Annotated in this window: 98 protein-coding genes, 6 tRNA genes and 1 pseudogene (2 of these 105 only partly in view); 41 read left to right on the top strand and 64 right to left on the bottom strand. The window is 63.9% G+C overall.

Going from position 1 to position 115,343, the window contains the following annotated elements:
- The 8 genes and pseudogenes from BFN03_RS20780 to BFN03_RS07005 all read right to left on the bottom strand — a co-directional run.
- On the bottom strand, positions 1–278 hold the 5' portion of the coding sequence (locus BFN03_RS20780) for a hypothetical protein (protein ID WP_232320454.1). It extends 217 nt beyond the left edge of the window; only the first 278 of its 495 coding nucleotides appear in the window; the start codon lies at positions 276–278; its stop codon lies off the left edge, out of view.
- A gap of 111 nt (positions 279–389) precedes the next feature.
- Positions 390–722: pseudogene (locus tag BFN03_RS21010) on the bottom strand (phospholipase D family protein); the annotation flags it as partial.
- 3 nt (positions 723–725) lie between these two features.
- Complete coding sequence (locus BFN03_RS07030) at positions 726–2,537, bottom strand: ATP-binding protein (protein WP_070378416.1); 1,812 nt, start codon at positions 2,535–2,537, stop codon at positions 726–728.
- Positions 2,530–4,164 carry a DEAD/DEAH box helicase gene (locus tag BFN03_RS07025; protein ID WP_232320453.1) on the bottom strand — a complete coding sequence of 545 codons (1,635 nt, stop codon included), beginning with the start codon at positions 4,162–4,164 and terminating at the stop codon, positions 2,530–2,532. The genes BFN03_RS07030 and BFN03_RS07025 overlap by 8 nt, the downstream gene beginning before the upstream one ends.
- Positions 4,165–4,293: 129 nt before the next feature.
- Positions 4,294–5,142, bottom strand: coding sequence for a phosphoadenosine phosphosulfate reductase family protein (locus BFN03_RS07020; protein ID WP_070378415.1), 849 nt, complete (start codon positions 5,140–5,142; stop codon positions 4,294–4,296).
- Positions 5,135–8,308 carry a hypothetical protein gene (locus tag BFN03_RS07015; protein WP_232320452.1) on the bottom strand — a complete coding sequence of 1,058 codons (3,174 nt, stop codon included), beginning with the start codon at positions 8,306–8,308 and terminating at the stop codon, positions 5,135–5,137. The genes BFN03_RS07020 and BFN03_RS07015 overlap by 8 nt, the downstream gene beginning before the upstream one ends.
- A gap of 281 nt (positions 8,309–8,589) precedes the next feature.
- Positions 8,590–9,666 carry a DUF4007 family protein gene (locus BFN03_RS07010; RefSeq protein WP_070378413.1) on the bottom strand — a complete coding sequence of 359 codons (1,077 nt, stop codon included), beginning with the start codon at positions 9,664–9,666 and terminating at the stop codon, positions 8,590–8,592.
- Positions 9,667–9,669: 3 nt separating this feature from the next.
- Positions 9,670–10,824: a cysteine desulfurase family protein gene (locus BFN03_RS07005; RefSeq protein WP_070378412.1), complete on the bottom strand. Its 1,155-nt coding sequence runs from the start codon at positions 10,822–10,824 to the stop codon at positions 9,670–9,672.
- A gap of 1,007 nt (positions 10,825–11,831) precedes the next feature.
- Here BFN03_RS07005 and BFN03_RS06995 point away from each other — a divergent pair.
- The 3 genes from BFN03_RS06995 (at position 11,832) to BFN03_RS06985 (ending at position 19,528) form a co-directional block, all read left to right on the top strand.
- Complete coding sequence (locus tag BFN03_RS06995) at positions 11,832–14,657, top strand: AAA domain-containing protein (RefSeq protein WP_070378410.1); 2,826 nt, start codon at positions 11,832–11,834, stop codon at positions 14,655–14,657.
- Positions 14,658–14,943: 286 nt separating this feature from the next.
- Positions 14,944–16,476, top strand: coding sequence for an ATP-binding protein (locus BFN03_RS06990; protein ID WP_070378409.1), 1,533 nt, complete (start codon positions 14,944–14,946; stop codon positions 16,474–16,476).
- A gap of 73 nt (positions 16,477–16,549) precedes the next feature.
- Positions 16,550–19,528, top strand: a complete 2,979-nt coding sequence (locus BFN03_RS06985; protein WP_070378408.1) for a Z1 domain-containing protein — start codon at positions 16,550–16,552, stop codon at positions 19,526–19,528.
- Positions 19,529–20,049: 521 nt separating this feature from the next.
- Here BFN03_RS06985 and BFN03_RS06975 read toward each other — a convergent pair.
- The gene (locus BFN03_RS06975; protein ID WP_232320450.1) at positions 20,050–20,970 is read right to left on the bottom strand and encodes an HNH endonuclease; all 921 of its coding nucleotides are present in this window, start codon (positions 20,968–20,970) and stop codon (positions 20,050–20,052) included.
- 291 nt (positions 20,971–21,261) lie between these two features.
- On the opposite strand from BFN03_RS06975, the gene BFN03_RS21005 reads away from it, so the two are divergent.
- From BFN03_RS21005 to BFN03_RS06945, 6 genes are all read left to right on the top strand, one after another.
- Positions 21,262–21,846: a hypothetical protein gene (locus BFN03_RS21005; RefSeq protein ID WP_442971900.1), complete on the top strand. Its 585-nt coding sequence runs from the start codon at positions 21,262–21,264 to the stop codon at positions 21,844–21,846.
- Between the two features lie 155 nt (positions 21,847–22,001).
- Positions 22,002–22,766 carry an 8-oxoguanine DNA glycosylase OGG fold protein gene (locus tag BFN03_RS06965; protein ID WP_070378405.1) on the top strand — a complete coding sequence of 255 codons (765 nt, stop codon included), beginning with the start codon at positions 22,002–22,004 and terminating at the stop codon, positions 22,764–22,766.
- Between the two features lie 50 nt (positions 22,767–22,816).
- The gene (locus BFN03_RS06960; protein WP_070378404.1) at positions 22,817–23,500 is read left to right on the top strand and encodes an SIMPL domain-containing protein; all 684 of its coding nucleotides are present in this window, start codon (positions 22,817–22,819) and stop codon (positions 23,498–23,500) included.
- A gap of 83 nt (positions 23,501–23,583) precedes the next feature.
- Positions 23,584–24,090 (top strand): GNAT family N-acetyltransferase, encoded by a 507-nt coding sequence (locus tag BFN03_RS06955; protein ID WP_070378403.1) that lies wholly within the window; start codon positions 23,584–23,586, stop codon positions 24,088–24,090.
- A gap of 158 nt (positions 24,091–24,248) precedes the next feature.
- On the top strand, positions 24,249–24,575 hold the full coding sequence (locus BFN03_RS06950) for a type VII secretion target (RefSeq protein WP_070378402.1): 327 nt from the start codon (positions 24,249–24,251) through the stop codon (positions 24,573–24,575).
- On the top strand, positions 24,572–25,906 hold the full coding sequence (locus BFN03_RS06945) for a hypothetical protein (protein WP_070378401.1): 1,335 nt from the start codon (positions 24,572–24,574) through the stop codon (positions 25,904–25,906). Before BFN03_RS06950 ends, BFN03_RS06945 begins: the two co-directional genes overlap by 4 nt.
- 3 nt (positions 25,907–25,909) lie before the next feature.
- Here BFN03_RS06945 and BFN03_RS06940 read toward each other — a convergent pair whose 3' ends face one another.
- From BFN03_RS06940 to BFN03_RS06930, 3 genes are read right to left on the bottom strand one after another with little or no spacing between them, the layout of a single operon-like run.
- On the bottom strand, positions 25,910–26,542 hold the full coding sequence (locus tag BFN03_RS06940) for a hypothetical protein (protein ID WP_070378400.1): 633 nt from the start codon (positions 26,540–26,542) through the stop codon (positions 25,910–25,912).
- A complete protein-coding gene (gene hisS / locus BFN03_RS06935; RefSeq protein ID WP_070380688.1) occupies positions 26,532–27,803 on the bottom strand; it encodes a histidine--tRNA ligase in 1,272 nt (423 codons plus the stop codon). The genes BFN03_RS06940 and hisS overlap by 11 nt, the downstream gene beginning before the upstream one ends.
- Before the next feature lie 15 nt (positions 27,804–27,818).
- Positions 27,819–28,499 carry an MBL fold metallo-hydrolase gene (locus BFN03_RS06930; RefSeq protein ID WP_070378399.1) on the bottom strand — a complete coding sequence of 227 codons (681 nt, stop codon included), beginning with the start codon at positions 28,497–28,499 and terminating at the stop codon, positions 27,819–27,821.
- A gap of 195 nt (positions 28,500–28,694) precedes the next feature.
- On the opposite strand from BFN03_RS06930, the gene BFN03_RS06925 reads away from it, so the two are divergent.
- The 6 genes from BFN03_RS06925 to BFN03_RS06900 all read left to right on the top strand — a co-directional run bounded on the left by BFN03_RS06925 (position 28,695) and on the right by BFN03_RS06900 (position 34,480).
- The gene (locus BFN03_RS06925) at positions 28,695–29,567 is read left to right on the top strand and encodes a peptidylprolyl isomerase (protein ID WP_070378398.1); all 873 of its coding nucleotides are present in this window, start codon (positions 28,695–28,697) and stop codon (positions 29,565–29,567) included.
- Between the two features lie 38 nt (positions 29,568–29,605).
- Complete coding sequence (locus BFN03_RS06920; RefSeq protein WP_070380687.1) at positions 29,606–30,400, top strand: peptidylprolyl isomerase; 795 nt, start codon at positions 29,606–29,608, stop codon at positions 30,398–30,400.
- Positions 30,401–30,546: 146 nt separating this feature from the next.
- Complete coding sequence (locus tag BFN03_RS06915) at positions 30,547–31,602, top strand: LacI family DNA-binding transcriptional regulator (protein ID WP_232320449.1); 1,056 nt, start codon at positions 30,547–30,549, stop codon at positions 31,600–31,602.
- Positions 31,599–32,540, top strand: a complete 942-nt coding sequence (locus BFN03_RS06910; protein WP_070378397.1) for a ribokinase — start codon at positions 31,599–31,601, stop codon at positions 32,538–32,540. The genes BFN03_RS06915 and BFN03_RS06910 overlap by 4 nt, the downstream gene beginning before the upstream one ends.
- Positions 32,537–33,007 (top strand): RpiB/LacA/LacB family sugar-phosphate isomerase, encoded by a 471-nt coding sequence (locus BFN03_RS06905; RefSeq protein WP_070378396.1) that lies wholly within the window; start codon positions 32,537–32,539, stop codon positions 33,005–33,007. The genes BFN03_RS06910 and BFN03_RS06905 overlap by 4 nt, the downstream gene beginning before the upstream one ends.
- Positions 33,008–33,112: 105 nt before the next feature.
- Positions 33,113–34,480, top strand: a complete 1,368-nt coding sequence (locus BFN03_RS06900) for an MFS transporter (protein ID WP_070378395.1) — start codon at positions 33,113–33,115, stop codon at positions 34,478–34,480.
- Positions 34,481–34,516: 36 nt separating this feature from the next.
- Here BFN03_RS06900 and BFN03_RS06895 read toward each other — a convergent pair whose 3' ends face one another.
- The 13 genes from BFN03_RS06895 to BFN03_RS06835 all read right to left on the bottom strand — a co-directional run bounded on the left by BFN03_RS06895 (position 34,517) and on the right by BFN03_RS06835 (position 49,682).
- On the bottom strand, positions 34,517–35,542 hold the full coding sequence (locus tag BFN03_RS06895) for an NAD(P)-dependent alcohol dehydrogenase (protein ID WP_070378394.1): 1,026 nt from the start codon (positions 35,540–35,542) through the stop codon (positions 34,517–34,519).
- 210 nt (positions 35,543–35,752) lie between these two features.
- Positions 35,753–36,895 (bottom strand): acyl-CoA dehydrogenase family protein, encoded by a 1,143-nt coding sequence (locus tag BFN03_RS06890; RefSeq protein ID WP_070378393.1) that lies wholly within the window; start codon positions 36,893–36,895, stop codon positions 35,753–35,755.
- A gap of 186 nt (positions 36,896–37,081) precedes the next feature.
- On the bottom strand, positions 37,082–38,830 hold the full coding sequence (locus BFN03_RS06885) for a sigma-54-dependent Fis family transcriptional regulator (RefSeq protein WP_070378392.1): 1,749 nt from the start codon (positions 38,828–38,830) through the stop codon (positions 37,082–37,084).
- Positions 38,831–38,947: 117 nt separating this feature from the next.
- Positions 38,948–40,597, bottom strand: a complete 1,650-nt coding sequence (groL, locus tag BFN03_RS06880) for a chaperonin GroEL (protein ID WP_070378391.1) — start codon at positions 40,595–40,597, stop codon at positions 38,948–38,950.
- Between the two features lie 42 nt (positions 40,598–40,639).
- Complete coding sequence (locus BFN03_RS06875; RefSeq protein ID WP_070378390.1) at positions 40,640–41,665, bottom strand: NAD(P)-dependent alcohol dehydrogenase; 1,026 nt, start codon at positions 41,663–41,665, stop codon at positions 40,640–40,642.
- Positions 41,662–42,411: an iron-sulfur cluster assembly protein gene (locus tag BFN03_RS06870; RefSeq protein ID WP_070378389.1), complete on the bottom strand. Its 750-nt coding sequence runs from the start codon at positions 42,409–42,411 to the stop codon at positions 41,662–41,664. The genes BFN03_RS06875 and BFN03_RS06870 overlap by 4 nt, the downstream gene beginning before the upstream one ends.
- Positions 42,408–43,454: an amidohydrolase family protein gene (locus tag BFN03_RS06865; RefSeq protein ID WP_070378388.1), complete on the bottom strand. Its 1,047-nt coding sequence runs from the start codon at positions 43,452–43,454 to the stop codon at positions 42,408–42,410. The genes BFN03_RS06870 and BFN03_RS06865 overlap by 4 nt, the downstream gene beginning before the upstream one ends.
- Positions 43,455–43,513: 59 nt before the next feature.
- A complete protein-coding gene (gene mimD / locus BFN03_RS06860; protein ID WP_070378387.1) occupies positions 43,514–43,858 on the bottom strand; it encodes a propane 2-monooxygenase effector subunit MimD in 345 nt (114 codons plus the stop codon).
- Positions 43,855–44,961, bottom strand: a complete 1,107-nt coding sequence (locus BFN03_RS06855; RefSeq protein WP_070378386.1) for an aromatic/alkene monooxygenase hydroxylase subunit beta — start codon at positions 44,959–44,961, stop codon at positions 43,855–43,857. Before BFN03_RS06855 ends, mimD begins: the two co-directional genes overlap by 4 nt.
- 51 nt (positions 44,962–45,012) lie before the next feature.
- Positions 45,013–46,056 (bottom strand): 2Fe-2S iron-sulfur cluster-binding protein, encoded by a 1,044-nt coding sequence (locus BFN03_RS06850; protein ID WP_070378385.1) that lies wholly within the window; start codon positions 46,054–46,056, stop codon positions 45,013–45,015.
- An 86-nt stretch (positions 46,057–46,142) separates the two neighbouring features.
- The gene (locus BFN03_RS06845) at positions 46,143–47,774 is read right to left on the bottom strand and encodes a methane monooxygenase (RefSeq protein WP_070378384.1); all 1,632 of its coding nucleotides are present in this window, start codon (positions 47,772–47,774) and stop codon (positions 46,143–46,145) included.
- Positions 47,775–47,927: 153 nt separating this feature from the next.
- Positions 47,928–49,004, bottom strand: a complete 1,077-nt coding sequence (locus tag BFN03_RS06840; RefSeq protein WP_157109569.1) for a M48 family metallopeptidase — start codon at positions 49,002–49,004, stop codon at positions 47,928–47,930.
- A 117-nt stretch (positions 49,005–49,121) separates the two neighbouring features.
- Positions 49,122–49,682 carry a TetR/AcrR family transcriptional regulator gene (locus BFN03_RS06835; protein ID WP_070378382.1) on the bottom strand — a complete coding sequence of 187 codons (561 nt, stop codon included), beginning with the start codon at positions 49,680–49,682 and terminating at the stop codon, positions 49,122–49,124.
- A gap of 113 nt (positions 49,683–49,795) precedes the next feature.
- Here BFN03_RS06835 and BFN03_RS06830 point away from each other — a divergent pair, with 113 nt between their 5' ends.
- Positions 49,796–51,250: an FAD-dependent monooxygenase gene (locus BFN03_RS06830; protein WP_070380685.1), complete on the top strand. Its 1,455-nt coding sequence runs from the start codon at positions 49,796–49,798 to the stop codon at positions 51,248–51,250.
- Here the strand turns inward: BFN03_RS06830 and BFN03_RS06825 are convergent.
- From BFN03_RS06825 to BFN03_RS06780, 10 genes are all read right to left on the bottom strand, one after another.
- The gene (locus BFN03_RS06825) at positions 51,240–51,566 is read right to left on the bottom strand and encodes a putative quinol monooxygenase (RefSeq protein ID WP_070378381.1); all 327 of its coding nucleotides are present in this window, start codon (positions 51,564–51,566) and stop codon (positions 51,240–51,242) included. The two genes, BFN03_RS06830 and BFN03_RS06825, sit on opposite strands and share 11 nt — an antisense overlap.
- A gap of 90 nt (positions 51,567–51,656) precedes the next feature.
- Entirely contained in the window at positions 51,657–54,032 is a 2,376-nt protein-coding gene (locus tag BFN03_RS06820) for a RelA/SpoT family protein (protein WP_070378380.1), read from the bottom strand.
- Between the two features lie 182 nt (positions 54,033–54,214).
- On the bottom strand, positions 54,215–55,969 hold the full coding sequence (locus BFN03_RS06815; protein ID WP_070378379.1) for an ABC transporter substrate-binding protein: 1,755 nt from the start codon (positions 55,967–55,969) through the stop codon (positions 54,215–54,217).
- Positions 55,970–55,971: 2 nt separating this feature from the next.
- Positions 55,972–57,207, bottom strand: a complete 1,236-nt coding sequence (gene secF / locus BFN03_RS06810) for a protein translocase subunit SecF (RefSeq protein ID WP_070378378.1) — start codon at positions 57,205–57,207, stop codon at positions 55,972–55,974.
- Entirely contained in the window at positions 57,204–58,907 is a 1,704-nt protein-coding gene (gene secD, locus BFN03_RS06805; RefSeq protein ID WP_070378377.1) for a protein translocase subunit SecD, read from the bottom strand. Before secD ends, secF begins: the two co-directional genes overlap by 4 nt.
- Before the next feature lie 127 nt (positions 58,908–59,034).
- On the bottom strand, positions 59,035–59,397 hold the full coding sequence (gene yajC, locus BFN03_RS06800) for a preprotein translocase subunit YajC (protein ID WP_070378376.1): 363 nt from the start codon (positions 59,395–59,397) through the stop codon (positions 59,035–59,037).
- A gap of 135 nt (positions 59,398–59,532) precedes the next feature.
- Entirely contained in the window at positions 59,533–60,639 is a 1,107-nt protein-coding gene (gene ruvB, locus BFN03_RS06795) for a Holliday junction branch migration DNA helicase RuvB (protein WP_157109684.1), read from the bottom strand.
- 11 nt (positions 60,640–60,650) lie between these two features.
- A complete protein-coding gene (gene ruvA / locus BFN03_RS06790; RefSeq protein WP_070378374.1) occupies positions 60,651–61,253 on the bottom strand; it encodes a Holliday junction branch migration protein RuvA in 603 nt (200 codons plus the stop codon).
- Positions 61,250–61,819 carry a crossover junction endodeoxyribonuclease RuvC gene (gene ruvC, locus BFN03_RS06785; protein WP_070378373.1) on the bottom strand — a complete coding sequence of 190 codons (570 nt, stop codon included), beginning with the start codon at positions 61,817–61,819 and terminating at the stop codon, positions 61,250–61,252. The genes ruvA and ruvC overlap by 4 nt, the downstream gene beginning before the upstream one ends.
- A gap of 132 nt (positions 61,820–61,951) precedes the next feature.
- Positions 61,952–62,704 (bottom strand): YebC/PmpR family DNA-binding transcriptional regulator, encoded by a 753-nt coding sequence (locus BFN03_RS06780; RefSeq protein WP_070378372.1) that lies wholly within the window; start codon positions 62,702–62,704, stop codon positions 61,952–61,954.
- A gap of 145 nt (positions 62,705–62,849) precedes the next feature.
- Here BFN03_RS06780 and BFN03_RS06775 point away from each other — a divergent pair, with 145 nt between their 5' ends.
- Both BFN03_RS06775 and BFN03_RS06770 read left to right on the top strand, forming a co-directional pair.
- Positions 62,850–63,206, top strand: coding sequence for a GntR family transcriptional regulator (locus tag BFN03_RS06775; RefSeq protein ID WP_070380684.1), 357 nt, complete (start codon positions 62,850–62,852; stop codon positions 63,204–63,206).
- A complete protein-coding gene (locus BFN03_RS06770) occupies positions 63,203–64,129 on the top strand; it encodes a hypothetical protein (protein WP_070378371.1) in 927 nt (308 codons plus the stop codon). Before BFN03_RS06775 ends, BFN03_RS06770 begins: the two co-directional genes overlap by 4 nt.
- On the opposite strand, the gene pdxT is transcribed toward BFN03_RS06770, so the two are convergent.
- Together pdxT and BFN03_RS06760 are read right to left on the bottom strand one after the other, a co-directional pair.
- Complete coding sequence (gene pdxT / locus BFN03_RS06765; protein WP_070378370.1) at positions 64,126–64,734, bottom strand: pyridoxal 5'-phosphate synthase glutaminase subunit PdxT; 609 nt, start codon at positions 64,732–64,734, stop codon at positions 64,126–64,128. The genes BFN03_RS06770 and pdxT overlap by 4 nt on opposite strands.
- A complete protein-coding gene (locus tag BFN03_RS06760) occupies positions 64,731–65,585 on the bottom strand; it encodes an acyl-CoA thioesterase (RefSeq protein ID WP_070378369.1) in 855 nt (284 codons plus the stop codon). The genes pdxT and BFN03_RS06760 overlap by 4 nt, the downstream gene beginning before the upstream one ends.
- A 56-nt stretch (positions 65,586–65,641) precedes the next feature.
- Between BFN03_RS06760 and BFN03_RS06755 the strand changes: the two genes are divergently transcribed.
- Positions 65,642–66,265, top strand: a complete 624-nt coding sequence (locus tag BFN03_RS06755; RefSeq protein WP_084385521.1) for a hypothetical protein — start codon at positions 65,642–65,644, stop codon at positions 66,263–66,265.
- 4 nt (positions 66,266–66,269) lie between these two features.
- Here the strand turns inward: BFN03_RS06755 and BFN03_RS06750 are convergent, their stop codons facing one another.
- From BFN03_RS06750 to BFN03_RS06700, 12 genes are all read right to left on the bottom strand, one after another.
- Positions 66,270–67,091, bottom strand: coding sequence for an acyl-CoA thioesterase (locus tag BFN03_RS06750; RefSeq protein WP_070378367.1), 822 nt, complete (start codon positions 67,089–67,091; stop codon positions 66,270–66,272).
- Positions 67,092–67,127: 36 nt separating this feature from the next.
- Positions 67,128–67,910: an RNA-guided endonuclease InsQ/TnpB family protein gene (locus tag BFN03_RS20590; protein ID WP_232320447.1), complete on the bottom strand. Its 783-nt coding sequence runs from the start codon at positions 67,908–67,910 to the stop codon at positions 67,128–67,130.
- The gene (locus BFN03_RS20585) at positions 67,841–68,506 is read right to left on the bottom strand and encodes a helix-turn-helix domain-containing protein (RefSeq protein ID WP_198163406.1); all 666 of its coding nucleotides are present in this window, start codon (positions 68,504–68,506) and stop codon (positions 67,841–67,843) included. Before BFN03_RS20585 ends, BFN03_RS20590 begins: the two co-directional genes overlap by 70 nt.
- Before the next feature lie 256 nt (positions 68,507–68,762).
- Complete coding sequence (gene pdxS, locus BFN03_RS06740; RefSeq protein ID WP_070380683.1) at positions 68,763–69,665, bottom strand: pyridoxal 5'-phosphate synthase lyase subunit PdxS; 903 nt, start codon at positions 69,663–69,665, stop codon at positions 68,763–68,765.
- A 152-nt stretch (positions 69,666–69,817) separates the two neighbouring features.
- Positions 69,818–70,840, bottom strand: coding sequence for an NUDIX hydrolase (locus BFN03_RS06735; protein ID WP_070378366.1), 1,023 nt, complete (start codon positions 70,838–70,840; stop codon positions 69,818–69,820).
- On the bottom strand, positions 70,837–71,964 hold the full coding sequence (locus BFN03_RS06730) for a glycosyltransferase family 4 protein (RefSeq protein WP_070378365.1): 1,128 nt from the start codon (positions 71,962–71,964) through the stop codon (positions 70,837–70,839). The genes BFN03_RS06735 and BFN03_RS06730 overlap by 4 nt, the downstream gene beginning before the upstream one ends.
- Positions 71,961–72,863: a phosphatidylinositol mannoside acyltransferase gene (locus tag BFN03_RS06725; protein ID WP_070378364.1), complete on the bottom strand. Its 903-nt coding sequence runs from the start codon at positions 72,861–72,863 to the stop codon at positions 71,961–71,963. The genes BFN03_RS06730 and BFN03_RS06725 overlap by 4 nt, the downstream gene beginning before the upstream one ends.
- Positions 72,860–73,525 (bottom strand): phosphatidylinositol phosphate synthase, encoded by a 666-nt coding sequence (pgsA, locus tag BFN03_RS06720; RefSeq protein WP_070378363.1) that lies wholly within the window; start codon positions 73,523–73,525, stop codon positions 72,860–72,862. The genes BFN03_RS06725 and pgsA overlap by 4 nt, the downstream gene beginning before the upstream one ends.
- 71 nt (positions 73,526–73,596) lie before the next feature.
- The gene (locus BFN03_RS06715) at positions 73,597–74,178 is read right to left on the bottom strand and encodes an HIT family protein (RefSeq protein WP_070378362.1); all 582 of its coding nucleotides are present in this window, start codon (positions 74,176–74,178) and stop codon (positions 73,597–73,599) included.
- A gap of 5 nt (positions 74,179–74,183) precedes the next feature.
- A complete protein-coding gene (gene thrS, locus BFN03_RS06710; protein ID WP_070378361.1) occupies positions 74,184–76,241 on the bottom strand; it encodes a threonine--tRNA ligase in 2,058 nt (685 codons plus the stop codon).
- Positions 76,242–76,335: 94 nt separating this feature from the next.
- A complete protein-coding gene (locus BFN03_RS06705; protein ID WP_070378360.1) occupies positions 76,336–76,761 on the bottom strand; it encodes a TIGR02611 family protein in 426 nt (141 codons plus the stop codon).
- 200 nt (positions 76,762–76,961) lie between these two features.
- A tRNA-Val gene (locus BFN03_RS06700) sits at positions 76,962–77,033 on the bottom strand.
- Between the two features lie 240 nt (positions 77,034–77,273).
- Between BFN03_RS06700 and BFN03_RS06695 the strand changes: the two genes are divergently transcribed.
- The 5 genes from BFN03_RS06695 (at position 77,274) to BFN03_RS06675 (ending at position 77,739) form a co-directional block, all read left to right on the top strand.
- Positions 77,274–77,346: transfer RNA gene (locus BFN03_RS06695), tRNA-Gly, on the top strand.
- A 24-nt stretch (positions 77,347–77,370) separates the two neighbouring features.
- Positions 77,371–77,441, top strand: a tRNA-Cys gene (locus BFN03_RS06690).
- A gap of 1 nt (position 77,442) precedes the next feature.
- A tRNA-Val gene (locus BFN03_RS06685) sits at positions 77,443–77,514 on the top strand.
- 60 nt (positions 77,515–77,574) lie between these two features.
- Positions 77,575–77,647 (top strand) — tRNA-Gly (locus BFN03_RS06680).
- 17 nt (positions 77,648–77,664) lie between these two features.
- Positions 77,665–77,739 (top strand) — tRNA-Val (locus tag BFN03_RS06675).
- 92 nt (positions 77,740–77,831) lie between these two features.
- Here BFN03_RS06675 and BFN03_RS06670 read toward each other — a convergent pair.
- From BFN03_RS06670 to BFN03_RS06660, 3 genes are all read right to left on the bottom strand, one after another.
- Entirely contained in the window at positions 77,832–79,079 is a 1,248-nt protein-coding gene (locus tag BFN03_RS06670) for an RNA-guided endonuclease InsQ/TnpB family protein (RefSeq protein ID WP_070380682.1), read from the bottom strand.
- A 164-nt stretch (positions 79,080–79,243) separates the two neighbouring features.
- Entirely contained in the window at positions 79,244–79,804 is a 561-nt protein-coding gene (locus tag BFN03_RS06665) for a 2-isopropylmalate synthase (protein WP_070378359.1), read from the bottom strand.
- A gap of 525 nt (positions 79,805–80,329) precedes the next feature.
- Positions 80,330–80,860, bottom strand: a complete 531-nt coding sequence (locus tag BFN03_RS06660) for an RICIN domain-containing protein (protein WP_157109568.1) — start codon at positions 80,858–80,860, stop codon at positions 80,330–80,332.
- A gap of 314 nt (positions 80,861–81,174) precedes the next feature.
- Between BFN03_RS06660 and BFN03_RS06655 the strand changes: the two genes are divergently transcribed.
- Positions 81,175–81,705, top strand: coding sequence for a GNAT family N-acetyltransferase (locus BFN03_RS06655; RefSeq protein ID WP_070378357.1), 531 nt, complete (start codon positions 81,175–81,177; stop codon positions 81,703–81,705).
- A gap of 10 nt (positions 81,706–81,715) precedes the next feature.
- On the opposite strand, the gene zapE is transcribed toward BFN03_RS06655, so the two are convergent.
- Positions 81,716–82,732 carry a cell division protein ZapE gene (gene zapE, locus BFN03_RS06650; RefSeq protein ID WP_070378356.1) on the bottom strand — a complete coding sequence of 339 codons (1,017 nt, stop codon included), beginning with the start codon at positions 82,730–82,732 and terminating at the stop codon, positions 81,716–81,718.
- Between the two features lie 34 nt (positions 82,733–82,766).
- On the opposite strand from zapE, the gene BFN03_RS06645 reads away from it, so the two are divergent.
- From BFN03_RS06645 to msrB, 4 genes are all read left to right on the top strand, one after another.
- On the top strand, positions 82,767–83,534 hold the full coding sequence (locus BFN03_RS06645) for a pyrimidine reductase family protein (RefSeq protein ID WP_070378355.1): 768 nt from the start codon (positions 82,767–82,769) through the stop codon (positions 83,532–83,534).
- A gap of 23 nt (positions 83,535–83,557) precedes the next feature.
- Entirely contained in the window at positions 83,558–85,120 is a 1,563-nt protein-coding gene (locus BFN03_RS06640) for an alpha/beta fold hydrolase (RefSeq protein ID WP_070380681.1), read from the top strand.
- Positions 85,121–85,152: 32 nt separating this feature from the next.
- Entirely contained in the window at positions 85,153–86,487 is a 1,335-nt protein-coding gene (locus BFN03_RS06635; protein ID WP_070378354.1) for a glycosyltransferase family 87 protein, read from the top strand.
- A gap of 77 nt (positions 86,488–86,564) precedes the next feature.
- Positions 86,565–87,002 carry a peptide-methionine (R)-S-oxide reductase MsrB gene (msrB, locus tag BFN03_RS06630; protein WP_070378353.1) on the top strand — a complete coding sequence of 146 codons (438 nt, stop codon included), beginning with the start codon at positions 86,565–86,567 and terminating at the stop codon, positions 87,000–87,002.
- Here msrB and BFN03_RS06625 read toward each other — a convergent pair.
- The 4 genes from BFN03_RS06625 to hemE are packed head-to-tail and all read right to left on the bottom strand — an operon-like array spanning position 86,962 to position 92,454.
- Positions 86,962–89,310 (bottom strand): molybdopterin-dependent oxidoreductase, encoded by a 2,349-nt coding sequence (locus BFN03_RS06625; protein ID WP_070378352.1) that lies wholly within the window; start codon positions 89,308–89,310, stop codon positions 86,962–86,964. The two genes, msrB and BFN03_RS06625, sit on opposite strands and share 41 nt — an antisense overlap.
- Before the next feature lie 18 nt (positions 89,311–89,328).
- Positions 89,329–90,024, bottom strand: coding sequence for a hydrogen peroxide-dependent heme synthase (gene hemQ / locus BFN03_RS06620; RefSeq protein WP_070378351.1), 696 nt, complete (start codon positions 90,022–90,024; stop codon positions 89,329–89,331).
- A 4-nt stretch (positions 90,025–90,028) separates the two neighbouring features.
- Positions 90,029–91,390 (bottom strand): protoporphyrinogen oxidase, encoded by a 1,362-nt coding sequence (locus BFN03_RS06615; RefSeq protein WP_070378350.1) that lies wholly within the window; start codon positions 91,388–91,390, stop codon positions 90,029–90,031.
- Positions 91,387–92,454 carry a uroporphyrinogen decarboxylase gene (gene hemE, locus BFN03_RS06610; protein WP_198163404.1) on the bottom strand — a complete coding sequence of 356 codons (1,068 nt, stop codon included), beginning with the start codon at positions 92,452–92,454 and terminating at the stop codon, positions 91,387–91,389. Before hemE ends, BFN03_RS06615 begins: the two co-directional genes overlap by 4 nt.
- A 161-nt stretch (positions 92,455–92,615) precedes the next feature.
- On the opposite strand from hemE, the gene BFN03_RS06605 reads away from it, so the two are divergent.
- From BFN03_RS06605 to BFN03_RS06580, 6 genes are all read left to right on the top strand, one after another.
- Positions 92,616–93,209 (top strand): DUF3000 domain-containing protein, encoded by a 594-nt coding sequence (locus BFN03_RS06605; protein ID WP_070378348.1) that lies wholly within the window; start codon positions 92,616–92,618, stop codon positions 93,207–93,209.
- A gap of 154 nt (positions 93,210–93,363) precedes the next feature.
- On the top strand, positions 93,364–94,812 hold the full coding sequence (locus BFN03_RS06600; RefSeq protein ID WP_070378347.1) for a WS/DGAT/MGAT family O-acyltransferase: 1,449 nt from the start codon (positions 93,364–93,366) through the stop codon (positions 94,810–94,812).
- A 57-nt stretch (positions 94,813–94,869) separates the two neighbouring features.
- Entirely contained in the window at positions 94,870–96,156 is a 1,287-nt protein-coding gene (locus BFN03_RS06595) for a ribonuclease D (protein WP_070378346.1), read from the top strand.
- Positions 96,157–96,328: 172 nt separating this feature from the next.
- Positions 96,329–97,537, top strand: coding sequence for a thiolase family protein (locus BFN03_RS06590; protein ID WP_070378345.1), 1,209 nt, complete (start codon positions 96,329–96,331; stop codon positions 97,535–97,537).
- Positions 97,538–99,649: a 3-hydroxyacyl-CoA dehydrogenase NAD-binding domain-containing protein gene (locus BFN03_RS06585; protein ID WP_070378344.1), complete on the top strand. Its 2,112-nt coding sequence runs from the start codon at positions 97,538–97,540 to the stop codon at positions 99,647–99,649.
- A gap of 420 nt (positions 99,650–100,069) precedes the next feature.
- Positions 100,070–101,476, top strand: coding sequence for a sugar porter family MFS transporter (locus BFN03_RS06580; RefSeq protein ID WP_070378343.1), 1,407 nt, complete (start codon positions 100,070–100,072; stop codon positions 101,474–101,476).
- Between the two features lie 60 nt (positions 101,477–101,536).
- Here BFN03_RS06580 and dxs read toward each other — a convergent pair whose 3' ends face one another.
- Positions 101,537–103,489: a 1-deoxy-D-xylulose-5-phosphate synthase gene (gene dxs, locus BFN03_RS06575; protein WP_070380680.1), complete on the bottom strand. Its 1,953-nt coding sequence runs from the start codon at positions 103,487–103,489 to the stop codon at positions 101,537–101,539.
- A 248-nt stretch (positions 103,490–103,737) separates the two neighbouring features.
- Between dxs and glsA the strand changes: the two genes are divergently transcribed.
- The 3 genes from glsA to BFN03_RS06560 all read left to right on the top strand — a co-directional run bounded on the left by glsA (position 103,738) and on the right by BFN03_RS06560 (position 107,457).
- Positions 103,738–105,558 carry a glutaminase A gene (glsA, locus tag BFN03_RS06570; RefSeq protein WP_070378342.1) on the top strand — a complete coding sequence of 607 codons (1,821 nt, stop codon included), beginning with the start codon at positions 103,738–103,740 and terminating at the stop codon, positions 105,556–105,558.
- Positions 105,559–105,658: 100 nt separating this feature from the next.
- Positions 105,659–106,615, top strand: a complete 957-nt coding sequence (locus BFN03_RS06565; protein WP_070378341.1) for an ATP-binding cassette domain-containing protein — start codon at positions 105,659–105,661, stop codon at positions 106,613–106,615.
- Complete coding sequence (locus BFN03_RS06560) at positions 106,612–107,457, top strand: ABC transporter permease (RefSeq protein ID WP_070378340.1); 846 nt, start codon at positions 106,612–106,614, stop codon at positions 107,455–107,457. The genes BFN03_RS06565 and BFN03_RS06560 overlap by 4 nt, the downstream gene beginning before the upstream one ends.
- Before the next feature lie 59 nt (positions 107,458–107,516).
- On the opposite strand, the gene BFN03_RS06555 is transcribed toward BFN03_RS06560, so the two are convergent.
- The 3 genes from BFN03_RS06555 to BFN03_RS06545 form a co-directional block, all read right to left on the bottom strand.
- On the bottom strand, positions 107,517–108,017 hold the full coding sequence (locus BFN03_RS06555) for a MarR family winged helix-turn-helix transcriptional regulator (protein WP_070380679.1): 501 nt from the start codon (positions 108,015–108,017) through the stop codon (positions 107,517–107,519).
- A gap of 97 nt (positions 108,018–108,114) precedes the next feature.
- Positions 108,115–109,389, bottom strand: a complete 1,275-nt coding sequence (locus BFN03_RS06550) for a class I SAM-dependent RNA methyltransferase (protein ID WP_070378339.1) — start codon at positions 109,387–109,389, stop codon at positions 108,115–108,117.
- The gene (locus BFN03_RS06545; RefSeq protein WP_070378338.1) at positions 109,386–111,395 is read right to left on the bottom strand and encodes an APC family permease; all 2,010 of its coding nucleotides are present in this window, start codon (positions 111,393–111,395) and stop codon (positions 109,386–109,388) included. Before BFN03_RS06545 ends, BFN03_RS06550 begins: the two co-directional genes overlap by 4 nt.
- 162 nt (positions 111,396–111,557) lie before the next feature.
- Here BFN03_RS06545 and BFN03_RS06540 point away from each other — a divergent pair, with 162 nt between their 5' ends.
- Both BFN03_RS06540 and BFN03_RS06535 read left to right on the top strand, forming a co-directional pair.
- Positions 111,558–112,223: a potassium channel family protein gene (locus tag BFN03_RS06540; protein ID WP_070378337.1), complete on the top strand. Its 666-nt coding sequence runs from the start codon at positions 111,558–111,560 to the stop codon at positions 112,221–112,223.
- A gap of 48 nt (positions 112,224–112,271) precedes the next feature.
- Positions 112,272–112,946, top strand: a complete 675-nt coding sequence (locus BFN03_RS06535) for a potassium channel family protein (protein ID WP_070378336.1) — start codon at positions 112,272–112,274, stop codon at positions 112,944–112,946.
- Here BFN03_RS06535 and BFN03_RS06530 read toward each other — a convergent pair.
- Together BFN03_RS06530 and BFN03_RS06525 are read right to left on the bottom strand one after the other, a co-directional pair.
- Positions 112,943–113,623, bottom strand: coding sequence for a DUF3159 domain-containing protein (locus tag BFN03_RS06530; protein WP_070378335.1), 681 nt, complete (start codon positions 113,621–113,623; stop codon positions 112,943–112,945). The genes BFN03_RS06535 and BFN03_RS06530 overlap by 4 nt on opposite strands.
- A 30-nt stretch (positions 113,624–113,653) precedes the next feature.
- Entirely contained in the window at positions 113,654–114,031 is a 378-nt protein-coding gene (locus tag BFN03_RS06525) for an OB-fold nucleic acid binding domain-containing protein (RefSeq protein ID WP_070378334.1), read from the bottom strand.
- 134 nt (positions 114,032–114,165) lie between these two features.
- Between BFN03_RS06525 and BFN03_RS06520 the strand changes: the two genes are divergently transcribed.
- Positions 114,166–114,870: an alpha/beta fold hydrolase gene (locus BFN03_RS06520; protein WP_084385520.1), complete on the top strand. Its 705-nt coding sequence runs from the start codon at positions 114,166–114,168 to the stop codon at positions 114,868–114,870.
- 27 nt (positions 114,871–114,897) lie between these two features.
- Here BFN03_RS06520 and BFN03_RS06515 read toward each other — a convergent pair whose 3' ends face one another.
- On the bottom strand, positions 114,898–115,343 hold the 3' portion of the coding sequence (locus BFN03_RS06515) for a DUF3710 domain-containing protein (RefSeq protein WP_070378332.1). It continues 418 nt past the right edge of the window; the window shows 446 of its 864 coding nt (coding positions 419–864); its start codon lies beyond the right edge, outside the window — the gene reads right to left on this strand; the stop codon is at positions 114,898–114,900.

Genomic DNA, 115,343 nt, shown 5'->3' with positions numbered 1-115,343 from the left:
GTGACGATGGGCTCATAGGAAAGCATGGCGGCGACATTGGTCTCGAAGATGCCTCTGTCTTCGACCCTTGGTATGTCAAGTTGTTGCAGGTCGATCAACGCATCTCGAATGACTGATGCGGTGACGTCATCGTGATGTCCTGCTTGAACATCGAATAGTACTCCGGGGTCGCGGCAGTGCGGTAGCCACACGACTCGCCGTACACCTGTCTCATCCTGACAGTCAGAGTCAGGTGTCTCTGAGCTTGACGCCGCAATCTTCTGAAGGTCGAGCGCCATTGACGCTTGCTCCATTAGATTCTGCATATGGTCTGTCGCGACTACTGAACGGGCAGCGACCCGGTCTTCAAAGTCTTGGAGTGGTACAGAGTCGACAAGAAGTTCGAGATTGCTGGGCTCACGCCACCCAAGTGCCGCGGCAGTCAGGTTCGCTGATCCAATGAATGCCCGATTGTCGAACCTAAAGTACTTCGCGTGAAGTCGGGAGCACAGCATGAACTCAGCCGAGCGTCCCTCAAGTGCAACCTGACGACAGGCTAGGTCACTTACTCCCGTCGCGACCTCCACGGGATGCCACCGCGTAACAACTCGAAGGTTGACCCGAGTGTCGGTGACCGCTAGAAGTCGCCGCAGCACAGCTTCCTTCATGAATGGAGCGACCAGGACGATCTCCTCCTGCGCCGATGCTGCAGCGACTTCGAATTGTAAACCTAGAGACGACACCGCCTATCCACGAAGGAATCGAGATGCAACACGGCCCCAGTCAGTGCGGATATCCTGAAGCGCCTCACGGCGCGCGGGTAGCGCCTCCTCGTCTTCGTATCGCGCCCACGCCATCAGGAGCAGCTTGAGACCGCGGTTTGCACGGTAGAGCCGCTCGGCGAGCTCATCTCGGCTATCCCCATCAGATACTCTATCTTCGAGAACCTCGACAAGACCCTTGTACGCAGGATGTTCAACGTTAATCGTGATAACGATCTCGCCAGCAACCGGCCGGACGTTGAAGAAGGCGCCTCCGTCGAGTGTTCCCTGCGAAAATACGTACTTCATTCCTTCTTGGACAACGTCGAGCGACTTGTCACGCGCCTGAGCCTGTGTCAATCCATCACCTTCAAAGACCTGCGCAAGAGCATTCACGCGTTCAGCTTCAGGCAAGCTTTCTTCTTTGTCGCTCTCACCCTTGCGACCTTCCGCCTGAAACTCCTGGGTTACTTTGGTCGCTTCTGCCTCCGGAGAAGCGTCATAACGCCTTTCCACACTCCGATTTCCCTTTGTCTGTATCTTTAGCGCCTTCCTGATCGCACCCAGACGGCGTTGAATGTCTTGGGCGACCTCAACGAGGTCAGCGGCAGGATCATCGTTCTCCTCCATCTCCGCCTTGATGTCCGCGGTGCTACGCGACGGGTCCTTGATTATGGAGTCAATTGAAGCAGTTACTTCGCTGAAGTAACGCGCCGACTGCTTGTTGTTGGTCACACCGAACACCTCGTCCAGTGCGGGCGGGAAGTCGACTTCGACACCCCACCATCGTTCCGTCGGGTTATAGCCGATTACCAAAGATTGATCCAGGTCGAGCTCGCGGCCGGCGCGCATGAGACTCACGCCAACGTTCCGCGCAGCGTGCCTACCGTGGGGCGTTGCACCTGCGTTGTCGCCTCGTCTCGCCTCAGCCTTCGCTACGGTGAAGCGCGTCTTCACGATGTGACCCCGACCGTCAGGGGTCTCGATCTTTCGCTCGATCTCCCAGGCACCTTCGTCTCCATCGGGCTCGAACATCGGCTCGTCATCGTAGGGGGCCGGAGTGCTCGACGGGGCCATGAGGTAGAGGGGGTCATTGACCCGAGCAGGCCTTGCCTTCGTGGCCTTCGACCTATCCCCGATGTCGAACTCGGCTAGGCGGATAGTTACCTTCTTCTCGTGTAGGTACCGCCTGTACATGCGCCCAATGATGTCTTCGGACCGGTCGATGATCGTCGACGCTCTCCGCCACTGCATGCGGTCGAGTTTCGACCAGACCACCAGTGTGCCCGACGACCCGACGGATTCGGCCACATCCCGCCAGCCCTGCTGGACGGGAACAACCACGGGCGATGGAACTGTAGAGCTGGCGCCTTTCTCGATATCGTCGAGATCGATGAAGGTGTAGTTGGCTCGGTCTGCCGAGTCGGTCCAGGACCATACTTCGACGCGGCGAGCCTGGGAGATAGATGCGCTCGGCAAACCCATTCCGAAGCGGCCGATGCCGGAACGATCATCGAGACGGGTTCCGTTCCCGAATTGGAGTGCCATACGCAAGGTTTCGGCGTCCATGCCAGAGCCGTCATCGAGCACACCGACTTCCTTGATGCGCGGCACGTGCCGCTTTTGAACCAGCTCGAGTTCCTCACCTGCGAGAAGCTCCACGTGGCGGGCCCCGGCCTGGATGGCGTTGTCTATCAACTCGGCGACAGCATAGGCCGTGTTCTTGTATCCGTTGTCGCGCATGGCCGAAATCGCCAGACTTGTTGGTACCAGATCGAAATCAGAACTATCAGGCATCCCACACATCTTCCCAGTTTGTAAATGCTTCGGACATACCGCCGAAACCCGGCAGCGAGGTGTCGACGATTGTAACCACAAGGGCCTCTTGGTTTCCCCCAGCTCGCACCCCGCGTGTCGCTCGACCAACCATCTGGCTGTACAGCACGAGAGATTTGGTCGGTCGGGCTATTATCGCTGCACTGGTTCGGGGGGCATCGAATCCTGTTGTGAGGACGCCATAGTTGCAGAGAACCTGCGGTTCAGCCTCATCAGAACGGAAAGCCTCTATCAAGCGTTGTCGTTCGGAGGGACGTGTCTTGCTCGTCACTGACGCTGCCTGTACTCCACGAGCAGCCAGCACGGTTGCGAGAGTATTCGAATGGTTTGCAGTAGTCGCGAAGACAATGATCCGACTGTGGCTCAGGATCAGCTTTTCCACACGCGTAACAATCAACAGGTTTCGAGTGTCGTCCCCAGCTAGTTGTTCGAGAACCTCCGTCGGAATATCGGTCGCCCGCTCAATCTGTCGGAGATCTCTGGGACCGAGGGCCGCATCACCCGAATATGTAAGTGATTCAAACTCAGTACGCGCAAGGTAACCCTCATCGATCAGATAATCGACCGGATTGGCGTAGCCCGGTACCTTCAGGGTCACCTTCTCGTTGGCGAAAAAGTTTGACAGTCTTCGATCTTCGTCCAGATCATTCCACGTACGGCCGGGTGTGGCTGTGAGCCCAAGCAGACGCGTTTTCTCATGCCTGTCCACCAACAGCTCAAGTACATCCTTGTACGTCGGTGCCAGAGCTTGGTGTGCTTCGTCAATGATCACGAGGCGAGACCTGTCCGCTAGTCGAGACCACGTCTGGTAGCTCGACCGAATCGAACTATACATCTTGTCTAAACCGCACACGACGAGGCCGTCTCGAGCCCCTTCGATATCAATTGGGTTGGAACCCCAAAACCGAAAGACCTTGAGCGTGCGATTCCCGAGAGCAGCCCAGGCGCGCTCGAATTCCGAAGCTGCCTGCTCACAGAGCTCTTCACTATAAGCCAACCACACGGCCATGCGTGGCTCTTCTGCACGCAGATAGTCGCATACGACGTTCATCGCTGTTCGTGTCTTGCCTGAACCCGTGGGCATATGAAGTACAGCGCGGCCGGGACCGTCACGTAGGGCAACGTCCACCTCTGCCGCCGCCACTCTTTGATGATGGAAGAGAGGGTATCTCGGTTCGGTCGACTTGTCGGCACAGATCAAGTTCCGGCTGACTTCCTCATCGACGGCGACGCCAAATAGCCTGTGGAACTTCGCTTCCCTGGCACTGCCCTTGCGAAGCGTCAAGGATGTCAGGAGTTCGTACGGGTCCGCAGAACCATTTGTCGGATCGAGGCCAAATCCTCTGACCAGCGCTTCCGCCTGACCCCGCGAGAGCATTCGAACCAAGGCAGTGCGAGCTTTCGGATCTCTGATGAGTTCACTCGGGGTCCGTTGTGCTTTCAACAGCTCACGGAGCTTGCTCGGTCGGGCGAGGTCGGGGTCAAGGCGAACAAGCAAGCGAGTAACACTCGGCCCCACTAGGTCGCGCAGCGTCTCCTCGTCTGCGCGAGCCATGAGCGCGTTGAAGTCCAGCCGTTCATCGCGCATTCGATGCCCCATAGCTGCCCATCGGGTACGAGCACGCTAGATGCGACCATAGGTTCCTAACTTTGCCAGTCACAAGGCATTTCCCCCTCTGCCGAGACTAAAGGTAAGTGAATGGTACTGGGGCTCACACTAGAGAGCGCACACCGAGCATTGCGCTGAATCGTCGTCGTCGTCGAGTGCGTCACCGAGGACATCCCATACCGGCTTGTTCTTCTTCCGCTTGGATGCGCTCTCCATAGCCTTGGCGTGCCGCTCGAGGATCTCTTCACGTCGCGCGATCAGGTCGGGCAGCGACTCCCCACCCGACCAGGTGTACTGCCTGCCCTTCATCGCATACTGACCGAATGATGCGTCACCATCGGCGCCGGCGTCCTGTCTGACCTTCGATTCGATACCGACCGCCCGGTCGAATAGGTCTGGATGCTTCTCGGCCAGTCCAACCCATTCTGCTTTCCGCTGGTAGAAGCAGAAATAGCATCCTGAACGCGTCCGCCACTCGTAGTATTTCGGAAGACCGATTCCGGCCTCATCGAGGAGCCGAAGGACCCCATCGTGATCGATATCGTCTTCTACGAACGGAAAGACCGTACGAATGTTCGGCTTCGTACTCACATAACCCTTGCGCCCGGATTCATCAGCCCGTATCGCGACGTATGAGACGGCGGTGTCCTCGCCGATCCACTCCTCGAGTGGCTCGATCTTCATCTTTGCTGTGCACCAACGCATCTGGGGTGACGGCAGCGTTCCGCGATACACGTCGAACCAGTGGTCGAACCCCTTCTTGGGGTTCAGTCGGGCAATCGGTTTTCCGAGCGCTGTTTCGAGACGGTCGAGGTACGCATATGTCTCGGGAAGCTCGGCACCGGTATCGCAGAAGAAGTACTCCATCTCCGGGACACGGTCGCGCATGTACACAGCTAGGGCACTCGAATCCTTGCCTCCGCTGATGCCACAGATGTGGCGAACCGAATCAGCCATGGTGAACGTCCTTCCTGTCGTTGCCGAGCGATGCAGAAGAGGTGTCCGTCTCTTCGAAAGCCAACCTTGCCATGAGCATCCGACACGCGTCTGCCCGTGAACCCAACAGCTTCCCGAGCTTCTCGAGGAACGGCTCGACGTGAGGGTCAATCGATTCCCTTTGCCGTTCCGTGATAGAGAGGAACTCCGTGCGCTCTGTGCCGTCGGGGTGGGTAAGGACCATCCGACTGATGGTGAAGCCGTCGGGCTCTGCACCAGCTGCAAGGCGCTCGTACAAGACCGCTTGGACTCTGCGCATTGTGGAGCCAAGTTCGGAAATCCTGAGGGGGAAACGATTCGCGACATCGTCGGTCCAGACGCGTGGAGCGTGACCATCCGAGACGACCATGGCGACGTTTTCCAGCCAAGCCTGATCGTCTAGATCCCTTGCGAGGGCGCCTACAAATGCCCTGAGGCGCGGCTCGAGTACTCGATCGTCTAGGTTGGCTGCTTGCCCGGCGAGAAGTTGGCGAATTTCGGTTCGAGTTCCGGTGACCGCTGTCGCGTCCTTCAAGCGGGACTCGATGTGCTCGAGAAGTGCGTCATACGCCTCATCAAGCTCTTTGATCGCCTCCGCGAGTCGATCTGCGTACTTCGCGGCGGCGTCCCGCTCGCCGTTTCCAGTAGAGGGAAACGGGTTGATCCCGAAAACCTGTGGAAGTGTCTCGAAAATAAGAACATCGGGTTCGGAGGCTGTGTGAAACGCATTACGTACTTCGAGCGCTTCTTCCGATACCGCACTCTTCGTCTTCTGCACGTACGGGGGCAGCCGCCGCAACTTCCGAAAGAGCGCAGTTGCGACGTCGAGAAAGGTCGGCTGTCGCGAGCCCCGCTCGATTAGCCTGGCAGAGAGCGCATCAACGACGATGCGTCTGCTACCGCTGTCAACTCCAGTGTTCCTGACAGTGAAATGGACTGGATTGCGGGTAAGTCTCTCGGCGACCGCGTCGTCGATCGACAGGACGAGGCTTCCGTGCTCATACAAGGCGATCTCGTCGGCACGGACGAGAAGGTTCGCCACGATCAGGAGAGGCACGATGCCTTCCTTCAGGCCGACAGGTGGCTCGGTGAGACGCTTGGCGACTTCATACAGATTCGTCCGGGTAGTCCTGGCCTCCTCGAACGCGGAACCGATAATCTGCCACACGCTCTTCCATTGTGGATGTTCAGGGTCATCCGATGGAGCCTGAATATCCCATGAACCCTCTGAGCCCACTCGGTGTATCCCTGTCGAACGAAAAACTGCCTCGTAGATAGCTCGTTCTGGTCCATATCCCTCGATGCCGAATGCCTCTTGGTCCCTTTTTGTCAGCATCGCTTCCATCAGCACCCGACGAGCTTTGGCTCCCTGGCTTGTGAGTTCTCGTCTGGCGATCATCTCGTTGGCCACCCTGGGGGTTGCGGAGTATGCCTCGTCCGAAACCGTCGATAGCACCGCCGACAGACCGGTCTCGGGTGCCAACGCAATGTCACTGCCGAAGAAGGCCCAGCTAGCGTCCAAATTCCAAGTGCGGCCGATCTCACCGCGCAGCTGTTGCTGCGCGGCCGCTGTTCGCTCGCGAAGCTCGCGCTTCGCCACCCAGTCTGCGTTCTCATCCTCCGCCGAGTGGAGCGCGAGCTGCAACGCGGCTGCTTCGAGAGCTGCCTCCTCAACGGCACTGAAATCAGCGGGAGTAATCACCACGATGGGCTTTTCCGGGGTATCCAATTCTGACGACTCCTGGGGAGTGTCAGCGGTCGCGTAAAGGACCACGCCATCCCAAGAAGGACCTGGCACTTGAAAGTCAGCCGGCGTCAAACTGCTGAACTTCTGTTCGAATATTCGCAGTACGCCGTTCCGTTGGCTATGACGGCCGGCCACAGCCGGCTCCAACGGTGTCACCTCATTCAGTAGCGTCGCGAGATCCTTCGTTGCACATTGCCGCTTGGCACCGGCGATAGCGCGCCGAAGGTCGTAGTCAGATCCTTGCCAAACTCGGTACTCATCAGAGAAGGTTCGGTAGACGATCAGCCCCCTGTCCTCGAGTGAGGTCAGCACATTGCCGACCTCATCGAGGGTACTCGAGCCGTCTTGCCCCGTAAGAAGCGCGAATTCGAGCATGGGTCGTGATGCCCGTACGCTCCCACCGCTCGAAATCAGATTGAGGACCCCGATAGATTTCAGGGCGCGAAGCTCCGCAGAAGTGAGGCCGACGGTGTCCCTGATGCGTGTTTCGATCTCCATCCAGCGGCTAGCGTTCTCGGAGACCCCGATCATGCTTCCGGCGGAATCGAGAAAGTAGTCATATACTCGGTCAAGCCCGAGAAGCGGTGGCGGTTGCTTCGGATTCCATTCGGAACTGTCGAGAAATGCCGGTACGGCAAGGGGTTCCGTACCACCCATGAACGAGAACAACGTTCGTTCGTTCTGACCGTAACGCGTGCAGAGATCGGGAAGAACCGCAAGGGTGAGAGGGTGCAACGGAATCGCATCCCGCGCGTCCTCTACGAGATCACGCAGACCCAGGTGCTCGAGTGTCGTCGAGTTGGCCTTCATCCACTTTTCGGCGGCTATACCGAGTTTCGGCGTTGTACGCTCTAAACTGCCAACGATCAAACGGCGAGATTGAGAAGGTGTTTCGACGTAAGGGATGTCCTGGAAACGTCCTTGGACCTTCGACCATTCGCGTCTGCGCGCCGCAGATGTCTCTTGGACGTACTCGTCAAATGACAAGTGTTGCATGGTGATTATCACCAATGGAAGCGCATCGTCGCCCTGAGTTAGTTCCGCCAGTTCTTGCAACAGATACGGATCACCGAGATGACCGGATTCGGCGAAAGCTTCGAGGTTTTTGCCGAACTCGTCGATGATCAGAATCATCGGGCGAGTTGCACACATCCGTTTGATGGTGTCCCGAATATCGTCCGTCGTCAGTGTTCGACTAGCTTCACTGCCACCGAAGGTGTCGGGGACGATGGTCTGCGTAGACCCGAAAGTGCGCTCAGCACCGGAATGTAGCGCGCGCGCAATCGTGGACGAAACGGGTTCGGTCTTCGCAGTTGCGAAAGCCCGAATCATTCCTTCTCCCTGAATTCCCAGGCGTCGCAATCCCTGGAGAATCAGAGTGTCGATGCTTTCATCGACCATGCGCAGAATCGCATGAGATTCAGCGTATTCGGGTGCATCGACTGAAGACAGCAGCCCATCGAGAAACACGGCCAGGGAAGACTTACCTCCACCGTGTGGTCCCGTTATCGAAAATGTGCGTCCTGCAGCAGGATCGGCGAGCCCACGCCCAATTCTCCCGACTACGTCGATTGCGCGCCCTGTCGGGATATACCCTTCAACGGCGTGAGCACCGTGGTCGCGTTCCACGTTTGCTGACCGACTGAACCGCGGGCGCGGGCGTACGTGTCGTGAGAGTGCACTCATGCTGCGGTTCCCTTCGCGGAGTTCTTGCGAGCCTTCTTTGCCTGCGCCTTCTTGACTGCTCGTTCCGGCACATCGTCGGGATAGGCCTGCCTTGCGGCCGGCCCCGCAACTACAATGTTTTCGGCCCCAAAAAGATCCGAGCGTCTCTTCTTGTGATGTTCAAACATCACCTCGCGAGCAACCTCGATTGGAGGCGAGTCGACAGTCAACTGTTGCGCTCCGGCTGGCCGGGCAATCTTGATCCCGGACACTTCCCGAGCCGATTGGTCGATCGCGCCAACAATGTCTTCCGGAGCCAGCTTCATGATCAGACCAGGTGAACCAGGATCGACGGCAAGTCGATCAATCGAGATGGTCTTGCTTCCACCAGCATCACGACTCATGTAGTCGAGACATGCGTATGTGATCGCGGCCGCCGGCAGGCCCCGCTTCTCACCGCGAACGAATCGGTAACTGTTTCTGGAGCCGGGAGAAGGCTGAATGATCTGCAATTCGCGGAATGGGGAATCCAGTACGTCGTCCAGGGTTTGCCGCCCGCGCGTCTCTCGTCGTGTGTACATGCGTAGAAGGCAGTCCACATCCTTCCGGATGCTTGATTCCTTGGGCTGTTGCCATGTTGTGGCCGCAACTTCGTCGACGCAATACTGCATCAACTCATCCTCAGTGAACTCGACTGCACTGAAGTCGTTGAATGCCAGTCGCCATATAGGCAACATGGTTTCGGCCGATATGGCCTGCCAGTGCAGAATCCACAACGTGCTTGGATCTTCCATGTATGGGTCCAGCCCAAATTCTTCGTCTAGGAAGGCCCGGCCGAATTGTGTCGGCAATGAGATAAATACGCGCGATCTTTCTGGATGAGGCTTCCGAGTGATAACCCTGGTCGCCGTGGCCCAGAACCGGATTGCTTCAACCATATTCTTGCCGACACCAAGTTCGACTGGTGCCTCCGGAAGCCCGAAGACGTTTGGGTTCTTGACTGCGGAGTCGTAACCCTTCTTGATCCATCCAAAGCGTGGATGGAACGTTTGATGGTTCGCGAACATCGGTACCGCGGATTGTTCGAGGGTCATAGGTCAGCCTTCCGATCGCGTTGTCAGCTCGCGGACACGCATCACCGCTGATGCGATCTCATCGATTGCGCGTGCAATCTCGTCGAGCGTTGTGGGGCGTCCGAGTGAGATCCTCAGGGTCTCGGAGGCCGCCTGGTGGGTCAGACCCATTGCGAGCAGTACATGGGACTGGCTGGGTGTTGCGGATTGGCACGCGCTGCCAGACGAAACCGCGATACGTGGCATCGAAGTCATGACTGCTTCAGCGTCCGCACAACGAAAGCGCAGACTCAAGGTGTTGGTTAGCCGCTCGGCTTCAATCCCGTTCACTTCTACATCACTGAGCCGTAAACGCAGTCCGGTCGACAACTCGTCTGTAAGACGTGCCAGCCTTTGGGTGTCGGCGGGCTGTTCTTTCGCAGCTAGTTGAGCCGCTCGCCCGAATCCGGCTAGCGCCGGGGTGTTCTGCGTCCCGCCTCTGAGGCCGAATTCTTGCCCACCTCCGGAGAAGATAGGAACTAGACGTCGCTGGATGTGTCGGGATGCGACCAGCGCACCGGCACCCTTGGGTCCATAAACCTTGTGGCTGCTGCACACCAGCAGGTCTGAGCAATTGACGACGTCCGACATGTCGCCCTTACCAGCAAGCTGGGTTACGTCAGAGAAAAGGAGTGCGCCATGATGTCGAGCCAGCTCTGATGCGATCGCCGAGGGCCCCAAGACCCCGGTTTCGTTATTCGCGGCCATCACGGCAACAAGCGAGACCGTGTCGTCGATCAGCTCCTCGAGGTGTGAAAGATCTACCAACCCAGACCGGTCGACGCGAGCGCACCTTACCTCCCCGCCGGTAACTTTGGCGGCCACATCGGCAGCGGAGAGAACGGCCTTGTGCTCAGTGGCTGCAACCACAATGTTCGGTCGCGACTGCGCACCCAGTGCAGCGCCGATTATTCCAAGGGCAGCCGCTTCGCTAGCCCCACTGGTCAGCACGATGTCCCGTGCAGGCCTGCGGACTAGGTCTGCGACATGACTTCGCGCCTCTTCAACCACCTCAGCGGCACCCTGACCGCTCCTGTGCTGAACACTCGAGGGATTGGCGAATTGCGACGAAGCTTCGGCCATGGCCGTCTCCACCCGCGGGTCAACTGGCGTTGATGCGTTGTAATCGAGGTAAATCATGGCGGCACTGATCCTATAGCCCTAGCTTTCTATCCCCATGGAGGCGCGCGGCGCCGTTGTACAGTCGGTAACCATTGCAGATGCCTCCGACAGACGCCACCGGAAGTGTGGTGCATCTCCCCGGCGTGTCCGGAGGCCACTAGTCAGAGTTGACCTGTTCCCCTAGATGTCCACTATGTCGCGCAGGCTCATCAGCCCCGATGAGGGCGAACAGGAATCGGAGGAACGCCTGGATGCAATTGGCACTCAAGCCCGGCGGACGGGGTTAGCCGAGAGCCGCAGCGACGAGGAGATCGTCGCCACGTTTGAGATGTCGCTCGGCCACACTAATCGACGAGCGGCGGCATGAGCACGGGCGCGGCGAAGGAACACGAGGAGTTGCAGGGCGGATCAGCCGCATCGAGCGGACTTCCACGACTCCACGATCGACGGAAACATGCTCGAGATCACATCCATGATCGGCGTCGCTACCCGGAACACGGCAGCCTCAACTTGCCGAGCGGGCCGAGGCTCCGGGTACGCCGAGGGCAGGTTCATTGTGGGTCCGATTGGAAGGTCCGCCCTCCTAGTCTGGAAGAACCTCGGATCTCCGCTCCAACATCTCAGCTTCCCCGGAACGCAGGAACACACCGCCGTCCGGCTTGTAGTCAGCGATCCCAATCGACTGGTCATCACGTCGCTACCTGGCACCGGCCCTGCCCAGATCATCTCCTGCCAATGTTTGTGCACCGCCGTGCGTTTCACCGCGACTGGGGTGAGTGCCGACTGTGCGAGTGCCACAAACCGTGTGACATCCTCCGGCCGCGCGTGCCGGGAACTTGATACATCGTTCATTGCCACGACATCATGTCCGGTCGATCGGGGACCCGACCATCGAGGCGATGACGGTATGCAGCGCAGACCGCCGCCACCATCCGAGACATCGTCACGCGGCTGTCGCCGCAGTCTGGTAAGCACCCAGGGGTGCCGCCAGCGGGAATCTCCATGCCCATCGAAAGGCTGACCACATGAGCCGCTACCCGTCCCGACTCGTCCCTGCCCTCAAATCGATCTTCTCGGACGGACCGATCGAGAGTTCGGCCCTCCGTGCCCGGCTGGAGCAAACGGGTTTGCGCAGAATCGAAGACACCGACATCTACTTCGCGTGCCACGAACATGCCCTCGCTGTTCTCGATTCGACGCAAACCAGCTGGATACCCACCGGGTGGGTATCTTCCCCGCCCAGCACCGAGCCCGCCCGCAGCACGGCGCGGGTATACGAAGCGCGAAAAGGATCGAATTCGCTGAGACGCAGCGAGCACCGTGAACTCGCCCAACTACGCGCGTCCGCCGATCTCAACGACGTACAAGTCGAAGCGTGGGCAGCCCCCCTCGACCCCGAATGGCGGACGGTGGCTACCAAGGTGGCAGACGCCCTCAAGTCGGAGCACAACGAGGTGACTAGAACTAGGTCTACCCACGACGTCGCGTTGACTCGGGGTACGTCCATCGCCGTGACCGAGGCTCGCAAAGTGATGCGATTCGAGATGCAAGGCGACGCTCCGACGAGAGAAGGCCAGACTGCAACGCTGATAACCCGGTTCGACCAATACGAGGTAGAAGTCGTGGCCGTCTACGGCACCGAAATCAGCCTGTCGGTATCGAACAGCTGTCCAGAGCTCGAATCTGCGACGTTACGGTGCGACCTGTCATGGCTCCTCAGCCGCCAGCTAGAACGACTCAAAGGGTTGCTCATTGACGTGGGCCAGTTCGACACCACAGCTGCACTCGACGTTGTATTGCCTGGACGCGGAGCCGGCGCGCTTGCCTCCGACCCGCCCTCGCTCCCCGAATTGAACAGGGCCCAACGTTATGCGGTGTATCAGGGTCTCGGCGACGGCCTTACCTGGCTGTGGGGACCACCCGGCACAGGCAAGACCACCACCCTGTCGGTCCTGATCCGCGAACTCCTGGCCATGGGAAAACGCGTGCTCCTCACCGCCCCGACAAACGCAGCTGTAGACGTTGCGCTTGGCGGCTTCCTCAATCACGTCGATAGATTCCATGTCGGCGACGTGGTTCGGATTGGAGAGCCCGCAACCAGCGCGCTCACAGGACGACCGGTCCCCGTGCTGACGGACGAGGTCACTGCCATGCGCGGCGAATCCGTCGCCGCACGGCGTGTCGAACTGGAGAACGAAACCCGTGAACTACGACAGGAACTCCGCCGAATCACCACCACCAAGGACACACATGCGCCCACCGACGACAATCGAGTGCGCGCCATCGAGGCCCAGATCGCGCGAAACCGTGAGATGTCGAAGAGGCTCGGAGAGATCCTGGCCGAGGTACGCCGAAAGGTCTGTCGTGAGGCCCGGCTCGTTGCCGCCACCACCCACCAGGCGGTACTCGACACACTCGCCGACGCGGTCTTCGACGTCGTCATCATCGACGAGGCCAGCATGGTCTCGTCGGCGATGACGATGCTCGTCGCGGGCCTCGGCCGCGGACACACCGTCATCGCCGGCGACTTCCGGCAGCTCCCACCGGTCTCCGTCTCGGAGGAGCCACATGCCAAGCTGTGGCTGCGCCGCAGCTCGTTCGAGAGCGCCGGAATCGACGCGGCCGTGCGAGCCGGGCGCCCGCTACCCAACCTTGCGGTCCTCGACGTCCAACATCGGATGCACCTGAAGATTGCGGAGTCCGTCAGTGACGGTTTCTACCCAGAGCAGCGGCTCGCAACCGCCGAATCGGTGCTCCGACGGCGCCGCGCCACATCCGCACTCAGCGACGCGCCGATTGTGGTGCTCGACACCTCCGCGCTCTCCCCCAGGGCGGCGCGAAAGCACGGGCTGCACTCCCGCTACAACCCCATGCACGCGCAGCTCACCGCAGCCCTGATGACGACGCTCGGCGAAGACGTCACTGCAGCCCTCATCAGCCCCTTCGCTAGCCAGGCCGCACTACTCGCCTCACTGCTGGACCCGTCCAATGCCGGGCATGCGGCATCGACGGTGCACCGCTTCCAAGGCGGTGAGGCCAACGTGGTCCTGTTCGACGCCGTCGACACCGCTGGTGGTGGGATGAAGCTCCACCAGTGGTTCGCGCGCGGACACTCGGGCAGTGATGGCGCCCGGTTGATCAACGTGGCCGCCAGCCGCGCCCGCGATCAGCTGATCCTCGTCGCCGATCTCGGCCGCATCCACCGCAGTCGAACCACCGTCGACGCCGTCCGCAAGTTCACCACGGCCTCGCTTGCCGAAGCGGAGTTCTTGACATGGAAAGACGTTGTCACCCTGCCCGGCTCGCCGACCACTCAGGAGCTGGGCCTGGACAGGCTGATCTCCGACATCGGGGCAGCGAGAGACGCGATAGACATCTGGTCCAGTGACCTCGACACGAGGACCGCACGTCCCGTCGTAGACGCACTCGCCGACGTGGCAGGCGAGGTTCCGGTGTCGGTCTGGTACCAGCCATCTCGAAGCGGTGATCTACCTGACGTCCTGGCCCCACTGCGGTACTCGTCGGTGTGTCTGCGGCCGTGTAGCCCGATCCGCGAGTCGACAGCGGTTGTCGGCGACAGATTATGGACAGCATCGAGTCCCCTCCTCGCTGCGAACCCGGGTAGGGCGTTGCGCACCGGAAACTCCCGACTCGCCCAAGCCGTTCGTCGTGCACTGCTACGCCGGAAGACTGCCCATTCACCTGGCAGCGGCGACTTCGCCGAAACGTGTGCCTGCGGACGCCTGCTCGTCCGAGAAGAAGCCACGGGCGGACCTCGCACCGGAGTCTGGTCTTCCTGCAGGAAGTGCGACGGCCCTCGAACGAGTAAGCGAGCAAACTCACGTCGCTAGCCGATCACGTTGAGAATCGCCGGGACAACCCGCTCGTAGTCACGCGAAGCAGCAGGTCGGGATCGCGGCCGTCGCGGCATGGAACTGGGGCAACGGAGTCCATGAACGGCGGAAGCGGATCAACCCTACCGCCAGGGCTCGATCCTGGCACCGACAGCCATGAGGAGCGCGGAGAACAGGGTAGCAAGAGGGAACCTAGGGGCCGAGCAGTGCAGATTGCCTCGATGTCGTGGTGCTCCGCTATTGTCTGCGGGTTCACTCAACACATCAGAGTTTCAGGACGGGTATGGCAGGCGACTGGAAGTTCGAAGTTCCCACGACAGGTACAAAGCACCTACCACCGGACGCCCGATACATGGAGGCGCTGAGTAGTCAGGGTTATGGCTTCGAAGTCGCTATTGCGGATCTGGTCGACAACTCGATCGATGCCGGCGCAAAGGATGTCGTCATCCACTTCTTGCGGGATGGCGACCAGTTGGTCAGCCTCCTCATCATTGACGACGGCGGCGGGATGACCGAGGAAGACCTGGACATCGCCATGACCGTAGGTGGTCGGCGAAACTATGACGCCCAGGCCCTAGGCATGTTCGGTACCGGGTTGAAGTCTGCTTCCCTGAGCCATGCCTCTGCGGTAACGGTAGTCAGCAAAACCAAGCGCTCTCGGCCCGCGGGACGCCGGTGGCTGATGGAACGTGCGACAGCTGATTTCCAGTGCGACATCGTCGAACCGAACTATGCCCAGTTGCTGATGGATCGCTATGCCGGCTGTCCGATCACCTGGTCCGGCACCGTCATTCGATGGGACGGCGTAAAGAACTTTCCCCAGACCGGCGGAGGCGGTCAGACAGACCGTTACCTGCATCGCACCATCAACAAACTCGGCTTCCACCTCGGTCTCTATTTCCATCGGTTCCTCACACGTGACGACTTCAATATCACCATCGCAGTCGAAGATGTCCGTACCGGCATCGAGTACATGAATTTCGGTGTGGTGTCACTGGATCCCTTCGCGTACCCAGTGTCCGGCCACCCGGACTACCCACGCGCATTTGTTGCAGAAGTGCCATCAATCGGTTCAGTGGGATTCGACGCCCACATCTGGCCATCGAAATCTAACCTCGACGAGTACAAGGCAGTCGGGTCGGTAATCGAAAGGCAGGGCTTCTACTTCTATCGTCACAACCGCCTCGTCCAAGCGGGTGGGTGGAACAACTTTCGGCAACCAGACCAACACCTCGCCTTGGCTCGCATCGCTGTCGACCTACCGGACAACTCGCGAGACGTGTTCCGCCTGAGCGTCAAGAAGGAAGGCGTCGAGATGTCGCCCGAGGTCGTGGCGGCACTCGAGGACGCGCGGGACCACAACGGACGACTTTTCACCCAGTACTTGAACGACGGAGAATCGACGTACCGAGAGGCTCGTAAGACCTCGGGAACGGTTCGAAAGCCGGTAATCGCTCCCGGAAAGGGTATCGACGCCGCCGTGCGTGAAACCCTAGAGGAAGAGTTGCCGATCCTTCCAGGGGAAGAGCCGATCGCCATCCGATGGCAATCACTCGTCAACAGCATCTTCTTCGACCTGGACCGTGAGAATCGAACGATCTATCTGAATCAGTACTATCGAGCGGCGATTCTGGGCGGCCGAGCTGGCACGCTCAACGATGCACCGATGGTCAAGTCGCTCATGTACCTACTTCTCCATCAGATCTTCGAGAAGGAATACAGCGGACCGCGGGAAAAGGACAACCTGCAGCTGTGGCAGGCAGTGCTGGTTTCCGCCGCCCGGGCAGAACTCGATCGGATGGCTGACAGCGGGTGACGGCGATAGTCGCCGACTAATCCATCCCTCACCCAATCGACCTTTTCGCTGTACACACCACAGAGGATCTTCGATGACGAACGCCGACTCACTGAGACTTGAACTCCACAGTGCTGCCCTGTCGGACATGAACGGCAGCAGGCCGAAACGGCTTGTCCGTGCACTCTCTTACCAGGCCGAAGAGTTTCCCGCAGACGCGGAAATCTACGCCACCGAGCAGGATTTCCAGCAGTTCATCGAAGCTGCGTCGACGACCGATCCGCTCGTCGAGATGTGGCGTAAACAGCTCACGCGCTGGGATTTTGAGGAGGCGCCCGATTGGTCCACCTCCGATCCACGCACCGACGAGCGGCGCCAGGACGTGTACCGGCTATTGGGGCTCGAACCGGCTACCGGCGAGCTTCTCACCTCGGTGTTGCCCGTCTACAAGACAACGCCTCCGGTAGTGATAAGTACTGGCTTCACCCCGTGGTACACACCGCAGTCGCAGCAGGGCCGCTCCTGGTACTGGCCTGCCTACCGCCAACTTCTCACGAACAAAGGCTGGCCGGAGCACGCCGTGGCCGGACTCGACATAGCCTCAGACCGCGTCGTAGAACGCCTGGCTGACCCCTCCAGTCCCACCGCGTACCAGTCGAAGGGCCTGGTTGTCGGCTATGTGCAATCCGGCAAGACAGCCAACTTCACGGGCGTCATCGCGAAAGCAGTCGACGCCGGGTATCGCCTCGTAATTGTCCTCGGCGGCACACTCAACCTATTGCGCGGGCAGACCCAGCGCCGCCTCGACATGGAACTCGTGGGTCGAGAGAATATCCTCAGGGGTGCACATGAGGACGAGTCAGATTACGCCGATGATCCGGCATGGGGTAAAGGGAAATTTCTCGAGTTCGGCGGTCTCCCTTCTACCTTGGGAGCATTTGATATCGTCCGAATGACCACCCGGGACAACGACTATAAGAGTCTGCGCCAAGGGATCGTTGCGCTCGAATTCGAGAAGCGAGAACCCGCACTCCCCCTGTACGATTCACAAAATCTTCACCGTTCATCAGCCCGTCTGATGGTCGTCAAGAAGAACAAGACCGTGCTGACCAACTTGGTCAAAGACCTGAAAAAGATCAAGACTCCTCTGTCCGAGATTCCGGTCCTGATCATCGACGACGAATCCGACGAGGCTTCGGTCAACACATCAGACTTGGCGAAACCGAACGCCGAGCGAACTGCGATCAACCAGAAGATCTCCGACTTGCTCAACATGCTGCCGCGCGCGCAGTACGTCGGGTACACGGCAACCCCGTTCGCCAACGTATTCATCGACCCCAGTGACAGCGAAGATATCTTCCCCAAGGATTTCATCGTCTCGCTTCCACGCCCGGATGGATACATGGGCGCCCCGGACTTCCACGACCTCGATACGGTCGTTCCGGAAGAAGAGAGAAACCCTGCCAACTCGAACGAGAAGGCTCATGTCCGCGACATCCTGATCGATGGTGACGAAGACGACGGCTGTTTACAGCGTGCGATGGACATGTTCGTCCTCACCGCAGCGATCAAGCTCTACCGCGAAGACAAGGGCGGGCTCGGCGAGCGCTTCTTCCAACACCACACCATGCTCATACACGAGTCCATGCTGACCGAAGCACATAAGGAGCTTCTGGGGCGCGTCACTCGCATGTGGTGGAATTCCGGCTACATTGGGCCGAGCGGGCACGAGCGGCTCCGCAAATTGTTCGATACCGATGTCGCACCAGTGTCTGCCGTCCGGGCCGACGGATACGCCGTTCCGAAGTCGTATGACGAACTCATGCGGTTCGTCGGACCGGCTTACATCCGCATTGGCGGCGACGACCGCCCGATCATCGTCGTCAACGGAGACAAGGATCTCGAAACCGGCGAGGCTGACTTTGACAAACGATCAATCTGGAAGATCCTTATCGGCGGCCAAAAGCTCTCCCGTGGCTTCACGGTGGACGGGCTGACCGTTACGTATTTCCGCCGCCGGGCCGGGAATGCATCCACGCTGATGCAGATGGGGCGTTGGTTCGGATTTCGGGAAGGGTACCGAGATCTCGTACGACTCTATCTCAGTCGCTCGGAATCCGTTGGCAGCAAGGAGATCGACCTCTACGAGGCATTCGAAGCGATCTGCCTCGATGAAGAGAGCTTCCGTTCCGAACTGGAACAGTATTCCGTCATGGTCGACGGTCAGCCTCAGATTCTTCCGGCACAAATCCCACCCCTTGTCTCACAACACCTTCCGTGGCTCAAGCCGACAAGTCCGACCAAGATGTTCAATGCGCGTCTAGTGGAGGTGAGTTCGCCCGGGAAATGGCAGGAGCCAACGGCATACCCGATAAGGGAAGCGGATCTTCGACACAATACCGGCCTCTGGACACCCGTTCTGGATTCCATGTCCGAGAACACGACGTCATATGCGTACAACTTCTCCGAGGACGGAAACATAATCACGCATCGCTTCGATGCCCAGATTGGCAGTCTCACCGCTAGTGCGTTCCTGGAGATCGCCGAGAATCTACGCTGGCACGCTCCTTCGCAGTTTGCACCCAACCTCGAGTACCTGCGCCGAATCAGCACAGGAGATTCGCCGGGTGTCAACGATTGGGTTGTTTTCGCGCCACGGAACTCCAGGCTCACCAGTCTCATCACCTTCGGAGGCACGGGGCGTTCGTATTCATGGTTCGCGCGCGACCGGCGTCGTGGGCCACTGTTCGGCGCAGTTCGCGACCCGAAGCACCGTGCAGTACCGCTACGAATAGCCGGAGCCTTGCCCGACTCCGGAGACGTCGAGACCGAGAGGCTCGTCGATGACCGCCGGGGTGCCATCGTCCTGTACCCCCTCATCGAATCTGCACAGCGAACACATATCGGATCCGACGGTCACCTAGATCCTGGCAAACTCGTCATGGCGTTTACCTTCGTGGCTCCCGCCACAGCCGTCAGCCTTGCTCGCGAAGGAAGTCCGGTCCGGTTCACGACCATCGACTCCGAACGTGAGGAGTCGGCCATCATCGACATCGAAGACAGGGATGAATGATGAATTGGATGAAGTGCCATGCCGGTACCGATATCTAAGTGAGCAGGTCGCTGAATCTGCACCGGATACGGACCCTTATTTGGTCGGGAAGCTCGGGTGACACAGTGAGCACGTGCTGATCCGGGCGGCCAGCGCGCCTTTGATACGCAAACTACTCTGTAATCAGTTCAGCCCAACGCATCGGCTTTCAAGTCGAACAAAGACACGGTGTGAGATGCGGCCGCATGGAGGTGATGGGAATGGCGGCGCTGGCCGAGCTTGGGGCGGCCCTCGAAACGTTCTAGGACGAGGTTGTTTTCAGTTCTCGGTAGTCATACTTGTTGCGCCACCGTAGGTTCGCGCTGCAGGTACCGAGTCCGAGTCCTCGGTCCGGGTGTCGATTGACGCTGCAGATGGCCAATGGTCGGGGGGTTCTCCGAGAAGTGAGGAAAGCCAGATTATGTGTTCATCGCCGATGACACCCACCAACCAATCTACAACGGTCTCGAGCAAGAGGCTCTCAGCGTCGGGCTGGGGGCACATCACCCGGCAGCGCGGAACCTCTCGTAGCTCAGTTCCATCAACTCTCGATCTGGCCTTTCCGAGTTCTTCTGGGGCAAGACCATCAATCGTTGCCCGTGCCGCTCTTTGAGCCCATGCTCGAGCATAGGTCCGTCGACTTCGATAAGTAGATCCTCGCGGATCTCGACGACATAGTCAGGCCTGATACCGAGGATATTCACATCGAAAGCGGCATGGTGAATCTTGCATAGAGCCAGACCATTCCGTACGGATGCTATCCCTTCGTCATGCCCGTCCGGCACGATGTGCGCAGCATCCAAGAGAGAGCCATGACCCAAAGCACAGACTGCGCATCGCGTCTCGTATGCCCGCATGACTGTCGCACGGAAGACAGGCTGATGAAGACGTCGCTTGGTCTCGGCCATCACATACCGACGCAACGTCTCTTCAACAGGCGAATCAGGACGATGCAAGTCACGGGCCGAGTCAATAGCGACCACAAACTGGTGCTTCTCGGGTTCCTCGTCAACGAGATACACCGGGTAGATCGGCTGAAACCTGCCGACACCCACGCCATAGAACCAGATCAGTGGCACCTGCTGGTCCATTGCCGCCCGCAGCCCTCGGTTATCCATGTGATCAGGGTCGGTCCCAGACCACTTGTATCGCAGGAACCCGTCGCCTCCAACTTCATCCTCGTACGGCCGCACCGAGCCCTCAGCCCGATAGGTCGTCACAATGGACAGCGCGGAGCTCAGCTCCCGGGGCTTGCGGATTCCCCGCGTCGGGTCTACCAAGCGGAACATACTGCCGTCGAACGTGAAGTCGAGTAGTTCCTCGCGGGTGATCGAGTCGAGCCCGTCGTTCGTGCGGATGGTAAGGAATCGCATCGCCTCCTGCCTCAGTCGAGCGTCGTCTTCCGCCCCCATCACCGCAGCCACAGCTCTCCTTCTCTCATCCACACAAATGACCAAGACACTGTCCAAGCAGCTGGACAATCCTTGAAGCACGGGAATGTATATCGTGATTTGTACGGAATCGCCATTCGAGCAGCTGTTAAGAATCCAATCCCCAGTTCGCCAATCCCCAGTCTCAGCCATAGCCCACACGAGCGGCCTAACGCGTCGCTGATCGCAAGTACCGCACCAACGATTCCAAGCCGAATCACCATCCCTACAGCCCCCACCCGTGAGATAAGGTCGCGCAAACCCCAATCACCTTGGGGGGTCATCTTGAGCGACGTCTTCATCGTTGCGATGCACACGCTGGCGCCGGTGTTCGGGCCGATCGGGGCCGACTTCCTCGCGTCCTTCGCCGCCGCGCAGGCCACTCATGCCGCATCGGTCGCCGAGCTCTCCTTTCACTATGATCCAGGGCACCGCCGTCGGCGACGCACTCGAAACGCCACTCCCGAGCACGCCGCTCGAAGCACTGCAGAACTCGCCCCTCGGTCCCTGCTCGACACCCCCGTCGCTGACCTGGCCTGGCCACCTTCCACAACCGCCTCCCCCGCCCGCGCTGCCTCCGCTTCCCCGAATCCCCTCGAAGAGCTCCTGAACGGCGCGGGGTTACCGGCGCTGCCCGGGATCGACGAATTACTGGCGCCACTGCAGGATCTCGCGAGCAGTTTCGGCACGGGCATGTTCGGTGACTTCGATCCGACCGCGATCCTCGACATGTCGTCGAAGGTGATCGACCAGACAAAATATGAAGTCTCCGGACATGCCGGGGCTATTCAGTCAGTGACGTCGCCGCGAAGCAGTGCGCCCCCAAGAAGCGGCCGGTCGGCCTGGACCCCGGAACTTACGCGACGGTGACCTCGCCGACACGTTGTACGCGTGAGCACCTTCTGCACCGAGACATTTGGCGTCGCAGTCCGCAGGCTCGAGGCCCCGGCCGGATCGGCAGCACCAAACCGAGTTCAGCCGTGTCGCACACCTGCGCTGCCCGTCGTTGGTGGAATCATCGCTGCATGCATCTGCTCGACGACGGATTCACACCACCGGAGGCCTGCGTGCAGTGGTGCCGCGCCCGGGCCTACCCGCTGCACGTGCTCGACGACAGTGCCCACGTCGACCTTGACTGGTGGAATCACCAGTTGCGCGAGCACAAGCACGAGATCGTTCTTCACGGACGGGATCTCGACGGCCACGTGGTCGATCGCGGCGTCGCCGTCGTCCAGCGCAACGACCTGCAGATCGGTAGCGAACTGATCGAATCCGATCACGACGCGCTCGGTCTGCTGTTCCTGTGCGCGGCCTGGCGCAGCGCCCACCGCAGCCGCCGGGCCACGCGCCGCCTGCCCGACGTCATCAACCCATTCACGGAACAGGACCCACTCACCAAGATCAAGAACGTGCTGAACCGGTGCGCCAAGGACAAGCGCATTCCCGAACCGTCCGGCGACGCCTGGTCGGGCTGGCCGGACATGCCCGGCGTCGGGGTGTCGCTGATGGCGCTGTTCATGTGGGCGGTCGGTGTTCAACGGGACGGCGTTCGCGCCCAACTGATCGACCAGCACGGCGTCTCGACCCTGATCCACGAGGGCTGGCTCGAGGAGCCGTCGGTCAGCGGGTTTACCCTTCGTCGCTACGAGCGCTATCTACAACTGCTGAGCGCATGGGCGATGCAGGTGGGTACCGACCCGGAGCTGATCGAGATGTGGCTGGTGCAACGCTGGAATGCACGCCTGCAGGAGGCCCGCAGCGGCGCCCGAACCGAGCCCACGCTGTTCTGAGCCGCCGCATTCCGCGTCGAGCCGAAGGCATCCTCAGGAACACTGGACTCATGCCGACCAATCCCGTCACGATCACCGTCACCGGCCATGCCGAGCGTTCCTGCGCGCCCAATCGCTGTGTGGTCCATTTAAATATCGTCTTCGACGGCACCACCCGCGCCGAGGCTGCCGATGCCGCATCCGAGTCTGTGGCCGCGCTTACGAAGCTGATTCGGTCTCTCGACCGGAAACGTGCAGGTCCCGTCCGGCGGTGGTCACTCGACCAGATCCAGCACTCCCGGCACCGGCCGTACCACCCAGAGGGCAAGAGACTGCCGTGGAACTACCGGTCGTCAGCGGCCGGATCGGTGACCTTCCGCGACCTCGGATCCGTAGCCACCTTCGTCGATCAGGCGTCAGCAATCGAGGGCGTCAGCGTCGGTCGCCTTGAATGGAAGCTCACCCGCAAGTCCCATGCCGAAGCCGTATCCCGGGTTCGGGATCTCGCGGTCCGCGACGCGCTCGCCAAGGCGAAGGACTACGGCCGGCGTCTGGGCTGCAACCGGATCGACGCCGTGGCGTTGGCCGACCCCGGCATGCTCAACGCCGGGCAGCGCCCCGAATTCGGCCCACCGGTCGTGCGGGAGATGGCCGCCTCGGCCCAGGCGAAGGATCATGAGCACGAAGGGCTCGCGCTGAAGCCGGAACGGCTTCGCATCACCGCCGATGTCGAGGCGCGGTTCGAGGCGTCTTGACGAGGTCCGCTACCCCCGCCGCAGCCCACTAGCTCGCGAGACCTGTCGTCTCACGCCCTCCCGCACCGGCGAACGGAAACACCATGACAACTTGGAACACTCGCCCCGAGACCGTCGACGACATCCCCGCCATCCGCGAAGTCAACCTCGCCGCCTTCGACACCGCGGACGAAGCCAACCTCGTAGACGCCCTGCGCGCCGACACTTCCTGGATCGAGGGCCTGTCACTCGTCACCACCGACCAGAACGGCACCATCGTCGGCCACGCGTTGCTGACCCGCTGCCACATCGGCGACACCGCAGCTCTGTGCCTAGCCCCGTGCGCGGTCCTACCCGACCATCAGCGCAGAGGCGTCGGCTCGGCCGCCATCCGCGCCGCCCTGAAGGCCGCCAAGGACATGGGCGAGTACTACATCACCGTGATGGGACACCCCAGCTACTACCCCAAGTTCGGGTTCACCCGCGCCTCCACTCACGGCATCGGACTGAGTATTGACGTCCCCGACGAGGCACTCATGGCCATGACCCTGGATGACAACCACCCGCTTCCGACCGGCACCATCCGCTACGCCGCACCGTTCGGTATCTGACCCACCCGTGAGTGTCGCATATTCCCCACAACGTCACCGGCCACCCGGACTAGACGTCGCGGCACTGCATGGCCGCAATTCGCGGCGTGACCACCAGCACTAGAGCCCTCACCCGTGAGATAGAGTCACGCAAACGCTAATCACCTCGGGGGGTCATTTTGAGCGATGTCTTCGTCGTTGCGGACGGGATCAGACAGTATGGGGCCACCGCCGCGAAGGCGGCGGAGCAGATCGGTGGTGCCGCAGCCAATCTCGGCGCCGATCTCGCTACGCTGGCGCCGGTGTTCGGGCCGATCGGGGCCGACTTCCTCGCATCCTTCGCCGCCGCGCAGGCCACCCATGCCGCATCGGTCGCCGAGCTTTCGTTTCACTACGCGCAGACTGCGGCCGCCGCGGAGGCGACCGCAGCTTCCTACGAAGCCGTCGATGACGCGAACAGCGCGGCGCTCGGTGCGATCGGTGAGGGAATCGGGGACATCGCATGACGTACCCCGACCCCGCCGGATCCCCCGCAGCATCCGAGTCGATCCTCGACCTGATCCAGGGAACCGCTGTCGGCGATGCTCTCGAGACGCCGCTGCCGAGCACGCCCCTCGAGGCACTGCAGAACTCCCCTCTCGGCCCCCTGCTCGACACCCCGGTCGGTGATCTGGCCGGGCACCTACCCCAACTCCCTCCCCCGCCCGTGCTGCCTCCGCTTCCGCCGAATCCCCTCGAGGAGTTGCTGAACGGCGCGGGGTTGCCGGCGCTGCCGGGGATCGACGAGTTGCTGGCGCCGCTCAGGGATCTCGCAAGCAGCTTCGGCACGGGCATGTTCGGCGACTTCGATCCGACCGCGATCCTCGACATGTCGTCGAAGGTGATCGACCAGACCATGTCGATCGGCATGTCCGGACTCAAGGTCCTCGATCAGATCTGGCAGAGCGACGCGGCCCAGGCCGCACGGTCGCAGGGCATGCAGGCTCAGACGAGCGGCGCCGAGTTGAGCGAACGCGGCGCGGCGATATCGCGCACCACGGAGATAGCGGCCGCGTCCGTGGCCCGCGGCAACGCCAATCTGATGGCCATTGCCGAGTCGTTCGCGGCCACCGCAATCGCGGCCGCACCGACGATTCTGACTCCTCCGGGGCAGGCGATGCTCCTCGCCTCAGCCGCCGAACATCTCCAAGCCGCCATCGGGGTTGTGACGCAGACACGCACCGAGCTGACCGAGCATATCGTCACGATGAACAGCCTCGCCACCCCGGTCTCGGTGCCGCCACCACCGGGGTCGGTCGGCTTCGGCCCGTCAGGGGCGAACTCCCCATTCGCGATCGCATCCCAGGTGATCGAGCAGGTCGGCAAGCCGATCATCTCGAAGGTGACCGGAGGCGTCGACGATCTCGTGTCGGCGAATACACATGCGGCGGGAGTGTCCTCGGGCGCCCTGGCCGCCGATTCTCCCTCCTCGAGGCCCGGCATCGGTTCGGCTGGCTTCGGCGGCGGTTCCGCGAGCTTCGGCATGCAAGGCAGCACAAGCGGTTTCGTGGCCGGAACACCACACGGAGTGGCCCCTGGCGCGGTTCCACCCGTGACAGGCCCATCCGGCCCGGCGGCGACACCCGCATCAACCATGAGCTCCGGGGCCCCGATGGGCGCAGCGGGAATGGCAGGTGCCGGCCGCGCTGGAGGCGACGAGGAATCCGGGCGGTCCACCCCGAGCTACCTCGTCAGTGCGGGCGAGGGCACCGCCTTCGACGGTGCCCTCCCGATGGTCACGCCCGCCGTGATCGGCGGCGAGGAGATCGACGACGATCCGTTCGACGGCCGGATGTAAACCTCAGTCGACGAGTCCCGCCACCTCGTGATCGGTGAGCGTGGTGGCCGGAAGGCGGCCCTCGGAGCGTACGAGTTCCACCGCCCGGAACAGGGGCCGCTCGGGCAACGGGGCGCTACGCGCCTCGGCCCGCAATTGCTCGATCAGCACGGACGCGACAGCAGCGGCCGGTACCAGTTCACTCTGTGCCAGCGCATCCGCCAAGCGGCGCAGCCCGAGCACTTCCAGCTCGCGGCCACCGTCGTTCGTGTAGAGAGCCAGTGGAAGTGCGAGGCTGCCATCCGGGTCGGTGATTCGGAGGCTGACCTCGCTGACCCTGGCGGAGCGGACCACGATCTCGACCGTGACGGCCCTCGTGGCATCGACCTGGCGACTACGAATCCCACCAGTCGACCGAATGCGGCCTTGCTGCAGTGTGATTCGACGCCGCAGCGCGACGAGCGCCGGTGCGGCGGTCGGGACCGCAATCACAGCCCCAACCAACACGCCGACCCAGAGCGATGTGAAGAACCCGACGATCGCACCGATCACCACGCCGATCAGGACCGCGACGGTCGCAACCCGCTTCAGCCGCGGGGCGATCAGCTCGATCGGAACGAGATCGAGCGACACCGGCGTCGTCGCGTCAGACTCCAAGGATCTCTCCGACGCGCGTGACGACGTCTGCGAGGGGTGCCGACTCCTGATCGCCCGTGGCGAGAACCTTGATTCCCACCGTGCCCTCCGCGATGTCGCGGTCGCCGAGCACGAGCGCCAGCGCGGCACCCGACCGGTCGGCGGCTTTCATCGCACCCTTGACCCCACGGTTGCCGTAGGCAAGGTCGACGCGGATTCCCTTGGCGCGCAACCGCTGGGCTATCAGCACCAGCCGCGCCTTCGCCTCGTCGCCCAGCGGAACCCCGAAGACTTCGCAGCGCGCCGGTGAACCCACCGTCTTACCCTCGGCGGCCAGCGCGAGCACCGTGCGGTCGACCCCGAGTCCGAAACCGATGCCGGACAACGGTTGACCACCGAGTTGCTCCATCAGTCCGTCGTAGCGTCCACCGCCACCGATGCCCGACTGCGCCCCCAGACCGTCGTGGACGAACTCGAACGTCGTCTTGGTGTAGTAGTCCAGTCCGCGCACCATGCGCGGGTTGATCACGTAGGGCACACCCAGCGCGTCGAGGTGCGCGAGCACCTGGTCGAAGTGCGCCTTCGCGCTCGACGAGAGGTGATCGAGCATCAGCGGGGCGTCCGCCGTCATCTCGCGCAACTCCTTGCGCTTGTCGTCGAGCACGCGGAGCGGGTTGATCTCGGCTCGCCGACGCGTCTCTTCGTCCAGCGGCAGTCCGAACAGGAACTCCTGCAACCGTTCCCGGTACTGCGGCCGGCACGTGTCGTCGCCGAGCGAGGTGATCTCCAATCGGAAACCCTCGAGACCGAGTGCGCGGAAGCCGGCATCCGCGACGGCGATGACCTCGGCATCGAGAGCCGGGTCGTCGACGCCGATGGCCTCGACCCCCACCTGCTGCAGTTGACGGTAGCGTCCGGCCTGCGGCCTCTCGTACCGGAAGAATGGTCCCGCGTAACTCAACTTCACCGGCAGCTGTCCGCGGTCGAGGCCGTGTTCGATCACCGCGCGCATCACCCCCGCAGTGCCCTCGGGGCGCAGCGTCACCGACCGGTCGCCGCGGTCCGCGAAGGTGTACATCTCTTTGCTGACCACGTCGGTGGATTCGCCGACACCGCGTGCGAACAGGCTGGTGTCCTCGAAGATCGGGAGTTCGATGTGGCCGTACCCGGCCAGTCGTGCGGCGCGCATGAGTTCGTCACGGACCGTGACGAACTCAGCGGACTGCGGGGGAACGTAGTCGGGAACGCCCTTGGGTGCGGAGAAGGTGCTGGCTTTGCTCACAGTCGTCACCTTTCCCTATTTCGATCCCGAGAGTCCAACGAGAAACGGGTTGGACACGCGCTCGGCGCCGATCGAACTCGATCCGCCGTGCCCGGGCAGGACCGCGGTGTCGTCGCCGAGGATCAGGAGTTTGTCCGCGATCGACTGCAGCAACTGCTCGTGGTTTCCGCCCGGCAGGTCGCTCCTGCCTATCGACCCCTGGAACAGGGTGTCGCCGGTGAGGGCGATGTCGAGGGGACCGTTCTCTCCCTCCACGCGGGTGCGGAAGACCACCGAACCCTGGGTGTGGCCGGGGGTGTGATCGACGCCGAAGGAGATGCCTGCCTGTTCGATCGTGTCGCCGCCGGCCAGTTCGATCACCTCGCTCGGTTCGTGGAAATCCAAGCCCGCGATGAACGGCTGCATCGTCGGTCCGATGCCGCGCCCGGGGTCGGACAGCATGTACCGGTCCTCGGGGTGGATGTAGGCGGGAATCCCGAACTTCTCGCAGACGTCGTATGCGTTCCAGACGTGATCGAGGTGACCGTGCGTCAACAGAACCGCCGTCGGGGTGAGCGTCGACTTGGCCAGGAAATCGAACAGCGGCTCCGCAGCATCCTGGCCGGGGTCCACGACCACGCATTCGCGGGCATCATCCTGCGCCAGGATGTAGCAGTTGGTCTGAAACATCCCGGCCGGAAATCCAGTGACGAGCACGCGTGACGCTCCTGTTCGAGTGGTTATTGCGGTGGATACAGACTAAGCCGTCGCCCGACGCGGATGTTCTCAGGTTCGGATGGCAGAATCTGAAGGTCGTGCGTACCGGGGGGTAGGTCCCCCGACCTACCGCCCACCGACCTACCGCAATGTCGACCGACTGCCAGACAGACCGATTTCGGGAGGACCACCTCAGTGCCGAGCAACGAGCAACGCCGCGAAGCAGCCAAGAGAAAACTTGAGCGCCAACTCGAGCGCCGTGCCGCTCGGGCGCGCAAGCGTAAGCAACTGACCATCGCCGCTTCTGCGCTGGGGGTCGTGGTCCTCGTGGGAGCGATAGCAGTCGTCGTCACACTGACCAGGGAAAACGACAGCACCAACGACGCCTCGGCGGCCGAGACGACCTCGGACCACACTCCCGGCGTGATGCCCATCGGCCGGGCCGAGCCGCTTCCCCAGTTCGTGTCGTGCACGTACACCCCCGACGGCCAGGAGCCGGCGAAGCCGGTGGAACCGCCGCGCACCGACGACATCGACACGACGGTAAGCACCGTCAGCGTGAGCATGGAGACGACCCAGGGCAACATCGGCCTGACGCTCGACAACGCCGAATCGCCGTGCACGGTCAACAACTTCTTGTCCCTGGCGAGCCAGGGCTACTTCGACAACACCCCGTGCCACCGGCTCGTGACCTCCGAGGGACTGAAGGTGCTGCAGTGCGGTGACCCCACAGGGACCGGCACCGGCGGGCCTGGATACGGCTTCGCCAACGAGTTCCCCACCGACCAGTACTCCGTGGGAGACCCGTCGGCGCAGATTCCGGTGACATACCCGCGCGGCACGATCGCAATGGCCAACAGCGGCCAGCCCGACAGCAACGGCAGCCAGTTCTTCCTCGTCTACGAGGATTCCCAACTGCCCCCGCAGTACACGGTGTTCGGGACCATCGACGAGACCGGCCTCGAAACCATCGAGAAGGTCGCGGCAGCCGGCGACGACGGATCGATGGCAGCAGGTGGCGGCGCGCCCAACCTTCCGATCGACATCACGTCCGTCCGAATGGACTGAACTGAGCATGGGGTGAAGTGGCGTGTGAGGATGGAGTGATGAAACGCACCCCAATTCTCGTCGCAGGCGTGAGCCTTGCGGTCGTTCTAGCCGCGTGTTCGAACTCGAACGAGGGCTCGCCGACGCCCACGTCCGAGGCGCCCGAAACCACCACTACTACGGCGGCGGCGGCGCCGCTGGATCTGTCCCGGTTCGCGCCTCTTCCACCCGTTCCGGCCCCAGTGGCGGCGACGGTGGACTGCACGTACCCCGAGGGTCGGGCCGCCGCCAGGGACGTCACACCGCCGCCCACCTCGGGTGTGTCCACGGAGGGCACGGTCCCCGTCGACCTCACGACGAGCGCCGGTCCGATCGGCCTCACCCTCGACCGCGCCGAGGCCCCCTGCACCGTCAACAGCTTCGTCAGCCTGGCCGAGCAGGGGTACTTCGACGACACACCGTGCCACCGGCTCGTGACCTCCCAAGGCCTCGAGGTCCTGCAGTGCGGCGACCCGACCGGGACCGGCACCGGGGGCCCCGGCTACGGCTTCGACACCGAATACCCCGAGACCGTTTTCACGCAGGGCTCCCCCGAACTGTCGCAGCCAGTGGTCTACCCGCGCGGCACCGTGGCAATGGCCAACAGCGGCACCCCAGGCAGCAACGGTAGCCAGTTCTTCCTCGTCTACGCCGATTCGGTGCTTCCGCCCACCTACACGGTCTTCGGATCGATCTCGGACGAGGGCCTCGCCACCATCGAGCAGGTCGCCGCCGGCGGCGACGACGGCTCCATGTCGGCGGGCGGCGGAGCGCCGAACATCCCGGTGCAGATCGAGACCGCTGTAGTCGGCTGACCGAACGAACCAAGGCTCGTCGAGCGGGCCCCGGCGCACTCCGCGACGCGCCGGGGACCGCTCGAGTTCTTTTCTGGGCACAGGCGCCGCCCGCTCGACCATTGACGCATAGGTTTTCCTGTCGGATACTGCATGGAATCGATTCCATGGAATCGATTCCACAGGACGAGGGAGAAACCTTGACGGGTCCGATCATCACGATCAAGGACGTGGCAGCAATGGCCGGTGTGTCGCCGGCGACTGCCTCACGGGTGCTCTCGGGCAACCCGGCAACATCGCACGAGGCCACAGCGAAGGTGGTGGCTGCCGCCGCCAGGCTGGGTTATCGCCCCAACGCTCAGGCTCGTGCGCTGCGCTCGACCCGCACGAACGTCGTAGGACTGTTGGTCTCCGATGTCCGCAACCCGTTCTTCGCCGATCTCGCTCATGCCGCTGAACAGGCGGCACTGAGCAACGGCCTGGTCACCCTGCTCGGGAACGCGAACGAGAGCATCGAACAGCAGGATCGCTATCTCGACACGTTCATTTCCCAACGCGTGGCCGGGGTCGTCGCCGCACCGCAGGGCGAGGGGAGTCCCAGCCTGAAGGCGGTACTCGAAAGAGGCATACCCACCGTATTCGTCGACCGGACGGTCGACGGAATCGACATACCGAGCGTGACCAGCGACAGCGACTCCGGTATCCGGCAGGCGGTCGAGCACCTCGCCGGTCTGGGCCACAAGCGCGTCGGCTACATCGCCGGCCCCGAGACCACGTCCACCGGACGCGCCCGGCTGCGGTCCTTCTCCCGGGCGGCACGCGACTTCGGCCTGAGCGACGATCCCGACCTGACATTTGTCGGCGACTTCCAATCCGCCAGCGGCGCGGCGGGTGCCCGGCACTTGCTGGCGCTCCCCCAGCGGCCGACGGCGCTGTTGGCCGCCGACAGCCCGATGGCTGTGGGTGCACTGTCGACCCTCCAGCACGAAGGCGTCCACATCGGCTCAGACCTGGCTCTCGTTGCCTTCGACGATCTCGAGTGGTTTCCCTTGCTCGACACGCCGCTGACCGTCATCGCCCATGACGTGGAAACAATGGGCCGCACCGCCGTGAAGTTGCTTCTCGATGTGATCGACGGACACCGACCCGAATCCGTGGTTCTCCCCAGCGAACTGATCGTCAGAGCGTCGACCGAAACCCCACCGAAAAGGCAGGTCCTGTGAGCACGATTTTCGTGGTCGGAAGCCTCAATATCGACCAGACCATCCGCGTTCGCGCCCTTCCCAGAGGGGGAGAGACCGTGCGGGCATCGGACGCGGTCTACCGGCCCGGCGGCAAGGGCGGAAACCAGGCCGTCGCCGCGGCCCGCGCCGGAGCGAGTGTGGCATTCACCGGTGCGGTGGGCGATGACGGTCATGGGCGGCGGATACTCGAGGTCCTGTCCGACGCAGGCGTCGACTGCCGGAACATTCGGGTCGTGGACGAGACTCCCACTGGGACAGCGGTCATCGCGGTCGATGACATGGGACAGAACCAGATCCTCGTCAGCCCCGGAGCGAATGCCAACCTGACGCCAGAGGACGTGGACATAGACGAGGCCCGAGAGGGAGACATCCTCGTCTTGCAGCTGGAAATCCCGGCCGAGCTGGTCCGGCACGCAGCCCGAAGCGCCAAGTCCCGTGGACTGTTCGTCGTCATGAACGCGGCGCCGTCGCCTCGACATATAGACGGACTGTTCGACGACGTCGATCTTCTGGTCGTCAACGAGAGGGAAATCTCGCTCCTGGCCGTTCTGACCGGAACCCCCGCCACCGACAACCGAGACCTCGTCCGCTTGCTGCCGGGCGTGCTCGGCCCCACCATCGTGTACACCGCCGGCGACGGGGGGTCGTATACGGTCGTCGACGGCAACCTCGTCCACGTGCCGGCCTGCACCGTGATCGCCGAAGACACCACCGCCGCCGGTGACACGTTCGTCGGCTATCTGGCCGCATCACTGCTGGCCGATCCGGGTGATCTGGTTGCGGCGATGAAGCTTGCCACTCGGGCCTCGGCACTGACCGTCACCCGTAGCGGCGCCATGGAATCGATTCCACACCGCGAAGAAGTTCTCCAGATGACCCATTCCCCGTCCACCCCAGCGTCCCAAGGAAATTCATGAAGATCGCACTCGGCAACGACCACGCCGGCTTCCCACTGAAGACCTTCGTCCGGACCGTTCTGGAAGAACTCGGCCACGAAGTCATAGACCGCGGAGCACCCAGTGAGAGGCCGGTCGACTTCCCGGACGTCACCCGGGCCACCTGCGAGCTCGTCAAGTCCGGTGATGCGGATCGTGCCGTGCTCGTCTGTGGGACCGGAGTCGGGGCCGTCATGGCCGCCAACAAGATTCCGGGCATCCGCTGCGCGCTCGGTCACGACGTCTACTCCGCCCACCAGAGCGTCGAACACGACGATGCGAACGTGATCGCCATGGGCGCTTGGCTCGTCGGCCAGGCCACGGCCAGGGAAGTCCTCCAATCCTTCCTCGACGCGAAGTTCGACAACGACGAAGACACGATCAGACGAGTTCAGAAGCTCCGGGAAATGGAACTCGAAGGGGCTCGGGAACTCTCGGGCGAGATCTGAACGGACCCAACATCACCTACCGGTCCCCCGACCGCGCGCCGAGGACCACACAGAAATATCCGCACATGAATATCCGCACGTGAATATCTAGGGAGAGATTCGAGCATGGCCCCCGAAGTCACCGATCTGCAGCGACAGGCTGCCCACGGGTCGCCGACCAAAATCAAGACAGCGATGGCGTCGGCCGCCGGAACGTGTGTGGAGAACTACGACTTCGTGGCTTACGGTACGGCCGCGGCCCTCTACTTCGGCGATGTCTTCTTTCCCAGTACAGACCCCCTGGTCGGCACCCTGCTGTCCTTCGCCACTCTTGCCGTCGGCTTCGTCATGAGACCTCTAGGCGGGGCAATCGGCGGATACCTCGCCGACAAATACGGCCGCAAGCCCGTGCTCGTCGGGGCACTTCTGACCATGGGCATCGCCACCGTCCTCATCGGATTCCTCCCCACATACGAGACCGTCGGAATCCTCGCTCCCATACTGCTGGTCACCATCCGCATGATCCAAGGCCTGGCATTCGGCGCGGAATGGGGCGGCGCCGTCATGATGACCTTCGAACACGCACCCTGGAAGAAGCGCGGCCGTTTCGCCGCGATCCCGCAGGCGGGCAACCCCCTGGGCATCACCTTGGCGAACGCCGCCTTCCTGCTGTCGGCCTCCCTTCAGACCGACTGGGCGTGGCGGCTGCCGTTCCTTGCCAGTGCGGTGCTGATCGTGGTCGGCCTCGTGGTTCGAATGAAGCTCGAGGAATCCCCCGAATTCGAAGACACCAAGGAATCCGGCGCGATCGTCGACAACCCGCTGACGACCGTCATTCGGGACGACTGGCGCAACATCGCGCGGGTGATCTCGCTGCGCGTCGTCGAAAGCTGCGCCTACTACGTCACGGCCACCTTCCTGCTCTCCTACATCACACAGAACAACGGCAACGACGAGACGATCGGCCTCACGGGCATCGTCGTCGCGAGCCTCATCGCCATACCCGTGACCTTGCTGGCCGGAGCACTGACCGACCGAATCGGAAGGCGCAAAATGTATCTCGGCGGCACGATCGCCGTCATCGCCTTCGGCTTCCCGATGTTCATGCTGAGCAACACGGGGAACCCGTTCGTGATCGTCCTCGTCTTCGTCATCGGAATCGGCATCATCCACGCGGTCTTCACCGGCACACAGGGCGCCTGGTTCGCCGAGTTGTTCAGGACCAACACCCGAACCTCCGGAGCGTCCATCGGGTACCAGGTCGCAGCATCCATCTCTGGATTCGCACCCTTCCTGGCCGTCCTCCTGGCATCGGTATTCGGATGGGCGGGCGGAGCCTCGCTGTACGTCCTGGTGGGCGTCATAGGCCTTGTCGGTGCCCTGAACACCCGCGAAACCTGGGGTCCCAAGCAAAAAGCAGAGGTCAACGCCATCATCGCCGGCAAGGTGACCACCGCATCGCAGAAGGCTCCCGCAGCCAGACCGGCCCGCTGATCGCCCGGACGGGATCCGGCGCGAAGCTGCCGCGTCCTAGGGGACGAGAATCGCCCGGCCGCGTACCCGCCCGGCGCCGAGATCGTCGAGTGCGCGCTGAAAGTCCTCGAGCGGGTACTCGGTCGTGCGGAGGGTCACCTTGCCCTGGGAGGACAGGGTCATGAGGTCCTGCAGATCGTTGTAGGAGCCGGTGAGACTTCCGATGAAGTTCAGTTCCGTGTATACGATGTCGATGGTCGGGACGTCGAGGACTCCGCCGTAGCCGACTACGTAGTAGTTGCCGGCACGACGGAGCATCGCGACCCCCTCCCGAGTTGCGCTGCCCTCGCCGACGAAGTCGATCACAGCCTCGGCGCCATGCCCGCCGGTCAACTCCAGCACCTGCTGGACATGGGTGCCGTCCGCGACGATGCCGTGGTCGGCACCCATACTCACGGCCAAGTCGACCGCCGACGGGATGCAGTCGATCGCAACTATGGTGACACCCGAGATCGCCGCGAGCACTTGGACACCGATGTGACCGAGGCCGCCCGCACCGATGACCACGCACACGTCACCGGGCCTGGTCGTCTTCGCCACCTTCGCCGCCGCGTGATAGGCGGTCAGCCCGGCATCGGCGAGCCCGGCAACATCGGCGGGGGCGAGCGCATCATCGATTCGGACCACACTTCGCGCGCTACTACGCAGGAACTCGGCATAGCCGCCGTCGATGTTCATTCCAGGGAAACTGTTGTCGAGGCAGTGCATGTCGTCGCCGGATCGGCAGGCGCGGCACAGCCCGCAGGTCATGGACGGATGCAGGATGACCTTGTCACCCACTTCGACGTTGGTCACGGCGTCACCGACGGCATGCACCCAACCGGCATTCTCATGGCCGATCGTGAATGGCAACTGCACGCCGGTCCTTTCTTTCCAAATGCCTTCGAGAATGTGGATGTCGGTGCGGCAGACTCCCGCGCCCCCGACCCGGACGATGACATCGAGTGGACCCTCGATCTGGGGCTCGGGCACTTCGGTGAGCTGTAACTTCGTGTCGTATCCCACGACCTGCACTGCTTTCATAGCGCTCTCCTCATGGTCCTGATATCGGTGACCATTCGTCGTAGGCCCGTGCGAGCATGACGTTGCTCGGGCACAGCTCCACCTGGTTCACCATCGCGGAGTTGTTGCGCTAGACAGTCTGCTCCCATTCCTCATTCGGGTCGAGGATGGCGTGAAAGTCGGACAGTTTCGCGACCGTCCAGTTCTTCGGCGTTCCCGTCGGCCTTCTGATCAGTCGGCGGCCAGGGAGCGGCTTATGACCAGGCGCTGAATCTGGTTGGTTCCCTCGAAGATCTGGGTGATCTTCGCTTCGCGCATGTACCGCTCGACGCGGAAGTCCCGGGTATAGCCGTAGCCGCCCAAGACCTGGACGGCGTCCGTCGTGACCTTCATCGCGGCATCGGTTGCCACCAACTTCGCTATGGACGCATTTCGGGAGTACGGCTGGCCGGCGTCGCGGCGGCGCGCTGCGTCGAGGTAGGTCGCGCGTGCTGAATCGACCGCAGCGGCCATGTCGGCGAGCAGAAAGCCCAGGCCTTGGTGATCGATGATCTTCTTCCCGAATGCGGTGCGCTCGCGCGCGTAGGCGACAGCCTCGTCGAGGGCGGCCTGCGCCAGCCCGACCGCGACCGCGGCGACGCCCAGACGTCCGGAGTCGAGTGCACTGAACGCGATCTGCAGGCCCTGCCCCTCGGCGCCGATGCGCCGTTCCGCGGGAACAAATGCGTCGTCGTAGTGCGCCGAGGTGGTGGGAACGGCGTGCAGACCCATCTTCTCCTCGGGCTTGCCGAAGGTCAGTCCCTTCGTGTCCCCCGGTACGAGGAAGCAGGAGATACCCTTCGAGCCCTCGCTGGTACGCGCGAAGAGGTTGTAGAAGTCCGCGATGCCGCCGTGGGTGATCCACGCCTTGGCCCCGTTCACGACGTATCCGCCGTCAGTCGGCGCGGCCTTGCACGACAACGCGGCGGCATCTGAACCCGCTTGCGGCTCGGAGAGACTGTAGGCGCCGATGGTGTTGCCGCCGAGCATGTCCGGCAGCCATCGCTGTTTCTGCTCGTCGGTGCCGAACACCATCAGCGGGTGGCAGGCGAGGCTGTGCACGCTGACTGCCACGGCGACAGCCGCCCAACGGGCTGCGAGCTCCTCGAGCACCTGAAGGTACACCTCGTACGGCTGTCCACCGCCACCCCACTCCTCCGGGTAGGGCAGGCTGAGCAGCCCCGCCTCTCCGAGCGTGGCGAAGACGCCGTCGGGGTATTTCTCGGTCTTCTCGTGTTCGTCGACGATCGGCGTGAGGACCTTGTCGGCGACGTCCCGCGTCAGCGCGATCAGGTCACGGGCTTCGTCGGTGGGCAGCAGGCGATCGACGGCCACGGGTTCTCCTCGGGAAGAATCTGCGAAGGACGGTTCTGATTCGCGGTTCAGACTACTGCGCCGGAAGCGTCTTTCTTGTTTCCGGCACTGCCCAACACTGACTCCGCAGTAGGGGCAGAAATCCGTCCTCCCGGCTACCGTCCACACCTCGCGGTAGTTCTGGTTCGAGGAAGCCGGGTGTCGGAATCAGACGATGCCGAACTCCTTGATCCTTCGGTAGATCGTGGCTCGCGAGATTCCCAGGGCTTTGGCCGCCGCCTTCTTGTTGCCGCGGTTCTCTTCGAGACTGCGAACAATGGCGTCGCGTTCGAGAGCCTCGATCCGAGTGAGGGTACGTCGGCTCAGCGTCCGACACACGGGCGGAATCTCAGAGGCCTCGATGGTGCCGGAACGTTGCCGGTTCACCACTGTCTGAAGAACCGACCGCAGCTGTTCGACGTTGCCGGGCCAACTGTACTTGCACAGCTGCCGCATTGCCTGCGCAGACATTGTCACCTCAGATCCATGGCTGAGCTGACGGAGCAGCAGCGGTACCAGTTCGCGGAGATCCTCGATCCGGTGGCGCAATGCCGGGACGGGCACGGTGCGGTCGAATAGCGGGAGGATCAGTGCATCGACCACCGGTTCCTCGCCGACACTGCCGATCGTGGTGCCGATCCATCCGTCGTCCTGACGATCTCGGATCAATTCCACGATGGCAGCTTGCTGGGCCTCACCGAGACGGTCGAGATCGCGAAGGATAATTCGGAAACTCTCGTGCTCGAGCTCTTGCGCGAGCACCTGCAGGCCGTCGGCCCCGGCACGGAAGTCTTCCGGAGTGAACACACGGGTGATGCTGCACTGATCTTGCGTTGCCGCTACCTTCAGCGCGTGGCAGCGGCCCGATCCCTGCTCGCCCGAGACCGCGACCCACTGCCCTTCCCGCACACAACTTGCGATCTGCTCGTAGCTTGAACGCCACGACGAGCTGGATCCGGCGAGTCCGCGCACTACACCTGAGTTCACCCCTCCGCCGCGGGTCTCCGGTTCCTCGGTGTCGATGAGGTGCACCTGCAGGAGCGCCATCTCGCTGTGCGTTCCGCCGGGACAATCACCCGAATGGGACAGGCGGATCCTCTGCCCGCTGGGAAGAACGGCCACCTGACTGTGTTCGACGGCACGGCCAAAGGAATCGAGGCCGAGTTCGACAAGCGTGGCCTGATCCTGGGCGTCCAGGATCCCCCGGAGTCGGCGGTTGATCAGGACGACGTCGTCGCCGAGGGCGAGGATTCCCGATTGTGGTGACCGCCGGCAGGCTCGCAGATATGCGTTCAGCAGATCGGTCTGCGCCGCACTGGCCTGCGTGAGCAATCGCCCCTCGATCTGTTTCGTGGCCGATCTTGCGAGCGTGGCCAATAGCGGACCCCCGTCATCGACCCACCCGGTGAGGTCGAGCGCTCCAACGAGGTGGCCCGATACCGGGTGCAGAATCGGGACGCCTGCGCACGCCAAGTGCTCGAGACATTCGGAGTAGTGCTCGGCCCCGGTCACGAGCGTAGGCTTACGCGTTTCGAGTGCGGTGCCGATTCCGTTCGTTCCCACGGACTCTTCCGAGTAGCTGTAGCCCGGAGCCAGATTGACGGTGTCGAGCGCCTTATTGAGGCTTCGGCTGGCAGCAATTCTGGTGAGCACTACTCCGTCCGGACCGGTCAGGATGACGCTGACAGGTTCGTCGGACAGCCCGTCGACCAGTTGCTCGAGCACCGGAGCGGCCGCCGACATGAGAGGGCTACCGGGGTCCGGTTCACGAACGAACGGGAGGTCGAGACGATCGACGCGCACGTTCAGCGCCTTCGATCGTTTCCAGGACGTAGAGATACTCTCGCGTATAGCTGCGTCGAGATCGTGTTCGGTCAGAAAACGTTCCCGTGCTTGCCGCGCGTCTGTGATGGTCATGAGCCGAATCCTTCGTTGCTGGCTCGAGGGTACGCCGCATCACGATGAGCCCCGTCTCATTCTGAGACACGAGATCACAGCGGCGCGTGCCTGATACGCCGCTTGCGCCACGAACGGTCAGTAGATGTTCGACGGGCGGATCATGCCCTCGGCCAAGTCGCCGAACCCGGGCGCCACGATTGCGCCGGGGTTGCCCACCACCTCCTCCACGATCGCGGTCTCGGTCGTGATGAGCAGCGCAGCGATCGACGCTGCACTCACGAACGCGGCTCGGGTGACTGTGAACGGGTCGATCACACCATCACGAAACATGTCACCGTACTCGCCGGTGAGCGCGTTGAACCCGTGCCCAACAGGTAGCTGCGCGACGGCTTCGGCAACATCGTCGCCGTCGAAGCCGGCGTTGATCGCGATCCGGCGCAGCGGCTCGGCCAGGGCACGCCGGACGACGTCGCGCCCGATCCCCTCGTCCCCAGAGAGTTCGAGTCCGTCCAGTGCTCGCTGTGCCTGAATCAGCGCGCTGCCCCCGCCGGACACGATGCCTTCCTCGAGTGCCGCCCGTGTGGCGGCCAAGGCGTCCTCCACTCGAAGCATCCGCTCCCTGAGTTCGACGCTGGTCGCACCGCCGACGCGGATGACGGCGACCCGGCCGGCCAGTCGGGCGATCCGCAGCTCGAGGCTGTCTCGATCGGTGTCGATCCTCGCCCGCTCGAGTTGAGCCTCGAGCTGGGAGATTCGGGCATCGACCAGGCTCTGGTCGCCGTGCCCACCGACCATCGTCGTCCCGTTCTCGGTCACGGTGATTCGGTTGCACGAACCTAGATGTTCGAGCGCCGCCTCAGACAACTCGATTCCGGTGTCCTTGGCGATCACGTGCCCACCCAACGCCACCGCGAGGTCCTGCAACTCGGCTACTCGGCGGTGACCGAAACCCGGTGCGCGGACGACGACGGATTGCATCGTCGCGTGCATATTTCCGCCGACCAACAGTTGCAGAGCCGGACCGTCGACGTCTTCCGCCAGCACTACCAGAGGTCGATCGGCACGCTTGGCTACCTCGATACTGGGCATGATGTCCTGCACCTTGGTGATCTTCTTGTTGGTCAACAAGATCAGCGGGTTCTCGTGGACCGCCACCATCCGCTCGGGGTCGGTGACCATGTAACCGGAGATGTAGCCGTGGTCGAACTCGATGCCGTCGACGATGTCGACCGACATCCCGAGGGTGTCGCTTTCTTCGGTGGTGACGATTCCGGACTTGCCGACATAATCGACCGCGTGGGCGATGGTCTCACCGATCGCGTCGTCGTCGCTCGCCGCCAGGCTCGCGATCCGCTGGAGGTCACCCAGGCCGCCGACCGTAGCCGATTGTCCGCGGAGCCCGTCGACGACGACCGGGACGGTCTGTTCGATGCCCCGACGCAAGCGCACCGGGTTGGCTCCGGCATCGACGGCGCGCAGTCCTTCGTGCACCATCGCCTGTGCCAGCACGATCGCGGTGGTGGTGCCGTCACCTACGACGCCATTGGTCTTCATCGCCACCTCCTTGACGAGCTGGGCACCCATGTTCGCGAAAGGCTCGCTCAGCTGGATTTCCCGCGCGATGGTGACGCCGTCGTTGGTGATGGTGGGCGGCCCCGTGAGCTTTTCGAGTACCGCGTTTCGCCCCTTCGGCCCGAGGGTCACCTTCACCGCATCGGCGAGGGCGTTGACACCGTGCTCGAGACGTGACCGCGCGTCCGTGTCGTACCGCAACTCCTTGGCCATGGCTGAAGTTCCTTTCGTACTTTACTTCGAGCTCGACGCGTTCTAGGGAACGAGAATCGCCCGGCCGCGTACACCCCCGGCGCCGAGGTCATCGAGTGCGCGCTGGAAGTCCTCGAGTCGATAGTTCGTCGTGTGCAGGGTCACCTTGCCCTGCGAGGCAAGGACCATCAGATCCTGCAAGTCGTTGTACGAGCCGACCAGATTCCCGATGAAATTGATCTCCGTGGAGACCACATCGATAGTGGGAACATCGATGTTCTCTCCGTAACCGACCACGTAATAGTTGCCCGCACGACGGAGCATCGTGATCCCTTCCCGGGTCGCGCCTCCCTCTCCGACGAAGTCGACCACTGCCTCCGCCCCGTTCCCATCGGTTAGATCCAGCACCTGCTGGACGTGGGTGCCGTCCGCGACGATCCCGTGGTCGGCACCCACCTTCACGGCGAGATCAACGGCGTCAGGGTTGCGATCGAGCGCGACCACCGTCACCCCGGAAATGGCCTCCAGCACCTGAATACCGATGTGCCCGAGCCCACCAGCTCCGATCACCACACACACGTCACCTGGCCTGGTCGCCCTCGCCACCTTCGCCGCCGCGTGATAGGCGGTCAGACCGGCATCGGCGAGCGCCGCGACATCGGCGGGCTCGAGTTCGTCATCGATCCGGACCACACTTCGAGCAGTGGTACGCAAGAACTCGGCATAGCCACCGTCGGTGTCGATGCCTGGGAACTGGCTGTCCTGACAATGAACATCATCACCGGCCCGGCAGGCACGACACAGACCGCAGGTGATCAGTGGGTGCAGTATCACCTTGTCCCCCACCCCGACATTGGTAACCGCATCCCCGACCGCGTGCACCCAGCCCGCGTTTTCGTGACCGATCGTGTAGGGCAGCGCAACCCCGCTCTTGTCCTTCCACTGCCCTTCGAGGATATGGATATCGGTACGGCACACTCCCGCGCCACCAATTCGCACGATGACATCGAACGGGCCCTCGATCCCCGGCTCGGGAATGTCGGCCAGCTGCAACTTCGTGTGATATCCCACTACTTGCACGGCCTTCATCGATCGCTCCTCGCAGTCCTGACGTCGGTGATTCGGGGGCTGGCACCGCCTTGATCGCTGTCGGCGTAACGGGTGGCGAGCAGCCGTCGGCAGAAGTGCGCGTTCCCTTCCATGGAGATGCGCACGGACTTGGCAAAGCGCAGGCGCATCGGTGCCGACTCACTGGCAACCGATTTACCTTCGTCGTCGACGAGCACACGACTGTTCGCAGAAGTACTCAAACCGATAGCGACGCGGCGGCGCAGCAACGCATCCCGGTCATTGCCAGGCAAGAGATCACGGAGTGTCAGCGTGTGAATCTCTCCGACGTCCATTCCCGTACGCTCCAAGTATGCCGCGATACAGCGCTCCATCGCGGCGGCATGCGCTTTGCGCAGGAACGTATTCCGGAGCTCGGTCAGACTCTCCTGAGCTTCCCGACCGAAGGTTCCGACATATCCTGCGTCAGCTTCCAACCCGGCATTGATCTTGTCGCTGTCGTGATGATCGTCGAGCAGCATGTGCACCTTCCCGATGCCCTCCACGGTCCGCAGAGCATCCAGGGCATCGGATGCCATGAGATACGCGAAATTCGGTGAGCAGAATGCGGTCGGCAACCGCAGATGCACGGTCACCCCGTCGTCGGCGACGATGATGGTCCGGACGAATCCGAGTTCGGTGATCGGCTCGTCGAGCTCGGGATCGGTGACCCTTGCAAGCACAGCGAGGATCTCGTCTTGTACACGAGTGGCAGGTGGAGCGGTCATGACGGCACCGCTTCCTGTGCGCCCGCGGGGACCCCGACCCCTTCCGGTCGAGGCGACTCCGGCAGTCCCAGATCGGCAGGCACCTCGATGTCGTAGAGGGCCGCGGCGTTGAGCCCGAGAATCTTCTTCTTCTGCTCGACGGTGATCTGCGTGTAGTCGGTGAGCATGTCTTCGGGGATCTGGAAGTCGACGAACTCCTCGATCAGCCATCTCGGAGTCCACAGCGCGTAGTCGCTCCCGAAGAGGATCCTGTCTTCACCGATCCAATACAGCAGCTCACCGATGATCTGCGCGAAATACCTAGGGCGGGTGTGGATGAACGGCAGGGCCACTGCCAGTCCGCCGTACACGTTCGGTTCCTGGGTGGCGATCCAGCAGAAGTCCTCCAACCGCGGCAGGCCGACGTGTTCGACGACGAAACGCAGGTCTTGGTAGTCGGTGGCGACAATGTCGATATCCGCCACATCGAAGGCGTCGCGATCGAGGGGACGGATGGTGGGTCCCTTGTGTACGTGGATGTTTCGGACGCCGAGCTCGATGCACTCCTCGAGGTACCGGCGCGACCACAAGTCGTCGAGTTTGTAACCGCGGGAGTCGCCGTGCCACTCGGCGGTATAGAGCTTGACCCCCTGCAAGTTCATCCTGGCGGCGTCCTCGCGTAGCTGCACGAGACCCTCCTCCCCGTGCCGCGGGTCGTAAGAATGGTTGTACGTCAGCTTGTCGGGGTGGCTCCGTGCCAGTTCGAACGCCTCCTCGGTCTGCCCGAACCCGTTGACATAGAAGTCCTTCAGAAACACTGGCTGGAAGATCGCGTGATCGACGTATCCGTCGACGAATACGTCCCTGAGCAGGCGGTCGCCCCCGTAGTAGGTGTAGGTGTCGTAGTCCCACACGACGTCTTCGGGGCTGAGATTCTTGTGGTAGTCGTAGAAGCAGTCGATGAACTGCTTGCCGTGCACATTCCTGTGATTCGACTCTCTGGCGTCCCAGAGGGCGATGTGCCCGTCGACGATGAAGTATCTCTCGCCGTTCTTCTCGTACATGATCCCATGCTCCGATTTCTTTGATCGCGTCAAAATACTTGGGGGGAAACTGATCTCCGTTACGATTGCGCGGCGAGATCGAACCCGATGTACTCGGCGGCATCCTCCGGGTTCGCGAAGAGGATGGTCTTGTCGTCGAGGTGAACCATGCGTCCGTAGTGGGTGGAGCTGATCTCCTCGAACGTGGAGCCGTCGAACTCCTCTCCCAATGCCTCGGTGAGCTCGTCGTACTCGAAGTCGAGAAGCCGCTCGCCGTCGACGCGGATCATCGAGGGGTACTCGGTCAGCTCGACCCCATCCTTTGCGCCCATGACTTCCGCGACGGTGCGGCCTATCGGAGTGTTCATCAAGGTGACCCCACACATGTTGGATGATGCGGTGTCCGATCCGAAGTGCATGCTCACTTGTCCAACTCCTCGGGGATGTCCAGCCCGAGATCCTCGAGCAGGAAACGGAACTTCGTGCAGGCCGCATCCAGACTCGATGCGAAGGTAACTACCTTGTCGGCCGGCTGCGACCAGATCGGTTGCAGAGCGCGCGTCGCGTCGAGGCAGCGCGGCACCCACGTCGACAGCCATGTCCCGAACAGAGCCTTGTTCGACTCCCCGTGCTCGGGATCGCGAACCAGCATCTGGAAGAGTCTCCGCGTGTATGCGAGGTCGCGGTCGTAATCGTGCTCCCCCGTGCCCACGATCGTCGGCGTGATGTAGTCGCCGTTGCGGGCGGCGATCTGCATCACGAGTTCCGTGCGCAGTAGCGACCCCACCAACTGCTCGAAGACGATGTTGGTGGCGAAGAGCAGTTCGCACCAGTCCGGTACCGCGGTCAATTGCTCGACGACCCGACGGGTGGGCTGCCATTCGGGTTCGGCCTGCCAGACCTGTTTGTGTGCAGCGCCGTCGAAGGCGTCGACCTCCTCGGACAAGTCCAGGTTGTACAGCGCCAAATCCTGTGCGAAACGCAGCTTGTGGGCAGCGTTGACCGAGACGGCGTTATTGATCATGTTCGTCGGCGCCGAGCGCTGGATCGCGATGAACACGTGCAGTGCCAGACCACTTTCGGCGTGCGCCCACGCGCCCAGATTGCGCTCGACGAACTTCAGCCACGGCGCGTTCCATCCGTCGTAGGCCCGCGCGCGCTTGGCGTTGCTCAGGCACAGCTCCACCTGGCGCACCACCGCGGAGTTGTTGCGGTAGATGGTCTGTTCCCACTCCTCGTTCGGGTCGAGGAAGGTGTGCCAGTTCGACGACTTCGCGACCGTCCATTCCTGCGGGTATCCGCCCGGTCCGTCGCCGAATCCGTAGAGCCAGCCTTGTGAAAGGTACCGATCCGGGTCGGGCTGGACATCGACGGTCACGTCCTCGTACATGGTGGCCCGACGCTTGGTCGGCGTGTAGTAGCTGTAGCTTCGGCTCTTCGAACTCGGGAAGTCGAGTGCACCGGCCTCGGAGTCGGTGAATTCGATCGTGGGAAAGCTACGATTCTTGCTCCCAGTGGTGGCGGTCATGTCTCTTCTTCGTTCTTGTCGGTGGAGTAGGGCTGTAGATACCCGCGGCGACTACTCGACCGCCGGGCTGGTGAACTTGTCGTAGAACACCTGGTCTTTCGGTGTTCCCCCCACCTCGAGCAGTGCGAGCGCGGCGTCAACCATCGGCGGTGGGCCGCACAGGTAGACCTCGGCCTTGCCGAGATCCGATTCCCGGCGGCTCACGACATCTGTGACGTTGCCTTCCTCGACGGTGATCTGCCCCGGGGGCGCAGGTTCCATCGACTCCGACAGGCACGCCACGAATGCGAAGTCAGTCAAGTTCTTGCCGAGCCCGAGGATCTCGTCGAGGTAGAACAGGTCGTCCGGGGTGCGGGCTCCGTAGTAGAAGTGCACCGGACGTACGTTGCCCGTCTCGCTCATGTGCCGAAGCAACGAGAGGATGGGGGCCATCCCCGCCCCACCTCCGATACAGACCACTGGAAGTACGTGGCCTTGCTTGAGCGTGAATGTCCCGTAGGGGCCGGTCAGGAAGATCTCGTCGCCATCCGCGATATCGCCGTCGAGCAGTCCGGAGAACTTTCCGCCGGGATACTTCTTGATGAGGAACTCCACCTCGTCGGCCGTCGACGATGTCGTCGCCATGGAGAAGGAGCGGTGCTCCTCGGTGCCGGGGATCTGCAGGTCGGCGTACTGGCCCGGTTTGAAGTCGAAGGTCGCCGGTTCGATGGGGCGAAGGCGGAGTGAGACGATGTCCCTGGTCATCGATTCGATCGCGACAACGCGGGCGCGAACATCCTGGATGGGAATACCGCTGAGGAGTTCGTCCTCGTCGAAGTTCAGCAGTTCGATGGTGCAGTCGCTGTAGGCGGTCGAGCGGCACAGAAGTACGTACCCCTCCTCGACTTCGGCGTCGTTGCACGCGAAGGTCGAGTAGTTCTCCATTTCGATGTCACCGTCGAGGACGTAGGATTTGCAGGACGAGCACCGCCCCTCGCGGCACCCGTGCATCAGCCGAATACCCTGCCGGAAGGCAGCATCGAGGACACTCTCGTCTTCCCCGACCTCCATCTCGATGTCGACGGGCTCGAAACTGATTCGGTGCATGTCGGCCACGGAGCATCTCCTGTACTCGGGCGCGGATTGCGCTGGAGGCGGAGGTGACGCCGGGCGCTAGCTCCGCGCAACCCCCGCCTCCTCTCTCACCTCGGGGTGGCTCCTGCTCGGTATGCCGCGACATGCGCCTCACGCTCGGCGTCGGACATCTCATTCAAGAGCACGTTCGGGCTCTGGAACGTGTTGCCTCGCACGTCATCGAGGGTCCACAGTTTCTTCGGGTCGTCCAGGTCGAGGTGGGGTTGCCCGACGAGTGTCTTTCCGTCGTCGCGCACGTAGCCGAGGTCCTTCACGATGTCGGCGAGGTCCTTGTCGTGGTGCAGGGTTTCCCATTCACGAAATCCTGTGAGCCGGCCCATGTTCGGGGTCTGCCTGCCGTGGTACTCGCCGCGGAAGGCAACCGCGTCCGTCCAGTAGCACGGCTCCGAGCAGTAGGTCCGCCACTGGTCGTCCACCTTCTCGACGATCATGTCGTCACGGATCAGTGCCGGCACCATGCAGGTCCAGCAGCGATGCGGGTACTGGTACCCGACCTCCTCGAAAGCAATGGGCTTGTTTCTCCCCGGGTAGGCCAGACGGTTGTACTCCTCCCACCACTTGCCGAACTTGGAGTACCAACCGGGGTACTTGTACTCGAACCACTCGAAGTCCTTGTCGGTCATCGCGTCGATCCGCCAGTAGTTGACGGGCCAGCCGGTCGCGAAGAACCGGGCCACCTCGTGGACGTAACCCTGTTCGACGATGCGCTTCCACGCCTCCTCGACCAGGTCGTGCGGGATGGTGAGGCCGTACTTCTCGAGCGGGATCAGGTAGCTGCGGTAGTAGTCGTCGTAGATCCACCGCCTCCACATCTCGGCGTAGCTCTCGCGGTCCTTGCGACGGTCCTTCGTGCCGTACTCGATGAAGGTGCCGATGGCAGCATCCACCACACAGTGGTTGTTCCACCAGGCGTACCGCAGATCGCGCTCGAGTAGCGGACGATTCCGTTCGTCAGCGAGCGCCATCAGTAGGATCGAGTAGCCGTTGGAGATGTGCCGCGACTCGTCGGACTGCACCGAGTGAAACACGGTGGGCAGCAGGTAATCACCGTTGGCCGCGGCCTCGTCGGGCATTGCCACGAACAGGGTGTTCGTGAAGGCGGTCTCCGCAACCACGGTCAGGTAGATGTTGGCGGCCGTGATCGCGTCCCCGGTGATGAATCCCTCGCCGAACTGCCTTCCGATGGTGCCCGCGTAGTTGTTTGCGAACGCCTTCTCCGTCATGTCGAACCCGGCAGGGTCGATGTAGTTGTTCATGTAGAGCTTCTTGAGGTTCATCTGGATCGTCGAGTGCCGAACCTCGTCGATCATCTGCACCGCGAGCCCATTGTGGATCTCCGGGTTGGGCACCGCATCGATGGCCATCGGCATGGCCCTGGCCGCCGAGATCTCCGGGAACGGGATGATCGACAGAAACAGCTTCTGCCATTCCAGCCAGCGCTGTTGGACCTGCCGGAACATGTTTCCGCGGATCGCCCCGTCCATTGCGCCGTACACCCTGTTGTCCTTCTCCTCCTCCATCGGGAAGTAGGACCGCATGATCTGCTTGAGAGGGTCCTTCTTCGGGGCCTTCTCGAACGTGTAGTCGGTTCCGAATCGGGTGGCCGGGGTAGCGAAGGTCGGTTCCCAGGACAACTCGGTGATCTTCGCGTGAGCCTTTGTCAGGCTTTGTCTGCTCACCGTGGGCCTCCTTGATCGCGAGCCGACCGCGCACCCGCACTAGCGGATCTCGTGTGACTCGATTAGATCGTGTGACAGAGCACACTGTCGTCTCAGTCTGAGACGGACAGTTGGTATCTCAGCCTCACCGCAGAAATCCGCATCCGACGGGATCTACTCGTCGGCCTCGTCTCGGTCCTCGGGGCTCCGCCGCCGGCGTATGAACCGATCCCTGATGTCCGAGGCGACGTCCCCGACCCCGGTGCCGACCGCTTCGACCGCTCCGCCCAGGCCGCCGCCCACCTCGCGCAGGAGCCGGATCAGTGGATCGGTCGAGGCGTCGAAATTCTTCCGGTACGTCCGGGCCGCCGTGCGGAATTCGTCGGTCACCTTGGCGTCGTCGTCCTCGCCCCGGCGCGGGTAGTCGCCGCTGAGGATCGATGCGTAGGCACCGCTGTCGACCCACCTCTTCAGCTCCGCCGCCCGCAGCACCGAGAACGGGTGCGCGAGGAGTTCGATGTTGAGGAGTTTGAGGACGCCGTCGCGGAGGTCGCCGCTGGCCTCGTACTCGGCAGCCTGGGCGAGAAATGCATCCGTGTCGATCTCGCCGACGCGAGCGCCGCCGGCCAGTTTCATCTGCACCCGAAGCGCGGCGTGTTCGTCCTGACAGCACAGCAAACCAGCGCGGTCGCCCGAAAGTTCGGATTTTCGTTGCCATTCCATCAACGCAGCGATGATTGCGCGCAGGGCCCACCCGCCGACCGGCATCCAGCCGATCGTCCCGGCCAGGCGCATCAAGTGCATGAGAACGGTCCGGTACACCGCGTGCCCGGACAGTGCGTGCCCGAGTTCATGACCTATGACGAACCGCTGCTCCTCGTAGTTCATCACATCGAGCAGACCGGTGGTGATCACGATGAACGGCTTGTCCATCCCGATCGTGAACGCCTGCACCACCGGCGTCTGCAACACGAACAACTCCGGCGTTTCGTCGGCGTCGAGAATGCGGACGCAGTCTGCGCGCAGATCGTCGAGATCGGCGAACTGGCTGGCGTCGACCCGAACCGACGTCGCCAGATACATCAGCCGATGCTGGCGCTCCCGCAACAGCCCGGACAGGGAGCGAAATACGGTGTCGAACCCCTTCAGCGTGCGCAGGGTGACCAGCGCGGCACGGTCGGCCGGGTGCTCCCACGCGCGCGAACTGATCTCTGGAAACACAGTGCGGGTACGGTCAGGTGCTGCGGCCACGACGCCTCCCTCGCGCATCCCCCGGCGTGATCGTCGGAGGATTTGTCCGATACCGTCCTCGACCACTGTATCCACGTTCGCGCCGCGTCTGCGTTGATGCGATGGAACGGCCTCGCGCTATCCCGGGTCGTCGGTGAGATAGTGCTCGAGCACCGGACCGATCCACCGCGCCAACTGTGCGGGCTCCATCTCCGCCAACGGCGGAACACGAAGGACGTACCGGGAGAACGCCAGTCCGAGTATCTGCGACCCCACCAGGGCGGCACGCTCCTGCGCGCGATCCACCGCCACCACGCCGAGGGCGGGCGCCACCTGACCAGCGAACACCTGCAGCATCGTCTCGGCGGCCTGCGGACTGGTCGCCGACGCACGGAGCAGGGGTAGGAACGTACCGTCCTTCTCCCACACGGCGATGAACCGCGGCATCAGAACAGTGGCGAGGTCCTCCACCGCCACGCCCCGGAGGTCGGGTAGGTCCAGATCGAATTCGGCCGCCTCGGCGAACAGGGATTGCTTGTTGGTGAAGTAGCGAATCACCAACGCCGGGTCGACCCCCACATCCGACGCGATGGCCCGCATCGTGGTGCGCTCGTAACCCTCGGCGCCGAATCGGGTGCGGGCGGCGTCGAGGATGGCGGCACGGGTGGCGGCAGCGGAACGGGCGCGTCGTTCGGGCATCCCCCGAGTGTAGTCAACAACTGTTGACTACCGCACGACAACAGGACTACCGTGAGAGTCAACAGTTGTTGACCGGTCGCGCCGGAATCGGCGACGATCGACGGGAGGCCGTCATGGAGCGACACATCGACGTCGTGGTGATCGGAGCCGGGCCCACCGGATCGATGCTCGCCGGTGAGGTAGCGTTGGCAGGCCGCACGGTTACCGTGCTGGACAAGCGCCCCGCCCCGTCACAGCTCAGCCGAGCCTTCGGGGTCCACGCCCGCACGCTCGAGACCCTGGATTCACGCGGACTCGCGGATCAACTCGTGGCGAACGGCGCCTCCTTGCCGGGTCTGAAGCTGTGGCGAGGCGCGACGTTGAACCTCGGCAGGCTCGCATCCCGGTTCCCGTTCGTCGTCGTCACCCCTCAAGAAAACGTGGACCGGGCCATCGAAGAGCACGCACAAGAGCGTGGAGCCGACATCATCCGCGGAATCACCGTGACCTCCGTCGAACAGGACGAGGACAGCGTGCACGTCCAGGGTCGCGACGCATCGGGACAGGTGCACACCTTCCACGCGCGCTACGCGGTCGGGGCGGACGGTGCACACAGCACGGTGCGGGGGCTCATCGGCCAGCCGTTCCCCGGCAAAGGCATACTGCGGTCGATCATGCTCGCCGACGTCGAGTTGGCGGATCCGCCCGAGAGTCTGCTAGCCGTCAACGCCGTCCGCGACGGATTCGCGTTCCTGGCCCCCTACCGCGACGGACTCTTTCGTGCCATCGCCTGGAACCGCAATCACCAGGTCGACGACAGCGCCCCGGTCGACCCGGAGGAGCTGCGCAGCACGATCCGCAGCGCAATGGGGACCGACTACGGGTTGGGCAGCGTGCGCTGGTCGTCGCGTTTCCACAGCGACGAACGGCAGGTGCCGCAGTACCGCACCGGCCGCGTGTTCCTCGCCGGCGATGCCGCACACGTCCATTCGCCCGCGGGCGCGCAAGGCATGAATACCGGCATCCAGGACGCGGTCAACCTGGGGTGGAAGCTGGCGGCTGTACTCGATGGCGCAGACGAATCACTACTCGACAGCTACCACGCCGAGAGACATCCGATCGGAAAACTCGTTCTGCGCACGAGCGGTGCCACGATCCGGATGATGACGGTACGCCCATGGATTCTCCGGCAGGTTCGCAACGTGGTCGTCGCCTCGTTGCTGCGATTCCCTCCGATCGGAGACGCGGTCGCAGGCAGATTTTCTGGCATCAGCATCGACTACGGCCGCAGGCGGGGTGAGCACCCTCTGGTGGGCCGGCGCGCCGCCGACCTCCGCACCAACCACGGGCCCTTGTACGAGGTGATGCGTTCGGGCGGACCGGTTCTCGTCACCGAGCGGGATGCACCGCCACCCGACGGCGTCCATGCGGTCTCCCGGATGGGCGACGGGCCGGCGCTGCTCGTGCGCCCCGACGGATACATCGCCTGGACGGGCGTCAGCGCGACGGGCGGGTGGCGCGAGGTTCTCCTCGAGTGGACGGCCGATGCCGGGAACGCGACATCGGACCCAACGGCGATTACCGCGTGATTTCGAGTTCACCCATCGAAGACCACTCGACTCCGGGAATCTCGGTATTGATGATCCGAGGCGTTTCACTCAGCGCCGGCCGCATTGTTTCCATGCCCCGGCGGAAGTGCTCGGAGTTGACGTGCTCGGCACCGGCCTGCGCGTCCCGGAATCCCTCGACCAGAACGTACTCGTTGGGGTTGTCCACGCTGTGAGACCAGTCGTACCAGAGGTTCCCGGGTTCCGCCCTCGTCGCTTCCGTGAACTCTCTCGTCAGGTTCAGCCAATCGTCCCGGTGGCTGTCGAGAACGTTGAACTTCACCACAATGAAAATCATCGCGAACCTCGATTCGTATGGGCGTGGCGGACAGTCGTCAGGCCTGCGGGACAAGCGCCGGATGTATATCTATGGGGAAATCCTGGGTCGTCACCCCGCGGAGGTCACTCGGTAGACGTCGTAGACGCCCTCGACGTTGCGGACGACGTTGAGGACGTGTCCGAGATGTTTGGGGTCGCCCATCTCGAACGTGAACTTACTGACCGCCACTCGGTCGCCTGATGTCGTCACCGACGCCGACAGGATGTTGACCTTCTCGTCCGCGAGGGCCTTCGTCACGTCCGAGAGCAGTCGGTGCCGATCGAGCGCTTCGATCTGGATGGCCACCAGGAAGAGCGACGATGTCGAGGGAGCCCATTCGACCTCGATGATGCGCTCGGACTGCGCCCGCAGCGATCCGGCGTTGGTGCAATCGGTTCGGTGGACACTGACCATCCCACCCCTGGTCACGAAGCCCATGATCTCGTCACCAGGCACCGGTGTGCAGCACTTGGCCAGCTTCACGACCGTGCCTTCGGCCCCGGGAACGAGCACGCCGACATCACCGCTGGTCCGTGGACGCATCGCGATGGAGGACGGGGTGGACCTCTCGGCCAGTTCCTCCTCGACGTCGCCGACACCCCCGAGATGGGCCACCAGACGTTGCACCACGTGCTGCGCCGACACGTGGTGCTCGCCGACAGCGGTGTAGAGCATCGACACATCGGTGTAGTGCAACTCGTGCGCGATGGACGACATCGATTCGGCGTTCATCAGGCGTTGCAGCGGCAGACCCACTCGCCGGACTTCCTTGGCGATGGCGTCCTTGCCGGCCTCGAGCGCCTCTTCGCGGCGTTCCTTGGCGAACCACTGCCGAATCTTCGTCTTGGCTCTCGGGGAGACGACGAACGACTGCCAGTCGCGACTGGGGCCCGCGGTGGCCGCCTTGGAGGTGAAGACGTCCACCACCTCACCGTTCTCGAGTTTGCGCTCGAGCGCCACCAGTCGGCCGTTGACCCGCGCACCGATACACCGGTGCCCGACCTCGGTGTGCACCGCGTAAGCGAAATCGACCGGTGTCGACCCCGTGGGCAGCGTGATCACGTCGCCCTTCGGGGTGAAGACGAAGATCTCTTTGACCGCGAGGTCGTAGCGGAGCGACTCGAGGAACTCCCCCGGGTCGGCGGCCTCGCGCTGCCAGTCGAGCAGTTGGCGCATCCACGCCATGTCATCGGTCTCGGTGGCGTCGCCCGAATGTTTGCCCTTGGTCTCCTTGTACCGCCAGTGTGCGGCGATACCGAACTCCGCGGTCCGGTGCATGTCGTGGGTGCGAATCTGCACCTCGAGCGGTTTGCCCTCAGGGCCGACGACCGTGGTGTGCAGGGATTGGTAGACCCCGTACCGCGGCTGAGCGATGTAGTCCTTGAACCTGCCCGCCATCGGCTGCCACAGCGAGTGGACCACACCGACCGCCGCGTAGCATTCACGGACCTCGTCGCAGAGAATCCGCACACCGACCAGGTCGTGGATGTCGTCGAAATCGCGGCCCTTGACGATCATCTTCTGGTAGATCGACCAGTAGTGCTTCGGCCTGCCCTCGACGATCGCATTGATACGCGACGCCGTCAGGGTCGCGTTGATCTGCGCACGCACTTTCGCGAGGTAGGTGTCTCGCGAAGGTGCGCGGTCCGCGACGAGGCGCACGATCTCCTCGTACTTCTTGGGATGCAGAATCGCGAACGACAGATCCTCGAGCTCCCACTTGACGGTTGCCATTCCCAATCGGTGCGCGAGGGGCGCAATCACCTCTAGGGTTTCGCGGGCCTTGCGTGCCTGCTTCTCGGGTGGCAGGAATCGCATCGTCCGCATGTTGTGGAGCCGATCGGCCACCTTGATCACGAGTACACGAGGGTCGCGGGCCATCGCGATGATCATCTTGCGGATGGTCTCGCCCTCGGCGGCGTTGCCGAGAACCACCTTGTCGAGTTTGGTGACCCCGTCGACGAGATGCGCCACCTCTTCGCCGAACTCGGCGGTCAGCTGCTCGACGGAGTACCCGGTGTCTTCGATGGTGTCGTGCAGAAGGGCCGCGACCAGTGTGGTCGTGTCCATCCCCAACTCGGCGAGGATGCTTGCCACCGCGAGTGGGTGCGTAATGTACGGATCACCCGACTTGCGGCGCTGGTCGGCGTGCTGCTCCTCGGCGACATCGTAGGCGCGTTGAAGGATCGCGAGGTCGGCCTTGGGGTACAGCTCCCGGTGCAGGCTGACGAGGGGTTCGAGAACCGGACGGATCGCGGTGTTCCGTTGCCCCGTGATCCGCCTGGCAAGCCGCGCCCGTACCCGGCGCGATGCGGAAGCCGGAACGGCCACTCCCTGCGTTCCGCGACTGTCGCCGGAAGCCTGATTCACTGCAGGTGACTCGGCATCGGACTGCTTGGACGAGGTTGATTCCGTGTTCTGCGATCGATCAAGATTCGAAGTCATGCCGTCACCTCCTACCACCGAACGACTCGGGCGCTGCGCGCCTAGTCCTTCTCAGACCAGCGCCCCGGCGACCGTGAGGGGCCACCAGCAATAACATTAGTACTGACGAAGTTACCCGGCCCAGCGGTCGGGCTCGGAGACGATGCCACTTCTGCTGTGTCGATTTCTACTGTGTCGATCGATCACCTGACAAAGATCCATCTGTCCATGTTCCAGCCGGCCCCCGAGCGTGTCGGGTTGACCGTTCCGGCTTGCAGGCCCGACGCGAAGGCGATGGAGCGGGCTTGATGGAACAGAGGCACCGTGGGCATCTCCGACCACAGGATGTTCTCCGCCTCGGTCGACAGCGCAAGCTGGGTGCCGATGAATCCGTCGACCGCGAGCTGGTCGACGATCTCGTCGATCCGGCCGTTGGCATAGTTGCCGAAGTTCGACCCGATACCACTGCGCAGGGCGTACATCGCCGTGGTGTCCGCCGCCGTACCCGCAGCGCCGGGCGCTGACGCCGTGCCCGCGAGCACCGCATCCACCTGCCCGTCACGCAGCATCGACGGTGTGAACTCCGGTGATCCGACGTCCTGCACGGTGATCCCCGCCGGTGCGCACGCGGCGGCCGCGTCGGCCACGATCTCGGCGCGTCGCGGATCCGGCCCCAGATACCCGATGCGCACGGTCGGCGACGGGTCGTCGATCTCGGCGAGTGCGGCGGCCGAGGCCTCGGTATCAGGCGCCTTGTACCGGCCGTTCACGGTGTCGGCTGCCGCACGGTAGACGAGACTGTCCGGAGGAACGAAACGCGTGTCTGCCGATCCCGCGGTCCCTTCCGGCCCCGACGGGGCGCCGAACTTCGATGCCATCTCCTCACGGGGCAGGCACAGCGCGAACGCCCGTCGCGCGGCCGGGTCCTCGAACACGCCGGACGTGGAGAGGATGAACTGCTCGACGCTGAAGGACGGCACTTCCGTCACATCGAAACCATCGAGGTTCATCCCCGGCACCGATCCTGTTGCGACGTCGAGAACCTCGACCGTGCCATCCGCAATCTTCGCGTTCACGTCGGAAAACTTGGGCCACACGACGATCCGGGAGGTGGCGGGGCGGTTGCCCCACCAGCGATCGTTGGCCACGAGAACGAGACCGCCATCCTCGGAGAACGATTCGATCTTGTAGGGGCCCGATGCCGGGAACAGCGTGAGGTCGAGCCCCCCAGGGGTCATCGTCCACGCACCGTTCCAGAAGTCCGCGATGCGGGCCATGACCTCGTTGTCCGCATCCTGCACTGCCGCAACGATGTCGGGGATGCCGGTCGCGTTGGCGACGATGTGAGCCGGCATCATCTCCGTCGCACTGAACAGCGACTTCCAATCGATGACGTACCGATCCGGTTTGAAGGTGACGATTGCATCCTTCGCCCCGCTCCGGCAGTCGATCCGGTCGATGTCGGAGTAGCCGGCGGTGCTCGCCGCATCGAACATCGGGACCGTCACGCCCTCGTCGTTCGATTGAGTGAAGCGACCGCTGTTCGCCGCCCACGCCAGCATGAGGTCGTCGCAGGACATCGGTACACCGTCGGAGTACACCGAGTTCGGGTTGAGCTCGTACCGAACCGTGAGGGACTCGCCCGGCGTGATGTTGGCCGTTCCGATATCGGTATCGGCCACGGGCCCACCCTCCGGCCCCGTGTACGTGAACCCCGGCAGCACCCGCGCGAATGCCTGACGCGCGCCCGAGACTGCCCCTGCCGCACTGTTGGCGTTATACGTCGTGACGGTGCTGTCGATCGCGTACCCGATCGTCGGAATCTGCTCGCCCTCCTCGGAACACCCGACGAGCAATCCGGCGAGGAGCGCCGTCGCGGCAACACCGGCTCCGGCTACGACGGCTCTTCTGCCGAATCGGGCGCGCACACCGCTACGGGTGGTGTTCGATCCGGGCAATGTCAGCGCCTTTTCTTGTTGTGCTTTCCGGTGGGACGTGACCCTGGAGAGGGGGCCGTTGCCGCGCTCCGACCGCGTGGAACACTAGCGCCGGCCGATGATGACACGCCTGCGGCCGCCGTAGCCTCGGCCCGCGCCGCTCGCCCCTCCGCTTGCTCGGCTCGTTTAGCGAGCACCTTGCGCGTGTGCGCAGCCACGGGTCCCCACCGCTCCTTGAGGGTCACGAGCAGCGGCGTCGCAAAGAAGATCGACGAGTACGAGCCGACGATGATTCCGACGAGCTGCACCAGAGCCAGGTCCTTGAGGGTTCCGACGCCGAGCATCCACACCGCGACCACCATCAGCGAGATCACGGGCAGCACGCCGATCACGGTCGTGTTGATCGACCGCATGAGTGTCTGGTTGACACCCAGGTTCGCCTGCTCTGCGTAGGTGCGTCGATTCAGGTGCAGGATGCCCCGCGTGTTCTCCTCGACCTTGTCGAACACCACCACGGAGTCGTACAGCGAGAAACCGAGAATGGTGAGCAGACCGATGACAGTGGCAGGTGTCACCTCGAAGCCGATCAAAGAGTAGACGCCTGCGGTGACGGTGATGTCGAAGAACAGCGCGGCGATTGCGGCGATCGCCATGTCCCTTTCGAACCGGACGGCGATGTACACGCTGACGATCACGAGGAACACCAACAGCGCGATCAGAGCCTTCTCGGTGATCTGGCCACCCCAGGTCTCGCTGACCTCGGCGACACTGATCGCGTTCCTATCGACCGTGCCGTCACTGCCCACCGGCTGAAACTGGTTGAACAACGCGTCCTGCAGTGTCGTGACCTGAGTCATGTTCAGCGACTCGGAGCGAATGAGCACGGTCTCGCCCGAACCCGAGCCCACCGTCTGCACCGACACCGGTTCCATACCCAGCGCGTCGAAGTACACCGTTTCGACCTGCGTGGTGTTCACGCCGTCCCCAACGGGGAACTGGATCCGAGACCCTCCCTCGAAATCGATACCGAGGGTGAACCCACGGATCAGGATGCTCAGGAGCGAAATCAGCACGATCGAGCCGGTCAGGAGGTAGAAGAAGCGGCGGCGGCCGACCACCTCGAACCCACCGGTTCCGGTGTAGAGCCGCGACAGAAAGCTGTGATGCGGCATCGACGACTGGTCGACAGCCGAATCGGACAGCGAAGGATCGGGGGACGTCTGGTCTGCGGACCGAGACGACGTGGTCGATTCGCTCATACTCGTGACTCCTTCGCCGCCGCCGCTGCGGCAGCCTTGCGTTCCTTGGCGACCTGCTGCACCGCGCCCAACCCGTTGGCCCCTGGCTTGGACCAGAACGCCGACCTCGAAGCCATGTAGACCAGCGGCCACGTCACCAGGAACACCACCACGACGTCGAGGACGGTGGTCAGGCCGAGGGTGAACGCGAAGCCGCGCACCTGGCCGATCGCCAGAACGTACAGCACCGCGGCGGCGATGAAGCTGACCGCGTTACCGGAGAGAATCGTGCGTCGTGCGCGCGCCCAGCCACGTGGAACCGCGGACCGGAAACTGCGCCCCTCCCGCATCTCGTCCTTGATTCGTTCGAAGAACACCACGAACGAGTCGGCCGTCATACCGATACCGATGATCAGACCAGCGATACCCGCGAGGTCGAGAGTGAAGTTGATGTACCGGCCGAGCAACACCAGGATCGCGTACACCATGACCCCGGAGCACACCAGCGACAGCGCGGTGAGTACACCGAGTATCCGGTAATAGAGCAGGCAGTAGAGCAAGACCAGGACCAGGCCGACGAGGCCGGCGATCAGACCCGCCTCCAGTGAGGCGAGACCGAGCGTCGCCGACACGGTCTCGGCCTCCGAGGACGCGAACGACAGCGGCAGCGAACCGTACTTCAGCGTGTTCGCGAGTTGGTTCGCCTCCTCCGAGGTGAACTGACCGGTGATGGACGTCGCGCTGCCTGCGGGGGTTGCGCCCTGGATGACGGGTGCGCTGACGACCTTCGAGTCGAGCGTGAACGCTGCCTGCCTGCCGATGTTCTGCGCTGTGAACGCTGCCCAGGTGTTGCTTGCCCCGGACTTGAACGTCAGGCTCACCTCGTACCGCGACTGCTGGGGGTTGAACCCGGCCGTGGCGTCGTCGATCTCCTGGCCGTCGATGATCGACGGCTCGAGCAGATAGACGAACTGGCCGTTCTCGTCACACGCGACCAGCGGCAGCGTCGGGTCGTCGTTGCCTCGGAGCGGATCCGCCACCGAACAGTCGAGTGTGTCCATGGCCTGCTGCTGGACTGTCGGATCGGTGCTCTGACGCGTTGCCCGCGCGGCCGCGATCTCGGCGGCAGCTTCATCGGTGGTGTCGGCTCCGTCCGTTCCGGCAGGGGTCGGCTCCTCCGTCGGCGCCGGTGGCGTGGTCGGATCCTGCGCTGGGAACGGCCGGTTCTGCGGTGCGGGTGCCCCGTCTGCCGGTGCTCCCCCGTCTGCCGGTGCTCCCCCGTCCGCCGGGGCCCCCGTTCCGTCCGGACTCTCCCCTGACGGCGCCTGACCTCCGGGGATGGCCGCGGCCTGCGACGTCTGGACCGGACGTATATACAGCCGCGCCGTCTGGCCCAAAGAGCGAGCCTGCGAACTGTCGTCACCGGGGACAGTGATGACGAGGTTCTCTCCGTCGATGACCACCTCGGAGCCGGAGACGCCGAGACCGTTCACGCGACTCTCGATGATCTCCTGCGCTTGCCTCAGGGCGTCGGGTGTCGGGCTACTGCCATCCGGGGTGCGCGCGGTGAGGGTGACTCGGGTCCCTCCTTGCAGGTCGATGCCCAGCTTGGGTGTTGTGGATTTGTCACCGGTGAAGAACACCAGGGCATACAGAACCGCCACGAGCACCGCGAAAACGGTGAGGGAGCGGACGGGATGCACCGATCCAGAAGGTGCCACGATCTCTATGTCTCCTCAGTACGTACAGTTCGAGTGGGAACGTTCGACAACCGCGCCGAACCGGCGAACCGGTCGGCTCAGTCCCGGTTGCCGGCTCGGTGTGATTCGGGCGCGTCGGTCGCGCGGATCAATCCTTGCCCAATCGCGGCGTATTGCCATCGTCGTTCCCACGGTCGTCGCCCCTGCTGTCGGCCTCGATCGACTCGTGCTCGATCGGTCCGGAATCCGGCAGCGGAGCATCTTCGATCCGTTCGCGCACGACGAGTCGCGACCACGTTGTGACCACACCGGGGGCTATTTCGAGTTCGATCGTTTCGTCCTTCAGACCGACGACGGTTGCGTGCAACCCTGCCGTGGTGAAGATGCGATCTCCCACCGCGAGTGAATCCTGGAGAGCAGCAGTCTGTGCCGCCTCCTTCTTCTGCCGGCGGATCCCCAGGAACATGGGGACGAGCAGCGCCAGAATCAGGAGCGGGAAGAGAAGTTCCATCAGTTAAGTCAACCTCGAGGTATGTCGAACGGTCGTTAGCATTGGCCCCGGTTGGGCCGATGCAGGACACCAGTGTGCCATTACCGGACCGAGCATCGGTTCGGGGCGGCAGATGCGGGCATTTCGCCCACCCGATCAGGCGCCCTCAGGATCGAATTGCTCCTGATCGAACAACGAGGTCTGAGGTTCATTGACGCGGACGTCGATTCCCCCGGTTACCGCGTCCGGTGGAGGCGTGAGCCCCAACTGGATCCATGCGGCCGCGGTGGCGACACGTCCGCGCGGTGTTCGAGCGATCATCCCAGCTCGCACCAGGAAGGGCTCGCAAACCTCTTCAACGGTGGACGGTTCTTCCCCGACGGCTACAGCGAGAGTTGCCACACCGACCGGTCCGCCACCGAAACTTCGCACCAGAGCGCTGAGAACAGACCGATCGAGACGGTCCAGGCCCAACTGGTCGACATCGTACACCGCGAGCGCAGCATGAGCGATTTCTCGGGTGACGACCCCGTCCGCCCGAACCTCGGCGTAGTCCCGAACCCGCCGGAGCAGGCGGTTCGCGATACGAGGCGTGCCCCGGGACCGACTGGCGATCTCGGCGCTCGCCTCCTCCCCCAGCCGAACTCCGAGGATGCCCGCCGAGCGCATGAGGATCCGTTGCAACTCGGCGGGTTCGTAGAAATCCATGTGCGCGGTGAAGCCGAACCGATCACGCAGGGGCCCGGTCAGCGCGCCAGAGCGAGTGGTTGCTCCGACCAGGGTGAACGGCGCAACTTCCAGTGGTATCGAAGTGGCCCCTGGACCCTTGCCGACCACCACATCGACCCGGAAGTCCTCCATTGCGAGGTAGAGCATCTCCTCTGCGGGCCGGGCAATGCGATGGATCTCGTCGATGAACAGCACATCACCCTCGACGAGGTTGCTGAGCATCGCCGCCAGATCGCCTGCGCGTTCGAGCGCCGGACCCGACGTGAGCCGAAGTGAGGAGTCGAGTTCGGAGGCGATGATCATCGCCATGCTGGTCTTGCCCAGTCCCGGCGGTCCCGACAGCAAGATGTGGTCCGGTGTCCCGCCGCGCATCTTGGCGCCGGTGAGCACCAGCTGCAACTGTTCCCGTACTCGCGCCTGCCCGATGAAATCGTGCAGATTCTTCGGCCGCAGACTCGCCTCGATATCGCCGTCGCCGTTGACGAGCTCGGCGGAGACCGGCGATACCGCGTCGTAGTCGTCCGCGCCGTCCATGGGTTCGAGATTCACTTTGTCTTCCCGAGCAGTGAGAGTGCCGAACGCAGCGCCGACGAAGTCGTCGACTCGGGCGTGTCGGCGAGGACGGAGTCGGTGGCCTGTTCGGCCTGCTTGGCCGCGAAGCCGAGCCCGACCAGCGCCTCGACGATCTGGTCACGAATCGATCCGGCGCCGTTGCCGCTCGCCGATACCGCACCGGCCGGGGATGCGACCGCCTCGACCTTGTCGCGCAGTTCGACGACCATCCGTTCGGCGCCGCGCTTACCGATGCCCGGCACCCGCGTGAGCGCCGCGACGTTCCCATCTGCCAGCGCCGCACGCAGGGCCTCGGGTTCGAGCACGGCGAGGGTGGCCATTGCCAAACGAGGGCCGACGCCCGACACGGTCTGCAAAAGCCCGAACAGCTCCTTCGACTCGGAATCGGGGAACCCGTACAGCGTCATCGAGTCCTCGCGCACGATCATCGCCGTGACCAGTCGGGCCTCGGTCCCACGGTGCAGGCCACCGAGAGTCGCCGGCGTCGCATTGACGCGATATCCCACACCGCCGGACTCGATCACCGCATGGTCGAGGGCGATCTCGAGCACCTCACCGCGGACGGACGCGATCATGATGAACCTGCCTTTTTCAGTTCGGCCAGCCGGGCCTGGTAGCGGCGTCTCTGCTCTGCGGCCGCGGCCTCGGCGCGGGCCATGCGTTCGATCATCGGCGCCCGCCAGCAGTGGCAGATCGCCAACGCCAGTGCGTCCGCGGCGTCGGCGGGCCTCGGTGCGGTCGGCAGCGCGAGGATGCGCATCACCATGGCCGTCACCTGGGCCTTGTCGGCCGAACCACTACCTGTGACCGCCGCCTTCACTTCACTGGGGGTATGGAAGCACACGGGTATGCCACGGCGTGCGGCAGCGAGGGCAACCACGCCACCCGCCTGGGCTGTGCCCATCGCGGTGCGGACATTGTGCTGGGAGAACACCCGCTCGACCGCCACCACCTCGGGGCGATAGAGATCGATCCACCCCTCGGCTGCCTCGGAGATCCGCAGCAGCCGGGCCGACAATTCCAGATCAGCCGGGGTACGCACCACCTCGACCGCCACAGGAGTGACCGTGCGACCGCTTCCACCGTCGACCACGCCGAACCCACACCGGGTCAGACCGGGATCCACACCCAGCACACGCACGCAAAGCCACCTCTTTCGATGCCGAACAGCTGTTCGATAGCTTAGTCGTGGGGTCGGACGAGTCCGCGCACCAACACGCAGAACGGCGGGGAGGGGCAGGCATGCGAGCCTTGCCCCTTCCCCGCCGTGCGATCAGCTCTCGAGTGCCGCAAGAACCTCGTCGGAGAGGTCGACATTGGTATAGACGTTCTGCACGTCGTCGGAGTCTTCGAGTGCGTCTACGAGCTTGAAGACCTTGCGGGCGCCGTCGACATCGACCGGAACCTCGACGGAAGCCCGGAAGTCGGCCTCGGCGGATTCGTAGTCGATTCCCGCTTCCTGAAGAGCGCTGCGGACCGCAACGAGGTCGCCGGGTTCGCTCACGACCTCTAGCGTCTCGCCGAGATCGGTGACCTCTTCCGCACCGGCATCGAGGACGGCCATCAGCACGTCGTCTTCGGTCCGGTCACCCTTCTCCAGAGTGACCACACCCTTTCGCGCGAAAAGGTAGGACACCGAGCCGGGGTCGGCCATGTTCCCACCGTTGCGGGTCATCGCCGTGCGAACCTCTCCCGCCGCGCGGTTGCGGTTGTCGGTCAGGCACTCGATGAGGACCGCGACACCATTCGGACCGTAGCCCTCGTACATGATGGTCTGCCAGTCGGCGCCGCCCGCCTCTTCACCGGCGCCACGCTTGCGCGCGCGTTCGATGTTGTCGTTGGGGACTGACGTCTTCTTCGCCTTCTGGATGGCGTCGTACAGAGTGGGATTTCCCGCAGGGTCGCCGCCGCCGGTACGGGCCGCCACCTCGATGTTCTTGATCAGCTTCGCAAAGGCTTTGCCACGCTTGGCATCGATCACAGCCTTCTTGTGCTTGGTGGTGGCCCATTTGGAGTGGCCGCTCATGCGATTCAAGCCCCTTTCCTGCTGTTTTTGCACGCCGACTGCACGGTTTCAGCTTTGCCGATGTTACCCGCAGCCCGGCAGGCCCCGCGCGATCGGAGTCGCACCTAGCTTGCAGATTTGCTCATTGTTTGCATACAATGCGAACATGTTGATGCGGGTCGATCACAACTCCACCACCCCATTGGCGGAGCAGATCGCCGCTAATGTCCGGGGCGCGTTTCTGCGCGGCGAGATCGGTGCGGGAGACCGCCTCCCGTCCGCGCGAGCCCTGGCCGAGTCCATAGAAGTCAACCTTCATACGGTGCTGCGAGCCTATGCCGCACTGCGCGACGAGGGCCTGATCGACCTTCGGCGGGGCCGGGGTGCGATCATCCGCACCGACGCGGATCCGGTTCGCGCCGGATTAGCCGAAGCCGCACGCGTTTTCGTAGCCGAAGCGAGGCGACTCGGACTCGACACCGACCAGATGCTCGACTTGATCAAGGAGACGACACAGCGATGACGACGCTCCGTACGAGACAGATGGCCGCCACCGCGGCTACGGCCCTGCCCCTCTTCGCGCTCGTGATCGCGAAACTCGCGTGGGGCAGCGGGCTTCCACCCGTGGTCGCCAGCCACTGGTCCGGCATCCGGCCCGACCGATTCAGCGACACTGATACCTATTTCTGGTCGGTCCTCGCCGTCTGCATCGGCGCGACGGTGATCGCCGGCATCGTGGTCAGTACGTCCCGCGCCGACCAGGCGCTGTGGCTCTCGGCGACGATTCTTGCCGGGTGGACTGCGGCGTCGGTGTGGATCGCCAGCGTCGCCGCAACCCTACGAGCAGGCTCCCCCGAGGCCGCGACGCTGGGCTTCTGGGCTCTCCTTCCCGTGCTCGGGATCGTGGGGGCGATAGCGGCGGTAGCTCTGCTCTATCGGATATCACGCAACGAGCGCTACGGGCCCGCACCGACGCTGCCCGACCCCCTGGGGCCCGACGAGCGCGCCGCTTGGACCGGTTACGCCCGCGGGAGATGGGCGTCGGCACTCGCACTGACCGTGACTGCAGCTGCCGTGATGTCCGCGCTACTGGGAGCCCTGTGGCTCGTTGCCGCGTTCCTCGTCCTGGCGGTCGTCGGTGGCGCGTTCGCCTCGATAACCGTGCAGGTCGACCGCACGGGTCTGAGCGTGGCGTCGTGGAACGTGCGATGGCGGAGGATCCCACTCGATTCCATCGCACAGGCACAGGTGGCCGTGATTCGGCCCGGCGACTGGGGTGGCTGGGGCTACCGATTCACGCCACGAGGAACTGCGGTCGTGATCCGTGGCGGCGAGGGAATTGTATTGACCCACAACGACGGCCGCCGGTTTGCTGTCACGGTCGACTCGCCCGAGCAGGGTGCCGCCCTGCTCAATTCCCTGGTGACGCCGCGGCCCGCAAGCTAGACCCCGCGGACGATGTCGACGAACATCTCGTGCACCCGACGGTCGCCAGTCACTTCGGGGTGAAACGACGTGGCCACCACGGAACCTTGCCGCACCGCTACGATCCGTCCGGCTGCCGCGCCGGCCGACTGGGGCACACGGGCAAGAACCTCGACGTCGTCGCCGACCCGCTCGACCCAGGGAGCGCGAATGAAGACGGCCCGCAGCGGATCACCCACGATGCCGGCGAAGTCGACGTCGGATTCGAAGGAATCGACTTGACGGCCGAAGGCATTGCGGCGCACGGTCATGTCGATCGCTCCGAGATGCTTCGCGTCGGGCCGGGTATCGAGGATCTCACTGGCGAGCAAGATCATTCCGGCGCAGGATCCGTAGGCCGGCAACCCTTCGCGCAGGCGCGCCTTCAGCGGTTCGAGAAGTTCGAAGACCTCGAGCAGCTTGCTCATCGTCGTCGACTCCCCACCCGGAATGACCAGGCCGTCGACCTTCCCGAGTTCCTCCGGGCGACGCACGCCCATGGCATCGGCACCGGAATCATTCAGTGCAACAAAGTGTTCGCGGACATCACCCTGAAGGGCGAGCACTCCGACGAGGGGGCGAATCATGCCAGGTTTCCTGTCTCGACGCCATACTTACTCGGGTCACGCTGAATGCGTGTCAGTCCCTCCTGTACAACAGCGGCGACCATCGAGCCATTCCGGTCGAACATCCGCCCCTGTGTGAGGGCGCGTCCGAAACCAGCGGAAGGCGACGTCTGGTCGTAGAGCAACCACTCGTCGGCCCGGAAGGGTCGCAGGAACCACATCGCGTGGTCCAGGGACGCCGTCTGTGTCACCACGCCGCGGTGCGGCACCTTCGAGGCGCCGAGGAGTGTCATGTCGCTCATGTAGGCCAGGGTGCAGACGTGGAAGACCGGATCGTCCGGAAGCGGCTCGCGGTAGCGCATCCACACCCGCTGCTGGGCGGTGATGCCGGGAATCCGGCGGGTGGAATCGGCCGGAACGATACGGACGTCCCAATCCTTCCACTCCTGGTAGAGCTCGGTGGCGGCAAGCTTCTCGATGGTCTGCGTGTCGACGAGGTCTTCGGGTTCGGGGACCGGCGGCATCGTGTCCTGATGCTCGATCCCGGCATCGACCGTGTGGAACGAAGCCGACATGGTGAAGATCGCATTGCCGTCCTGGATTCCGGTCACTTGCCTGGTGCAGAAGGACCGCCCGTCACGAATCCGGTCGACCAGATACACGGTGGGAGCGGACGGATTTCCCGGCCGAAGAAAGTACCCGTGCAGCGAATGGACCCGAAACTCCTCGCCGACGGTGCGCGCCGCGGAGACCAAAGATTGACCCGCCACCTGACCACCGAAGGTCCGTTCCAATACAGACGGGTGGACAGACCCACGGAAGATGTCCTTTTCCAACGTCTCGAGTTCGAGGATGTCCTCGATGCTCGCCATATGCCCTCCTCTTGTGCCTGGTCAAGGTTATCTGCCGCCATCGGGCTCGAGGCACCATGAGAGCCATGACGATGTTCACACCGATGAGCCCGGACGGACTCGTCTCACTCGTTGCCGACCGGTGCGAGGCGGTGGAGGGCACCGCCGCCGTCGCAATCGACGCACCGGACGCTGCACACCCCATCCCGCTGGCCGACGCGGTGTGCCACTCCCTACGGGAGCGGGGACGTCCCTGTGACATCGTGTCGCTGAGCGACTATGTACGTCCCGCATCGCTTCGATTCGAACACGGGCGGGACGACGAACTCAGCTACCGCACGCTGTGGTTCGACTACGACGCCCTCCGCCGCGAAGTGGTGGCCTCTCTTCGCGCAGACCGCAGGTGGCTGCCTCGCCTGTGGGACCAGGGCCGGGACCGGTCCGCCCGCTGCGCGCGGGTACCCGCCGAAGACAAGCAGGTGATCGTCGTGGCCGGCCCGATGCTGCTCGGCCGGGGTCTCGGCTTCGACGTCACCGTGCGACTACACCTGAGCGAAGGAGCTCTGCGACGGCGCACACCGCCCGACCAGCACTGGACGGTCGATGCGCTGTTGCACCATGACGCCGCCACCTCGGAAGAACCCGACCTGCTCGTGCGTTACGACCACCCGCCGAAGCCCGCCGTGCACGTCTTTCGGTGAGGCCTCAATCGGTGCGCAGGAACCTCGTCAGCCCCTCCTGCACCACCGCCGCGACCATGTTTCCCGCCTGATCGAAGATCCGGCCCTGCGCCAGTGCCCGCCCGAACCCTGCGGACGGCGACGTCTGGTCGTACAGCAACCACTCGTCGGCACGGAACGGGCGCAGGAACCACAACGCGTGATCCAGAGACGCCGACTGCGTCGCCACACCGGGGTGGGGCACCTTCGACGCGCCGAGGAGCGTCATGTCACTCATGTAGGCCAGCGCGCACACGTGGAAGACGGGGTCGTCGGGTAGCGTCCGGCGTGACCGAAACCACACCTGCTGTTGGGCGGCGGCGCCGGTCCGACGGTCGATTTCACCGTCCCCGACCATCCGGATGTCCCAATCGGACCACTCACGAGCCAGCCACGCGATCTCCGGGTCTCCCGAGTCACGGGCGAACGGCAACGTCTCCGGCGGCGGGACGACGGGCATCTCGTCCTGATGCTCGATGCCCTCGTCCGCAGCCTGGAACGATGCCGACATGGAAAAGATCGCTTGACCGTCCTGCACCGCACTGACCCGCCTGGTCACGAACGACCGACCGTCCCGGATCCGGTCCACCAGATACACGATCGGCATCGTGGGGTTACCGGGACGCAGGAAGTAGCCGTGGAGCGAATGCACCGAGAAGCGAGGATCGACCGTGCGGACGGCGGAGACCAGCGCCTGACCTGCCACCTGCCCGCCGAAGGTCCGAGGAAGTGTGGTCTCAGTTGCTATCCCTCGAAAGATGTTCTCCTCGAGGTATTCCACCTCGAGGATCTCTTCGATCGTCGCCATCCACGGCCCTTTCCCGCGCTCGTACCGCTACACCGTTCAGGAAACGTGGAAGAACGTTCCCCGAGCCGGAGCCTCACGGTCCCGGCGTTGACTCACACGAGGTGTGAGTCTTCCCGTGGCGATCCCCGCCGCCCGCACAGTGCGGGCCTTCCGTGGGGTTCCATCGGGCTCGTTTACCGTCGCCCCGCAACTCGGGGAGGACGTCTGAACCAGGGCCGCCAGATTGCGGGCCGCATTCAGGTCACGGTCCATACGCAGACCGCAGTCACACTTGAATACTCGTTTCTTCAGGGACAGCTTGGCTTTCACGTCCCCGCAAGCCGAACACGTCTTCGAACTCGGATACCACCGGTCCGCGATGTGCACGGACGACCCACGCCAGGCGGTCTTGCACTCGGTCTGACGGCGCACCTCGCCCATGCCGACCCCAGCAATATGCCGGGCCAGCGACCGGTTCCGCAGCATCCCCGCCACATTCAAATCCTCGAGCACGACCACATCGTGACTGCGGACCAGTCGGGTCGAGAGCTTGTGCAACCCGTCCCGTCGGGCATCTGCCACATACGCGTGCAACCGGGCGACCCGCGCCTGGGTGGCAAGCCACCTGTTCGACGGCTGCTGGCCGGTGCGCTTGTCCCGACCCACCCGGCGAGAAGCTTGTCGCTGCAGGCGGCGCAACTGTTTCTGGGCGTGCTCGAGATGCTTCGGGTTTTCGATCATTTCTCCGGTGGAGAGCACTGCCAGGGTCTTCACCCCGAGATCGACCCCCACCACCGACGGTGCATCCGTCGTCCGCGTTTCGGGTTCGGCGCGCCGCACCTGAACGGAGAAGCAGACGAACCACCGGCCCGCCGAAACGCCACGGTCGCCGACCGGATCCGGGCCGTCCCCGCGTCGACACGGCGGGCGAGTTTCCTCGTGGACTCGTGGGTGCGGACGGTTCCGATCCTCGGTAGTTTCACGTGCCGGCGGTCCGCCTCGATGAGCCCGAAGGCCCCGGTGCTGAACCGGCACGACAGCGCCGACCTCTTGCCCTTGAACCGGGGAAAGCCCACCCGGCGGCCCCTGCGCTTGCCGGACCGGGACGTCGACCAGTTCGACAGTGCGGCAGCGAGGTTCGCCAGCCCGGACGAATACGCCTCCTTCGAGTTCTCCGCCCACCACGGGGCGGTCTCCTCCTTGGCCAGGTTCCAGGCCTTACGAAGAGAGTATGCGGACCAGTCCACGGCCGGGGTCAGATCGTCGTCGGCGATCCGGTAGGACCGTTCCGCGGCCCGCTGATCCAGATTGGCTTTCACCGTGGCCAGCCCCCAGTTGTAGGCGAAACGCTGCGCCCCGCAATGCGACCGCAGCATCGCGTCCTGGGCGGAGGTGGGGTCGAGGGCGAACCGGTACGCCTGCAGCACCGTGTTCACCCGACAACCCCCACGGCCCGCCACCGAATCTCCGCCCCACCCGACTCGAACATACTTTCGACTATAGCGGCATACGCCGACAATCCGTGGGGAAACCCGACAACGGAGATTTCTCCACAAAACAACACAGAATTCCGCATTTCCGGCAACAGTTGCAACCCTCACGTGGGTGAGGGTTCCTCTCGAATCACGCCCCAGATCGTGCGTATCACCGATCGCGCGTGTCACCGATCGTGCGCGTCACTGATCGCGCGTGTCACCAGCCGCGCTCGGCGAGGCGGTGCGGGACGGGGATGTCGTCGACGTTGATTCCGACCATGGCCTCACCGAGTCCGCGGGAGACCTTTGCGAGGACATCAGGGTCGTCGAAGAACGTGGTGGCCTTCACGATCGCCGCGGCACGTTCGGCGGGGTTGCCGGACTTGAAGATTCCGGAGCCGACGAAGACGCCCTCCGCGCCGAGCTGCATCATCATCGCCGCGTCGGCCGGGGTCGCGATACCGCCGGCGGTGAACATGGTGACCGGCAACTTACCCGCCTTCGCCACCTCGACGACCAGATCGTAGGGGGCCTGCAATTCCTTGGCCGCCACGTAGAGTTCGTCCGTGCTCAGCGAAGACAGTCGGCGGATCTCGCCACCGATCGTGCGCATGTGGGTGGTGGCGTTGGACACGTCGCCGGTGCCCGCCTCGCCCTTGGAGCGGATCATTGCCGCTCCCTCGGTGATTCGGCGCAGAGCCTCGCCGAGGTTGGTGGCGCCACAGACGAACGGGACGGTGAATTCCCACTTGTCGATATGGTTGGCGTAGTCGGCGGGGGTGAGCACCTCGGACTCGTCGATGTAGTCGACACCGAGGGACTGCAGGATCTGGGCCTCGACGAAATGGCCGATACGGGCCTTGGCCATGACCGGGATGGACACGGCGGAAATGATGCCGTCGATCATGTCCGGATCACTCATCCGGGAGACACCGCCCTGTGCGCGAATATCCGCGGGAACCCGCTCGAGCGCCATGACCGCTACGGCCCCCGCATCCTCGGCGATCTTCGCCTGCTCGGGTGTGACGACGTCCATGATGACCCCGCCCTTCAACATCTCGGCCATGCCGCGCTTGACGCGCGCCGTACCGGTGGCGGGAGTGGTGTCGGGGGTGCTCACAGCAGTCTCCTGGTTGGGCATTGATTGACTTCGATAACGACATGCGTGCAGAACGAAATTCACGCTGCAGTATTTGATTCTAGGACGACGGTTCGCGACCTTCCGTAGCCAGTCGCCTGTTGCTGGCTTTCTCCGGTCTGCACGGACGGTGCCTACGTTATGGCGCGCACCTCAGGATCGTCCGTGGCCGACGCCACCACGTCCGCCTCGTCCAGTAGATCCGCCAGATCCCGTGGGTAGACGGTCTCCCCCGAGGCGTCCAGTTCGCGGATCGCATCGGCGGTGCACCATCGGTAGCCGGTTATCGAGCGCTCCTCGAGTTCGGTGAACCCGCCGTGGTGTGGCTCGAATCTGTCTGCGCGTAGGGCGAAGAACAACTCCTCGGAGCGGATGAGCTGACCGTTCCAGGAGAACACGGCCACCCGTCGCCACATCGGCCCGCGCAGCGACTCCGCCGAAGCGACGTACCCGGTCTCCTCGGTGATCTCCCGAACCGCCGCGGCGCGCAGGTTCTCTCCCTGCTCGACGGCACCACCGATGGTGAACCAGTAGTAGACCTCGGGGACGGTCGGATCGTGTCCCCTCAATAGCAGGACCCGGCCGCGGTCGTCGAGCAGGACCACCCTCGCTGACGTCCGGACCGAGTCGAGCGCCAGCCCCTCCGTAACGGCGGCCGCGGACGAGCGTTCGGCGATCTCGAAATATGTCGGCAAGGGAGCCATGCCGCCGAGGCGTAGCCATCGGACGGGCCTTCGCGTCCGCAGCGCCAGGGTGTCACGAACGGCATCGTTGTGGAACCTGCGAGCGATCAGCACCCTGGCCTCGGCGTCCGCCAGCTCGGCCACCAACTGCGGTGGCAGCTTGTCGAGGTCGAGGGACGACAGCGCGCTCGACAACGCGTTCTCGGCGACTTCTCGTTCTGCCCGGTCCGACCGTTCCGCCCGCTGGGCAAGTGCCGCGAGCGATCTGCCTTCGGGGGGATCCAAAGCCGCCACTGCCGCTCGCGCGACCACCGCCCGCCGCGCGAGGGCCGCATCGAGGGCCTGCCAGCACAGATCCGAGCGAACGTGCAGCCGGTCGAGTCGATTGGCCGTTCCATACGCCCACAATCCGATTGCGAGCACGACGACCAGCACGAGGACGAGGATCAAGATCGTGAGGGCGGAGAGTGTCATGAGCCGACCTCCCGCACACTGTCACGGCCGACGGTGACCGTCTCGTATACGCGCAAGATCTGTTCGGCCACCACAGGCCAGTCGTACTCGGCGACGACACTTCGCCCAGCGTCGACGAGCGCGGCGCGGCGTGCGGGATCGCTGAGCACCGAGTCGATCCCCGCCGCAAGCGCAGTCGCATCACCGACCGGAACCAGGACGCCTGCCTGTCCGTCACGCAGAACCCGCCGGAACGCGTTCAACTCACTCGCCACGACGGCAGCCCCGGCGGACATAGCCTCCACCAGCACGATTCCGAAGCTCTCACCGCCGAGGTTCGGCGCGCAGTAGACATCGGCACTCCTCAAGGCTGAAGCCTTCTCGGCGTCGTCGACCTGACCCAGGAGACGCAGGTGCGCGGACAGCGGCCCCGCGGCGCGGCGCAACTTGTCCACGTCGCCGCGGCCGACCACCAGCACCTCGAGGTCGGGGTACTTCTCCACCAACGTCGGCAGCGCGCGCAGTAACACATCCATGCCCTTGCGCGGCTCGTCGTACCGTCCGAGAAACAGGACCGTGCGCCCGGCACGCGGATATCCGGGCAGGAGTTCGGCATTCGCGAACGCCTGGACGTCGACGCCGTTGGGAATCTCGACCGCATCGGAACCGAGCGACTCGACCTGCCACCGGCGCGCCAGTTCCGATACCGCGATCCGGCCGCTGATCTTCTCCAGATACGGCTGAAGCACCGACTGAAACGTGCTCAGCACCAACGACTTCGTCGTCGAAGTATGGAAGGTGGCCACAATCGGGCCCTCGGCCACACGCAGAGCGAGCATGGACAGGCTCGGTGCGTTCGGTTCGTGGATGTGCAGGACGTCGAAGTCGTTGTCGGAGATCCAGCGCCTCACCCGGGCGCTGGCGGCCGGACCGAAACTCAGCCTGGCCACCGACCCGTTGTAGGGAACGGGAAGCGCCCGACCGGCGGAGACTACGAAATCGGGGAGATCGACGCCTTCGGAGGCCGGGGCCAGAACGCTCACCTTGTGCCCACGCTCGATCAGCACCTCGGCGAGGTCCACGACGTGGGCCTGCACTCCGCCCGGGACATCGAACGAGTATGGGCAGACCATTCCTATCTTCACGACTTCTCCATGCGCGAGCGCTTGTCCTGCGGCAGATCGTTGAGCCACAGCGGCTGAAGCATGTGCCAATCCTCGGGGTGGGCCGCGATGTTGGCTTCGAACCGCTGCGCCAGTTCCTGCGTGGCCGCGAAGACACCTGCGGTGGTGTCGATCGGTGGGTCGATCCGGAATCCCCACCCGCCGTCGGTGAACCAGCAGTGCACGGGCATGAGCGGTGCGCCGGTATCGATCGCGAGTCTCGCCGGCCCGGCGGGCATCCGCGTCGGCTCACCGAAGAACAAGACGGGCACGCCCTTCTTCGCTAGATCGCGTTCGCCGAGGAGACAGACAATCTTATTGTCCCGCAAGCGCGCCGACAGCTCCGCGAAGGGAGGATTGTCTCCCCCACTGAGCGGGAATATCTCGAATCCGAGACCCTCGCGGTAGTCGACGAAGCGCTTGTACAGCGATTCGGGCTTCAACCTCTCGGCGACAGTCGACAGGGCGCCCCAGTGCTGCACACACCACACTCCCGCCATATCCCAGTTTCCACTGTGCGGGAGCGCCATCACCGCCCCTTTGCCGTTCGCCTTCGCGGCGTCGAGGTATTCCTGCCCTTCGACGAGCGCGTCGAGGGCAGCACCGGTCTTCACGAGGTCCATCGACGGCAGACGGAATGCCTCCCGCCAGTAGCGCGCGTAGGACCGCACCGATGCCCTCATGAGCGAATCCGGAACCTCCTCCGCCGACACACCCAGGACACGGCCGAGGTTCCGGCGCAACTGCTCGGGCCCGCCCCCTCTGACCGCGAGGTCCGCGCCCTTGTCGAACAGGGTCACGGCCACTCGCTCCGGCAGGGCACGCACCAGTCGCCACCCGGCGGCGTAACCCAGGTCGGTCAGGCGCTCCGAGACATTCATTGCGAAGTCGACTGTCCGTCATCGGATGTATCGTCCGTCGCCTGCACCGGCAGCAAGTCCCGTGCGCCGGCCGAACCCCGTACGGCAAGAATCCGCTGGAACACGGTGATCACACTCCCCACCGCAAGCAACCACATGGCGACGTGAATCGCCCATGGGACGCCGAGACCGGTCACGCCCGCACCCACGAGCACCAGGACCAGGCGGTCGGGGCGTTCGATCAGCCCACCGTCCGCGGACAGGCCGCTCGCCTCGGCGCGCGCCTTCGCATACGAGATTACCTGCGAGGTCACAAGGCAGATGAGCGTCGCGACCAGCAGCGGTTTGCTGTTCTCGTGATAGACCGCCCACCAGGCGAGACCGGCAAAGATCGCGCCGTCTGCAATCCTGTCGGACGTGGCGTCGAGCACCGCGCCGAATCGGGTGCCACCGCCTCGTGCGCGGGCCATCGCACCGTCGAGCATGTCGAACATCACGAACAGCCAGATGACCATCGTTCCCCAGAACAAATGCCCGCTGGGAAACAGCGTCACCGCGCCCGCCACAGTTGCGACGGTGCCGATGATCGTGACGGAGTCGGGTGTGAGCCCGGTCTTGACCAGCGCCTTTCCCAACGGTGCCGTCACCTTGGACACGGATGCCCGTCCGAAGAAGCTCAGCACCTCTCCACCCCGTTCTTCACCTCGTGCCAGAACCCCGTACGCGCAAGTCTGCGAACTCGCACGCCATTCATCTAGCGATCACTCATCCAAGCCTTCGCCAGCAATTCCCTCGTCTCCCGCAGCAGCTGCGGCATCACCTTGACCCCTGCGAGCACAGTGATGAAGTTGGCGTCACCACGCCATCGGGGAACGATGTGCTGGTGCAGGTGTTCGGCGAGTGAGCCGCCGGCCGCCCTACCCAGGTTCAGGCCGACGTTGAACCCGTCCGGCCGCGACACCCGCTTCATCACACGCAGAGCCTGCTGCGTGAACGACATCAGTTCGGCGCTCTCTTCCGGCGTGAGATCTTCCAGCGCGGCGACCTTGCGATAGGGCACGATCATCATGTGACCCGGGTTGTACGGGTACAGGTTGAGCACCGCGTAGACGTGCTCGCCGCGCGCCACGATCAGCCCCTCCTCGTCGTCCATTTTCGGGATGTCGATGAACGGCTCATTGAGAGCGTCCCGCGATTTCGGGGCCTCGGCGATGTACGACATGCGATGCGGCGACCAGATCCGCTGAAGGTGATCGGGCTCCCCCGGGCCGCGGTCCACGAGCGGCCCTACACCGCCCGGCATTTCGTCGGCGCCCACTTCCTCGCCTTCGGCCATGCGCGTCACCCCTCCCCGCCCGGTCGAACCAACTCCGCTGTCGGCGAAGCATTTTCACGGCGGACAACCCAGTCGGTGACGATGCGAACCGCTTCGTCGACGGGCACCGAATTGACCTGGGTACCGTCACGGAAGCGGAAGCTCACGGCGTTCGCCTCCACATCGCGGGCGCCCGCGAGGAGCATGAACGGCACCTTCTGAGCGGTGTTGTTGAAGATCTTCTTCTGCATCCGGTCGTCGCTCGCGTCGACCTCCGCTCTGATGCCGGCGCTCTTCAGCCGCTCCACCACGCCGAAGAGGTGATCGGCGAAGGTCTCCGCCACCGGGATGCCCACCACCTGAACGGGTGAGAGCCAGGCCGGGAACGCGCCGGCGTAGTGCTCGGTCAACACTCCGAAGAACCGTTCGATCGAGCCGAAAAGCGCGCGGTGGATCATCACCGGACGCTGCTTCGTGCCATCGCTCGCCGTGTACTCGAGATCGAAACGCTCGGGCAGGTTGAAATCGAGCTGAATGGTCGACATCTGCCACGTACGCCCCAGCGCGTCCTGGACCTGTACCGAGATCTTGGGGCCGTAGAACGCGGCGCCCCCGGGGTCGGGCAACAGGCTCAACCCGGATGCTTCGGCCACCTCGGCCAGCGTCGCGGTGGCTTCCTCCCAGACCTCGTCGTCGCCGACGAACTTGTCCGGGTTCTTGGTCGACAGCTCGAGGTAGAAGTCGTCGAGGCCGTAGTCCTTCAGCAGACCGAGAACGAATTGCAGTGTGGTGGCCAGTTCGTCGCGCATCTGTTCGCGTGTGCAGTAGATGTGCGCGTCGTCCTGGGTCATTCCACGCACGCGGGTCAGCCCGTGGACGACACCCGACCTCTCGTAGCGATACACCGAGCCGAATTCGAACAGCCTGATCGGCAGCTCGCGATACGACCGACCGCGGGAGCGGAAGATCAGATTGTGCATCGGGCAGTTCATCGGCTTGAGGTAGTAGTCCTGGCCCGGCTTGCGCACGGTGCCGTCCTCGTTGCGCTCCTCGTCGATATGCATCGCCGGGAACATGCCCTCGCGGTACCAGTCGAGGTGGCCCGACACCTCGTACAGGTGACCCTTGGTGATGTGGGGGGTGGTGACGAAGTCGTACCCTTCCTCCACATGGCGCTTGCGTGAGTAGTCCTCCATCTCGGTGCGGATGATGCCGCCCTTGGGATGGAACACCGGCAGACCGGAGCCGAGTTCTTCCGGGAAGCTGAACAGGTCCAGCTCCGACCCCAGCTTGCGGTGGTCGCGCCGCTCGGCCTCGGCGAGAAGTTCGAGGTGCCGATCCTGCGCCTCCACCGACTCCCAGGCGGTCCCGTAGATGCGTTGCAAATCGGCGTTGTCCTGGTTACCGCGCCAGTACGCGGCGGAACTGCGGGTGAGCTTGAACGCCGGGATGTGTTTGGTCGTGGGGATGTGGGGGCCACGGCACAGGTCGCCCCAGATCTTCTCGCCGGTCCGCGGATCCAGGTTGTCGTAGATGGTGAGCTCGCTACCGCCCACCTCCATGATCTCCGGATCGTCGATTCCCGACTTGTCGTCGATCAGCTCGAGCTTGAAGGGCTCCGCCGCCAGCTCGGCCCGCGCCTCCTCGACCGACTCGACGACGCGGCGCGAGAAGCGCTGCGACCCCTTGATGATCTTCTTCATCCTCTTCTCGAGGGTGGCCAGATCCTCGGGAGTGAACGGGCGGTCGACAGCAAAGTCGTAGTAGAAGCCGTCCTTGATGGGTGGGCCGATACCGAGCTTGGCGTCGGGGAACTCCTGCTGGACTGCTTGCGCGAGCACATGGGCCGCGGAATGCCGGATGACGCTGCGACCGTCTTCGGTGTCCGCAGCCACCGGTTCGACCTCGACATCGGTTTCGGGCGCCCAGGACAGATCCTTGAGTTGCCCGTCGCCGTCACGGACCACGACGATCGCGTCCGAGCCCTTGCTCGGGTACCCGGCCTCCCGGACCGCTGTTCCGGCCGTAGTCCCCGCGGGCACCCGGACGAGGGTGGCTGGGGCGACAGGTACGGGGGTGGTCACGGCGATGATCTCCTAGGTGGGTGTGCGGCGCGGACATGGTGAATGCGCCAGCCCATGTTATCGGCCCAGCACTGACACCCAACCATGCGTCCGGTTAGAGCGGGCTCTCCAACCATGAATAGTCGAGACCAATCCACGTTCCGACCAGACCGAACGTTCCCAGCAGCCACAGCGTAGTGAGGACAACGGCACACGTCAGAAGGGTGCTCAGCCCCCTGACCACGAGCGATTGCTTCAAGAACCAGGCCATGAACGCGTCGTAGCGCTTGCGCGCGTAGTGCAGCAGACGATGGGCCCACGCGAACTCGGAAGCGAGGATTCCGAGTCCCGCGAATACGATCAGCCAACCGGGGCCCGGATAGGGAATCGCCACGACGCCGGCGGCGAGTACGAGAACGCCGATCACGCCCACAGCGAGGCGGTACGTGAGATTGAGGCTCGGTGAGGCGGCGATGTGCGCACGCCACCTGTGCCAACGACCCTCCGCATCTTGGAATGGGGACAGATCCGAATCGTCCACGTCCCCGAACGCGGGTCCCCGCCCTGCTTCTCCGCCAGCCACCTATCTACCTTACCTAGTGCTACCTGCGGCAGCGCATGATTGCACCGCGGGAATGCGGACCGAATCGAGACAGAACCGACCAACCCTTCTGACAGATCGCGTTCAAAAGCAGAAGAGGACGTCCCCGATGACCGGAAACGCCCTCTTCTGCTACTCGGTGGTCCCGGCTGGGATCGAACCAGCGACCTCCCCGGTGTGAACGGGACGCTCTTCCACTGAGCCACGGGACCGAGACGCGCCAAACACGCACGCTCGAACGAGTTGGAACATTAACACGACCGTGTGGCCGAAAGAAAATCACGCCGGCGAGATTCGCATCGGATCCGCCCTGGACGGACGTGCACCCAGCATCATCCACGCCGCTTCCACCGTCTAATCACTTGACCTGCGGATTTGTGAGATTCACGGATGGTCGGCTAATGTTCTCAACCGCACCACGGAGAACATTCCTCCGCGAGTTCACGGTGCATGCGGACGTGGCGCAGCTGGTAGCGCACAACCTTGCCAAGGTTGGGGTCGCGGGTTCGAATCCCGTCGTCCGCTCGAGAGGTTGGACTCAACCTTCGCGGTGGAGTGGCCGAGTGGTGAGGCAACGGCCTGCAAAGCCGTGCACACGGGTTCGATTCCCGTCTCCACCTCGCGCGATTAGCTCAGCGGGAGAGCGCTTCCCTGACACGGAAGAGGTCACTGGTTCAATCCCAGTATCGCGCACCGAGATAGGTGTAAGACTGCTCGACAGTGTGAGCCCCGGAGACGGTGGCTCTCATGAATGCGGACGTGGCGCAGCTGGTAGCGCACAACCTTGCCAAGGTTGGGGTCGCGGGTTCGAATCCCGTCGTCCGCTCTCTATTCCCCATCCCCGCGCGATTAGCTCAGCGGGAGAGCGCTTCCCTGACACGGAAGAGGTCACTGGTTCAATCCCAGTATCGCGCACCATCTCACGCCCAAAGGCAGTTCAGACCAGGTGTCAACTACTCAGCCCTGAAGGACTGAGCTTGCAGTTGTAACACCCCACTGGCTGTCAGGTGTCACGCCGCACCAGGGACCGTTGACTGGGCCCGGTAGTCCTCGGCGGCTCGGTGTGCGATGTTGTGCGAGCCGACAATATCCGCATGTTCAACGAAACCGCAGTCGAGACAACAGAACCGCTCCTGGTGGGGTCGGTTTTTCTTGTCGATGTGACCACACCCGATACAGCGGCGGCTGGTGTTCGCCGGATCCACCGACAACACCGGCACCCCCACCCGGGCGGCCTTGTAGGAAATGAAGGCCCCGAGCTGGGCGAACGCCCAACTCGAGTGCGTGGCCCGTTGGGGCTTGCGGAGCCGTACCCGCTCGCGGATGCCCGTGAGGTCCTCCAGGGCGATCCCGCGTCCGGTGCGTTCAGCCACGGCCACAACCTTCTTCGATATCTGGTGGTTGACGTCGGCGGCGAACCGGGCTTCCTTCCGAGCCCGGCGCCGCAACAACCGTTTAGCGGATTTGGTGCTCTTTTTCTGCAGAGTGTGCCGGAGTTCCCGGTTACGGGTACGCCGGTCCTTCGTGCTACCCCGCCCGGCAGGGCCGTCCGGGGCGCCGTCCCCGTAGGTGTCGATGAGGTGATCACCGAGTGTCCGGTCGGAGGCCACGGCGATATTCACGATCCCCAAATCCACCCCGATCCACCCGTCCGGGGTGTTCAGATGGTCCCCGGAGGCGACCGGGGGGTCGGGCACATCGCAGGTGGCGATCAAATACGCGGTCGGTGTTCCTCGGCGATCTCTCTGTACGACGAGATCAGTTTCCCCCTTCCGGTACTGCCGGAGCATCGCCACCTGGTCGGGGTGGCCGACGAACCGCAGGTTCTTCACCCGACCGTCGACCGTCCAGATCGACACCGTGCCGCCCCTGCCGCCCGGGTCGTACCCCCAGGACAGGCACCGGTCATCGAACGGTTGCGCCGCGTCCGGGCGGAACCGGATCGGCGTGTTTTCCACCCGCTCCCGGCGCCGGGAGCCTTTCGCTCCGTACCTGCCGTTGCGGAGGTTGGCGCGCAGGCTGGTGTACGAATCAGCGACCTTCCGGATCACCGACTGCGCCACCTGGGCACCCAACCCACCATGCCCGCGGGCGGTGGCATAGGTGACCGCCCGAAGATCACGTTTACGGAACACCCGCTTCTCGTGAGCGATCCGGGCCACCAGGGTGGCGGTGTCGTTGCACACGGCCAGGGTGCGGACCACAGCGTCGAGTTGCTGGGCATCAGCCAGTAACTTCACGCGCACCACCTGCTTCATGCCCCGGACCGTAACAGTGACCACCGACACCAACCGCAAACCCGAACCAAAACGGACGGAGAGGCCGTTCAGATACTCGTGCACGACCCACCAGAGGACGCGATTCCTCCCCGCCCTGAAGGACCGGGGTTCCTCGCTACGCAGGTCTGAACTGCCTTTTCGCGTCAGGCCGCCTGCAGCCTGTTGGCGCCGGAAATCATCGCGCGGAGAGTCGATTCCGTTTGGGACTCGTCGATTCCCATCGCCCACAGTCGGGTTCCGCCACTTTCACAGAGCAAGAAGGTGACCGTGCGGTGCACGAAATTGTCCTGTGCGCGGTGCACGAAATTGTCCTGTGCGCGGTGCACGAAATCGTCCTGTGCGCGGTATCTGATTCCGTGCCGATGGAACGACAAGATCTCGATCGAGAATCCGACGTCGTACAGCATCGACGTCATGGCACCGACAGGTCCCGGCGCCCGTGCTCCCACCTTGCGGATGGATTCGGCTATCCCGAGGGTTGCCTCGAAATCCCACATTCCCAGACCAGACTTCGTCGCCGACCAATTGCCCAGACGGAGCCTTCCGTTCGACGGCGCGTACGTGTCCTCGAATGACGACCAGCTCATTCCGGCCGATTCATTCCGGAGTGCCCACGGCAAAGCACTGTGACGAAGCAAGGCGAACGGGTCGGCCGCCTGGCCAGACGCGAGAAAGGACCCAGCGAAAGAAGTGGAATTGCTCATTACTCTTGGTCTTCCTGAAAGGAGGGGGGACCAACACGTAGTTCGACGACCCGCAGCGGGGGGTCGGTCCGAATCAGACCCCGCTACGGCGGAGAACTACGAGGATGCGCTTCATGGCTGACACTGTAGGCGACGCCTGGCCCACAAGACAACCCTTCGTCTCGACTCCTCGCTTGTCAACCGCGGGCGACGGGCCAACCGATTCCGATATCTGCACACCGGAAGCCGGCGGGCAAACGTAGCTGCGGCCGGGATTCCGCGCGCGACCAGTTCAACGCGGCCGATGCCGAAACTCCAGCCGCGGCCCACTCGGTCATCCTCGTCTCAGATTTGTCCACAGAACAACACGGAGTTCTAATTTTGGGAAACAGTTGCACCTCCATTCCTCACGCCGGACACCTCTCTACGCAACGTCAATCGTGAAACGTCAGCAAATATGGATTACGTATGCACAATCAGCCGCCCATTTGGCAATGCCGTCAACTGTCGGATGTGTCGGACAACCCTCAGCGGAACTTGCGCAAATCAGTCCGAGAAGAACGGTATTCGCCACATCTGATCTGAGCCGCCGGTACAGTCCGTGACCTCCAGCGGCGATCCAGCCTCGCTGGTCGGATCGACGATAGCCAAACAAATGTTCTCGCCTCCCGAGAAGAAGAGATTGCCTATCACTCCGCCGGAAGTCGCACCGTTCACCACATTGTCGTCATGGCGCCACTCCTGTGTGTTGAATCCGTTGCAGCCGTTCACATTTACCAGAGTTCCATCGGCAGGGGGCGCGACCACATTGCCCAGTTCATCCATCGTCTGAATGTCCAGACACTTGCTCGTTGCCGGATTGAAAAGCTGCCCGTCAAGGCCGACGACCCAATTCTGATTGTCGGCTCCGGTAGGTTGCTCCATGAGCACCTGAGTTCCGTTCACGGCGCCCTCCGGCGACTCCAAGACGAGATCGTTCATTCCGATAATCGGGCCCGGTTCATCCCTCGCCGTGGGGGTAAAAGTACTGATCGAATGCGCGGGAACATCGTCCGTCATCACGGTGGCGGTGACCATTGGGCTGAACGCCAAGTTCGCCAATACAACCGTCAAGCCAATCGCGGACATCATTGCACTGACCCGTCGTAGAGACATGGTTCTTTCTGCTAATGAAACTATAGTGAGCGCCGAAAGTCGTGTCGAGCCCTAGAAACTCGACCTCGGCTGGCGAAACGGTGGCAGGTCTTGTTCTGCCGATAGCGGGGCGTGCACGCGGTGCGCATCCGGTAGTGTCGGGCACTTCGGGTGGGAGGTAGGTGGTTGCCGAGCCGACCCTCCTAATGGACAGTGAGAACTGCACCAAAGGAACTGAAGGGCATGGTGGATCAGCTGTGACTGTCGAGATCAACCCGGCCGGCATCTGGGATTCGGAGGCGATTGCCGATGTGGCCGCGGCCACCTTCCCGCTCGCCTGCCCGCCCCACGCGACAGAGGAAGACGTCGCCACATTCATCGACGACGTACTCTCGGCCGAGCGGTTCTCCGAGTACCTCACCGACCCGAACCGCACCGTCCTGAAGGTCACCCACGACGGGTCGATCGTCGGCTACGCGATGCTGATCGACGGTGAGCCCGCCGACGCGGACGTGCAAGAGATGGTGTCGTTGCGTCCGACCACGGAGATCAGCAAGCTGTATGTGCTCCCCGGGAGCCACGGGACCGGTGTTGCATCCGCCATGATGGATGCGATCGTCGAACGCGCAACCGCCGCCGGGTGTGCCGGGCTGTGGCTCGGGGTGAACCAGCAGAACGTCCGCGCACAGCGGTTCTACGGAAAACATGGATTCACGAAGGTCGGAACCAGAACGTTCGTCGTCGGCACACAGGTGCACCACGATTACGTGATGCAACGGGCGTTGTGACGAGACGAACTCAGCTGGCGGCGACCTCGAAGCGTGAGAGTGCGAGCAGACGCGATGTGGCACGCAGATACTTCTTCCGGTACCCACCGGCGAGCATCTCGGGCGTGAAGATCGTGTCGAGCTTGGCGCCCGACACCGCGACCGGGATGCCCGCGTCGTACAGACGATCGGCGAGAACCACCAGTCGCAGCGCCACAGACTGATCCTCCGCCGGGCGAATACCGTCGAGAAAGACCGCCGAAACGCCCTCGACCAGCTTGTTGTAGCGGGACGGATGCAAAGTGCTGAGGTGTTTGCATAGCTCGTCGAAGTCGTCGACGGTGGCGCCTGGGATGGCATCGGCGCGGTCGACCAGTTGCTCGGAGGTCATCGGGTCGGGGGCCGGCGGCAGGTCGCGGTGACGGTAGTCGGGCCCATCGACCCGGATGGTTTCGAAGATGGAGCCCAGCTTCTTGATCTCGCGTAAGAAGTCCTGCGCCGCGAACCGGCCCTCGCCAAGCTGACCGGGCAGTGTGTTCGAGGTCGCGACGATGGAGACACCCCGGACCGACAGTTCCGACAACAGCCGCGATATCAGCATGGTGTCGCCCGGATCGTCGAGTTCGAACTCGTCGATACAGAGCACACTGTGTTCGGACAGTTCTTCGACGACCTTGTTGAAGCCGAGAGCACCGACCACATGGGTCAATTCGACGAACGTACCCATCGCCTTGGGCGCCGGGGCGCTGTGGAAGATCGACGCGAGAAGGTGTGTCTTACCGACACCGAAGCCGCCGTCGAGATAGAGCCCGGCGCCGACGGTCTGAGTCTTCTTGCCGAACAGCCCACGTCGCCCGCCGCCACGGATCTTTGCAACCTTCCCGACAAATTCCTCAGCCTTCGCGACTGCGGCAGCCTGGCTCGGTTCTGCTGGATCCGGGATATATGACGCGAAGCTCACCTCGTCGAACGTGGCCGGCGGTACCATCTGAGCTACCAACTGATCGGCCGGCACCACTGGGCTTCGGTCGACTAGGCGTGCATGCATACACGAAGAGTATCGACGTGATGAGATCACCTAAATGCGCCGTGCACATTTTGCGACGAACTTCACATCCGGCGACGGAGAGCTGACCGAGAGCGCTCTGCGTGAACTCTACGCATACCCCCGACACCTGCCCCGTCCGTGGATTCGCACCAACTTCGTGTGCAGTGTCGACGGCGCCGTCTCCGTCGATGGCCGCAGCGGCGCGCTCGGAACTCCTGCGGACAAACAGGTCTACGACACATTGCGCGAGCTGGCCGACGTTGTGGTGGTGGGAGCGGGAACGGTGCGCGCCGAGGACTATGGGGGCGTTCGCATCGGCCCCGATGGTCGGCAACGCCGGATCGAGTCGGGAATGTCGGATCTTCCACCGATCGCCGTCGTCTCGGCCCGCGCCCACCTCGACCCGCACTCACGGCTGTTCGCGGACACCGACGTCACACCGATCGTCTTCACATGCGCGGACGCGGACCCTGGGAAGGTCTCGGATCTGGCGAACGCGGGAGCCCGCGTGGTGACGGCCGGCGAACATGAAGTGACCAGCACCGGCCTGGTCACCGCGTTGGACGAGCTGGGGCTGCGCAGGGTGCTGTGCGAAGGCGGCCCGAGCTTGTTCGGCCGACTCGCCGGCGACGACTGTGTGGACGAACTGTGCCTCACCACAGCGCCCGTTCTCGCCGGTGGAACCGCAGGCCGGATCGCTACGTCGCCGCGCGCACAAGTCACCGCGATGACTCCGGCGCACATCCTCGCCGACTCCGACGGAACCGTCCTCACCAGATGGGTGCGGGTGCCCCAGCTGTGACGGAACCTGGCAGGCTGTTCGGCATGCGCAGACCGGTATTGCTCGCGATGGTTCTCGTGGTGTGCAGCGCGTGCGGTGCCGGACCATCCAACCGGCCGCACGTGGCCGTGGAGCGCGAGGGCGGCGGCAGCGAGCCCACCGCTACCGCGCCCGCAACCGGGAACCCTGACGCCTCCCTACCGGAACTGCAGGTCCCGAGGGCGGATCTGGCGTGGTCCGATTGCACGCAGAGCACTCTCGCGGATCTGGACCCGGGTACACAGGCACCGCCCGGCCTCATCCTCGAATGCGCCTCGTACGAAGCCCCGGTCGACGCCAGTGGCGCCCTGCCGAACACATTCACGATGGGCGCGCTGCGGGCGCGGCTGTCCGACACACCCGAGAACGTGGCACCGCTGATATTGACGTCGGGGTCGGATCGGTCATCGAGCTCGACCCTCGCAGCCCTGAGCACAGGCGACCTGACGCCCCTGCTGTCCACCCGGCCGGTGATCGCCTTGGACCGCCGCGGCATCGGGTCCTCCCAAAGGATCGAGTGCCTCACGCCGCAATTGCGGCGCGGCCTGGCCAATCTGGGACAGTTCGACCCGGGCCCGGGCGACCAGGTGGACAAGGTTGCGGCGCTCAGTCGGGACGCGACCATCGCCTGCACCGACTACCTTCAGCCACAAGAGCTGGCTTTCGACAGCGCCCATGCCGCCGACGACATCGAGACGCTGAGGCGAATCTGGGACGTCGATTCGATAGGGCTCCTGGCCACTGGCAACGGCAGTGCCGTCGCTCTCAGCTACGCTGCCGAGTACCCGGACCGAGTCGGTCGGCTCATCCTCGACTCCCCCGAGGCGACCACCGTGGATGCCGTCACCTCCACCGAGCAGCGGCTCGCCGGTCAGGAATCGGCCTTCGACGCCTTCGCCAGCGCATGCACAGCCCTGGACTGCTCCCTCGGCCCCGATCCGCGCGCAGCGATGACGGACGCGGTGGCCCGCGCCTCGAACAATCAGATTCCGCAGGTGTCCGCGAACGCGCTCCTCACCGCGGTGACCGGCACGCTCGCAGCGACCGGTGGCGACCGGCTCGGGCGCATCCGGGCGCTTTCCGATGCGGTGTCAGCCGCAGTCGCCCGCGAGACCGCACCGATCCTCGCGCTTGCGGAACGGGCCGAGGCCGCCTTGGAGAGCGACGGACAGTTGATCACGCGATGCACCGACGGCCAGCAGTGGCCGGGGCCCGACCGGGTTCGGGAGCTCGAGGGTCTGTGGGGCGAGCGCTTCCCCCTGTTCGGATCGAGCGCGGCCATCGGACTACTGGCCTGCACGTCGTGGCCTGCGACGACGCCTCCTGCCCTGCCCACCGAACTGAACATGCCGGTGCTCGTGCTCGACGGTATCGCCGATCCGCTGGTCGGGAACGCCGGCGTCGGGGTCGTGACCGGAGTCGTGTCCGGCGCAGGGGCAACCACCGCCACATCGACGTGGCACGGCAGCGGCCACCCGGCCACGCAATCGGCCTGCGCACAGAGCTCGATTGTCGCCTACTTGTCCGACGGTGCGCTGCCTCCGGACGGCAGCGTCTGTCCCGCATAGCGCAGGCCTCGCGCCGACTTCACAGGGGGTGCGTGACCGCACGTCAGGGCATCTCGGTGTACCGTGCCGTAGTGTTCCTTCGACAACTCGAACCGCGCACCGGGCGGACTGCCAACGAGGTGATCAGCTTCGCGCTGTGGCCGATCGCCATCATGACTGTGCTGCATCGAGTAGTCGTGAAAGCGGTCAACGGCTACATCACCGATGATTTCCGGCCCGTCTACAACGCGGCACTGGCCTTCCTCAACGGTCGCCCGGTGTACACCGCAAACTTCAACTGGGTGGATCCGCACTACCTCTATCCCCCGTCCGGCACATTGCTGATGGCCCCGATCGCGGTGATCGACCCCGAGAGATCTCGCTGGTTGTTCATCCTCGCGAACGCGATCGCCATCCTCATAGCCTTGTACCTGCTTCTGCGCATGTTCGACCTGGGGTTGAATTCCATCGCGGCCCCGATCCTGCTGTTGGGCACGTTCTCGTCCGAGACGGTGACGAACACGCTCGTCTTCACCAACATCAACGGCCTCGTGCTGCTCGGCGAGATCGGGTTCCTCGTGTTGCTGATGAAGCGGAAGGATCTGTGGTCCGGGGCGGCGATAGGGCTGACCTTCGCGGTCAAACCCATCCTGGCGCCACTCATGCTCCTACCGCTGGTACGGGGGCAGTGGAAGGTCTTCATCACCGCCATCGGCATCCCGCTCATCCTCACCGCCGTGGCGTGGCCGCTGTCCGCGGATCCGATGGATTTCGTGCGCCACACGATGCCGTACCTGATGGAGTCGCGGGACTACTTCAACAGCTCGATCGTCGGCAACGGGAAGTACTACGGCCTCCCCACCGCCATGATCTTCGGCCTCCGCGCCGCCTTCGCCGCCATGGTGCTCGTGTCCCTGTGGTTGCTCTACCGCTACTACCGCCACGACGAACTCTTCTACGTGGTCACCACGTCCGGGGTCCTGCTGACAGCGTCGTTCCTGCTCTTGTCGCTCGGCCAGATGTACTACTCCATGATGTTGTTCCCGCTTCTGATGTCGGTGGTGCTCCGTAATTCGGTGATGCGAAATTGGCCGGCCTGGCTGGCGGTGTACGGCTTCATGAGCTATGACAGTTGGTTGTCGAACCGGTTCATGGAGATCGGCCGTACCGCCGAGTACATGAAGACCACGCTCGGGTGGAGCCTGCTACTGCTGGTGATCTTCGGTGTGCTGACCGTCCGCTACGCCATCGCGCGACGCGAAGGTCGACTCGACCAGGGGATCGACCCCGCCTTCCTTCTCGAGCCGGGCAAAGGCCGGCCCGACGGTCCGCCCGCCCCCGAGGCCGGTGATCAACCAGAAGCCGAGTCGACCCCCGTCAAGACCTAGCCCGTCAAGACCTAGCCGCGACCGAACCCCACCAGACCGAACAGACCAACTCGGACGAAACGTATTAGCGTGGAGGCATGACTTCCAAGTCACGGGATTCCACACAATCGTCGCCGAAGGTCGTCCTTTCCGACAGCGAGTGGCGCGAGAAGCTGACGCCCGCCGAATATGCGGTGTTGCGTCAGGCCGGAACCGAGCGCCCCTTCGTCGGCGAGTACACCGATACGAAGACCGAGGGCGTCTATCGCTGCCGTGCGTGTGACGCCGAACTGTTTCGGAGCACGGAGAAGTTCGAATCGCACTGTGGGTGGCCGTCGTTCTTCGATCCGGCAGACTCGGACGCCGTCATCCTGCGTGAGGACAATTCGCTCGGCATGCGCCGCGTCGAGGTGCTCTGTGCTACGTGCCACAGTCACCTCGGGCACGTCTTCGCCGGAGAGGGCTATCCCACCCCCACCGATCAGCGGTACTGCATCAATTCGATCTCACTGGTCCTGCGGCCGACCGGCGAATGATCGTCGGCGGGTCGAACGCGCGGATCTGAGGTAGATCTCCGTCGTACCGTTCGATCTCGACGAGCACGTGCTGACCCGTACAGCCGCGGGCGAGCGAGGAGGTTCCCACGTCCGGGGTCAGCACATTCGGGTTCCCGTGCACGCATAGAGAGTCCGGGTCACTGGCGTCGAGTGGGTCGTACCAGGCGCCCGTGGACAGTTGCACCACGCCGCGGCGGACGCTGTCATCGATGACCACACCGGCGAGGCAGGCGCCGCGATCGTTGAACACGCGCGCGACGTCGCCATCCTCGAGGGCCCTTCCGGCCGCATCGTCAGGATGGATTCGTAGTGGTTCCCGCCCTCGGATCTTCGAACCCTGACTGGTGGCGCCGTGATCGAGTTGGCTGTGCAGTCGAGTGCGTGGCTGGTTGGCGATCAAATGCAGAGGGAACTGCTGCGCCCGTGCCCCTGACAACCATTCCTCCGGTTCGTACCAGCGGGGATGGCCGGCGCAGTCCTCGTAGCCGAATCCGTCTATGTCGGCGGAGAAGATCTCGATTCTTCCACTGGGGGTGCTCAGCGGGTTGTTCACCGGATCCGTGCGGAAGTCTCCGAACAGGATCAGATCCTCCTCGGTCCGCATCCGCACGTGGCCCCGGTTCCAGAACTCGTCGAAACTCGGTACGCGCGCCCCGTCGGCAAGGACGTGACCGCGCCACTGCCCGTACAGGTGCTCGAGCCACTGCTGAGACGACCGACCTTCGGTGAACTTCTCTCCGACACCGAGCTTTGCTGCCACCGCTGCGAAGGTGTCGTAGTCATCCCGAGAATCTGCGTACGGTTCGACTGCAGCGTGCATGGCGACGAGCAGGGGGTCGTTGCGAGTGCAACTGATATCAGCCCGCTCGAGCGACGTGGTGGACGGGACCACGACGTCTGCGTGTCGCGCCATGGGGGTCCAGTAGGGGTCGTGGACGACGATGGTGTCCGGCCGCGCGAGCGCGCGGCGTAGTCGGCCTATGTCTTGGTGGTGATGGAACGGATTGCCGCCCGCCCAGTACACCATTCGGATATCGGGATATGTGAGCCGGCGACCGTCGTAGTCGAACGGTGCCCCCGGGTTGAGGAGCATGTCCGAGACGGCCGAGACCGGAATGAAGTCGCGGACAGGGTTGATCCCCTGCGGGAGCGTGGGCAGCGGGTACGGGACGGGCGCAAGCCCGGGTTCGTTCATCGAACCGTAGCCATGCCCGAACCCACCTCCGGGAAGACCGATCTGACCCAGCATCGCCGCGAGGGTGACGCCCATCCACGGGGCCTGCTCGCCGTACCGCACACGTTGCAGCGACCAGGTGACTGTGACCATCGTGCGCCCCGCGGCCATCCGCCTGGCGAGGGCCACCAGTTCCGCGGCGCCGATCCCGGAAATCTGCTCCGCCCACTCCGGCGATTTCGGCACCCCGTCGGAGCGTCCGAGCAAGTACTCCTCGAAGCGGTCGTAGCCGACGCAGTGACTGTCCAAGAAGGACGAGTCGTGCAAGCCTTCGGTCGCGAGGACGTACCCGAGGGCGAGCATGATCGCGACATCGGTCCCCGGAACGGGGGCGTGCCGTTCACCAGCCCCGTGCAAGTCGTCGTGCAGCGGACTGAAAGAGACGATGGATCCGCCACGCTGTCGCAACGCGTCGAGTGCGCCACGGGTGGGGTGATCGCTCGTGCCTCCGTGATTGACCCCGGTGTTCTTGAGGGGGACACCCCCGAAGCACACGAGGAGATCGGTGTGCTCGGAGATGATCTTCCAGGATGTGGAGCGGGCGAACATCTTCCAATGCGTACCCACCACTCTCGGCATCACGACACCCGTTGCGCCCAGCGAGTAGCTGTGCGCCGAACGGGTGTAGCCGCCCAGGGTGTTCAGGAACCGGTGAACCTGACTCTGGGCATGATGGAACCGTCCCGCACTGGCCCAGCCGTAGGAACCGCCGTAGATGGCACTGTTGCCGTGACGCTCGACGACCCTGCGTAATTCGTTCGCCAGAAGCTCGGTCAGCTCTTCCCAGCCGACCGATACGAACTCGTCGCAACCGCGGCCACTGCTCGGTCCAGGGCCGTTCTCGAGCCAGCCCCGGCGCACCGCGGGCCCGGTGATCCGCGCCTTGTTTCGCACCGACCCGGCTATGTTGCCCAGTACCGGCGACGGGTCGGCGTCACCAACGAAGGGGTGCGCCGCGACGACGTCGCCATCGGCCACCTCGGCCTCGAACATGCCCCAGTGCGACATGTGCGGACGGCGGGCGGCAGCGCCCGTCCGGTCAGCATCGGTCATCGAAGAGTTCTGCCGGACCTACGGAAGCGCCGCGACGAGCTTGTCGACGTCTACCCGTGGGCCGGTGAAGAACGGCACCTCTTCGCGAACGTGCAGCCGTGCCTCGGTGGCACGGAGATCACGCATGAGATCGACGATCCGATACAGTTCGGGTGCCTCGAACGCGAGGATCCACTCGTAGTCACCGAGCGCGAAAGCGGGGACGGTGTTGGCGCGCACGTCCTTGTAGCCACGCGCAGCCATACCGTGGTCGGCGAGCATCTTGCGGCGCTCTTCCTCGGGCAGCAGGTACCACTCGTAGGACCTGACGAACGGGTACACGCAGACGTAGTTGCCGGGGTCCTCGCCCGCGATGAACGCCGGAATGTGGCTCTTGTTGAATTCCGCGGGGCGGTGGCACGCGACGTTGCTCCACACCGGTGCACTCGCCCGACCGAGTGCGGTGGTACGGCGAAAGTCCGAGTACGCGGCCTGGAGCGCCTCGATGCTCGTCGAGTGAGTCCAGATCATGAAGTCGGCGTCGGCGCGCAGCCCCGCCACGTCGTAGAGTCCGCGCACCACGACGCCCTTGTCTGCCTGACTTTCGAAGAAGATCCGCGCCTCCTTGACGACCGCCTCCCGGTCCTCCCCGAGGACACCGGGTTCCACCCGGAACACCGAGAACATGAGGTAGCGGATTTCAGAGTTCAATGCGTCGAAGTCGAGACGTGCCATGGATCTATCGTGCCATCCGTTCCGCAAGCCTCGTCGCGGCCGTCGTGGCAGCGGCGACGCAAGCGGGCACACCCACCCCGCGTAGCAGCGCGCCGGCCACCTCCACACCCTCCAGACCTGCGATTTCCTCCTCGATCGTGGCAACCCTGTCGAGGTGCCCGGGTCCGTACTGGGGCAGGCCGCCGTGCCACCGCTGTACGTGTGTAGCGAGGGGCGCGTCGGACACGCCGGTCACGGCCTCGAGGTCACGGCGGGCCGCGGCGACCAGTTTCTCGTCCGGGGCGTCGACGATCCCGGCGTCGCCGAACCGTCCGAACGACGCCCGCACAAGAGTCACACCCCGCTCGGCGAGGTGCGTCCACTTGCGACTCGACAGGGTGAAGGCCTTCGCGCCGAGCGCCTCATCGGTGGCGACGAGGATCCCCGAATTGGGTGGAACATTCGCAGTTTTCGGGAGTGCCAACGCCACCACCGCCGAGGACGCGAGCGGGATGCTCGCGGACGCCGAGGCAGCGCGAGGAGCGATTCCGGCCAGCAACTCGCTCAACTCGGTAGCGGGCACGGCCAGGACTACTCCGTCCACGCAGCCCACCGGATCCGCACGCCAGCCGTCACCGTCTCGTCGCAGCGAGCGAATGTTCTCGCGGACGATCCTCACCGCCGCGGCCGCCGACAGCGCCTCGAGGAGGACTGCGTAACCGCCGCGAAGGGTCCCGAACACCGGGCCCGCGCTCGGAGCGGGCAATGCGTCGACCACGGCTGCAGACAGGCTCGTGGCGCCGCGGTCGAGTGCCTCGGCCAGGGTGGGTATCGCTGCGCGCACACCGATCGTGTCTGCCAGTCCCGAATAGACCCCTCCGAGAAGCGGATCCACCGACCGCCGGACCACCTGGGCACCGAACCTCTCACCCACGAGTGCTCCCACCGCCATATCCGAACCGGGGGTCCAGTCGAGGGGAACTGCCCGCTCGCCCGCAATCTGCTCGAGCGCCCGTTCGTCGACGAGACCACGGAGGCTGTCGGCGTCGGCGGGTATCCCCATCAGCGTGTTCTGCGGCAAGGGGTGCAACGAGCTCTCGGACCAGATGAGTGGACTCAGGCCCGCCGGGTATACCAGCTGATCGGACAGCCCGAGTTCGTCGAGTAGGGCGGGCACCTCCGGACGACGCGCGATGAACGCCTCCGCACCGACATCGACGGGTCCTCCCGCCAGCGTCACGGTGCGCAGCTTGCCCCCGAGCCGGGCCGCGCCGTCCGCCAGCGTGATGCGGGCGGCGGCTCCGAGCCGCTTCCGTAGCCGATATGCGGCAACGAGGCCGGAAACACCGCCGCCGACGACGAGGACGTTCGGCGACGTGGTGTTCACAGTGAGTGCACCAACTCGACGACCTCGGTCAGCACCCCCGGATCCGTGTCCGGCAAGACACCGTGGCCGAGGTTGAAGATATGGCCTGCCGCGCCGGCGGCGATGGCGGCGTCGGCCTCGCGGGCGATGCGGCGGACCTGCTTCTCGACAGCAGACGGTCCGGCGAACAGCACGGCGGGGTCGAGGTTGCCCTGCAACGCCTTGCCGGGACCCACTCGACGGGCCGCCACGTCCAGCGGAATACGCCAATCGACGCCCACCACGTCGGCTCCAGCTTCACCCATCACCCCGAGCAATTCACCCGTACCGACACCGAAGTGGATGCGCGGCACCTTCGCGCTCTCCAACTCGGCAAACACTCGCTCGGAATGGGGAAGCACGAAATCCCGGTAGTCGGCCAGCGAAAGCGCACCCGCCCACGAGTCGAACAGTTGCACCGCATCGACTCCCGCGCGCAGTTGTGTCTGCAGGAAGGTGATCGTGGTGTCGGCCAGACTGCCCAGTAGCGCATGCCACGTCTTCGGGTCGGAATGCATGAGCGCCTTCGTACGCTCGTGGTTGCGGCTCGGCCCACCCTCGACCAGGTACGAGGCCAGGGTGAACGGGGCGCCGGCGAACCCGATCAGCGGCGTCGACCCCAGCTCCGCGGTCAGCAGCTGTACTGCCTGCTCGACTGCCCCCACCTCCTCCGGAACGAGGCGCGGCAATGCGGTGACATCTGCAGCCGACCGAACCGGTTTCGCGATGACGGGACCGGTTCCCGCCACAATGTCCAGGTCGATGCCGGCGGCCTTGAGCGGCACCACGATGTCCGAGAAAAGAATCGCTGCGTCGACACCGTGACGGCGCACGGGTTGCATCGTGATCTCACACACGAGCGCCGGGTCGAAACAAGACTCGAGCATTCCGATCCCTGCGCGGATCTCGCGGTACTCGGGAAGGGATCGGCCTGCCTGCCGCATGAACCACACCGGGCGACGGCGAGGAGTGCGGCCTTGCGCGGCCGCCAGGAACGGCGCATCCGACAGCACCCGCCTCGAGGCATAGACCGCCCGCTCGCTCATGCCCGCATTGGTACTTTCCAACCCGCTCATCGACCCTCGCACTCTCTGCCCGCTTGTTTGTCGGCGGCTCTCATGCTGCCATGTCCGGGCCCCGCCTCCGATCGGCCCCACTCGGCGCGCCTCCGACCAGATAGGGGGATACGGGTCTACCGTCCCGGACTGTGACGTCTTCGGGATCGCCCGTCGAACCGGCCGAGTTCCGCAGCGCCGTCGCCGCGATGAACTCGGCCAGGGTTCGTGCCGACATCGAGATCGGCCCCATCCGCCCCCCACAGCGCCTGGCGCCGTACAGCTACGCCGTCGGCGCGGAGGTCGTACATCCTGGAGGCGGTGATGCTCCAGATCAGGGCGACGGTGACGCGTTCGGCAGATTGATCCTCCTCTTCGATCCTGAGGGAGATGAGGCCTGGAACGGCACGATGCGCCTCGTCGCCTATATCCAGGCCGATCTCGACGCCGTCGTAGCGGAGGATCCGCTGCTCCCGGAAGTGGCGTGGAGTTGGCTCGTGGACGCGCTCGAGTCGCGTGGCGAACCGCTCAACGCACTCGGCGGAACCGTGACCGCCACGACATCCGTACGGTACGGCGACATCGCAGGACCGCCGCACGCACACCAGCTGGAGTTGCGGGCGTCCTGGACTGCGACATCGGTCGAACTGGGAACGCACGTCGAAGCCTTCTGCGAGGTCCTCGCATACGCCGCCGGACTACCGCCTGCCGGGGTGGCACAACTGCGCACACCGGGCGACAACTAACCCGCTAGGTCAAATCCGTTACGTCACTGGGCACCCGGCTCGCCGAAAATCGAGAACAAGAAAATCCGGTGGTCGCTATTGCAAATTGCGTGTTCACCAGCGATTTTTTCCGGATCATGGACCATCTACTAGAACGTGTTCTAGTATTCGGACCATGCAGCGACTCAGCGGACTCGACGCGTCCTTCCTCTATCTCGAAACATCTACGCAACTGCTACATGTCTGCGGGGTCGTCGTCCTGGACGTATCGACTATTCCGGGTGGATACTCGTTCGCGAAACTCGAGGCCGAACTCGCCAAACGCACCAGGGGCATACCGGCGTTGCGACGGAAGTTGCAAGATTCCCGCTTCAACCTCGACCATCCGGTGTGGGTAGACGACACCGACTTCGACATCAACCGTCACTGCCATCACGTCGCCCTCCCGTCTCCAGGTGGCCGCGACGAGCTCGCTCGGATGTGCGGAGACATCGCCGGGATTCCACTCGATCGCGCTCGGCCCCTGTGGGAGATGTGGGTGATCGAAGGACTCGAGGACGGTTCCGTCGCCATCATGTCGAAGATGCACCACGCGGGGGTGGACGGCGTCACCGGGTCGAACATGATCGCCCAACTGTGCGGCCTCACCGCGGAAGCGGCATGGTCGAGCCCCGAGGAGGCTGTCGAGACCAAAGGCGCCGGCCAGGCTAGCACTCTCGACATCGCACTGGGCGGGCTACTGGCAGTGGCCGCACGGCCGGCGAAGCTCCTCGAGATCCTTCCGGAAAGCCTCGCCGTACTCCCTCGCTGGGTGGACCGTGCCCGCCGTGGTGATGCGATGCCCGCACCGTTCACCGCGCCGCGCACCTCGTTGAACGGGACCCTGACCAGCCACCGCAACATGGCGTTCGCTCAGGTCGACCTCGCAAAGGTCAAGAAGGTGAAGGACGCTTTCGGCGTCAAAGTCAACGACGTGGTTCTCGCCATGTGCTCGGGTGCACTGCGTCACTACCTCGAGGACCGACGGGAACTGCCCGACCGATCACTCGTCGCCGCAGTTCCGGTCTCGGTACACGGCAAGAGCGATCGGCCCGGAACCAACCAGGTATCTGTCATGCTGAGTGAACTCGGGACTCACATGGACGATCCCGCCGAGCGCCTCCTCGAAATCGCCGCAGGAAATTCCACTTCCAAAGGACACAACGAATCACTCGGGGCCAGCCTGCTCCACGACTGGTCCCAGTTCGCCGGCCAGGCGGTCTTCGGCACTGCGATGCGCCTCTACTCGGCACTCGGGCTGGCGGAACGGCACCCCGTGGTTCACAACCTGGTCATCTCCAACGTGCCCGGGCCACCCGTCCCGATGTACTTCCTCGGCGCTCTGATCAAGGCGATGTATCCGCTCGGTCCGATCTTCCATGGCGCGGCGCTCAACGTCACGGTGATGTCGCTCAACGGTCAGCTCAATGTCGGTCTGATGAGTTGCCCGGAACTCGCGCCGCACCTGTGGGATCTGGTCGATGCGTTTCCCCGCGCGCTCGAAGAACTTCTCGAGGCAGCGGAGGCGAGCCTCCCCGGGAAGCCGGAGGCGAGCCTCCCCGAGAAGGCGGAGACTCCGGCGTGAGAGCGTCGGTGGGATCATGAGCTGCGCCACGGACAGACCGACGTAGAGTCAGTCCTCATGCCCGAACTCCCCGACCAGACCGCGCCGCACGTTCCGGGTGGAGAACCGGATCGTCCGCTCGTACCTTTGCTCGCACCGAGGGACGGCGTGCCGGAGGTGGTGGCCACCGCCGAGGCAGTCGCCAAAGCCGCTGCCGCCCTGAACCAGGGCAGCGGCCCTCTGGCTGTCGACGCGGAACGCGCATCGGGTTTCCGGTACTCAGCGCGGGCGTATCTGGTGCAACTGCGGCGCGAGGGTGCCGGGACGGTTCTGCTCGACCCGATCCCTTGCGCCACAGATCTTGCCCCGCTGGCCGAGGTGATCAACCCGTTGGAATGGATCCTGCACGCCGCGGACCAGGATCTGCCGGGGCTTGCGGAATTGGGGCTGGCGCCGGCGTCCCTGTTCGACACCGAACTTGCCGGACGCCTGGCCGGTTTCGAACGGGTCGGCCTCGCCGCGATGGTCGATCAAGTACTGGGCTTCGAACTACGCAAGGGACACGGCGCCGCCGACTGGTCGAAGCGTCCGCTGCCCGAATCATGGCTCAACTACGCCGCACTCGACGTCGAATTGCTCGTCGAACTCCGCAACGAGATGGCCGCCGAACTCGACAAGCAGGGCAAGAGCGAATGGGCGGTGCAGGAATTCGAGCGCATTCGACTCGCCGGACCTCCGGAACCCAAACCCGACCGGTGGCGCCGCACCTCGCGCATCACCTCGCTCGAGACACAGCGTCAACTCGCCGCCGCTCGCTCGTTATGGCAGGCGCGAGAGGAACTCGCCCGCAAACGTGACGTCTCCCCCGGTCGGGTCCTGCCGGATTCGGCAATCATCGAAGCGGCGGGCACCGATCCCCGAAGCATCGAGGCACTGCGGGCCCTACCCGTGTTCGGTGGACCCCGCCAACGGCGATACTCCCGCATCTGGCTGCAGGCGCTCGAGCACGCCCGGGCGTTGCCTGAGGCGGAACTCCCACCCAAGAACCCACCCTCCACGGGTCCGCCGCCCGCAAGTCGCTGGGCACGAAACGACCCTGCCGCAGCCGACCGACTGACTACGGTGCGCGAAGCCCTCGCGGCCCTCGCCGCCGAGGTCGCGGTCCCTGTGGAGAACTTGGTCACACCCGAACTCGTTCGACGGCTCTGCTGGGACTGGACGGCGCCCGAGAACGGTGACTTCGAGGCCGTGATCGAGCAGGTTCTCGAGGCCGGTCGGGCCCGACCGTGGCAGCGCCGGCTGACAGTGCCCGTGCTGGGCGAAGCGCTCGCCTCGGCCGAACGGAAAAGAGCCGAAGACAGCTAGATTCCGGCACCGGCACGCTAGAGGCTCGACCCAGGCGCTCGGGTACGCTGTGTGACGTTTCCGACGCCGTGCCGACCAAGTTACCCATCAGTAATGGTAGGGGTAGGCTGGCCGGGAGACCGGACGCCTTGCAGTGATCCGGGACCAAACTGCTCCATCAGGAGGAATTCGCGTGGCTCCATCCACCACCAATCAACGCAACGTCGTGTTCGTCGACGGCATCCGTACCCCGTTCGGCAAAGCCGGACCCAAGGGCATGTACGCGGAGACCCGTGCGGACGACCTCGTCGTGAAGACCATCCGCGAACTGCTTCGCCGCAATCCGCAATTGGATCCCGCGCGTATCGACGACGTCGCGATCGCCGCGACCACGCAGACAGGCGACCAGGGCCTGACCATCGGCCGCACGGCGGGGATTCTCGCCGGACTGCCCGAGACCGTGCCGGGGTTCGCCGTAGACCGTATGTGCGCCGGCGCCATGACGTCCGTCACCACCACCGCATCCGGGATCGGGTTCGGCCAGTACGACGTGGTCATCGCCGGCGGCGTCGAGCACATGGGCCGGCACCCGATGGGCGAGGGCGCTGACCCGAACCCCCGCTTCCTCGCCGATCGTCTCGTCGACCAGAGCGCGCTCGTCATGGGCAACACGGCCGAGAACCTCCACGACCGGTTCCCCAGTATCACCAAGGATCGCACCGACGCGTACGCGGTAGCCAGCCAGAACAAGTACGAGGCAGCCCGCAAGGCGGGCTTCATCGCCGACACCCTCGTCCCCGTCGCCACCCGATCCGCCGCGGGCTGGGGACTGGCCACAGAGGACGAGCCGCCTCGCCCCGGAACGACGGTCGAGGACCTCGCCAAGCTCAAGACGCCGTTCCGTCCCGCCGGACGAATCACCGCCGGTAATGCCGCCGGCCTCAACGACGGAGCCACCGCCGCGCTCCTCGCCGGCGAGGACACCGCCACCGAACTCGGGCTGCCGATCGGCATGCGCATGGTCGGATTCGCGTTCCAGGGCGTCGACCCCGCCGTGATGGGCATCGGCCCGGTACCCGCCACCGAGAAGCTGCTGGCCCGTACCGGTCTGAAGATCGAGGACATCGGCCTGTTCGAGATCAACGAGGCATTCGCGGTTCAGGTCCTCGCCTTCCTCGAGCACTACGGCATCGCCGACGACGACCCACGGGTGAACCAGTGGGGCGGGGCCATCGCCTGTGGGCACCCCCTCGCGTCCTCGGGCGTGCGCCTGATGACCCAGCTCTCCCGCCAGTTCGCCCAGCGTCCCGACGTCCGCTACGGCCTGACCACGATGTGCATCGGTCTGGGCATGGGCGGAACGGTGATCTGGGAAAACCCAATCTTTGACGGAGCGAAGTAAATGACTTCTATCGCAACAGCATTCGCCGACGAGGTCGTGACGAACGCATACACCAAGATCATTGAGGTTCCGAATATCGAGGGGCCGGTCGCGCTGATCACTCTCGACAACGGTTTCGACCACACCAAGCCGTCGTCCTTCGGTCCTGGCGGTCTGACCGCTCTCGACGCCGCCCTCGACGAGGCCTACGCTGCCAACCCGGTCGCGATCGCGATCACCGGCAAGCCGTTCATCTTTGCCGCCGGCGCAGACCTCAAGGGCGTGCCGAGCATCGCGGACCGTGACCAGGCGCTCGAACTCGGCCGCCTCGGCCATAAGGTCTTTCGCCGCCTGCGTGAATCGTCCGTGCCTACGTTCGCATTCGTCAACGGGGTCGCGCTCGGGGGCGGGCTCGAGGTCGCGCTGCACAGCCACTACCGCACCGCGTCCGAGAGCGCCGGTGCACTCGGACTTCCCGAGACCTTCCTCGGGCTGGTTCCCGGCTGGGGTGGAACGCAGTTGCTCCCCAACCTCATCGGACCCTCGAATGCCGTCACGGTTGTCATCGAGAACGCGCTGAACCAGAACAAGACGCTCAGCCCGAAGAAGGCTCTCGAACTCGGAGTCGTCGACGCGGTGTTCGGTTCGGCCGACTTCCTCGAGCAGTCCTTCGCCTGGGCCGCGAAGGTTCTCGCCGGGGAGATCACTCCGGCACGTCCCGAGATCGATCGAGGCCAGGGCTGGGACGACGCCGTCGCACGGGCGAAGGCCATCGTCGCCGGAAAGACCCAGAACAACGCCCCCGGGCCGGTCCGAGCCGTCGAACTCCTGGAACTGGCGCGGACCGTCGACATCACCGATCCCGCATCGCTCGACAAGGGTTTCGCCGCCGAGGACGAGGCTCTCGCCGATCTTCTCCTCGCCGACGAGCTCCGCGCCGGTCTGTACGCGTTCGACCTCGTGAACAAGCGCGCGAAGCGTCCCGCGGGCGCACCGGACAAGTCCCTTGCACGCAAGATCACCGGTGTCGGCATCGTCGGAGCAGGCCTGATGGCCAGTCAGCTGGCGATGCTGTTCGTCCGCCAGCTGAAGGTGCCGGTGATCCTCACCGACATCGACCAGGAACGCATCGACAAGGGTGTCGGGTACGTCCACACCGAGATCGACAAGCTGCAGGGCAAGGGGCGGCTCTCCCCCGACGCCGCCAACCGCCTCAAGTCCCTCGTGTCCGGCTCGCTGGACAAGGCCGCTTTCGCCAAGACCGACTTCGTGATCGAGGCCGTCTTCGAGAACCTCGACCTGAAGAAGAAGATCTTCGCGGAACTCGAGGAATACATCGCCCCGGAAACCATCCTGGCGACCAACACCTCTTCGTTGTCGATCACCGAGATGGCCGCGGACCTGAAGCACCCCGAGCGCGTGGTCGGCTTCCACTTCTTCAACCCCGTCGCGGTGCTGCCGCTCCTCGAAATCATCAAGGGCGAGAAGACCGACGATGCAACGCTGGCGACGGCTTTCGCCACCGCCAAGTCGCTGAAGAAGTCTGCCGTGCTCTGTGGCGACAAGGCCGGGTTCGTCTTCAACCGGCTTGTGACCCGCACACTGGGCGAGGTCATGTCGGCGGTGGACGAAGGCACCCCGTTCGATGTGGCGGACAACGCCATCTCCGAACTCGGCATGCCGATGTCTCCGTTCACCCTGTTGGCCCTCGTCGGCCCGGCAGTGGCGCTGCACACCGGCGAGACGCTGCAGGCGGCCTACCCGGAGCGGTTCACCAGCTCACCCGGGCTCGAGGCACTGGTCGATGCCAAGAAGTCGGCCGTGTGGAGCTACGGCGCCGACGGCAAGCAGGTCGTCGACCCCGAGGTCGCCGCACTGTGGAAGCAGGGCGACAAGGCCTCCACGGCGGAAGAGGTCCTCGAGCGCACGCGTCGCGCATTCGCCGAGGAGATCCAGATCATGCTCGACGAGGGCGTTGTCGCCGCGGCCGAGGACATCGATCTGTGTCTCCTCCTCGGCGGCGGGTTCGGATTCTGGAACGGCGGCATCACGCCATACCTGGACCGCACCGGCACCTCCGAGGCAGTCAACGGTAAGCGGTTCCTCGCTCCGGGTGTCGCGAGCGTGAAATAGTCTCTGGCAAAACACCTTACGGGCGCGGCACGGATCTTCGTGCCGCGCCCGTTCACGTTTCGGATGCCTTCGCGCTCACACCGCCCCGGGTAGTGGCACCATTCGGACGCCCCCGGGTGCGGAACATTCACTCTCCCCGAATCGTCTGGGTGTCCAGCGTTCGCCTGGCAACCGGACAAACCGGACCATTCGCTATGGTGCGACCTCTTGTTGTCCGAACAATGGCAGCACCGAACCTCCCGACCGTATGCAGACCTCACAGGGCGCCAATTGTTCGCCTTGTTCCGTGAAGTCGGAAGAAAATGAAACAAAGAAGTGACAGTCGGCCTATCGGGGAATCAGCATATCGGGCGTAAAGTGATCCCCGACACATTTTCTTTCGCTCGGCTAAGTAGGAGCGTTCACGAAATCAGGTATGCGATGACCCAGGCACAGTTATCGGATAGACACCACACCGCAAAGGTGATTGGTGTCAGCGTATCGGCTGCCATAGGTGGCTTTCTCTTCGGTTTCGACAGCGCCGTCATCAACGGTGCCGTCGACGCGATTCAAGGGCACTTCAATCTCGGATCCTTTGGGCTAGGCATCTCCGTGGCGATCACTCTCCTCGGATGTGCTGCCGGCGCGTGGTTCGCCGGCCGAATCGCCGACCGTTTAGGTCGCAAGAAAGTGATGCTGATCGGCTCGGCGCTCTTCATGGTTTCCGCAATCGGGTCAGGACTCGCCGTGACGGTGTACGACCTGATGGCGTGGCGTGTCATCGGCGGAATCGGAATCGGTATCGCATCCGTTATCGCGCCCACCTACATCGCCGAGATCGCACCCGCCCGCTACCGAGGTGCACTTGCCTCGATCCAGCAACTGGCACTCACCATCGGTATTTTCACCGCCCTGCTGTCGAACGCACTGTTGGCAGACTTCGCGTCCGGTGCGGCGAACGAGTTGTGGCTGGGCCTGGAGGCGTGGCGATGGATGTTCCTCGTCGAGTTCATCCCTGCGTTCGTCTACGGCGTTCTGGCCCTGCTCATTCCCGAATCTCCCCGCTATCTGGTCGAACAGCACCGCGACGACGAGGCTGCTGAGATTCTCCTGCACTACACCGGCGACCATGACCCCCGGGAACGCGTCCGTGAGATTCGGCACACGTTGCACCACGAAACGCCCACTTCATTCTCGGACATTCGTGGCCCGGTCTTCGGGCTCAACCACCTGGTCTGGGTTGGGATCGGCTTGGCGGCGCTCCAGCAATTGGTGGGTATCAACGCGATCTTCTACTACTCCACCACGCTGTGGAGGTCGGTGGGGTTCACCGAAAGCCAGTCCTTCACAACGTCGGTGATCACCTCGGTCATCAACGTAACCATGACCTTCGTCGCCATCCTGTTCGTCGACCGGTTCGGTCGCCGTAATCTGCTGATGATCGGCTCAGCCGGAATGTTCGTGAGCCTGCTGGCTACCGCGATCGCCTTCTCACAGGCGACGGGAAGCGGCGACAACGTCGAGCTTGCCAATCCGTGGGGCGCGATTGCTCTCGGCGGCGCCAACCTCTTCGTCGTCTTCTTCGCCGCCACATGGGGGCCCATCATGTGGGTGCTGTTGGCCGAGATGTTCCCGAACGACATGCGGACCGTGGCCATGGGTACCGCCGCGATGGCCAACTGGCTCACGAACTTCGTCGTGACTCTGTTCGTCCCGGTCATGACACAGTCGGTCGGTCTGTGGATCCTGTACGGCCTGTTCGCCTTCTTCGCCCTGGTGTCGTTGTTCTTCGTCCGTGCCAAGGTCCCGGAGACGACGGGCTTGGAACTCGAGGAAATGCGCACTTGACCCGACCGGTTCCGGCCGAATCACTTTGCGTCGGTTCGGCCGGAACCGGTCTACGGCAAGTCAGCTTTGGCGACCACTCTTCTCGACACGCGCGGGCCGCTCATTCGCATCGACGTCAGCGGGCAGCGTGGGGTGCAGATTGCCAAGGCTGGCAACCCATCCCGTGATCTGACGGGCGACATCCTGTGCGGTGAGACCCAATTCGGCGTGGATCTGCGCACGGGACGCATGGTCGAGGAACTGTTGCGGAACACCGAGATCACGGCAGGGCACATCCACCCCCGCCGAGCGCAACGCCGAGGACACCGTAGAACCGATGCCGCCGTGCAGGCCGCTGTCCTCGATGGTGACCACGATGCTGTAGTCCGAGGCTAGCTTCACCAACGACTCCGGTACCGGAAGAACCCAACGCGGGTCGACGACGGTCGCGCAGATACCTTGCTGCTCCAACCGGCCTGCGGCGGCGAGAGAAAGACCGGCGAACGCACCGACCGAGACGATCAGGACGTCCTTCGGCCCTGACGGGACGCGGAGGATGTCGACGACTCCATCCAGTCGGCTCACCGCAGGCACAGCATCGGCGACTGCGCCCTTCGGGAACCGCAGTGCGGTGGGACCTTCGACATTCAGCGCCTCGGCCAACTCCTCGCGGAGAGTGGCACCGTCACGGGGAGCCGCAACCTGCATCCCTGGGACGATGCCCAGCACAGACATATCCCACATTCCGTTGTGGCTCGCGCCGTCGCTGCCCGTGATGCCTGCGCGGTCGAGAACGAGGGTGACGGGCAACTTCAGCAGTGCCACATCCATCAGAACCTGATCGAATGCGCGGTTGAGAAAGGTCGAGTAGACCGCGACCACCGGATGTAGTCCGCCCAGTGCGAGACCGGCCGCGGAGGTAACCGCGTGCTGCTCGGCAATACCGACATCGAACATCCGGTCGGGGAACCGCTCGCCGAACGCGGCGAGTCCGGTGGGCCCCGCCATGGCAGCGGTGATGGCCACGATGTCCTGTCGGCGACCGGCCTGCTCGATCAACTCGGCCGAGAACACCGAGGTCCAATCGGCCGCTGCGGTTCCGGCGGACTTTCCCGTCGCCGGATCGATCACCCCGGTCGCGTGCATTTGATCGGCTGCGTGGTTCTCAGCGGGCGCATAGCCCATGCCCTTGCGGGTGACGGCGTGCACGATGACCGGTCCGCCGAACGCCTTCGCGCGCCGAAGCGCGGACTCGAGCGCTACCTCGTCGTGACCATCGACCGGTCCGAGATATTTTATGCCGAGATCGGTGAACATCACCTGCGGCGCGACCGCGTCCTTGAGTCCCGCCTTCATCGCATGCAGCACCGAGAAGGCCGCCCGCCCGACGAGAGGGAACTTCTCGAGCATCCGGCGACCGTTGTCGAGAACCCGCTCGTACGCGGGCTTCAGACGCAAGGTGGCGAGGTGGTCCGCGAGACCGCCGATCGTCGGCGCATACGAGCGGCCGTTGTCGTTGACGACGATCACCATCGGGCGGTCCTTGCCGGCCGCGATGTTGTTCAGGGCCTCCCAGCACATGCCGCCGGTCAGAGCCCCGTCACCCACGACGGCGACCACATGGCGCGATTGGCCGGTGAGCTCGAACGCCTTTGCGAGTCCGTCCGCGTAGGACAGTGACGCCGACGCGTGAGAGGACTCGACCCAATCGTGATCGCTCTCGGCTCGCGACGGGTAGCCCGACAACCCACCCTGTTTGCGGAGCGAATCGAAGTCGTCCTTGCGCCCGGTGAGAATCTTGTGAACGTATGCCTGGTGACCGGTGTCGAAGATGATCGGGTCGGACGGTGACTCGAACACGCGGTGAATCGCGAGTGTCAGTTCCACAACACCGAGGTTCGGGCCCAGATGCCCGCCCGTCGCCGCGACCTTCTGCACAAGGAACTCGCGGATCTCCGCGGCGAGCTGCCTCATCTCCGCCGAACTCAGCTGACGAAGATCGTCAGGCGTCTGGATACGGGCAAGAACACCCAACGAGATCGCTCCCTCCATCGTGTACGCGGCCTTGCGCACCCTGCCACGTGGATTCATGTCACGTCGCAGTGAAACCAGTGTACGGAGCCGCCGACGCGGCGGATACACGGTGGGGCTGTTTGCCCGGCGTCCCGGCGCTTGATCCTCGGCAGCATCGCCGCAGCCGTGACCGGCTTCATCCCACCACCGCACCAGGTCGCTTCATCCGAACCGGGAAATCCCGGTGTTCAGACACCTAGGGTCGTCTCATGGGCACTGTCGTGGACACGCTGATCAGAAGCATCTTCGACCGAACCGTGCAGAACCGCAACGGCTCAGTCGCCGACTACATTCCCGAACTCGCGGTTGTGCCGCCCGACTCGTTCGGTATCTGCGTCGCGACGGTCGACGGCCATGTGTACGAAGCCGGCGACACCCGCTTGCCCTTCACGATCCAGTCCATCTCCAAGCCGTTCACCTACGCCCTCGCGCTCGCTGACCACGGCGCGGACGTGGTCGCCGCCAAGATCGACGTCGAACCCTCCGGCGAGGCGTTCAACGAGATCAGCCTCGACCCGCTCACGGAGCGGCCACGTAATCCGATGATCAACGCCGGCGCCATCACTGCGGCGGCACTGGTCGCCGGACCAGATGTCGACACGAGGTTCGAGCGGATCCGAAGGACATATTCGCGGTATGCCGGCCGGGCGCTGACGTTCAACGACTTCGTGTACGCCTCCGAGTCACGGACCGGACACCGCAATCGCGCCATCGGGCACATGCTGCGCTCGTTCGACATCATTGCCGGCGACCCCGATGAAGCAGTCGACCTGTATATCCGCCAGTGCTCGATCGACGTGACCTGCCGGGATCTGAGCTTGATGGCCGCCACGATGGCCAACAACGGAGTCAACCCGCTCACGCAGGACAAGGTCCTAGCCCCGGATCTCGTCGAGCGGGTACTGAGCGTGATGTCGACCTGCGGAATGTACGACGGCGCCGGGAAGTGGTTGTACGAGGTGGGGTTGCCGGCCAAGAGCGGCGTCGGCGGCGGAGTCATTGCCGTACTCCCGGGCCAGATCGGCATTGCGATCTACTCGCCGCGGCTCGATTCCCACGGCAACAGCGTGCGCGGCGTCGAGGCCTGCCGAGCCCTGTCGAAGGAGCTCGAGCTGCACTTCCTGCATGTAACCCGCGAAGCCCGTTCCGCGATCCGCGCCCGCTACTCCGTCACCGATACTCCTTCCCGGATGCGGCGGACCCCCACCGAACGGGCCACGCTCGACGACGTAGGAACCCGAAGCCGAATCTACGAACTTCACGGCGATCTACTGTTCGCGGGTGCGGAGACAGCGGTCCGGGAGATCGGCGGTTCCGAGGAGGGGCTCGATGCGGTGGTCATCGACGTCCGCCGGGTCGACGAGGTCAGTCGGATCGCCTGTCGCATGATCGAAGCCCTGCGCGCCGATCTGGCCGAACGCGGGTGCGCGATTGCCTTCGTCGACCCGGCCGGTTTGCTCGGCAACACCCGATCCGATCTGTCGGCGAGCGCCGGAAGGGTGTACGCCGATCTCGATGGCGCGGTGCAGTGGTGCGAAGACATCCTGCTCGATCGCCACTGCGGCAACGCCCGCCAGACCCCCTCGGTTGCGGTCACCGAGCATCCGGTGCTGTCGTCGCTGAGCCCGAGGCAACTGGAACAGTTCAACGAGAATCTCGAAACCCGGAACTACGGTCGCGGTGAATACATCGTTCGCCGCGGCGACAGCGCATGCGGATTGTTCCTCGTGCTGTCCGGCCAGGTGAGCTCGACCGTCACCGACCAGTCCGGTGCGGTGCACCGTATCGTAACTCTTTCTGCCGGAATGAGTTTCGGAGAGGTTACCCTGATCCTCGGCTCCCACTTTCTCAACGACGTCCGAGCCCACACCCCCGTCACCGTCGCGGTGCTCACCGCCGATCGATACGCCGAAATGACTTCAGCGGAGCCAGAACTCAAGCTGGCGCTACTCGAGAGACTTGCATCGGGTGCCTACGAGCAACTCGACGTGATGTTGCGGTCCCTCCTGCAGCAGGGCGCCGGCCGCTGAGCGGTTCACGCGAAAATCCGTTGCAGAAAGAGGAAATGTCGGACACTGTTGTTGCGCGAAATCGACGGTGCTCGAATCGAAAGCAGGGTGGGAGATAATCATGGCTTCAAGACTGGCCATCGAGACCACGGGGATGGTCAAGATGTTCGGGTCCACTCGTGCGGTCGACGGACTCGACCTCACTGTGCCCCTCGGGGGTGTCTACGGCGTACTCGGACCCAACGGCGCGGGCAAGACCACCGCGATTCGCATGTTGGCGACGCTCCTTCCCCTCGACGGCGGATCAGCCACCGTATTGGGGCACGACGTCACGTCAGAAGCGGACGCGGTGCGCAGCAAGGTTTCGCTCACCGGGCAGTTCGCCTCACTCGACGAGGATTTGACCGGCGCCGAGAACCTGCTGCTACTCGGGCGTCTGTTCGGGTATTCACGTGCGGCCGCCCGCTCCCGGTCCGAGCAGCTACTCTCCGCGTTCGGGCTGGAGGAAGCCGGAAACCGGCAGGTGAAGAACTATTCCGGCGGTATGCGTCGCCGGCTCGATATCGCAGCGAGCATCATCGTCACGCCGGAAATGATCTTCCTCGACGAACCCACCACCGGACTCGACCCGCGAAGCCGCAACCAAGTGTGGGAGATCGTCCGCGCCCTTGTCGCCGGCGGGACGACGGTGCTGCTGACTACGCAGTACCTCGACGAGGCCGATCAACTCGCCGATCGTGTGGCTGTCATCGATCACGGCAAGGTAATCGCGGAGGGCACCACCGGCGAACTGAAGTCATCGGTGGGGTCGGGCGCCCTGCATGTCCGCGTCGCCGACGTCGACACACGTTCGGCTGCGGCGGTTCTGCTTCGTCAGGTACTCGAGGTGCCGATCACCGAGGAATCTGATCCGGCGGCCCTCACTGCTCGCATCGACGACCCGACCCGGGTCTCGCGGGCGCTGCCTGCGCTGGACGACGCTGGAATCGCTATCAGCACATTCGCATTGGGGCAACCGAGCCTTGATGAAGTCTTCCTCTCCCTGACCGGCCGAACCACCGAGGAGCATCCTTCATGACCACCACCACCGGTCAGGCAGAAGCCACCGCCAACGCCACCGCTGTCGCCGACGTCCTGAAGGTGCCGGGGCCGAGGCCACCGAGGCCGACAGCGTGGTCGACATCCCTGTCGTTCGGCTGGCGCGCCCTGCTCAAGATCAAGCACGTCCCAGAGCAACTCTTCGACGTGACCATGTTCCCGATCATGTTCACGCTGATGTTCACATTTCTCTTCGGTGGCGCGCTGGCCGGATCGACCAGTGCATATGTCCAGTTCCTGCTGCCAGGGATTCTCGTGCAGACCGTCGTCATGATCACGATGTACACAGGCCTGACCCTCAACAAGGACATCGAGAAGGGCGTCTTCGACCGGTTCCGCTCCCTCCCGATCTGGCGTCCGTCACCGCTCGTCGGAGCGCTACTCGGCGACGTCGTCCGCTACACGATCGCCTCGATCATCGTCTTGATCCTCGGGCTGGTCCTGGGGTTCCGGCCGGCCGGGGGGCCTGTGGGTGTCGTGGCGTCGATCTGCCTGCTTCTGCTGTTCTCGTTCAGCCTGTCCTGGATCTGGACCATGATCGCCATGTTCATGCGCACCGAGCAGTCGGTCATCGCAGTGGCAATGGTCATCCTGTTCCCGCTGACATTCGCCAGCAATATCTTCGTCGACCCCGCCACCATGCCGGGCTGGCTCCAAGCGTTCGTCGGGGTCAACCCCATCAGCAAATTGGTGACCGCGATTCGCGGGCTCATGGCAGGAACAGTGGAAGCGGCGGAACTCGCCGTCGTCTTCGGTTGGTGTGCCGGGTTCGTCTTGATCTTCGGGCCCCTGACGATGCGCCTGTACAACCGCAAGTCGTGACGTGGGCACACCCGCACCCACGCGCGGCGTAGCCGTCGAACCCGGTCGAGTCTCGAACGCTAACCGTCGACCGGGCTGCCTCCCACGTGCGGGAGGGGCTGCACAGGGGGCGGGGTCCGGCGCCTAGCCGGGGCGCCGAAGGTGTCATTGAGTTGGGCAAGCGACGCCACCGCCGCCAAGGCCTGTTCCTGTGACCAACTCTCCAGCATGCTGCGCAAACGTTCGGCGCGCCGCTCAGCGGTCTCTTTCAGGGTCTCGATTCCTTTCGGCGAGACCCTGATGCGCGATGCACGTTTGTCGTCAGGGTCGGTGGCGCGTAAGACATATCCGCCGGCGACAAGTTCTGAGATCTGCCGGCTCAACGAAGACTGACTCACGCACAGGTCGGCGGCCAACTCGTTCTGGCGGCACTCCCCGCGCGCTTCCAGCGCGAACAGCACGCTCGTCAGCGCAGGAGCGATCTGGGTCTCACCACTCGCGGCTACGACCGAGCGCAGAGCACGACCGAGCGCGAACACCCCGTCGACAAGCGCCTGCGCGGTCTCTGCCTTTACCGGCAGATCTGCCTGTACCGACATCGTCTTCCTATCCCGACCACTCGCCTATTACAGAATCGAGTATACCTTTCGTTGCGTTCAGTAAACACCTGAATTCACCCTAGCGACCGCGCACCAATAACGCGAGGCACTCGACGTGATGGGTCAGGGGGAAGGCATCGAAGGCGCGCACTTCCTGCACCGTGTAGTCGCGCTCGAGATAGAGACCGATGTCGCGGGCGAACGAACCAGGATCACAACCGACGTGCACGATGCGTTCGGCACCTGCCGCAGCCACGGCATCGACCACGTTTCGACCAGCCCCAGAGCGGGGCGGGTCGAGTACCACGACCTGCGGACGGGTAGGAAGCGTGGCGATCGCCCGTTCCACGCGGTCTGCATGAAGATGCACCTGCGGCAGATCGGCGAGTGCGGACTTTCCGTCGGAGACGGCCTGCCGTGACGATTCGACCGAATCCACTCGCCCGGTCGTCCCGCCGGCACCGGCCAGCGCGGCGGAGAAGACGCCGACCCCGCTGTAAAGATCCCACGCGACCTCACCCTCTGACAACCCGGCCCACTCGGAGATCACCTCCGAATAGGTTTCCGCGGCACCGCGATGTGCCTGCCAGAAGCCGGTCGCGGCCAGCGACCACTCGCGCTCGCCCACGCGTTCCACCGGACGCCCCGATCCGATGATCACCCGCTCGGCCCGAGGCGCACCACCTGCGGCTCTACGCGCCATGGCTCCTCGCCGGCCGGAACTGGTGCGGCCGGTCCTCGACACCTTCGGCGGAGCGATCTCGACGACGTGCCGCTCGCCTACCCCGTCGAGGACAATCTGCACCTCGCCACCAGGCTTCCAATCATGCTCGACCACATCGTCGTAGGCGCCCGACTCGATTTGGGGGCACGCCAGATCCGTCACAATCTCCGAGCTCCGGTGCTTGTGGTATCCCGGTCGACCGTCGGCGTCGACGGCGAGTCGCACCCGGGTGCGCCAGCCGGTGCCGTCGCCTGTACCAGGCAGTTCCTCGACATCGACGCTGCGCTGCACTCGTGCGACCCGCACCAACTGCTCGGATACCACCTGGGATTTCATCTCCCGTTGCACCCGAAGGCTTGCATGGGAGAAGTCGCAGCACCCTGAACCACCCGGCCCCGACACCGGGCACACGGGCGCGACCCGTTCGGGGGATCCGTCGAGAATCTCGATTGCGTCGGCCCGGCAAAAAGACCCGCCTCGATCCTCGGTGACGACGGCACTCACACGCTCCCCGGGCAGTCCGTGCCGGACGAAAACCACTCGGCCCTCGTGCCGGGCGACGACGAATCCACCGTGCCCAGGATTTCCCAGTCTCAGCTCGAGTCGACGGCCCAACCAGCTCTCACTCAACGCTTCTCACCGTCGTTTCCATCGGATGCGTAGCCGCGACGTGTCGCCCCAGCGGTGTTTTCTATGTTCAGCGGCTTCGCCTTCTCCGACGAATTCAATTGCCACGGAACGCTGGTGACCATCACACCCGGCTGAAACAGCAACCGGCTCTTGAGCCGCAGGGCGCTCTGGTTGTGCAGGATCTGCTCCCACCAGTGTCCGACGACGTACTCGGGGATGAACACGGTGACCACGTCGCGCGGAGAGTCCTTGCGGACGCGGCGCACGTAGTCGAGCACAGGTTTCGTGATCTCGCGATAGGGCGACTCGATCACCTTCAGCGGTACCGTGATATCGCTCTTCTCCCACTGCTGCACCAGTGTGCGCGTGTCGGGATCGTCGACGTTCACGGTGATCGCCTCGAGCGTGTCCGGTCGGGTCGCTCTCGCGTAGGCCAGCGCACGCATCGTCGGCATGTGCAACTTCGAGACCAGGACGATCGAGTGGGTTCGGCTGGGCAGGACGCCGTCCCACTCCTGCTCCTCGAGTTCAGCGGTCACGGTGTCGTAGTGCTTGCGGATCAGCTTCATCACGATGAAGATCGCGACCATGGCCACGATGGCGATCCATGCGCCCGCCGCGAATTTCGTGATCACCACGATGACCAGCACGGCACCCGTCATTCCAAGACCGATCGAATTGATGATGCGCGACCGGTACATACGGCGACGCTGGGCAGGATCCTTCTCGTCCCTCAGGTGCCGGGTCCAGTGCCTGATCATCCCGGTCTGGCTCAGCACGAACGAGACGAACACGCCGACGATGTAGAGCTGGATGAGTTTGGTGACCTCGGCGTCGAACAGGACGACGAAGGCGATAGCGGTTCCGGACAGGAACAGGATGCCGTTGCTGAATGCCAGACGATCGCCGCGGGTGTGCAGTTGGCGCGGCAAGTAGCGATCCTGCGCCAAGACCGATCCGAGGACGGGAAATCCGTTGAAGGCGGTATTCGCTGCCAGCACAAGGATCAGAGCCGTCACGGTGGCGATGGTGTAGAAGCCGATCGGGAATCCGCTGAACACAGTCTCGGCGATCTGCGTGATGAGCGTCTTCTGGTTGTATCCTTCTGGCGCCCCGATCAGCTGCGTTTGCGGATCATCGGCATACACGATGCCGATCTTCTGGGCGAGGATGATGATTCCCATCAGCAGCACGATGGCGATCGCTCCCAGCATCAGCAGTGTCGTCGCCGCGTTGCGCGACTTCGGCTTGCGGAAGGCCGGAACACCATTGCTGACCGCCTCGACGCCGGTCAGCGCCGCACAACCGGACGAGAACGCGCGAGCGATCAGGAACGCGAAGGCGATCCCATAGAGGTGCGAATCCTCGGCCTCGAGCTCGAATACGGACGACGCGGCCCTCAGATCCTCACCGAACACATAGATGCGGATCAGGCCCCAGCCGAGCATCAGCACCATCCCGGTAACGAACGCATAGGTCGGGATGGCGAAGGTGATGCCGGATTCCCGGACACCGCGGAGGTTGATTGCGGTCAACAACGCGATGGCCGCCACTGCGAACAGCACCTTGTGTTCGGCGACGAACGGGATCGCCGACCCGATGTTCGATGCGGCCGCGGAGATCGACACCGCCACCGTCAGCACATAGTCGACCAGCAGGGCACTGCCGACGGTCAGCCCCGCATTTTGCCCCAGGTTGACGGTGGCGACTTCGTAGTCACCGCCGCCCGATGGATACGCGTGCACGTTCTGGCGGTAGCTGGCCACCACGACCACCATGACCACGGCGACGGCCAACCCGATCCAGGGTGCGTACACATACGCGGAGATTCCCGCAATGGAAAGCATGAGGAATATCTCCTCGGGTGCATACGCAACCGAAGACATCGCGTCAGATGCGAAAACCGGTAGGGCGATCCTCTTGGGTAGCAGCGTGTGCCCGAGCTTGTCGCTCCGGAAAGGTCTGCCTAGCAGTAGCCGCTTGGTGGCTGTCGAGAGCTTTGACACCGCAAAAGCCTATGCCGTCCGAGATGATCCTGGACCCGCACCCGTCAATGTATCCAGATTGGGACGTCGGTCCTGCTTGCCCTCCTGCGTCAGCACTGTACGGTTCGACTCGGTACGTACGTATTCGAGAGTTGACGCCAGATCCCCCGAACGGAGCAAAAGGTGTATGTGGTCATCATGGGATGCGGCCGGGTCGGTTCGTCGCTCGCCGGTTCGCTGACCCGGATCGGACACGAGGTTGCGATCATCGATCGCGACCCAGCCGCCTTCCTGCGACTCGACAACGACTTTCCCGGCCAAACCGTCGTGGGAATGGGCTTCGACCGTGATGTCCTGGTCGAGGCCGGTATCGAGCGCGCAGAAGCGTTCGCTGCAGTGTCGTCCGGTGATAACTCCAACATTATCGCTGCACGCGTCGCCCGTGAGACTTTCGGTGTGGAACGCGTCGTCGCCCGTATCTACGACGCGAAGCGTGCCGCGGTATACGAGCGTCTCGGAATCCCTACCGTCGCCACCGTGCCCTGGTCAACGGATCGATTCCTCCACACGCTCACGCGCGACAGCCAAACAGCCAGGTGGCGTGATCCGTCGGGCACTGTGGCTGTCACCGAGTTGTCCCTGCACGAAGACTGGATCGGTAGGCCGATCGACCAACTCCAGGCAGCCACGAACTCGCGTGTCGCGTTCATCATTCGCTTCGGCACAGGCATTTTGCCCGATCGAAAAACGACCTTCCAGGCCGACGATCAGGTTTATGTCGCGGCCGTATCGGGAACAGTCGCCGAGGCGGTCGCGCTCGCGAGCAATCCCCCACCAGCCGACGACTGACGCAGCAGTGAGAAAATTCACGATCTCCCACTTGAACGGAAGCATTCGATGAGAGTCGCAATTGCAGGAGCCGGCGCAGTCGGACGTTCCATCGCACGGGAACTGATCCGCAGCCAGCACGAAGTCATGCTGATCGAGCGCAAGATCGAGCACGTCGAGACCAGTTCCGTGCCCGAGGCAACGTGGGTTCACGCCGACGCGTGCGAACTGAGCAGCCTCGAATCGGCTTCCCTCGAGTCCTACGAGATCGTGATCGCAGCCACCGGTGACGACAAGGCCAACCTGGTTCTCAGTCTCCTCGCCAAGACCGAATTCGGGGTCAGCCGCGTGGTCGCGCGCATCAACGACCCACGCAACGAATGGTTGTTCGACGAATCCTGGGGTGTCGATGTCGCGGTCTCGACACCGCGCATGCTCGCGTCCCTGGTCGAGGAGGCAGTCTCAGTCGGCGACCTCGTACGCCTCATGACGCTTCGCCAGGGTCAGGCCAACCTTGTCGAGGTCACCCTGCCGGACAACACCGCGCTCGCCGGAAAGCCTGTCCGCAAACTCCAACTTCCTCGCGACGCCGCGCTGGTCACCATCCTGCGTGGCGGACGAGTGATCGTCCCCCAGCAGGATGATCCTCTCGAGGGCAGGGACGAACTGCTCTTCGTCGCGTCTGTGGACGTCGAGAACGACCTCAGGGCCGCCGTCGGGCTGCCGACACCGCGGCCGAACTAGCTGTGCCGCGGCTCGTCCCGCGGTTCGACCGCCTCCGAGTCGCGCGTCGGAAGATCCTCGTCTTCGGCCGGTCCCGGTTCGACGATCCGGTCTGCCCGGCGAACAGCCCAGATCGTCACCAGCAGGGCCGCACCTGCAAGCGGCCACCCCATCGCGATCCGGGCGACGGCGAGCCAGCCGGTCTGGTCCGCATCGTAGAGCTGCGACTGCACGAGATAGCGGGCGCCGAAAACGAGCGCCCAAGCCGCGGTTGCCGCGTCATAGGCGCGCACCGCGCCACGGTGGCGGCGCCAGAGATTGCCGTGACCGTTGAGGAATCCCCAGATGACGCCAACTAGGGGCCAGCGCAACAGAATCGAGCCGAGAAACACCGCCCCGTACGCCAGGCTGGTGAATATGCCGAACAGGAAGTAACCCTTCGCGTCGCCCGTTCGGTAGGCGATGAATGCGGAGATACCGACACCGAAGAACCCGGATATTGCGGGTTGAATAGGTGTGCGTTGGATCAATCGCCAGACGAGAATGGCGGTCGCGACCCCGAGAGCTGCCCAGATCGCCGGAACCAAGCCCCAGATCGCGTTGGCGGGAACGAAGACCAGAATGGGCAGCGTCGAGTAGATCAACCCGCTGATCCCGCCGAGTTGTTCGATTATGGACTGCTGCTTCGTTTCGACCACTCAATGAGGGTGCCACACGAGGCCTGTCGGCTACGACTCGCTACGCAATTCGTAATATGGGTTGAAGATCACCTTCTGGCCATCACGCTCGCCGACACGTCCCCGGACCATCAGCGTCTTGCCCGGTTCGATGCCCGGAATCCTCCGCCTGCCGATCCACACCAGCGTGATCTGTTCCGTACCGTCGAAGAAGTCGGCTTCAATGCATGCGCTCGCCGACTTCGAACACACCTCGACACTTCGGAGCCGCCCCAGCATGGTGACTTCCTCACCGCGAACGCAATCGCAGGCACGCTGCGCACCGGACGCCTGCGACGTCTCGGCCATCTCCTCGGCATCGAGTTGCTCGAGGTCCTCGGTCAGCCGGCGAGTCATCCGACGAAAGTATCCTGCCGTGGCGGGTGCCATTACGCGCTCCTGGAGCATGTGTGACGCGAGTCTTCACGCCACTTGTAGGGCTGTGTACTCGCCACTGTAGACCCATTGTTTCGCTGTGACTGCACTATGTGAGACCAGTGTGACGTGGCATGCAAAATCGACATATGCCCCTCGATTTCCGGCCAACTATGGCCTTGATGCTCCCCGGTACGGGATCCGACGCCGACTTCGTCACCCGCGCATTCACCGAACCCCTCGCAAGCCGCGGAATCGCCACAGTGGCCGTCGAACCCGACCCCCGGCGTGTCGTCGCGGGCTACCTCGATGCCCTCGACGCTGCGGCGGAGCACGAACGCATCATCATCGGCGGTGTGTCGATCGGGGCTGCGGTGGCGCTGCAATGGGCGAGCGCCAATCCCGACCGCGTCGTGGGCGTCCTCGCCGCGCTTCCGGCGTGGACAGGCGCCGCCGCCGACGCACCCGCCGCCGCCGGTGCACGGTTCACCGCAGCCAGACTGAGAGCAGACGGAATCGAGAAGGTGACCGCGGAGATGATCGCATCGAGCCCGCCCTGGCTCGGAGTGGAGCTTGCCAAGTCATGGCGATCACAATGGCCGCACCTTCCCAGTGCGCTCGACGAAGCCGCCGAGTACCGAGCGCCTGGCGTGGAGGATCTCGAAGGCATCAACGTGCCCGTCGGGATCGTCGCCGCCACCGACGATGCCGTCCACCCTCTCGAGGTGGCGCACACCTGGGCCGGGCGGCTACCTCAGTCGAACCTGGTCACGGTCTCGCTCGACCAGATCGGCGCAGACCCCGCGACCCTGGGGCGCGAGAGCCTCAGGGCGCTGAGTTCAATGCTGCCCTGAGGTGCCGACGTCCGTCTTCGCCCGCCGTCAGCGGCCCAGCTGCTGCATCGCCGAACCGGATTCGCCACGACGCTGCTGTGGCCCGGCTACGCCGCCTTGCGGCGTTTCGGCTGATGCGGAGGACCCACCCACGGCACCGCCGGCGGCCTGCTGCTGAGGAGCCTGCTGCGCAGCGACACCTTGCTGCTGCGCCAACTGCTGCTGGTGGGCCGCGGCCAGTTGCTTCGCCAGAACCTCGGGCAGGACGACCGGCAGCGGCGTCCGGACCGGGTGCGGTTCGGTTCCACGTTTGACGACACTGTCACGCAGAATCGCTCTCGCGGCCGCAGCGAGTTCCGAATCTACGGTGTTGCCGCCGCTCGGGCCCGCCACCACGCAACGGACCATCCATCGGTAGCCGTCGACACCGATGAATCGCAGGTCTGCGTTGGGTGTGACCGCAACGACCTCTCGACCCCAGGGTCCGTTCTCGA

The organism is Rhodococcus sp. WMMA185 (assembly GCF_001767395.1).
Taxonomy (GTDB): domain Bacteria; phylum Actinomycetota; class Actinomycetes; order Mycobacteriales; family Mycobacteriaceae; genus Rhodococcus_F.
The sequence above is the reverse complement of the archived record's forward strand: the minus strand, read 5'-3'. Positions and strand labels throughout refer to the sequence as shown.

Coding starts and splice junctions, on each gene's coding strand:
- BFN03_RS07030 (WP_070378416.1), bottom strand. CDS start 2,537: ATGCCTGATAGTTCTGATTTCGATCTGGTACCAACAAGTCTGGCGATT.
- BFN03_RS07025 (WP_232320453.1), bottom strand. CDS start 4,164: ATGCGCGATGAACGGCTGGACTTCAACGCGCTCATGGCTCGCGCAGAC.
- BFN03_RS07020 (WP_070378415.1), bottom strand. CDS start 5,142: ATGGCTGATTCGGTTCGCCACATCTGTGGCATCAGCGGAGGCAAGGAT.
- BFN03_RS07015 (WP_232320452.1), bottom strand. CDS start 8,308: ATGGTCGATGAAAGCATCGACACTCTGATTCTCCAGGGATTGCGACGC.
- BFN03_RS07010 (WP_070378413.1), bottom strand. CDS start 9,666: ATGACCCTCGAACAATCCGCGGTACCGATGTTCGCGAACCATCAAACG.
- BFN03_RS07005 (WP_070378412.1), bottom strand. CDS start 10,824: ATGATTTACCTCGATTACAACGCATCAACGCCAGTTGACCCGCGGGTG.
- BFN03_RS06995 (WP_070378410.1), top strand. CDS start 11,832: ATGAGCCGCTACCCGTCCCGACTCGTCCCTGCCCTCAAATCGATCTTC.
- BFN03_RS06990 (WP_070378409.1), top strand. CDS start 14,944: ATGGCAGGCGACTGGAAGTTCGAAGTTCCCACGACAGGTACAAAGCAC.
- BFN03_RS06985 (WP_070378408.1), top strand. CDS start 16,550: ATGACGAACGCCGACTCACTGAGACTTGAACTCCACAGTGCTGCCCTG.
- BFN03_RS06965 (WP_070378405.1), top strand. CDS start 22,002: ATGCATCTGCTCGACGACGGATTCACACCACCGGAGGCCTGCGTGCAG.
- BFN03_RS06960 (WP_070378404.1), top strand. CDS start 22,817: ATGCCGACCAATCCCGTCACGATCACCGTCACCGGCCATGCCGAGCGT.
- BFN03_RS06955 (WP_070378403.1), top strand. CDS start 23,584: ATGACAACTTGGAACACTCGCCCCGAGACCGTCGACGACATCCCCGCC.
- BFN03_RS06945 (WP_070378401.1), top strand. CDS start 24,572: ATGACGTACCCCGACCCCGCCGGATCCCCCGCAGCATCCGAGTCGATC.
- BFN03_RS06920 (WP_070380687.1), top strand. CDS start 29,606: ATGAAACGCACCCCAATTCTCGTCGCAGGCGTGAGCCTTGCGGTCGTT.
- BFN03_RS06915 (WP_232320449.1), top strand. CDS start 30,547: ATGGAATCGATTCCACAGGACGAGGGAGAAACCTTGACGGGTCCGATC.
- BFN03_RS06905 (WP_070378396.1), top strand. CDS start 32,537: ATGAAGATCGCACTCGGCAACGACCACGCCGGCTTCCCACTGAAGACC.
- BFN03_RS06900 (WP_070378395.1), top strand. CDS start 33,113: ATGGCCCCCGAAGTCACCGATCTGCAGCGACAGGCTGCCCACGGGTCG.
- BFN03_RS06895 (WP_070378394.1), bottom strand. CDS start 35,542: ATGAAAGCAGTGCAGGTCGTGGGATACGACACGAAGTTACAGCTCACC.
- BFN03_RS06885 (WP_070378392.1), bottom strand. CDS start 38,830: ATGACCATCACAGACGCGCGGCAAGCACGGGAACGTTTTCTGACCGAA.
- groL (WP_070378391.1), bottom strand. CDS start 40,597: ATGGCCAAGGAGTTGCGGTACGACACGGACGCGCGGTCACGTCTCGAG.
- BFN03_RS06875 (WP_070378390.1), bottom strand. CDS start 41,665: ATGAAGGCCGTGCAAGTAGTGGGATATCACACGAAGTTGCAGCTGGCC.
- BFN03_RS06870 (WP_070378389.1), bottom strand. CDS start 42,411: ATGACCGCTCCACCTGCCACTCGTGTACAAGACGAGATCCTCGCTGTG.
- BFN03_RS06865 (WP_070378388.1), bottom strand. CDS start 43,454: ATGTACGAGAAGAACGGCGAGAGATACTTCATCGTCGACGGGCACATC.
- BFN03_RS06855 (WP_070378386.1), bottom strand. CDS start 44,961: ATGACCGCCACCACTGGGAGCAAGAATCGTAGCTTTCCCACGATCGAA.
- BFN03_RS06835 (WP_070378382.1), bottom strand. CDS start 49,682: ATGCCCGAACGACGCGCCCGTTCCGCTGCCGCCACCCGTGCCGCCATC.
- BFN03_RS06830 (WP_070380685.1), top strand. CDS start 49,796: ATGGAGCGACACATCGACGTCGTGGTGATCGGAGCCGGGCCCACCGGA.
- BFN03_RS06825 (WP_070378381.1), bottom strand. CDS start 51,566: ATGATTTTCATTGTGGTGAAGTTCAACGTTCTCGACAGCCACCGGGAC.
- BFN03_RS06820 (WP_070378380.1), bottom strand. CDS start 54,032: ATGACTTCGAATCTTGATCGATCGCAGAACACGGAATCAACCTCGTCC.
- secF (WP_070378378.1), bottom strand. CDS start 57,207: ATGAGCGAATCGACCACGTCGTCTCGGTCCGCAGACCAGACGTCCCCC.
- yajC (WP_070378376.1), bottom strand. CDS start 59,397: ATGGAACTTCTCTTCCCGCTCCTGATTCTGGCGCTGCTCGTCCCCATG.
- ruvB (WP_157109684.1), bottom strand. CDS start 60,639: ATGGACGGCGCGGACGACTACGACGCGGTATCGCCGGTCTCCGCCGAG.
- ruvA (WP_070378374.1), bottom strand. CDS start 61,253: ATGATCGCGTCCGTCCGCGGTGAGGTGCTCGAGATCGCCCTCGACCAT.
- BFN03_RS06780 (WP_070378372.1), bottom strand. CDS start 62,704: ATGAGCGGCCACTCCAAATGGGCCACCACCAAGCACAAGAAGGCTGTG.
- BFN03_RS06775 (WP_070380684.1), top strand. CDS start 62,850: ATGTTGATGCGGGTCGATCACAACTCCACCACCCCATTGGCGGAGCAG.
- BFN03_RS06770 (WP_070378371.1), top strand. CDS start 63,203: ATGACGACGCTCCGTACGAGACAGATGGCCGCCACCGCGGCTACGGCC.
- pdxT (WP_070378370.1), bottom strand. CDS start 64,734: ATGATTCGCCCCCTCGTCGGAGTGCTCGCCCTTCAGGGTGATGTCCGC.
- BFN03_RS06760 (WP_070378369.1), bottom strand. CDS start 65,585: ATGGCGAGCATCGAGGACATCCTCGAACTCGAGACGTTGGAAAAGGAC.
- BFN03_RS06755 (WP_084385521.1), top strand. CDS start 65,642: ATGAGAGCCATGACGATGTTCACACCGATGAGCCCGGACGGACTCGTC.
- BFN03_RS06750 (WP_070378367.1), bottom strand. CDS start 67,091: ATGGCGACGATCGAAGAGATCCTCGAGGTGGAATACCTCGAGGAGAAC.
- BFN03_RS06735 (WP_070378366.1), bottom strand. CDS start 70,840: ATGACACTCTCCGCCCTCACGATCTTGATCCTCGTCCTCGTGCTGGTC.
- BFN03_RS06725 (WP_070378364.1), bottom strand. CDS start 72,863: ATGAATGTCTCGGAGCGCCTGACCGACCTGGGTTACGCCGCCGGGTGG.
- BFN03_RS06715 (WP_070378362.1), bottom strand. CDS start 74,178: ATGGCCGAAGGCGAGGAAGTGGGCGCCGACGAAATGCCGGGCGGTGTA.
- BFN03_RS06670 (WP_070380682.1), bottom strand. CDS start 79,079: ATGAAGCAGGTGGTGCGCGTGAAGTTACTGGCTGATGCCCAGCAACTC.
- BFN03_RS06665 (WP_070378359.1), bottom strand. CDS start 79,804: ATGAGCAATTCCACTTCTTTCGCTGGGTCCTTTCTCGCGTCTGGCCAG.
- BFN03_RS06660 (WP_157109568.1), bottom strand. CDS start 80,860: ATGGTCACCGCCACCGTGATGACGGACGATGTTCCCGCGCATTCGATC.
- zapE (WP_070378356.1), bottom strand. CDS start 82,732: ATGCATGCACGCCTAGTCGACCGAAGCCCAGTGGTGCCGGCCGATCAG.
- BFN03_RS06645 (WP_070378355.1), top strand. CDS start 82,767: ATGCGCCGTGCACATTTTGCGACGAACTTCACATCCGGCGACGGAGAG.
- BFN03_RS06640 (WP_070380681.1), top strand. CDS start 83,558: ATGCGCAGACCGGTATTGCTCGCGATGGTTCTCGTGGTGTGCAGCGCG.
- msrB (WP_070378353.1), top strand. CDS start 86,565: ATGACTTCCAAGTCACGGGATTCCACACAATCGTCGCCGAAGGTCGTC.
- BFN03_RS06625 (WP_070378352.1), bottom strand. CDS start 89,310: ATGACCGATGCTGACCGGACGGGCGCTGCCGCCCGCCGTCCGCACATG.
- hemQ (WP_070378351.1), bottom strand. CDS start 90,024: ATGGCACGTCTCGACTTCGACGCATTGAACTCTGAAATCCGCTACCTC.
- hemE (WP_198163404.1), bottom strand. CDS start 92,454: ATGAGCGAGCGGGCGGTCTATGCCTCGAGGCGGGTGCTGTCGGATGCG.
- BFN03_RS06600 (WP_070378347.1), top strand. CDS start 93,364: ATGCAGCGACTCAGCGGACTCGACGCGTCCTTCCTCTATCTCGAAACA.
- BFN03_RS06595 (WP_070378346.1), top strand. CDS start 94,870: ATGCCCGAACTCCCCGACCAGACCGCGCCGCACGTTCCGGGTGGAGAA.
- BFN03_RS06585 (WP_070378344.1), top strand. CDS start 97,538: ATGACTTCTATCGCAACAGCATTCGCCGACGAGGTCGTGACGAACGCA.
- BFN03_RS06580 (WP_070378343.1), top strand. CDS start 100,070: ATGACCCAGGCACAGTTATCGGATAGACACCACACCGCAAAGGTGATT.
- glsA (WP_070378342.1), top strand. CDS start 103,738: ATGGGCACTGTCGTGGACACGCTGATCAGAAGCATCTTCGACCGAACC.
- BFN03_RS06565 (WP_070378341.1), top strand. CDS start 105,659: ATGGCTTCAAGACTGGCCATCGAGACCACGGGGATGGTCAAGATGTTC.
- BFN03_RS06560 (WP_070378340.1), top strand. CDS start 106,612: ATGACCACCACCACCGGTCAGGCAGAAGCCACCGCCAACGCCACCGCT.
- BFN03_RS06535 (WP_070378336.1), top strand. CDS start 112,272: ATGAGAGTCGCAATTGCAGGAGCCGGCGCAGTCGGACGTTCCATCGCA.
- BFN03_RS06525 (WP_070378334.1), bottom strand. CDS start 114,031: ATGGCACCCGCCACGGCAGGATACTTTCGTCGGATGACTCGCCGGCTG.
- BFN03_RS06520 (WP_084385520.1), top strand. CDS start 114,166: ATGCCCCTCGATTTCCGGCCAACTATGGCCTTGATGCTCCCCGGTACG.